The organism is Rhizobium sp. S152 (assembly GCF_030380735.1).
GTDB lineage: Bacteria > Pseudomonadota > Alphaproteobacteria > Rhizobiales > Rhizobiaceae > Rhizobium.
Map to the genome: position 1 here is coordinate 115,343 of NZ_JAUDRZ010000003.1, position 113,743 is coordinate 229,085.

General features: G+C 61.4%; 104 protein-coding genes (2 of these 104 cut by a window edge). 35 read left to right on the top strand and 69 right to left on the bottom strand.

The features are described 5' to 3' along the window. The 11 genes from ehuA to QTL95_RS05235 all read right to left on the bottom strand — a co-directional run. Positions 1–126: the start of an ectoine/hydroxyectoine ABC transporter ATP-binding protein EhuA gene (gene ehuA / locus QTL95_RS05185; protein WP_289718905.1), read on the bottom strand. The gene continues 654 nt to the left of window position 1, outside the view; 126 of the gene's 780 nt are visible here — the first part of the coding sequence; its start codon is at positions 124–126; its stop codon lies beyond the left edge, outside the window. Then, the gene (gene ehuD / locus QTL95_RS05190; protein ID WP_289718906.1) at positions 123–815 is read right to left on the bottom strand and encodes an ectoine/hydroxyectoine ABC transporter permease subunit EhuD; all 693 of its coding nucleotides are present in this window, start codon (positions 813–815) and stop codon (positions 123–125) included. The genes ehuA and ehuD overlap by 4 nt, the downstream gene beginning before the upstream one ends. Positions 816–827: 12 nt before the next feature. Further along, positions 828–1,493, bottom strand: a complete 666-nt coding sequence (gene ehuC / locus QTL95_RS05195; protein ID WP_289718907.1) for an ectoine/hydroxyectoine ABC transporter permease subunit EhuC — start codon at positions 1,491–1,493, stop codon at positions 828–830. Positions 1,494–1,552: 59 nt separating this feature from the next. Beyond that, entirely contained in the window at positions 1,553–2,404 is an 852-nt protein-coding gene (ehuB, locus tag QTL95_RS05200; protein ID WP_289718908.1) for an ectoine/hydroxyectoine ABC transporter substrate-binding protein EhuB, read from the bottom strand. A 61-nt stretch (positions 2,405–2,465) separates the two neighbouring features. Beyond that, positions 2,466–3,479, bottom strand: coding sequence for a N(2)-acetyl-L-2,4-diaminobutanoate deacetylase DoeB (gene doeB / locus QTL95_RS05205; RefSeq protein WP_289718909.1), 1,014 nt, complete (start codon positions 3,477–3,479; stop codon positions 2,466–2,468). Positions 3,480–3,482: 3 nt separating this feature from the next. Beyond that, complete coding sequence (gene doeA, locus QTL95_RS05210; protein WP_289718910.1) at positions 3,483–4,661, bottom strand: ectoine hydrolase DoeA; 1,179 nt, start codon at positions 4,659–4,661, stop codon at positions 3,483–3,485. After that, entirely contained in the window at positions 4,658–5,671 is a 1,014-nt protein-coding gene (gene eutC / locus QTL95_RS05215; protein WP_289718911.1) for an ectoine utilization protein EutC, read from the bottom strand. The genes doeA and eutC overlap by 4 nt, the downstream gene beginning before the upstream one ends. Beyond that, complete coding sequence (gene eutB, locus QTL95_RS05220) at positions 5,668–6,687, bottom strand: hydroxyectoine utilization dehydratase EutB (protein ID WP_289718912.1); 1,020 nt, start codon at positions 6,685–6,687, stop codon at positions 5,668–5,670. Before eutB ends, eutC begins: the two co-directional genes overlap by 4 nt. A 68-nt stretch (positions 6,688–6,755) precedes the next feature. After that, positions 6,756–8,204: a MocR-like ectoine utilization transcription factor EhuR gene (gene ehuR, locus QTL95_RS05225; protein ID WP_289718913.1), complete on the bottom strand. Its 1,449-nt coding sequence runs from the start codon at positions 8,202–8,204 to the stop codon at positions 6,756–6,758. 171 nt (positions 8,205–8,375) lie between these two features. Beyond that, complete coding sequence (locus tag QTL95_RS05230; protein ID WP_289718914.1) at positions 8,376–9,779, bottom strand: aspartate aminotransferase family protein; 1,404 nt, start codon at positions 9,777–9,779, stop codon at positions 8,376–8,378. 13 nt (positions 9,780–9,792) lie between these two features. After that, positions 9,793–11,271: an NAD-dependent succinate-semialdehyde dehydrogenase gene (locus QTL95_RS05235; protein WP_289718915.1), complete on the bottom strand. Its 1,479-nt coding sequence runs from the start codon at positions 11,269–11,271 to the stop codon at positions 9,793–9,795. Between the two features lie 120 nt (positions 11,272–11,391). Between QTL95_RS05235 and QTL95_RS05240 the strand changes: the two genes are divergently transcribed. Then, a complete protein-coding gene (locus tag QTL95_RS05240) occupies positions 11,392–11,859 on the top strand; it encodes an Lrp/AsnC family transcriptional regulator (RefSeq protein ID WP_289718916.1) in 468 nt (155 codons plus the stop codon). Positions 11,860–12,184: 325 nt separating this feature from the next. Here the strand turns inward: QTL95_RS05240 and QTL95_RS05245 are convergent, their stop codons facing one another. Continuing rightward, a complete protein-coding gene (locus QTL95_RS05245; RefSeq protein ID WP_289718917.1) occupies positions 12,185–13,363 on the bottom strand; it encodes a DUF3095 domain-containing protein in 1,179 nt (392 codons plus the stop codon). A gap of 196 nt (positions 13,364–13,559) precedes the next feature. Here QTL95_RS05245 and QTL95_RS05250 point away from each other — a divergent pair, with 196 nt between their 5' ends. Then, on the top strand, positions 13,560–14,039 hold the full coding sequence (locus tag QTL95_RS05250; RefSeq protein ID WP_289718918.1) for a class I SAM-dependent methyltransferase: 480 nt from the start codon (positions 13,560–13,562) through the stop codon (positions 14,037–14,039). On the opposite strand, the gene QTL95_RS05255 is transcribed toward QTL95_RS05250, so the two are convergent. Then, positions 14,040–14,918 (bottom strand): FkbM family methyltransferase, encoded by an 879-nt coding sequence (locus QTL95_RS05255; RefSeq protein WP_289718919.1) that lies wholly within the window; start codon positions 14,916–14,918, stop codon positions 14,040–14,042. It abuts the gene before it with no gap. Further along, positions 14,918–16,636, bottom strand: coding sequence for an adenylate/guanylate cyclase domain-containing protein (locus tag QTL95_RS05260; RefSeq protein ID WP_289718920.1), 1,719 nt, complete (start codon positions 16,634–16,636; stop codon positions 14,918–14,920). Before QTL95_RS05260 ends, QTL95_RS05255 begins: the two co-directional genes overlap by 1 nt. Positions 16,637–16,829: 193 nt before the next feature. On the opposite strand from QTL95_RS05260, the gene QTL95_RS05265 reads away from it, so the two are divergent. Together QTL95_RS05265 and QTL95_RS05270 are read left to right on the top strand one after the other, a co-directional pair. Next, positions 16,830–17,918, top strand: a complete 1,089-nt coding sequence (locus QTL95_RS05265) for a glycosyltransferase family 4 protein (protein WP_289718921.1) — start codon at positions 16,830–16,832, stop codon at positions 17,916–17,918. Then, positions 17,915–18,661, top strand: coding sequence for a polysaccharide deacetylase family protein (locus QTL95_RS05270; protein ID WP_289718922.1), 747 nt, complete (start codon positions 17,915–17,917; stop codon positions 18,659–18,661). The genes QTL95_RS05265 and QTL95_RS05270 overlap by 4 nt, the downstream gene beginning before the upstream one ends. Here the strand turns inward: QTL95_RS05270 and QTL95_RS05275 are convergent. Then, positions 18,658–19,488 carry an MBL fold metallo-hydrolase gene (locus QTL95_RS05275; protein WP_289718923.1) on the bottom strand — a complete coding sequence of 277 codons (831 nt, stop codon included), beginning with the start codon at positions 19,486–19,488 and terminating at the stop codon, positions 18,658–18,660. The two genes, QTL95_RS05270 and QTL95_RS05275, sit on opposite strands and share 4 nt — an antisense overlap. Before the next feature lie 382 nt (positions 19,489–19,870). On the opposite strand from QTL95_RS05275, the gene QTL95_RS05280 reads away from it, so the two are divergent. Continuing rightward, on the top strand, positions 19,871–20,299 hold the full coding sequence (locus QTL95_RS05280) for a lipocalin-like domain-containing protein (RefSeq protein WP_289718924.1): 429 nt from the start codon (positions 19,871–19,873) through the stop codon (positions 20,297–20,299). Positions 20,300–20,312: 13 nt separating this feature from the next. Here QTL95_RS05280 and glgX read toward each other — a convergent pair whose 3' ends face one another. The 6 genes from glgX to QTL95_RS05310 all read right to left on the bottom strand — a co-directional run bounded on the left by glgX (position 20,313) and on the right by QTL95_RS05310 (position 27,745). Further along, a complete protein-coding gene (gene glgX / locus QTL95_RS05285) occupies positions 20,313–22,409 on the bottom strand; it encodes a glycogen debranching protein GlgX (protein WP_289718925.1) in 2,097 nt (698 codons plus the stop codon). Between the two features lie 101 nt (positions 22,410–22,510). After that, positions 22,511–23,305 carry an SDR family NAD(P)-dependent oxidoreductase gene (locus tag QTL95_RS05290; RefSeq protein ID WP_289718926.1) on the bottom strand — a complete coding sequence of 265 codons (795 nt, stop codon included), beginning with the start codon at positions 23,303–23,305 and terminating at the stop codon, positions 22,511–22,513. 69 nt (positions 23,306–23,374) lie between these two features. Next, the gene (locus QTL95_RS05295) at positions 23,375–24,100 is read right to left on the bottom strand and encodes a glutathione S-transferase (protein ID WP_289718927.1); all 726 of its coding nucleotides are present in this window, start codon (positions 24,098–24,100) and stop codon (positions 23,375–23,377) included. Between the two features lie 25 nt (positions 24,101–24,125). Then, positions 24,126–26,858, bottom strand: a complete 2,733-nt coding sequence (locus tag QTL95_RS05300) for a hybrid sensor histidine kinase/response regulator (protein WP_289718928.1) — start codon at positions 26,856–26,858, stop codon at positions 24,126–24,128. Between the two features lie 173 nt (positions 26,859–27,031). Further along, positions 27,032–27,205, bottom strand: a complete 174-nt coding sequence (locus QTL95_RS05305; protein ID WP_289718929.1) for a hypothetical protein — start codon at positions 27,203–27,205, stop codon at positions 27,032–27,034. Between the two features lie 288 nt (positions 27,206–27,493). Next, positions 27,494–27,745, bottom strand: coding sequence for a DUF2934 domain-containing protein (locus QTL95_RS05310; protein ID WP_289718930.1), 252 nt, complete (start codon positions 27,743–27,745; stop codon positions 27,494–27,496). Between the two features lie 336 nt (positions 27,746–28,081). On the opposite strand from QTL95_RS05310, the gene QTL95_RS05315 reads away from it, so the two are divergent. The 3 genes from QTL95_RS05315 (at position 28,082) to QTL95_RS05325 (ending at position 31,629) form a co-directional block, all read left to right on the top strand. Beyond that, positions 28,082–29,545 carry a phospholipase D-like domain-containing protein gene (locus tag QTL95_RS05315; RefSeq protein WP_289718931.1) on the top strand — a complete coding sequence of 488 codons (1,464 nt, stop codon included), beginning with the start codon at positions 28,082–28,084 and terminating at the stop codon, positions 29,543–29,545. Positions 29,546–29,645: 100 nt separating this feature from the next. Further along, positions 29,646–30,476 (top strand): endonuclease/exonuclease/phosphatase family protein, encoded by an 831-nt coding sequence (locus tag QTL95_RS05320; protein WP_289718932.1) that lies wholly within the window; start codon positions 29,646–29,648, stop codon positions 30,474–30,476. Positions 30,477–30,639: 163 nt separating this feature from the next. Beyond that, the gene (locus QTL95_RS05325; protein WP_289718933.1) at positions 30,640–31,629 is read left to right on the top strand and encodes an alpha/beta hydrolase; all 990 of its coding nucleotides are present in this window, start codon (positions 30,640–30,642) and stop codon (positions 31,627–31,629) included. 25 nt (positions 31,630–31,654) lie between these two features. Here the strand turns inward: QTL95_RS05325 and QTL95_RS05330 are convergent, their stop codons facing one another. Then, positions 31,655–32,575, bottom strand: a complete 921-nt coding sequence (locus tag QTL95_RS05330) for a lytic transglycosylase domain-containing protein (RefSeq protein ID WP_289718934.1) — start codon at positions 32,573–32,575, stop codon at positions 31,655–31,657. Positions 32,576–32,803: 228 nt separating this feature from the next. Here QTL95_RS05330 and QTL95_RS05335 point away from each other — a divergent pair, with 228 nt between their 5' ends. After that, entirely contained in the window at positions 32,804–34,021 is a 1,218-nt protein-coding gene (locus QTL95_RS05335; RefSeq protein WP_289719191.1) for an MFS transporter, read from the top strand. Positions 34,022–34,066: 45 nt separating this feature from the next. Here the strand turns inward: QTL95_RS05335 and QTL95_RS05340 are convergent, their stop codons facing one another. Continuing rightward, positions 34,067–35,833, bottom strand: coding sequence for a cytochrome c biogenesis protein DipZ (locus QTL95_RS05340; protein WP_289718935.1), 1,767 nt, complete (start codon positions 35,831–35,833; stop codon positions 34,067–34,069). Positions 35,834–36,159: 326 nt separating this feature from the next. Between QTL95_RS05340 and QTL95_RS05345 the strand changes: the two genes are divergently transcribed. The 4 genes from QTL95_RS05345 to QTL95_RS05360 all read left to right on the top strand — a co-directional run bounded on the left by QTL95_RS05345 (position 36,160) and on the right by QTL95_RS05360 (position 39,929). After that, entirely contained in the window at positions 36,160–37,197 is a 1,038-nt protein-coding gene (locus tag QTL95_RS05345) for an alpha/beta fold hydrolase (protein WP_289718936.1), read from the top strand. A gap of 114 nt (positions 37,198–37,311) precedes the next feature. Then, positions 37,312–38,052: a response regulator gene (locus QTL95_RS05350; RefSeq protein ID WP_289718937.1), complete on the top strand. Its 741-nt coding sequence runs from the start codon at positions 37,312–37,314 to the stop codon at positions 38,050–38,052. Then, positions 38,049–39,362 carry an ATP-binding protein gene (locus QTL95_RS05355; protein WP_289718938.1) on the top strand — a complete coding sequence of 438 codons (1,314 nt, stop codon included), beginning with the start codon at positions 38,049–38,051 and terminating at the stop codon, positions 39,360–39,362. Before QTL95_RS05350 ends, QTL95_RS05355 begins: the two co-directional genes overlap by 4 nt. Before the next feature lie 150 nt (positions 39,363–39,512). Further along, positions 39,513–39,929 carry an organic hydroperoxide resistance protein gene (locus QTL95_RS05360; protein WP_112532693.1) on the top strand — a complete coding sequence of 139 codons (417 nt, stop codon included), beginning with the start codon at positions 39,513–39,515 and terminating at the stop codon, positions 39,927–39,929. Positions 39,930–40,115: 186 nt separating this feature from the next. Here QTL95_RS05360 and QTL95_RS05365 read toward each other — a convergent pair whose 3' ends face one another. Further along, complete coding sequence (locus tag QTL95_RS05365) at positions 40,116–40,751, bottom strand: TetR/AcrR family transcriptional regulator (RefSeq protein ID WP_289718939.1); 636 nt, start codon at positions 40,749–40,751, stop codon at positions 40,116–40,118. Positions 40,752–40,868: 117 nt separating this feature from the next. On the opposite strand from QTL95_RS05365, the gene QTL95_RS05370 reads away from it, so the two are divergent. Further along, a complete protein-coding gene (locus QTL95_RS05370) occupies positions 40,869–42,458 on the top strand; it encodes an ABC-F family ATP-binding cassette domain-containing protein (RefSeq protein WP_289718940.1) in 1,590 nt (529 codons plus the stop codon). 63 nt (positions 42,459–42,521) lie between these two features. Here QTL95_RS05370 and QTL95_RS05375 read toward each other — a convergent pair whose 3' ends face one another. Together QTL95_RS05375 and QTL95_RS05380 are read right to left on the bottom strand one after the other, a co-directional pair. Next, on the bottom strand, positions 42,522–42,740 hold the full coding sequence (locus tag QTL95_RS05375) for a hypothetical protein (protein WP_289718941.1): 219 nt from the start codon (positions 42,738–42,740) through the stop codon (positions 42,522–42,524). Between the two features lie 26 nt (positions 42,741–42,766). Beyond that, a complete protein-coding gene (locus tag QTL95_RS05380) occupies positions 42,767–44,698 on the bottom strand; it encodes a hypothetical protein (RefSeq protein ID WP_289718942.1) in 1,932 nt (643 codons plus the stop codon). Here QTL95_RS05380 and QTL95_RS05385 point away from each other — a divergent pair. Continuing rightward, positions 44,677–45,315, top strand: coding sequence for a hypothetical protein (locus QTL95_RS05385; RefSeq protein WP_289718943.1), 639 nt, complete (start codon positions 44,677–44,679; stop codon positions 45,313–45,315). The two genes, QTL95_RS05380 and QTL95_RS05385, sit on opposite strands and share 22 nt — an antisense overlap. 46 nt (positions 45,316–45,361) lie before the next feature. After that, on the top strand, positions 45,362–46,132 hold the full coding sequence (locus tag QTL95_RS05390; protein WP_442981257.1) for a phosphodiester glycosidase family protein: 771 nt from the start codon (positions 45,362–45,364) through the stop codon (positions 46,130–46,132). A 24-nt stretch (positions 46,133–46,156) separates the two neighbouring features. On the opposite strand, the gene QTL95_RS05395 is transcribed toward QTL95_RS05390, so the two are convergent. The 7 genes from QTL95_RS05395 to QTL95_RS05425 form a co-directional block, all read right to left on the bottom strand. Further along, positions 46,157–47,680 carry a UxaA family hydrolase gene (locus QTL95_RS05395; protein ID WP_289718944.1) on the bottom strand — a complete coding sequence of 508 codons (1,524 nt, stop codon included), beginning with the start codon at positions 47,678–47,680 and terminating at the stop codon, positions 46,157–46,159. A gap of 5 nt (positions 47,681–47,685) precedes the next feature. Further along, a complete protein-coding gene (locus tag QTL95_RS05400; protein WP_289718945.1) occupies positions 47,686–48,696 on the bottom strand; it encodes a zinc-binding alcohol dehydrogenase family protein in 1,011 nt (336 codons plus the stop codon). A 106-nt stretch (positions 48,697–48,802) separates the two neighbouring features. Beyond that, positions 48,803–49,606, bottom strand: coding sequence for a transporter substrate-binding domain-containing protein (locus tag QTL95_RS05405; protein WP_289718946.1), 804 nt, complete (start codon positions 49,604–49,606; stop codon positions 48,803–48,805). 51 nt (positions 49,607–49,657) lie between these two features. Then, positions 49,658–50,386, bottom strand: coding sequence for an amino acid ABC transporter ATP-binding protein (locus QTL95_RS05410; protein WP_289718947.1), 729 nt, complete (start codon positions 50,384–50,386; stop codon positions 49,658–49,660). Then, entirely contained in the window at positions 50,370–51,023 is a 654-nt protein-coding gene (locus tag QTL95_RS05415; RefSeq protein WP_289718948.1) for an amino acid ABC transporter permease, read from the bottom strand. Before QTL95_RS05415 ends, QTL95_RS05410 begins: the two co-directional genes overlap by 17 nt. A 10-nt stretch (positions 51,024–51,033) precedes the next feature. Further along, positions 51,034–51,717, bottom strand: coding sequence for an amino acid ABC transporter permease (locus QTL95_RS05420; protein ID WP_289718949.1), 684 nt, complete (start codon positions 51,715–51,717; stop codon positions 51,034–51,036). Then, the gene (locus tag QTL95_RS05425) at positions 51,714–52,847 is read right to left on the bottom strand and encodes a mannitol dehydrogenase family protein (protein WP_289718950.1); all 1,134 of its coding nucleotides are present in this window, start codon (positions 52,845–52,847) and stop codon (positions 51,714–51,716) included. The genes QTL95_RS05420 and QTL95_RS05425 overlap by 4 nt, the downstream gene beginning before the upstream one ends. Positions 52,848–53,035: 188 nt before the next feature. On the opposite strand from QTL95_RS05425, the gene QTL95_RS05430 reads away from it, so the two are divergent. Beyond that, positions 53,036–53,944: a GntR family transcriptional regulator gene (locus QTL95_RS05430; RefSeq protein ID WP_289718951.1), complete on the top strand. Its 909-nt coding sequence runs from the start codon at positions 53,036–53,038 to the stop codon at positions 53,942–53,944. Positions 53,945–53,951: 7 nt separating this feature from the next. Here QTL95_RS05430 and QTL95_RS05435 read toward each other — a convergent pair whose 3' ends face one another. From QTL95_RS05435 to ugpB, 4 genes are all read right to left on the bottom strand, one after another. Then, entirely contained in the window at positions 53,952–54,995 is a 1,044-nt protein-coding gene (locus QTL95_RS05435) for a sn-glycerol-3-phosphate import ATP-binding protein UgpC (RefSeq protein WP_289718952.1), read from the bottom strand. Then, positions 54,995–55,843, bottom strand: coding sequence for a sn-glycerol-3-phosphate ABC transporter permease UgpE (gene ugpE / locus QTL95_RS05440; protein WP_289718953.1), 849 nt, complete (start codon positions 55,841–55,843; stop codon positions 54,995–54,997). The genes QTL95_RS05435 and ugpE overlap by 1 nt, the downstream gene beginning before the upstream one ends. 6 nt (positions 55,844–55,849) lie before the next feature. Beyond that, the gene (gene ugpA, locus QTL95_RS05445) at positions 55,850–56,731 is read right to left on the bottom strand and encodes a sn-glycerol-3-phosphate ABC transporter permease UgpA (RefSeq protein WP_289718954.1); all 882 of its coding nucleotides are present in this window, start codon (positions 56,729–56,731) and stop codon (positions 55,850–55,852) included. A 68-nt stretch (positions 56,732–56,799) separates the two neighbouring features. Beyond that, entirely contained in the window at positions 56,800–58,107 is a 1,308-nt protein-coding gene (ugpB, locus tag QTL95_RS05450; protein ID WP_289718955.1) for a sn-glycerol-3-phosphate ABC transporter substrate-binding protein UgpB, read from the bottom strand. A 350-nt stretch (positions 58,108–58,457) separates the two neighbouring features. On the opposite strand from ugpB, the gene QTL95_RS05455 reads away from it, so the two are divergent. Then, entirely contained in the window at positions 58,458–60,260 is a 1,803-nt protein-coding gene (locus QTL95_RS05455) for a diguanylate cyclase domain-containing protein (RefSeq protein ID WP_289718956.1), read from the top strand. 18 nt (positions 60,261–60,278) lie between these two features. On the opposite strand, the gene QTL95_RS05460 is transcribed toward QTL95_RS05455, so the two are convergent. The 3 genes from QTL95_RS05460 to QTL95_RS05470 form a co-directional block, all read right to left on the bottom strand. Next, complete coding sequence (locus QTL95_RS05460) at positions 60,279–62,780, bottom strand: TonB-dependent receptor (protein WP_289718957.1); 2,502 nt, start codon at positions 62,778–62,780, stop codon at positions 60,279–60,281. A gap of 82 nt (positions 62,781–62,862) precedes the next feature. Further along, positions 62,863–63,840, bottom strand: coding sequence for a FecR family protein (locus QTL95_RS05465; RefSeq protein WP_289718958.1), 978 nt, complete (start codon positions 63,838–63,840; stop codon positions 62,863–62,865). Beyond that, positions 63,837–64,397, bottom strand: a complete 561-nt coding sequence (locus tag QTL95_RS05470) for an RNA polymerase sigma factor (protein ID WP_289718959.1) — start codon at positions 64,395–64,397, stop codon at positions 63,837–63,839. The genes QTL95_RS05465 and QTL95_RS05470 overlap by 4 nt, the downstream gene beginning before the upstream one ends. A 323-nt stretch (positions 64,398–64,720) precedes the next feature. On the opposite strand from QTL95_RS05470, the gene QTL95_RS05475 reads away from it, so the two are divergent. The 4 genes from QTL95_RS05475 to QTL95_RS05490 all read left to right on the top strand — a co-directional run bounded on the left by QTL95_RS05475 (position 64,721) and on the right by QTL95_RS05490 (position 68,681). Beyond that, entirely contained in the window at positions 64,721–66,106 is a 1,386-nt protein-coding gene (locus QTL95_RS05475) for a sensor histidine kinase (protein WP_289718960.1), read from the top strand. Further along, positions 66,093–66,740 (top strand): response regulator, encoded by a 648-nt coding sequence (locus QTL95_RS05480; protein WP_289718961.1) that lies wholly within the window; start codon positions 66,093–66,095, stop codon positions 66,738–66,740. The genes QTL95_RS05475 and QTL95_RS05480 overlap by 14 nt, the downstream gene beginning before the upstream one ends. A 169-nt stretch (positions 66,741–66,909) precedes the next feature. Beyond that, positions 66,910–67,917: an iron ABC transporter substrate-binding protein gene (locus tag QTL95_RS05485; RefSeq protein ID WP_289718962.1), complete on the top strand. Its 1,008-nt coding sequence runs from the start codon at positions 66,910–66,912 to the stop codon at positions 67,915–67,917. Positions 67,918–68,072: 155 nt separating this feature from the next. Continuing rightward, complete coding sequence (locus QTL95_RS05490) at positions 68,073–68,681, top strand: cytochrome b (RefSeq protein ID WP_289718963.1); 609 nt, start codon at positions 68,073–68,075, stop codon at positions 68,679–68,681. 50 nt (positions 68,682–68,731) lie between these two features. Here the strand turns inward: QTL95_RS05490 and QTL95_RS05495 are convergent, their stop codons facing one another. Next, entirely contained in the window at positions 68,732–69,337 is a 606-nt protein-coding gene (locus QTL95_RS05495) for an inorganic diphosphatase (RefSeq protein ID WP_289718964.1), read from the bottom strand. A 411-nt stretch (positions 69,338–69,748) separates the two neighbouring features. Between QTL95_RS05495 and QTL95_RS05500 the strand changes: the two genes are divergently transcribed. Then, positions 69,749–70,315, top strand: coding sequence for a manganese efflux pump MntP (locus QTL95_RS05500; RefSeq protein WP_289718965.1), 567 nt, complete (start codon positions 69,749–69,751; stop codon positions 70,313–70,315). Here QTL95_RS05500 and QTL95_RS05505 read toward each other — a convergent pair. From QTL95_RS05505 to QTL95_RS05545, 9 genes are all read right to left on the bottom strand, one after another. Beyond that, complete coding sequence (locus QTL95_RS05505; protein ID WP_289718966.1) at positions 70,312–70,644, bottom strand: DUF2934 domain-containing protein; 333 nt, start codon at positions 70,642–70,644, stop codon at positions 70,312–70,314. The two genes, QTL95_RS05500 and QTL95_RS05505, sit on opposite strands and share 4 nt — an antisense overlap. A 259-nt stretch (positions 70,645–70,903) precedes the next feature. Further along, positions 70,904–72,508 (bottom strand): DHA2 family efflux MFS transporter permease subunit, encoded by a 1,605-nt coding sequence (locus QTL95_RS05510; protein WP_289718967.1) that lies wholly within the window; start codon positions 72,506–72,508, stop codon positions 70,904–70,906. Position 72,509: 1 nt separating this feature from the next. Continuing rightward, positions 72,510–73,658 (bottom strand): HlyD family secretion protein, encoded by a 1,149-nt coding sequence (locus QTL95_RS05515; protein WP_289718968.1) that lies wholly within the window; start codon positions 73,656–73,658, stop codon positions 72,510–72,512. Positions 73,659–73,767: 109 nt separating this feature from the next. Further along, a complete protein-coding gene (locus QTL95_RS05520) occupies positions 73,768–74,778 on the bottom strand; it encodes a LacI family DNA-binding transcriptional regulator (protein WP_037179240.1) in 1,011 nt (336 codons plus the stop codon). A 108-nt stretch (positions 74,779–74,886) separates the two neighbouring features. After that, on the bottom strand, positions 74,887–76,167 hold the full coding sequence (locus QTL95_RS05525) for a D-tagatose-bisphosphate aldolase, class II, non-catalytic subunit (protein ID WP_289718969.1): 1,281 nt from the start codon (positions 76,165–76,167) through the stop codon (positions 74,887–74,889). A gap of 1 nt (position 76,168) precedes the next feature. Next, on the bottom strand, positions 76,169–77,113 hold the full coding sequence (locus tag QTL95_RS05530) for a tagatose kinase (RefSeq protein WP_289718970.1): 945 nt from the start codon (positions 77,111–77,113) through the stop codon (positions 76,169–76,171). A gap of 19 nt (positions 77,114–77,132) precedes the next feature. Then, entirely contained in the window at positions 77,133–78,095 is a 963-nt protein-coding gene (locus QTL95_RS05535) for an ABC transporter permease (protein ID WP_289718971.1), read from the bottom strand. Beyond that, positions 78,092–79,609, bottom strand: a complete 1,518-nt coding sequence (locus QTL95_RS05540) for a sugar ABC transporter ATP-binding protein (RefSeq protein ID WP_289718972.1) — start codon at positions 79,607–79,609, stop codon at positions 78,092–78,094. Before QTL95_RS05540 ends, QTL95_RS05535 begins: the two co-directional genes overlap by 4 nt. 173 nt (positions 79,610–79,782) lie before the next feature. Beyond that, a complete protein-coding gene (locus tag QTL95_RS05545; RefSeq protein ID WP_289718973.1) occupies positions 79,783–80,676 on the bottom strand; it encodes a substrate-binding domain-containing protein in 894 nt (297 codons plus the stop codon). A gap of 267 nt (positions 80,677–80,943) precedes the next feature. On the opposite strand from QTL95_RS05545, the gene QTL95_RS05550 reads away from it, so the two are divergent. Beyond that, positions 80,944–82,035: a siderophore-interacting protein gene (locus QTL95_RS05550; protein ID WP_289718974.1), complete on the top strand. Its 1,092-nt coding sequence runs from the start codon at positions 80,944–80,946 to the stop codon at positions 82,033–82,035. A gap of 31 nt (positions 82,036–82,066) precedes the next feature. On the opposite strand, the gene QTL95_RS05555 is transcribed toward QTL95_RS05550, so the two are convergent. Beyond that, positions 82,067–82,735 carry a DnaJ domain-containing protein gene (locus tag QTL95_RS05555; protein WP_289718975.1) on the bottom strand — a complete coding sequence of 223 codons (669 nt, stop codon included), beginning with the start codon at positions 82,733–82,735 and terminating at the stop codon, positions 82,067–82,069. A gap of 276 nt (positions 82,736–83,011) precedes the next feature. Here QTL95_RS05555 and panC point away from each other — a divergent pair, with 276 nt between their 5' ends. Continuing rightward, entirely contained in the window at positions 83,012–83,890 is an 879-nt protein-coding gene (gene panC / locus QTL95_RS05560) for a pantoate--beta-alanine ligase (RefSeq protein WP_289718976.1), read from the top strand. Continuing rightward, positions 83,887–84,708, top strand: coding sequence for a 3-methyl-2-oxobutanoate hydroxymethyltransferase (panB, locus tag QTL95_RS05565; RefSeq protein ID WP_289718977.1), 822 nt, complete (start codon positions 83,887–83,889; stop codon positions 84,706–84,708). The genes panC and panB overlap by 4 nt, the downstream gene beginning before the upstream one ends. Positions 84,709–84,713: 5 nt before the next feature. On the opposite strand, the gene QTL95_RS05570 is transcribed toward panB, so the two are convergent. Both QTL95_RS05570 and QTL95_RS05575 read right to left on the bottom strand, forming a co-directional pair. After that, positions 84,714–85,922 carry a TIGR03862 family flavoprotein gene (locus QTL95_RS05570; protein ID WP_289718978.1) on the bottom strand — a complete coding sequence of 403 codons (1,209 nt, stop codon included), beginning with the start codon at positions 85,920–85,922 and terminating at the stop codon, positions 84,714–84,716. Positions 85,923–86,049: 127 nt separating this feature from the next. Beyond that, positions 86,050–86,253 (bottom strand): DUF2735 domain-containing protein, encoded by a 204-nt coding sequence (locus tag QTL95_RS05575; protein WP_289718979.1) that lies wholly within the window; start codon positions 86,251–86,253, stop codon positions 86,050–86,052. A gap of 478 nt (positions 86,254–86,731) precedes the next feature. Between QTL95_RS05575 and QTL95_RS05580 the strand changes: the two genes are divergently transcribed. From QTL95_RS05580 to QTL95_RS05605, 6 genes are all read left to right on the top strand, one after another. Further along, positions 86,732–87,772, top strand: coding sequence for a glutamine synthetase beta-grasp domain-containing protein (locus tag QTL95_RS05580; protein ID WP_289718980.1), 1,041 nt, complete (start codon positions 86,732–86,734; stop codon positions 87,770–87,772). Positions 87,773–88,101: 329 nt separating this feature from the next. Next, the gene (locus QTL95_RS05585) at positions 88,102–89,967 is read left to right on the top strand and encodes a BTAD domain-containing putative transcriptional regulator (RefSeq protein WP_289718981.1); all 1,866 of its coding nucleotides are present in this window, start codon (positions 88,102–88,104) and stop codon (positions 89,965–89,967) included. Positions 89,968–90,093: 126 nt separating this feature from the next. Then, on the top strand, positions 90,094–90,222 hold the full coding sequence (locus tag QTL95_RS05590) for a hypothetical protein (protein ID WP_289718982.1): 129 nt from the start codon (positions 90,094–90,096) through the stop codon (positions 90,220–90,222). Positions 90,223–90,233: 11 nt separating this feature from the next. Next, positions 90,234–91,490, top strand: coding sequence for a YcaO-like family protein (locus QTL95_RS05595; protein WP_289718983.1), 1,257 nt, complete (start codon positions 90,234–90,236; stop codon positions 91,488–91,490). After that, positions 91,490–92,236, top strand: a complete 747-nt coding sequence (locus QTL95_RS05600) for a TfuA-like protein (RefSeq protein ID WP_289718984.1) — start codon at positions 91,490–91,492, stop codon at positions 92,234–92,236. Before QTL95_RS05595 ends, QTL95_RS05600 begins: the two co-directional genes overlap by 1 nt. 64 nt (positions 92,237–92,300) lie before the next feature. Further along, complete coding sequence (locus QTL95_RS05605) at positions 92,301–92,570, top strand: hypothetical protein (protein ID WP_289718985.1); 270 nt, start codon at positions 92,301–92,303, stop codon at positions 92,568–92,570. A 31-nt stretch (positions 92,571–92,601) separates the two neighbouring features. Here QTL95_RS05605 and QTL95_RS05610 read toward each other — a convergent pair whose 3' ends face one another. The 12 genes from QTL95_RS05610 to oiaX form a co-directional block, all read right to left on the bottom strand. After that, the gene (locus tag QTL95_RS05610) at positions 92,602–93,003 is read right to left on the bottom strand and encodes a helix-turn-helix domain-containing protein (protein WP_289718986.1); all 402 of its coding nucleotides are present in this window, start codon (positions 93,001–93,003) and stop codon (positions 92,602–92,604) included. Positions 93,004–93,369: 366 nt separating this feature from the next. Next, a complete protein-coding gene (dhaL, locus tag QTL95_RS05615; protein WP_289718987.1) occupies positions 93,370–94,011 on the bottom strand; it encodes a dihydroxyacetone kinase subunit DhaL in 642 nt (213 codons plus the stop codon). Further along, positions 94,008–95,027 (bottom strand): dihydroxyacetone kinase subunit DhaK, encoded by a 1,020-nt coding sequence (locus QTL95_RS05620; protein ID WP_289718988.1) that lies wholly within the window; start codon positions 95,025–95,027, stop codon positions 94,008–94,010. Before QTL95_RS05620 ends, dhaL begins: the two co-directional genes overlap by 4 nt. 57 nt (positions 95,028–95,084) lie before the next feature. Then, on the bottom strand, positions 95,085–96,956 hold the full coding sequence (gene apnL / locus QTL95_RS05625) for a D-apionate lactonase (RefSeq protein ID WP_289718989.1): 1,872 nt from the start codon (positions 96,954–96,956) through the stop codon (positions 95,085–95,087). After that, positions 96,953–97,987: a Gfo/Idh/MocA family protein gene (locus QTL95_RS05630; RefSeq protein WP_289718990.1), complete on the bottom strand. Its 1,035-nt coding sequence runs from the start codon at positions 97,985–97,987 to the stop codon at positions 96,953–96,955. Before QTL95_RS05630 ends, apnL begins: the two co-directional genes overlap by 4 nt. A 2-nt stretch (positions 97,988–97,989) precedes the next feature. Continuing rightward, positions 97,990–99,054 carry an ABC transporter permease gene (locus QTL95_RS05635; protein ID WP_037179272.1) on the bottom strand — a complete coding sequence of 355 codons (1,065 nt, stop codon included), beginning with the start codon at positions 99,052–99,054 and terminating at the stop codon, positions 97,990–97,992. Continuing rightward, positions 99,051–100,595 (bottom strand): sugar ABC transporter ATP-binding protein, encoded by a 1,545-nt coding sequence (locus tag QTL95_RS05640; RefSeq protein WP_289718991.1) that lies wholly within the window; start codon positions 100,593–100,595, stop codon positions 99,051–99,053. Before QTL95_RS05640 ends, QTL95_RS05635 begins: the two co-directional genes overlap by 4 nt. Beyond that, positions 100,592–101,236: a DUF2291 family protein gene (locus tag QTL95_RS05645; protein ID WP_289718992.1), complete on the bottom strand. Its 645-nt coding sequence runs from the start codon at positions 101,234–101,236 to the stop codon at positions 100,592–100,594. The genes QTL95_RS05640 and QTL95_RS05645 overlap by 4 nt, the downstream gene beginning before the upstream one ends. A gap of 84 nt (positions 101,237–101,320) precedes the next feature. Continuing rightward, a complete protein-coding gene (locus tag QTL95_RS05650) occupies positions 101,321–102,262 on the bottom strand; it encodes a D-ribose ABC transporter substrate-binding protein (protein WP_289718993.1) in 942 nt (313 codons plus the stop codon). Positions 102,263–102,337: 75 nt separating this feature from the next. Continuing rightward, positions 102,338–103,165 (bottom strand): phosphogluconate dehydrogenase C-terminal domain-containing protein, encoded by an 828-nt coding sequence (locus tag QTL95_RS05655; protein ID WP_289718994.1) that lies wholly within the window; start codon positions 103,163–103,165, stop codon positions 102,338–102,340. A 127-nt stretch (positions 103,166–103,292) separates the two neighbouring features. Next, positions 103,293–104,627, bottom strand: coding sequence for a four-carbon acid sugar kinase family protein (locus QTL95_RS05660; protein WP_289718995.1), 1,335 nt, complete (start codon positions 104,625–104,627; stop codon positions 103,293–103,295). A gap of 3 nt (positions 104,628–104,630) precedes the next feature. Beyond that, positions 104,631–105,887, bottom strand: a complete 1,257-nt coding sequence (gene oiaX / locus QTL95_RS05665) for a 3-oxo-isoapionate-4-phosphate decarboxylase OiaX (protein WP_289718996.1) — start codon at positions 105,885–105,887, stop codon at positions 104,631–104,633. A 179-nt stretch (positions 105,888–106,066) separates the two neighbouring features. Between oiaX and QTL95_RS05670 the strand changes: the two genes are divergently transcribed. Then, complete coding sequence (locus QTL95_RS05670) at positions 106,067–106,777, top strand: transcriptional regulator NanR (RefSeq protein WP_289719193.1); 711 nt, start codon at positions 106,067–106,069, stop codon at positions 106,775–106,777. Between the two features lie 9 nt (positions 106,778–106,786). Here the strand turns inward: QTL95_RS05670 and QTL95_RS05675 are convergent, their stop codons facing one another. Together QTL95_RS05675 and QTL95_RS05680 are read right to left on the bottom strand one after the other, a co-directional pair. Then, positions 106,787–108,193, bottom strand: a complete 1,407-nt coding sequence (locus QTL95_RS05675; RefSeq protein ID WP_289718997.1) for an adenylate/guanylate cyclase domain-containing protein — start codon at positions 108,191–108,193, stop codon at positions 106,787–106,789. A gap of 153 nt (positions 108,194–108,346) precedes the next feature. Continuing rightward, positions 108,347–109,267, bottom strand: coding sequence for a hydrogen peroxide-inducible genes activator (locus QTL95_RS05680; RefSeq protein WP_289718998.1), 921 nt, complete (start codon positions 109,265–109,267; stop codon positions 108,347–108,349). Positions 109,268–109,427: 160 nt separating this feature from the next. On the opposite strand from QTL95_RS05680, the gene katG reads away from it, so the two are divergent. Next, positions 109,428–111,602: a catalase/peroxidase HPI gene (gene katG, locus QTL95_RS05685; protein ID WP_289718999.1), complete on the top strand. Its 2,175-nt coding sequence runs from the start codon at positions 109,428–109,430 to the stop codon at positions 111,600–111,602. A 283-nt stretch (positions 111,603–111,885) separates the two neighbouring features. Here the strand turns inward: katG and QTL95_RS05690 are convergent, their stop codons facing one another. Both QTL95_RS05690 and QTL95_RS05695 read right to left on the bottom strand, forming a co-directional pair. Continuing rightward, on the bottom strand, positions 111,886–112,053 hold the full coding sequence (locus QTL95_RS05690) for a hypothetical protein (protein WP_289719000.1): 168 nt from the start codon (positions 112,051–112,053) through the stop codon (positions 111,886–111,888). Between the two features lie 130 nt (positions 112,054–112,183). Then, positions 112,184–112,885, bottom strand: a complete 702-nt coding sequence (locus QTL95_RS05695) for a GntR family transcriptional regulator (protein WP_289719001.1) — start codon at positions 112,883–112,885, stop codon at positions 112,184–112,186. A gap of 121 nt (positions 112,886–113,006) precedes the next feature. Here QTL95_RS05695 and QTL95_RS05700 point away from each other — a divergent pair, with 121 nt between their 5' ends. Next, positions 113,007–113,743 carry the 5' end (the start) of an aldehyde dehydrogenase family protein gene (locus QTL95_RS05700; protein ID WP_289719194.1) on the top strand. Its footprint extends 778 nt past the window's final position, so only the first 737 of its 1,515 coding nucleotides appear in the window; its start codon is at positions 113,007–113,009; its stop codon lies off the right edge, out of view.

Here is a 113,743-nt window from a genome sequence, read left to right on the forward strand (position 1 = left end):
GCCGATCAGCGTAACCTTCTCGCCTTTTGCAACGCTGAAATTAAACTGGTCGAGCACCGTCAGGATGCCGAAGCGCTTGGTGACGTCGGAAAATTCGATGAGGGGTTGGTTGTTCTTATCGTTCATCGCAAGGGGATTCCTGCTTTCGGGAGAGCTTTCTGCAAACGGTGGAGGCCCGCCGAGCAGATCAGTGTCAGGAGTAGGAAGATCAGGCCGACCAGCGTCAGCGGCACGAGATATTCGAAGGTACGTTCGCCGATCATGTTTGCCAGCCCCATCATCTCAAGGACGGTCACGACGGAAAGGACAGGCGTTTCCTTGATCATGGCAATGAGATAATTGCCCATGGCCGGCACGATACGGGGGATGGCCTGGGGAATGATGATATTGCGATAAGTCTGCATACGCGTCAGGTTGAGGGCAGTGGCTGCTTCCCATTGCCCGTGGTGGACGGCCTCGATGCCGCCGCGATAGACTTCCGACGTATAGGCCGCATACTGCAGGCCAAGCGCCAGTGCCCCGGTCAGGAACGCGGGAAGCACGATGCCGAAATCGGGTAGCACATAGTAGAGAAAGAAGAGTTGCACCAAAAGCGGCGTGTCGCGCAGGAACTCGACGATCAAGGCTGTCGGCCAGGAAATGGCCTTGATACGGCTGCGGCGCAGCAGCGCAAACCCGAGACCAAGAACGAGCGCGATGGCAAAGCCAGCCGCCGCCGCCTTCAAAGTCACCGTCAATCCGATCAGAATGATCGGCAGGATTGAACTCGTGTAGGTGACCCAGGTGGTCGTGTCCCATTCGTAACCATACATCATATCGATAAGCCCTTACGAATGCCGGGCGCGTGGGAACACGTCCCCGCGCCGCACAAAGCGCTCAATTATCCGGATCGCGACCATCAGCACGAGCGACATGGCGAAGTAGCAGAGAAGCGTGATCGAGTAGATGCTTGCGCTATCAAGCGTAATGTTGCGGATCGACTGAGCCGCGAAGGTGAGATCCGCGATGGAGATCAGCGACACAAGCGAAGAAAGCTTCAGCGTCTCGATTGCGAGATTGCCGAAGGCCGGCATCATCTCGACGACCGCCTGTGGCAATGAGATACGAAACAGCGTCTGGAAACGGTTGAAGTTCAGCGCACGGGCCGCTTCCAATTGCTGCGTCGAGACTGACGAGAGCGCGCCCCGCACGATCTCCGCCCCATAGCCGCCAGCATGCGCGGCGAGCACCAGAATGCCCGTCGTGATCGGATCGAAGCTCAATCCGACCAGCGGCAATGCATAGTAGAACCAGAAGAGCTGGACGAACAGCGAGGTGCCGCGAAACACTTCCGTGTAGCAAAGCGCGATAGCCGACAGGATGGGCCCACCTTCAACGCGCAGAATGCCGAAGAAGAAGGCAAGCACCGCTCCGGCGGCGATCGACGCCAGCGTGATCGTCATGGTGACGACGGCACCTTGCCAGAGCATCGGCAGGTAGGCTGTCCAGCTCATCTGGAAGTCTCCTGTGTTTGGACGAATGGCGCCCGGTTGTAGCCGAGCGCCTTCTATCGTTACTTGCCGGCGCAGAGATCTGCGACGTTCTTTTCGGCAGCCGCAGCAATGCTCTGTTCGGACAGGCCGTATTTGGTCAGGATCTTCTTGTAGTCGCCCGTTTTGCGGAATTCGACGAGAGCGGCATTGAAAGCGTCTCGCAGTTCCTTGTCCTCCGGACGGAAGGCGAAGCCGCCATAGTTGCGCACGGGCGCGCCCTTGACGATCGGATCCTCGAACGGCGCGACCTGTTCGACCTGTGCCTGCCCCTTGGCGAGTTCGGAGACGGTCAGCTCGGTTGCGGCATAGGCGTCGGTGCGGCTCTGCACGGTCGGGATCGCATCGGCATTGGCCGGGATGAAGACGATCTGCTCATCCTTGACACCGACGGCGCGCAGAAAGTCGACATTGTTTGCACCCGAAACCACGGCCACTGTGAGCGACGGGTCCTTGGCGATGTCGGCATAGGTTTTCAGACCCTTGGGGTTGCCCTTCTTGACCAGAAGTCCTTCGCCATAAGACGAGTTCGGTTCGGTAAAGGCAACCTGCTTGCAACGTTCTGGCGAAATGTTCTGTTCGGCAGCCGCGAAGTCGAAGCGGCGGGCTTTGAGGCCCGGAATAAGCGTGCCGAATGGCGTTACCGTCCAGTTGACTTCCTCGATGCCCATGGACTTCAGAACGGCATTGGCCACGTCCGGGCCGATGCCGGCGGAGGTGCCGTCGGGTTGCATGTAGGAATAGGGCACTTCGTTGGCTGTCGCGGCGCGAATATATCCCTGCTCCTTGACCTCATCGACGGTAAGCGCGTTGGCAGACGTGATGCCGACGGCAAGGGCGAGGGCGGAAAGCCCGGCGATTTTGCTGATGCGCATGTGAATACTCCTCTGGTTGGGTTTTCGTGGTCCGTTTTCGAATCTCACGGCGTTGATATGGTCAGGTCTTCTCCGTAATCGTCGCGATGACGGAAAGGCAGTCGCCGGCCTTGATGAGGCCGGGCACGTGGCGCGCCGCAAGCACGCCATTCATGGTTGCTCGGTATTCGATGGCGGCAAGGCCGGTCTTGCCGACGGGGTACACCCGGGCGATTGTCTCGCCCGTCTTAACCGGCTCGCCCAGATCGCGGGCGAAGGCAATAAGCCCGTCGTCCTCGGCAAAAGTGAAGCAGTCGCTCGATGGCATGTCCAGCCAGCGGGTCGGCTGAACGTCAGGCGAACCCTTCAGGATTCCGGCATGGCGTAGAAGGTTGAGGCTGCCCTTGCGCGCGATCTCAATCGTTTTGGCGCTGGCAGTGCCGGCCCCGCCGAGTTCGGTCGTGACGAAGACCTTGCCCATTTCTTCGACGGTCGTGTCGAGCATGCCGACAGCGTCGATTTCCAGCATCTTCATCGAGTAGGGCGCCGCGAAGGCCGCCACGGCTTCGAAGCAACGCGCCTCTTGATGTTTATCAGGCAGTTCGTGCGCCGCTGCATAGGGCAGGAAGTCGAGCGTCTTGCCGCCCGAATGGAAGTCGAGCACGATGTCGGCCAACGGTATCAGGTGGCGCGTGACATAGTCGGCGATCTTTTCCGTAACCGTACCATCCGGTCGCCCCGGAAAGCTGCGGTTCAGGTTGCCGCGATCGATCGGCGAGGTACGCGTGCCGGCGCGAAACGCGGGGTAGTTGAGCGCAGGAATGACGATGATACGTCCACTTACCTCTGCAGGGTCGAGCGTCTCAGCCAGTTCAAAGAGCGCGGCCGGTCCCTCATACTCGTCACCATGATTGGCACCGGTGAGAAGGGCGGTTGGTCCTTCTCCGTTGGCGATGACGCAGATGGGGATCATCACCGAGCCCCAGGCACTGTCATCGCGGCTATAGGGAAGGCGCAGATGGCCGTGCTGCACACCCTTGCCGTCGAAGTCGACGGAAGCGGCTATGGGGGAGGGGCGAAGGGCGTTGGCCAGCATGTCTCAGCCCTTCACGAATAGCTGACGGGGGACGTTCGACAGGCATTCGACGCCGGTATCCGTGATTGCGATACTCTCGGTGATCTCGAGCCCCATGTCTTCAAGCCAGAGCCCTGTCATGAAATGGAAAGTCATGCCGGGCTTGAGCTCGGTCCGGTCGCCCGGGCGCAGGCTCATGGTGCGCTCGCCCCAATCCGGCGGATAGGAAAGGCCGATTGGATAACCGGTCCGATTGTCCTTGATGATCCCATACTTCTTCAGGACCGCAAAGAATGCATTGGCGATGTCTTCGCAGGTATTGCCCGGCCTTGCGGCGGAAAGGCCTGCTTCCATGCCTTCGAGCGTCGCCTTTTCCGCATCGAGAAAAGCCTGTGTCGGTTTGCCGAGAAAAACGGTGCGCGATAGCGGGCAGTGATAGCGTTTGTAGGCACCGGCAATCTCGAAGAACGTGCCTTCGCCCAGACGCATTGGCTTATCGTCCCAGGTCAGGTGAGGTGCGGAGGCGTCTGCGCCTGACGGGAGCAGCGGCACGATAGCAGGGTAGTCGCCGCCGAATTCCGACGTGCCGCGAATGCCGGCATCGTAAATCTCCGCAACCAGATCGCATTTGCGCATGCCGGGCTCGATAACGTCGACGATACGCTTGTGCATCAATTCAACGATTTTGCCGGCCCTGCGCATATAGTCGAGTTCGGTCGGACTCTTGACGGCACGCTGCCAATTGACGATGCCGGCCGCATCCTTGAAGCGGGCATTCGGCAGATGCTTTTGAAGCGAAGCGAAAGCAGCGGCCGAGAAATAGTAATTGTCCATCTCCACGCCGACCGTAAGGCTAGACCATTTGCGCTCGTCGATGATCTCAGACAGCAGGTCCATCGGGTGGCGCTCGGTCGACTGGACGTAGTGGTCCGGGTAACCGATGATGTTGTCGTGGTCTAGATAGGCGGTACGCTTGGCGCCATTGGCGTCCTGCTTGCGGCCGTACCAGATCGGCTCGCCGCTCGGCGGTACCAGCACGCATTGATGCACATAGAAGGACCAGCCGTCATAGCCGGTGAGCCAGTGCATGTTGGACGGATCGGTGACGATAAGAAGGTCGATACCGGCCTTTTCCATCGCCTGCCGGGTCTTGGAAAGGCGCTCGGCATATTCCTCGCGCGTAAAGTTCAGCGTTACGCTCACGCGGCATCTCCCATTTTCCTGTCGTTTTCGATTGTCTGCCCGCTTCCCGCATCTCTTGCGCGGGTGACGGCCAGATTGGCGATGGCAGTGTCCTGCACACCGGTGCCGGTGAGGTCGGCAAAGGTTATTTCCTCTGCGCTTGAGCGCCCTTTCGCCTGACCGGCGATGATGGCCCCGAGCTCCGCGAATTGCTGGTCAGGCTTTGCTACCCCCGCCGTGATGGCATGGTGCAGTTCACCGAGGATGCGGGTCTGCGTGATACGGTCGGCGACGTAGATCGCACGGGAGAATACGGCCGGGTCGATCTCGTTCTTGTGTTCGGCATCAGAGCCCATCGCGGTCAGGTGTTGGCCAGGTTCCAGCCATTCCGCCATCAGGATCGGCTTCTCGGCCGGTGTCGTGGTGACCACGATGTCGGCACCGCGCACGGCTTGGCGCGGATAGGCCACAGCGGTGACTTCGATCCCGTGTTCACGGGTAAGGTCGCGAGCAAGCTTCTGCGCCTTAACGTAATCGCGCGACCATATGCGGCCCGACTGGATCGGGCGTACCAGCATCAGCGCCGCAAATTGCAACTGCGCCTGCATGCCGGCGCCGAAGATCGTGGCAGCGGCGGCCTCTTCACGTGACAAATGCCGCGCAGCAACCGCGCCGGCTGCAGCCGTGCGCACATCGGTAAGATAGCCGTTGTCGAGAAGAAGCGCTTCGACCAATCCGGTTTTCGCGCTGAAGAGGATCATCAACCCGTTTAGGCTCGGCAGGCCGAGCTTTGGGTTGTCGAAGAAGCCGGGGCTGACCTTGATAGCGAAACCGTCGAAACCCGGAACATAGGCGGTCTTGACGTCCACTTCGCCACGGAATTCGGGAATGTCTAGCCGCAGGATCGGCGGCATGGCAACGGCCTTGGTGGCAAGCGCCGCAAAGGCCTTCTCGATGCAGTCGACGGCTGATGCGTCGAGCTTTACGATGGCGCGCAGGTCCGTTTCGGTCAGGATGCTGATGCGGCTCATGCGGCGGCTCCCCCGACGATATCGCTGTGGATCTCGGGATCGATGTTCCCACCGGATACGATGATGGCGGTCGGTCCGGAAACGCGGACTTTCCCGGCCAGAATAGCGGCGATGCCAACCGCACCCGCGCCCTCGACGATTTCACCCTCTTCACGCGCAGCATGGCGAATGCCGGCTGCGATCTCGCCTTCTGTAAGCAGAACGATTCCATCCAGTAGATCGCTGCAGAGCGCGAACGTGACGCGGTTCTTGAGGCCGATGCCGCCGCCGAGCGAATCCGCCAGTGTTTCCTCCTCTTGCACAGGGACAGGTCTGCCGGCGGCAATTGCAGCATGCATGGCGGCCCCGCGCTCCATCGAGATGCCGATAATACGTGCCCCCGGCTTCAATGCTTTGATGGCAAGGGCAATCCCGCCCGCCAGGCCGCCGCCGGACAGAGGGATGAGCACGGCGGCAAGATCGTGCAGTTCCTCAGCGATTTCGAGGCCGATCGTGCCCTGGCCGGCAACGATATCGACATGGTCGAAAGGCGGGATCCGGGTGAGACCCCTGCTGTGAACCAGACGTTCGACTTCCTCTTGGGCATTGTCCTGCGAGGCTCCGACGATTATGATTTCCGCACCGAGGGCGCGGATCGCTTCGATTTTGTTGGCAGGTACAAGCGAAGACATGCAGATCGTCGCCGACAAGCCAAGTTCGCGGGCGGCATAGGCAACGGCACGGCCGTGATTGCCAGTGGAGGCAGTGACGAGACCGCGTTTGCGTGTGGCGTCGTCCAGCGACAGGATGGCGTTCATTGCACCACGCAACTTGAAGGCGCCGATAGGCTGACGTGTTTCCAGCTTGAGATAAACGGGCTGACCAGTGAGCTCGGACAGGGCGTGGGAGCGAACGAGCGGCGTGCGTGCCACGTGGCCGACAATGCGGGCCGCAGCCTGCTCGACGTCGTCGAGGACAACTGGCAGCGTCGTTTTTTCAGTCGATCTGGACAGGATTTCGCTCTTCATGATTGTCATGTTGAGAGCGAAGTAAAATCATGTCAATTATTATATTGTAATGATTCAATGATTGTCGCGAAACGCCTCTAACCAATCGAGCCGATGTCATACACGGGCGGCAGTTGTTCGAAGGCCTGGCGGACCGTGGTCAGAGCCTTGGTCAGGCTTTCGTGGCTCATTCGCCCGCCAAGACAGATGCGAATGCCCCCGCCATGGCCCGCGCCGGCGATAAAGGGTTCGGATGGCGTAACGGCGACATTCTGGTTCGTAAGAGACCGAACCAGGCCGTCTTCTGCCCAGTGCGATGGAACCTTAAGCCAGGCGCAGAGCGAGAGCGGATGACTGGAAGCAATATGACCGCCGAGGATCTCCGTCGCGATGCCCTGGCGCGCGCGGGCTTCGTCACGCTGGATCGCGAGCAACCGGAGCGCGGTGCCGTTCTCGACCCAGCGTGTCGCGATTTCCGCAGTGAGGTAGGTGCCACTCCAGCTTGAGACGCGCAGGATTGAGGCGGCGCGAATGGAATAGGCTGGAGGAACGACCAGATAGCCAACGCGCAAGCCGGTCAACACGGTCTTGGTGAAGCTCGTGATGAAGAAGCCGAGATCCGGAATCATCTCTGTGATCGATGGCAGGGCTTCTTCTATCATCGGGCGATAGACTTCGTCTTCGATGACAAAAAGCGCGTAGCGCGCCGCTATCGCGGCGATTTCCTCCCGCCGCTCTGTGCCCATGACATGACCGGTCGGATTGTTGAGCGTCGGAATGAGCGCCAGCGCACGGACACCACCGGCGGCACAGGCGGCTTCCAGCGCATCAGGCAGAATGCCCTGCTCATCCGTGGGCAATCCTTTCAAGCTGAAGCCGAGTATGTTGGAAAGCCCGATAATGCCGTGATCCGTAAGGTTTTCGGTCAAAACCACGTCGCCGGAGCGGATGATGCAGGTCAGTGCCAGAAAAATACCATGGGCCGCGCCGTTGGTAACGAGAATGCGCTCCGCGCCGGCCGTCACGCCGAGCGGGCGTAGCCAACTGCGCGCCGTCTCGCGATGGCGGTCGAGGCCCGCGACCGGACGGCACGGACGCATGAAGTCGGCCACACTTCCTTCGGCCATCTCACGGAGGATTTCACGCGAGGCATCTTCATGCGCGTCGAGATAGACGCCGCGAATGATGGAAAGATCGAGCACTTCGTTGGAGCTGTGGTCGAGCATCATCCGGCCAGCGCGATCTGTGACCCTCGCCTTGACAAATGTGCCGCGGCCGATCTCGCCGCTCAGAAAACCGAGCCGCTCTGCCTCCTTGTAGGAGAGGCTCACGGTCTGAACGGAAAGGCCGAGTTCGCGCGCCAGGTCGCGATGTGTCGGCATGCGGTCCATCGGCTTGAGCACGCCTAAATCGATATCGGCGATAATGCGCTCGGTGAGCGCCGCATGCCTGGTCTCACCCTTTTGCTTGGCGAGGATCGGCCGCCACGCCACCGGCTTTGTCGCCATGATTGGATCTAGGTTTGCAGGATTGGCTTGGCGTCGCATGAAATTGTCTCGTTTTAAGGAGTATTATTTCATGACATTATGCACGCTTCTTATCAAAGATGAAGCGCCATGCATCTTGCCCCACAAATGCTTCAAAAATAATCGCCTCACCGCGATTTGGGGCTCGACGTTGTCCGGGCGAACCGAGTTCGCCCGGAAGCCGTGCCTGTGCTAGATTTTTTGGCCTTCCTTGACCAGTTCGTCCATAACGGAGCGAACGGCGGATTCGGCGATCGCGATGATCTCGTCAACCTCCTCCTTGGTCGTGACCAGCGGCGGCGCGAAGCCGAGAATGTCGCCATGCGGCATCGCGCGGGCAATGAGACCACGATTTCGTGCCGCTTTCGATACACGTCCGCCGATCGCAAGGTCCGGCGCAAAACGCGTCTTTTTCTCGCGATCCGCGACAAACTCGATGGCGCCCATCAGACCGACGCCGCGAACTTCGCCAACGATAGGAAGCTGCGCAAACGTTGCCTTCAGTCTTTCCTGGAAGTAGGCACCCACCTCGCGCGCATTGCCCGGCAGATTTTCGCTCTCGACGATATCGAGAACCGCGTTCGCCGCAGCTGCGCCGATCGGATGACCAGAATAGGTATAGCCATGCGAGAACGCGCCGACGCGGTCGGCTCCCTCCTCCATAACCTTGTAGACTTTCTCACCGACAATCGCGCCGGAGAGTGGGAAATAGGCAGAAGTCAGGCCCTTGGCGACGGTGATCAGGTCGGGCTCGATACCATAATGCTGCGATCCGAACATCGAACCGGTGCGCCCGAAGCCGGTAATGACCTCGTCGGCGATAAGCAGGATGTCGTATTTTCGGAGGACTTTCTGCACTTCTTCCCAATAGCCCTGCGGCGGGGGCGTGATGCCACCGGTGCCAAGTACCGGCTCGGCGATGAACGCCCCGATCGTGTCCGGGTCTTCGCGCAGGATCAGCGCTTCCAGTTCGTCGGCGCGGCGTTTCGAGAATTCCTGCTCCGTCTCGCCGGCTTCCGCGCCCCAGTAATGGTGCGGCGCCCCGGTATGCAGGATGCCGGCGCGGGGCAGATCCATATGATCATGGTAAAAGCTCATGCCGGTCATCGAGCCGGAAACGACACTGCAGCCGTGATAACCGCGTTCTCGCGAAATGATTTTCTTCTTGTTCGGCTTGCCGCGAAGGTTGTTGTAGTACCAGACCATCTTGGCCTGTGTTTCATTGGCGTCCGACCCGGACATCCCGTAAAACACCTTGCTCATCTTGCCGGGCGCCATCTTCACAAGGCGATCGGAAAGGATGGCCAGTTCGTCCGTCGTGTGCGCCGCGTAGGAGTGATAGTAGGCGAGGCGATAGGCCTGACGCGAAATGGCCTCGGCCACCTCGGTGCGGCCATAGCCGACATTGACGCAGTAAAGCCCAGCAAAACCGTCGATCAACTGTTTGCCATGGGCGTCCTGAATGCGGATGCCCTTGCCGGTTTCGACAATCGTCGGATCGCCCATCTTTCCGCTGGCGAAGTCCTTGAGCTGGGTGAAGGGATGCAGGACCGCATTGCGGTCCATTTCCGCGATCCGGTTGATATCTATGGTCATGGCAGAAGTCCTTTCATGCAGCGAGATTGCCGAAGCAGACATATTTTGCTTCGAGATATTCAAGGAGGCCGTGGCGCGAACCCTCGCGGCCGAGACCGGATTGCTTCCAGCCTCCGAAGGGGATCGGTGCGCCTGTGAATTTTGGCGTGTTGACTGCGATCATGCCGTATTCAAGCCGGTCTGTAAGACGCATCGCACGGCCGAGATCGTTGGTGTAGACATAGGCGGCCAATCCCATTTCTGTGGCATTGGCACGCGCAATCACCTCCTGCTCGTCATCGAATGGCAGGATCGCCGCGACCGGTCCGAAGGTTTCCTCACGCGCGATCAGCATGTCATCGGTGACGTCGGCCAGCACGGTCGGGGTAACGAAGTTGCCGCCGAGCGGGCTATCTTGTCCGCCGCAAACAAGACGCGCACCGGCGGAAACAGCCTGGGCAATCTGCTGCCGACATTTTTCGGCGACGGACGAGCGTGTCATCGGTCCGATATCGACGCCAGGCGCGAGGCCGTGGCCGACGTTGAGTTTGGCACTTGCCTTGGCGAACTGATCGACAAAGCGTTCGTAAAGGCCGCGCTGGACATAGATTCGGTTGGCGGCAAGGCAATCCTGCCCCGAAGTCGCGAACTTTGCGCCGATGCAGCCTTTCACGGCTTTCCCAAGCTCGGCATCATCGAACAGGATGAAAGGTGCATGCCCGCCGAGTTCCAGCGAGGCCTTCTTGATGGTCGCCGCCGATTGCGTCAGCAGAATGCGGCCGACCTCCGTCGAGCCGGTAAAGGAGAATGCGCGTACATCCGTATGCTCCAGCAGGCGGCGCGCAAGTGGCGCAGCTTTACCGGTGAGAACCTGAAATACGCCGGCAGGCATGCCCGCCTCCTGCGCAAGCTTCGCCAGAGCGAGCGCCGAGAGCGGCGTTTCAGGGGCGGGTTTTACGATCATGGTACAGCCGGCGGCAAGCGCAGCCGCCGCCTTGCGGGTGATCATGGCAGAAGGAAAGTTCCATGGCGTTATAGCGACGGTGACGCCCAAAGGCTGCATCTGCACCGAGAGGCGGGCGCCGGGCAGATGGCTTGGGATCGTCTCGCCATAGGCGCGCTCGCCTTCGCCGGCAAACCAATCGAGAAAATTGGCGGCGTAGGCAATCTCCCCGAGCGATTCCGGGAGCGGCTTGCCCTGTTCCGCCGTCATAATGACGGCCAGATCCCGCGCGTTATCGCGCATCAACCTGCCCCATTCGCGCAGGATCTGACTGCGCTCGGCAGGCAGCTTGTCACGCCAAGAGGAAAAGGCGGTCTTCGCCGCATCGACGGCGGCATCGGCATCTTCAAGGGAGCAGTTTGCCACCTCGACGAGGCCTTCTCCAGTCGCCGGGTCGATCACGCTCAAAGTCTCACTACGAGCAACCCATGTGTCATCCAAAAAGGCGCGACGTTCGATCAAATCGGGTCGCTGCAGTTTTTTCAGTGCAGCGGTAGCGGTACCTTGCATGCGAAGCTCCTAACGGATTTACAGACACGCTAGCTTGATGCAATGATTGATTTTCTGCGTTATTTTAGAGTTCAATGCAGAAATTCAGCTTTAATGTCTTGTTAGAAGCAGGATGAATGCATGAGCACTCTCGATAGAGCGGACAGGGCGCTGCTCGATGCCGTTCAGAAAAACAATCGGCTGACTTCGGAAGAACTGGCGCAGCTCGTCAACCTGTCGCCGACCGCATGCCAACGACGATTAAAACGGCTGCGCGAGGAGGGGGTGATCGAAGCCGACGTGTCCATCGTATCGCCAAAGGCCGCCGGACGCGGCATCACCATGATCGTGCTGGTCTCGCTGGAACGCGAACGAGCCGATATCGTCGATCGGTTCAAGGCAGCGATCCGCGCCACGAAGGAAGTGATGATCGGCTACTACGTCACGGGTGATGCTGATTTCATCCTGGTGATTACCGCAAAGGACATGGAAGATTACGAGGCCTTTACGCGTCGGTTCTTCTACGAAAATCACGATATCAAGGGCTTCAAGACGATGGTCGTAATGGACCGTGTCAAAGCCGGCTTCACGTTTCCAATAGACGATTAATTATGTTCGGGAGATCTCTCGCCTAAGAACTAGACGAGAGTGGCTCTCTCGCGGCAAGGCATCCTCTTCAGAAAAGCGTCCGCGGAATGTCTGCATTCTCATCGCGGCGACCCTATGTTCTTCGGCGCCCACGGCTTCATCCGCCTCGACGGCAAAGAACTTTCACCACGGCCCATGGGGCAGCGGTGCGGCGACGTTTTGAGATTGATCAATCGAAATGTCTACTTTTGAAACGCGCGGCTGTCTTATCCAGCTCACGCGGTGCCAGGCATCCGACGCAAGCCGGAGGCCGCGGACGATAGAGATGCCGGAGGTCGGTCCGTTCTTACACGCCGCCTGCCTCGGCGGCGCTTTCGAGCTTGCCGGTGATCTTGGCCGCCGCCATGGCATAGCCTCCGTCTGCACCATCGATGAAGTGCATATGGTCGCGGGAGAGCGGGGTCGGAACGAAACAGGTCATCAGTGCCGAAGACTGGCTGTGAAGACCGAACCGCGCGTGGCCTTTGGCCTGCGCATCCTCGAGCAAGGCCTGGATCCGGGCCAATCGCGCCGCATCGATGTCGATCGTCATGCGCAGGCCGTCGTCGAATTTCCTGAAATCGCTGTTTGCGGCGACATCCGCCTTGTACCGGCGCGCATCGAATCGGCCGAGACGGAAACCGAGCTTGTGCAGGGCGATCGTCAGGCCGAGCTGAAGGAAGATCGACAGTCTGGCATAAAGCCGGCCGCGATGGTCCGATGTGGCACGGACCTCGCGTTCGATGCCGGCGAGCGAAAATGCCAGATCGGGTCCGTCTTCCGGCACCGGATGACCGCCGCGCCCGGTTTCGGAGGCGATCGCCACGACTTGGGAGACAAGCTTTCGGAACTCCGGCGTGGCGCGATCGGCGATCGGCAGCGCAATGATCGAAACGATCTCGCCATGCACGCTGTGGATCGGGCTCCACCGGCAGGAAAGCCCGGTCAGGTCGGGCCGGGTCCCTGATGGAGCCGCAAGAACGGCATATTCGCCGGCCTTCATGCGCTGCTCGGCCCAAGCCACGCCGCCGCCCGAGAACATGGCGTAGGAGACATTCGGGCTCGCCGAATAGCGGGCGATCCTGACGTCCTGGCCGGCCGCCCTGACATCGCCGACCGGCACGAGCGCCACCCGCATGGTGAGGTCCAGATCTTCCCGTGTCCAGGTCGCCAGCGCCGCCAGCGCGCGCTGTGCCTGTGCTTCAAAGCTCGCGGGCAGCGCGATCATGGCGCCATCGCCGCCAAAGGCGAAAGGATAGTCTCCGGCGCCGACAGCGTTGAGCACGGCCGATATGACGGCCGCCCCCGCCATGTTGACGTCCTTGTAGCGACCGGCCTGGATCGCCTTGGTCGAGCCGACGATATCGGCGATCGCCAGGAACCAGCCATCAGGAAGAGCGTGGTAATTGGTGACGTCGGTCACGCCGTCGAAATCGTCGAAGGCAGGGAGCGTGGAGAAGAAGTCGTCGTTTGCATCTGTTGTCATGGCACGAGACTAAGCAGGCTTCGTCGGCTCCGCAACGGTCAACCCGGCCCGCGATTTCATATTCACGCCGCCGGTGTCAGGTAGCCTTCGGCCCATGTCCTGGTCGCAAGGCCATTCTGCACGGCGGGCAATCGACTTCGCAAGCATTCCCGTGCTAGCAACGGGTGCAAAAATCATTGAGTGAGCAAGGACATAGATGAGCCGCCTGGACAGCTTCATTCGTCGTTTGACGGCGCAACGAGACACCCTCAACGCGATCGCCGACATGGTCAGGCAGACGGAAGGCCCGGTCATGGAGTTCGGCCTCGGTAACGGCCGCACCTATGACCATCTGCGCGAACTCTTCGCCGATCGCCGCATCGTCGCCTTCGATCGCGAGGTGCGCTCCTATTCCGCCTCGACTCCGCCGGCCGAGAACATGGTGACCGGCGATATCAGGGAATCCGGCCAGGCCTTTGTCGGCATCGGTGCGGCGCTTGCGCACGCCGATATCGGCACCGGCCACGATGAGATTGACGCGATCACGTTGACTTGGCTGCCGCAGTTGATGGTCGGTGTGTTGGCCAAGGGTGGCATCGCCGTCAGCGGCCTGCCGCTGGATCGGCCGGAACTGGAGCCGCTGCCGCTGCCGCCGGGCATCAAGGAAGGCCGCTACTTCCTCTACCGCAGGCGTTGATCAGGGCAGGAACAGCACGTCGTACTGGTCGATGCCGCCGGGCAGGTCGGTCACCTTCATCTCCTGTTCCTCCTCCTCGACGAAAACCCGGCAATTCTCGTAGTAGCGGGCCAGCGTGGCGATGAAGTCGCGCGTCTGCTCGGGGCCGTAGAACAGCGGCGTGAACTCCATGTAGAGCGGCACCCGCCGCTCCAGCAGCGATATCATCGAGCGGCAGGCAACCGGTTCGTATCCCTCGATATCCATCCACACCAGGCCGATCTTGTCGGGGTCGATCGCAAGGTCCGACAGGATATGCGTCACCGGCCTTGCCGGCACGCTGATCTTCACATCGTTTGTACTTTGACGGATTGCGCTGCTCTTGCCGTGGTTGTTGGCATTCATGAAGAAATCTATCTGGCTTTCGCTGTCGCCGGCAGCGCAGTTGACGGCGGTTACGATGTGCTCGAGCCTGTTCTGGTGGATATTCGTCTGCAGCAGCGGGAAATTGCGCGGGTCCGGCTCGATGGTGACAATCCGCTGATAGGCGCCGCTGAGTGCGAAATAGATCGTCTGCGTGCCGATATTGCCGCCGATCTCAAGCAGATAGCTGCCGGGATCGGTAAGACCAAGCTGTCGAAGTACCCTCAGAAGGCGGTCGACATGATCGCGCTCGAAGTGTCCTTTGCGGAACACCTTCCTGCCGATGTAGTCCGACGGCGAGAACGTCATCCGGTGGTCGCCGGCATCGACGGTCATGGAGAGCACGCGCGGGCCGATATTCTCGATCAACAGGCGGCGGCCGGTCCGCGTGTCGAAGGCCCGGGCAGCCACCGCGTTGCGGACCTTGCGGAAGCGTTTCTTCCAGAATTTCGCGGTCAGCCAGCTGCGCGCGGCCATCAATCTTTTCCTTTGAGCAGTTCGTCCGCCCTTTCTGACGGAATCATGAATACTTTCAAGGGCAGAACACGCCCCCGCACGTTGATTTCACGGCTTTCGGCAATAGTGGTATCGGCGCCCGAGAGCATCGCCACCGGCTCGGAGATGACGATCGCAGCCTCGAATTCCTTGGCTGTGCTTTCCAGCCGGCTTGCGACGTTCACCGTATCGCCGATCGCCGTCAGGCTTCGGACCCGTCCGTAGCCGAGGGTGCCGACGACGGCTGGCCCCGTGTGGATGCCGATCGCAATGCGAAGGGGAGCGGAGAGTTCGTCGGACAGCTCCCGGCTTAGCTTTTCTAGGTCTCGGACGATCGCGGCGGCTGCCGACAGTGCCTGCCTGCAACCGTCCTCCTGCGAGGTGCCGATGCCGAAAAGCGCCATCGCCCCATCCCCGATGAACTTATCGACACGACCGCCCGCCTTTTCGACTGCGTTGCCGACCAGTGCGAAATAACGATTGAGGAGGAAGACGATGTCGAAGGGCAGGCGCGTTTCGGTCAGCGCGGTGAAGCTGCGGATATCGCAGAACAGCACGGTAATGTCCCGCTCCCGGCCAGGGCTGGTCTCCTGCACGTTCGCGGGCAGGGCGGTCTCCGTTGCCGGAACAAGCAGCGGCACGACAGTGATGTCGTGGGTGGGACGAAGCTGGCAGGCAAGACGCACGTCGGCCGCCGCGTTGATGCGTCTCAACGTTGTCTGCTCCATTTTGTCGGGGGGCGGCAGGTCATGATAGGCGCTTAAAATCTGCACCCGGCAGGTGGAACACTGGCCCTTGCCGCCACAGACCGAATAGTGGGGTATGCCGCCCACGCGGCTCGCCTCCAGCACGGTGAAACCGCGCGGCACGCGGATCGCGTCCCCGCCTTGGTAGCTGACGGTGATCTGGTCGACCCTTTCCTTCCAGCGGCGTCGCCCGCGCGCGGCGATAACGAGCAGCAGCGCGGCCGAGAAGGAGCCGTAGAGACAGGCACGGATCAGCCGGATCGTCTGCTGTGCCCCGGGATCCGAGGCATATCGCGCGTTGATATTGGCGCTGTAGCGCCCCGTGTCGACAAAGCCCTCATAGGCGGGTTCTGCAATGGTGCGGCCCATCTCGATGAAGCCGAGCAGACCGAGCACAGGCAAAAGAATGGCGACCGCCAGAAAAGGAGCGGCAATTCTCTCGTACCAGGGGCGATAGCGCAGCCAGAAATGCAGGCCGATGCAGCCGTGGACCCAAACCACGACCAGCGCCATGGCTTGCCGCAAGCCGTTGCCCGGGGCGGTAATCCAGAGCGTCCTGACGATGGTCTCGTAGTCGTCCCTGTAATCGAACAGCGCATGCGCTACGCGCGTACCGATCACATGGTCGATCAACAGCAGCGGAATGGCGAGGCCGAGAATGGTTTGCGCCAATTCGGCCTTCGGCATGACAAGGCTGCGCCGGAGGTAGATCGACCGCAGTACGAGCGCGATATGGACGAACACGGACGTGTAGAGAAGCAGCGTCCCCAGCGGGTTGCGCCAGATAGCGAGAAACAGTCGTCGGCCTTCGTCGGCCGCGGAAACGGAAATCAGCCCCAGTGCATGGTTCGACAGGTGAAGCGTGATGAACACGAACATGACAAGGCCCGCACCCAGCCTTGCCCGTCTGATCGAGCGCTCCGAGAAAAATGCCGTGGCAGCGATCGACGCCATTCATACCCATTCTTGAACATCAGCAGACAAATACACTAGACATGACCGGATGAAGGCGGAATTGCCGACCAGTCCCGTCGTAATCACATTTTATGTGTCTTATCTGCAAATCATTGGGATCGGATATAGTGGAGTTTTCGGTGGCGCGCAGAGCCCTTGTTCGTAGACAGTGTGTTTCGATGGCGGCCCGGCCATGCGCATAGCCTTCTACGCGCCTCTGAAGTCGCCGAACCACACGGTCCCATCAGGCGACCGGCTGATGGGCCGGTTGTTGATGCGCGCGCTGGAGCGCGCCGGGCACGACGTCACGGTCGTCTCGGATTTCAGGAGTTTCGCGGCGACGCCGGATGAAGCGCAGAAACGTCAGCTGGAGTCGCAAGCGGAGCACGTGCGGCTCCGCGCGGCCTGGAACACAGGGCCAACGCCGCAGCTCTTTTTCTGCTATCATCCTTATTACAAGTCGCCCGATCTGTTCGGTCCCGCGCTATGCCGGGAGTTCAGGCTTCCCTACGTCACCGCCGAAGCATCCTATTCCGCGAAGCGGGACGCGGGCGCGTGGGCGCCACATCAGGCGCTGATCGCGGATGCAGTCAGGCAGGCGACTGTCAATATCGCCCTAACCGAACGCGACAGGGTGGGGTTGCAGCAGGCCATTCCGGATGGCCGTTTCGCGTCGCTTAAGCCCTTTATCGAAACCGCTGAGTTCCAACACGTGCCGCAGGAAAGTGATCCGGGACGGTTGATCACCGTTGCGATGATGCGGCGCGGCGACAAGATGGACAGTTACGCGATGCTTGCGGGTGCGCTACGGCTGATCCGGGAGCGACCCTGGACGCTCACCATAGTCGGTGACGGGCCGATGCGGCAGGATGTCGAGCGCCTGTTCGACGATTTCGAACCGGGGAAGATCACATGGCTGGGCGAGTGCGGTTCGGCCGAGATCGCACAGGCCCTGGCGAATGCCGGCATGTATGTCTGGCCAGGTTGCGGCGAGGCTTATGGGCTTGCCTATCTCGAAGCGCAGGCGACGGGCCTGCCTGTCGTGGCTCAGCACACGGCCGGTGTGCCGGAGGTGGTGGAAGATGGCGTGACAGGCTATCTGACGCCGGATGGCGATATCGAGGCATATGCCGCGGCGATTGGCACCTTGTTGGCGAACCAGCCGTTGCGATCCGATATGGGAAAGAACGCGCGTCGGTTCGTGCTGGAAGAGCGCTCACTCGACATTGCCGCGGCGAGGCTGGACGAAATTCTATCGACCTATTTGGACATGAACGTATGAACGATGATCAGATCTGGGCGCCGCTTCGCCAGGAAATCGACCGGTGGCAGGTGGCTGGACGCACGGCGCGTCTCTGGCTGCGCGACGACGATGCGATCGAGCCGACGGATGCACTCGAACGACTCCTCGGTGTGACGCGAGCGCCAGCCATCCCGCTGACGATTGCGGTCGTCCCGGCCTTTGCTGGCGAAGCTCTCGCCTACCGCCTTGGAACCGAGCAACACGCGCTGGTGGCGGTCCATGGCTGGTCGCATCAGAATCATGCGCCGCCGAACGAAAAGAAGCAGGAACTGGGCGGCCACCGTTCCGCAGAAATCGTGCTGGGCGAATTACGCGATGGCATTGCCGCGCTACGCCAGCTCTTTCCGCAAACGCTGCTGCCAATGCTGGTGCCCCCGTGGAACCGGATTGGCGCCGATCTCATTTCACAGCTTCAGGGCTTGGGGTTCACAACGCTGTCGACATTTGGAGTGGCGAAAGCGGACAGCGGCATCCGGCTTTTGAACACCCATGTCGATGTCGTCAACACGCGTGTCCAGCGCGGAAACCGGCCGCATCAGGATCTGGTTGCGGAACTGGTCAGGGAGTTGCAGGCACGGTTCACACGCGATGACGAGCCGGTCGGCATTCTCACCCACCATCTCGTTCATGGAGCGTCCGAATGGGATTTCATGGCGCGGCTGTTTGAAGAGACCAGAACGCCCGGTATCGCTTGGCTGTCGGCGCGAGATCTTACGAACTAGAGTTCGATGACCTGATTGTCCCGGGCGGCGAAGGAGCGCGGGAATGCGGCTTGCGCTTGCTTTTCCATCTGCTCAAGCTGGTTGTCCGTGCGGGACGGCGCGTGATGGAAAAGGGCGAACTGCTTGCTGCCCGCCATCTTCGCCAGTTCAACGCCGTGCTCCCAGGTCGAGTGCCCGAAACCCTTGAACCGCTGCATCTCGTCTTCGTTGTAGGTGCAGTCGTAGACGGCGAGATCCACGTCCTTCATCATCTCCAGGGCGACGGGATCGTGCTGTCCCGGAATATGCTCGATGTCGTAGACAAGCGCTATCGAGCGCCCCTTCCATTCGATGCGGTAGCCAATGGCGCCGCCCGGATGGTTGAGCATGAAGGTCTTGATCTTGATGCCCGGGCGCGGCTCCAGTTCCTGGCCGGGATGGAAGTCCCGGAAGCTCATCGTCGCCTGACAGATGTCGGTCTTTACGGGGAACCAGGGCGGGCTGATGAACTGCTCAATCATCTCGCGGGTCGTCATCTTGCCGTCGAGATGGCCGGACCAGATCCTGAGGTCGATCGTCGGGTAGTAGATAGCCTTGAAGAAGGGCAGGCCGATGATGTGATCATAGTGGCAGTGGCTGAAGAACAGGTCGACATCCGTGATCTGGTCGTTGAGCATGGACAAGCCGGCCTCGCGTACGCCCGAGCCGGCGTCGAAGATCATTCGGTGTTCGCCGCAGCGGATTTCGATGCACGAGGTATTGCCGCCGTAGCGATCGAACTCGGGGCCGGAAACCGGAATGCTGCCGCGAACGCCCCAAAACTTTACCTGAAACAGATCTTTACTCATTGCGTCTTCAAAATGCGCCGACCTAGCTTTGGCAACGTAATCATACTTTGATCCGGAAGCGAAGCTTGGATTTTCCGGACGTCCCGTTTCCTTGGTACCGTCTCCACCACTATCAGGAGAATTGGTATATTTTCCTAAGCAATCTGTTTCTGCTTCAGAAAGCAACAGATTATGCTCAAAATCCGGCAAACGGGTGCGAACGCGGCGCGAAAACCTCCATCTCGGACTAGAATATGGTGTTTCGGTTGTATGGATGCAATGATGATGCCAGTTCGCCAAAAGTATAAGACGGAGGCGACCGGCGAGCCGCGTCGGCGATATGCCTGTCGGAATCCATGGTGCCGTGTTATCTTACTCGCGCAACTGCGCGCGGGAGCCTTTCATGGGAAGTGCGGCGGCATTACACGGTACTTGGCGGATGATATCGTGGAAGCGCAAGGCGGTGGCGTCGGGCGCGATCAGCGATGCGATGGGACCTGATCCGGTCGGCTTCCTTTCCTACCAACCCGATGGTCGTGTCATGGCCGTCGTCGTCAGTCGAAACAGGCCTGCTTTGAAAGGCGATATTCCGACAGACAGCGAAAAAATAGCGCTTTTCGACTCAATGTTGGCCTATGCCGGCACCTACTCGTTCGAGAACGGACGTGTCGTTCATCACGTTGATGCCAGCTGGAATCCGGCCTGGGGCGTCAGCGACCTGATCCGGCCGTTTTCTATAGACGGCGATAGGCTGATGATCACGGGTGCTCCCGGAACCGACCCCGCAAGCGGGGAGGAGGTCGTCTACGAGCTCGAGTTCCGGAAGGTATGAGAGCCGGTCACGACTAGCTTTTTTCTACGGGCGCGAAAACCATGACGCTCTCGCGATAGAGCGTCAGCGCGCCATCATCGGGCGAGAACGGCTTGAAGGGCGTATCGTAGCCCGTATCCAAAATACGCTTCCATCCGTTGATGCCATTCGCTTCAGGAAGCGTAACGTCGCAATCGCCGCCGGCATTCAGAAGCATGTAGACGCCCGGCGTCGCGTCCGTGCCTGCTGTGTTTGTCGCTTGCTCGATATAGACGCCGACGACCCGCAGTTCCTGATCGTTCCAAGCAGCCTCGTCCATTGGCTGACCGTCCGGCTTTAACCAGGCGCTGTCGACCCTGCCATCCTCGCCGGCTTCGCCGGTGAGGAACCTTTCTTGCCGCAGTTCGGGATGCGCCTTTCTCAGGGCGACCATCTTCTGACAGAATGTCAGGAAAGGGTCATCCAGTCCGGACCAGTCGACCCAACCGATCTCGTTGTCCTGGCAATAGGCATTGTTGTTTCCGTCCTGGCTGTTGCCAACCTCGTCGCCGGCGACAATCATCGGCACGCCCTGGCTCAGCAGCAGCGTGGCCATCATGTTACGGCGGCGGCGGGCTCGTGCTTGGATTATGCCCTCGTCTTCCGTTGCGCCCTCCGCGCCCATGTTGTCGGAGTGGTTGTCCGAGTGGCCGTCCCTGTTCTCTTCGCCGTTCGCCTCATTGTGCTTGTCGTTGAAGGAGACCGTATCCATCAGCGTAAAGCCGTCATGCGCGGAAAGAAGGTTCACCGACGACGTCGCGGCCCGGTCCGAATGGTTGAACTGCAGCGAGGAGCCGGTCAGGCGGGCAGCGATATCTGAGACCACCCCGCCATCGCCCTTCCAGAAACGCCTGACGTCGTCGCGGAACTTGTCGTTCCATTCGCGGAAAGGATGCGGGAAGCCGCCAACCTGATAACCGCCCTGTCCGACGTCCCATGGCTCCGCGATCAGCTTGACGCCGGCAAGGATCGGATCCTGACGGATGGCGCTGAAGAAAATGCCCTGGCGGTCGAATTCCAGATCCTGGCGGCCGAGCGTGCTGGCGAGATCGAAACGGAAGCCGTCGATATGCATCGTGCTCACCCAATAGCGCAGGCTGTCCAGCACCATGCGCATCACCATGGGATGCGCGACGTTCAGCGTGTTGCCGGTGCCGGTAGTATCGAAGGTATGGCGCGGATCGTCTGGCGACAGGATATAGTAGCTCGCGTTGTCGAGACCGCGGAAGGAAAGCGTTGGTCCGCGCTCGCCGCCTTCGGCTGTGTGGTTGTAGACCACGTCCATGATCACCTCGATGCCGGCAGCATGGAATTTCCTGACCATGGTCTTGATCTCGGTGATCCTGGAGCTCGAGAGATAGCGCGGCTGCGGCGCGAAAAAGCCGAGCGTCTGATATCCCCAGTAGTTCGTCAGCGATTTTTCCTCGAGATAGCGATCGTTCGGAAAATACTGGATGGGTAAGAGCTCGACCGCCGAGACGCCGAGTTTTGTAAGATGATCGATGATCGGATCGCTGCACATGCCGAGGAAAGTGCCGCGCAATTCGTCGGGGATGCCGGGAAAGGTCATCGTCATCCCGCGCAGGTGTGCTTCGTAGATGATCGTGTCCGTCCAAGGGCGCCTGATTGCCTGATCGCCGTCCCAATCGAAATCCGGATCCTGCACGATCCCCTTGATCATAAATGGCGCGCTGTCCCGCTCGTCGAAGGAAAGATCCTCCGCCTCGTGGCCGATCGTGTAGCCATAGAGTGCGTCGTTCCACTTGATGTCGCCGAGAACCTGCTTGGCATAGGGATCCAGCAGAAGCTTGTTGGGATTGAAACGGTGGCCGGCCTTTGGGTCATAAGGGCCGTGCGCCCGGTAACCGTACACTGTGCCGGGCTTCACACCGGCAATATAGCCGGACCAGATGTCACCCTCACGCTTCGGCAGCGGCATGCGCGCCACTTCGTCCTTACCATCAGGCGAGAAAAGGCAAAGCTCGATCTGTTCCGCATGCGCGGAAAAAACGGCGAAGTGAGTGCCTTGGCCGGTATACTCGGCCCCGAGCTCCGGTTTCATGAAATCGAGTTCAGAGAAAGAAAAGCTCATCGTCGCCCTCGTTTGATGGGATTGGCCGTGCGGGGAACGCTGCTGCAGTGCGAAAGTTCCGCCGCCGTCATGCGATGATGGCTTTTCGCCGAACCGGCCGGTTAAGGCATCAACTGTCCGCCGTTGACCTCGATGATCTGCCCCGTGACATAGCCGGACAATGTGGGCGAGGCGAGGAAGAGATAGGCGCCGACGCAGTCCTCGGCCGTGCCGACGAAGCCCATCGGGATCGACTTACGCTGCAGCTCCATCTGCTCGTCGTTCGTATATCGCTCGTGGAACGGCGTGCCGATCACCCCCGGCGCGACAGCGTTCACGCGGATTCGGTCGGGCACGAACTCCTTGGCGTGGCCGCGCGTGATCGTGGAGACGAATCCCTTGGATGCCGCGTAGAGTACTGCGCCGTTGCCGCCGCCATTGCGCGCCGCGATCGAGGTCGTATTGATGATGAAGCCGCCCTGCTTCTTCAGCCAGGGAAGGGCGGCGCGGGTCGCTGCCAGCACCGAGCGCGCATTGAGGTCCATCACCTTCATGTAGTGTGCGTCGGTATATTCGGACGTGGGCTTCCGCCCCAGCATGCCACCGGCATTGTTTATGAGGCCATCGAGATGGCCAAAGGTTCGTGCCGTTTCCTCGACGACGCGTTCCGTTTCACCTTCGCGCGAGACATCGCCGTGCACCAGATGAACCGTTCCGCCTGCCGTCCTGATGTCGTCCGCCAGCTTCTCGGCCGGCTCGCGGCTCGCATTGTAGTGAATGCCGACCTTGACATCTTGTGCCGCGAAGGCGCGCGCAAGTCCGGCGCCTATCCCGGTCGAAGCGCCGGTGATCAGCACTGCCTTGCCGGCGAGATCGGGGATTTTGATGGATGAAAGCGATTGTTCAAGATTTGCCATTGCGGTTGTTGCCTCCCAGCAAGCGACGTGAGGTCACGGATAAAACAATGACGACCCGCGAGCCATAGCTCAGGCCGGCTCATCAAGCTCGGGATAGTGCCGGAAAATGCCATCTTCGCTGAAAGGAAGGCGGCGATCGGATCGTAGGTATGCAGCAATGTTCGGACGGTTGCCGACTTGGGTGTGCAGCGCCTCGATACCGGCATGACGGCCCCTGATACTCTTCATTGCCTTGGGGAAGGCATAAGTCAGCCCTTCGATTACCTGGAACAGAGAAAGATCCACATAGGAGAGCGTGTTGCCAACCAAGTGCTTCGTGCCGTTCTCGTTCTGCTGCAGTACACGCTCGAAATAGCCGAGGAACTTTGGAATGCGATCCTTGATGAACGCGGCTGATCGAGCCTTGGCCTCGTCCCTCTGGTCTTCGTAGTAGGCACCGGTGGAGATGGGATGGTGTGTATCGTGCACCTCGGCGACGAAGTCGGTTATCGTGAGTTGAAGTCCATTGGCGACGTAGCGCAGGCCGTCGTTCTCCGGAGCCAGTCCGAGCCTCGGGCCGAGATAGAAAAGGATGTTGGCGACATGGGGAATGATGAGATCGCCGTCTTTCAGAAAAGGCGGCGCGAAGGGAATGTGCGCTTCGGTCTTGCTGCCCATGATCGCCAGCATCTCATCGGTGCCACGTCCCGCGATCCGGGTTACGTCGGTATACTGTGCGGCTGCTTCTTCCAGTGCAAGGCGGACAAATTCGCCGCGCCCCTGAATCCCGTCCCAGTAGTAAAGCTCATATGCCATTACGCCTGCTTTCCTGATTGTCGTGCTATATCGAAGGTCGCTGGTCCGCTGCCGATTTGACGGCCTTGTGCAATGCGTTGCTGCTGAATGGTTTGGTCAGCAGCACGGAGCCGACAAAGCTGTCTGCGTCGGGTAGGCTGGTATTGCCGGTGGCGAACACCAGTCCCACGCACGGGAGAGTCTGCCGGGCATACCTCGCGAATGCCGGTCCCGACATGCCGGGCAAGCCGACGTCTGCAACGATAATATCTATGGCGTTGTCGCGGAGGATTTCGACACCCTGTTCGCCACTTTCGGCCTCCAGAACGTCATAACCCAGGTCATTCAGGATTTCGGCCGTGTCCATTCGGATGAAGGCGTCGTCCTCGACCAGCAAGAGCCGCAGCCGAACGCTGGACGATGCCAAGGTCTGGGAAGCCGGGACGGAATCCCCGGATTTTTGCGCTGCCGCCTGGCTGGAAATGACGTGGCGAATTTTACGAGCGAGCGCTTCGCGCGTATAGGGTTTCGACAGCAATTCGACGCCGGCATCGAGATGCCCGCCGTGAACGATGGCGTTCTCCGCATAGCCTGATGTAAAGAGTACAGCTACATCGGGCAAACGCTCGCGCGACAGTCGCGCCAACTCGGGCGCGGTCAGAGAGCCGGGCATGATGACATCGGTGAACAACAGATCGATGTGGGCACCGCTTTCGACCACAGTCAGCGCGCTCTGCGCATCCCTTGCCTTGAGGACGTAGTAGCCGAGATCCGTAAGCATCTCGACGACGGTCGCTCGTACGCCGTCATCATCCTCGACGACGAGAATGGTTTCGGTGCCGCCGCTCGCCGGCGCGTTGAGGGCTTCCGAGACGGGGCTCTCAGCGAGCAACGAACGTGGCAGGTAGAGCCTGATCGTCGTGCCTTTGCCGACCTCGCTGTCGATCTTCACATGCCCGCCTGATTGCTTGGCGAAGCCATAGACCATGGAGAGGCCAAGTCCGGTGCCCTTGCCTGCCGGCTTCGTCGAAAAGAATGGCTCGAAGGCCTGGCTGATGATCTCCGGCGTCATGCCCGAGCCCGTGTCGGTCACCGCCAGGACGACATAATGCCCCGGCGCGACATCGCTATGGACGCGGCTGTATGCTTCGTCGAGAAACACATTGCCGACCTCTATCGTCAGCTTGCCCGCGCCATCCATGGCGTCACGAGAGTTGATGGCAAGATTGAGCAGGGCATTTTCGATCTGGCCGGGATCGGCAAACGTGTTCCACAGGCCATCGGCGACACGCGTTTCGACCTCGATTTTTTCGCCGAGCGCCCGCCGCAACATGTCGTCCATGCTGGAAACGAAGCAGCCGATGCTGATGACCTTGGGCTCCAGCGGCTGGCGGCGGCCGAAAGCGAGCAACTGGCTTGCCAGGCGCGAACCGCGATCGACCGCATTCAGAGCATTGGTAATCCGCTCGCGGGCGCGCCCATTTCCGTCGACATCCTTGCCGAGAAGCTGGAGATTGCCCGAGATCACCTGCAGGAGATTGTTGAAATCGTGGGCGACACCGCCCGTCAGGTTGCCGAGCGATTCCATCTTCTGCGCCTGCTGCAGTGCGGCCTCTGCCTGCTGTCTTTCCAGAATCTCCGCGGCGACGCGGGCCTCAAGCGTTTCGTTGAGGCTGCGCAACTGATCTTCAACGACGCGTCGCTGGGCGATCTCGCTTTCCTGGGCGCGTAGCAGACGGGCGTTGTCGATGGCAACGGCAGCCTGACCGGCGAGGCTGACGAGGCTCGCCTGCATGGCCTCGGTGAAGCGTCCCGGCTGTGCATGGCCAAACAGAAGGCCACCGATCACGTCTCCATTGCGCGACTTGACCGGAACGGCAAGATAACTCCGCACTGGCAGATGCCCCGATGGCATTCCGTTGAACGGCGCATTTTTTCCATAGCGCGGGTCGAGCAGGATATCGTCCGATCGAACGACGGAGTCGCCTCGGAAGGTTGGCGCGAAGAGCTCGGTGTTGCGCGGCATCGGAAACCTGTCGAAGCTTTTCCGGTCGGCACCCGAGAGCGCGTAGAGCATGTAGCTGCCCCCACCGCCGTCATCGACATTATAGAAGAACGCACCGAATTCCGCGCCGCTCAAGGCCACGCCGGCATCGACCGCGATCTGTGTTAGGCGGTCGACGTTGAGTTCGGCCGTAATCGCCGCGCCAGCCGTGTTGACGATCGATAGCGCCTCCGACTTGAGACGAAGTTCGTCAAGGGCGACGCGCTCGCCATTCTTGGTCGCGACTTGCGCACTGACCTCCATGGTGGCGCAGAGAATGCCGGCCACCGTACCGCTCTCGTCGCGCAGGGGGGTGAGCGAAAAGGTGAACCAGGTATCTTCGGTTTTCCCATCGCGATGCATCGGGATCAGCAATTCCTCGAACAACTGCGCGTTGCCGGCAAGGGTCGAGTTCACCAACGGTTCGAATTGCGGCCAGGTATCGGCCCAAACTTCACGGAATGGTCTGCCGAGGGCGTGAGGATGTCGGTCCGGAAAGATCGGCACATAGGCGTCATTATAGATAAAGGCGAGTTCCGGCCCCCACGCGATGAACTTGGGTTGTTTCGAGTTCAGCGCGGTTTCTACGAGATATCTCAGCCCCGGCGGCCAAGTTGCCACGGGTTCAAGTCCGGCCAAACGGAATTCGGGGTTCCTTAGCGCCTCGCCTACTCCCCCGCCGCCTCTCGGCCAGCCATCGCTCTCGATAGGCGCCAATCTGGACACCACTTCCATATCCAACCTGCTCAATCCCCACCAGCGGTGACAAGTGAAATAGAGGCTGCATATAAGCAGGAAAGTGCAACCAGTAAAATATTCTGGTCACACGCTGGTTGTGAATGAAGAGCTGGCGGTGTTCGGCTCAGTAAAGCCACACCGGGGGTAAACCTGGACCGGGCGCGTCGATTTCAGCGGCGAAGGTAATAGCGGCGCGAAACGGCGATCATTCTGCCAAGCGGCACCCGCAGGTCCATCGGCGTTCGCTTATCGCGGAAATAAAGTGCCACAAGGTTGTCGATCGCCACCACGAGGGAAAGCGCAAGCACAATGTAAGCGGCTGCGGCAATGATTAAGCTGGACATGCGATCCTCACACGGGCGCGACTAATAGGTAGCAGCTTGCCACGATCAACGAAGCCAGAACCACATCCAAATAGCTTCTGTTCATCGCAAGATTCCTGCTTACAAGGGAAGGCTGCGAGATAAACTTCCGAGCGTGTTTTTGGTTCCGTACAGGCTGTCGCAGCATTACGAATTTCTCCCGGGCGCACATTGGCCGCCGATACATTAGGATGTGCGCAATTCAGCAATGTGACGAAACGAAAAAAGGGCGCCGTCCGACGCCCCAATACTAACAGCTGTGCCAAGTTTCTAAGCAGATTTCCCGTTGGCCGCCTTCTTGGTCGATGCCACTTTTACTGCGCCATTTTTTCTCGGAGTGGAAACGGATTTCGGCCGCGTTTTTACTTCCTTGCCATCGGCAGATGCAGCAGAGCCTTCGAGCGCTTCACGCTCCTTCTTGGCTTGCTCCCAATGCTTGAAGTCATGTCCACTCGGACGGCCTTCCTCTTCCCAAAGCGCATAGGCACGCTTCTTGATCCACTCTTCCTGAGTTTCTGTCATCGCCGATCTCCAGTCACTGATGCGTGGTCTAACGCGATACTATGGTGAGAGTTCCAGACGAATCGCCTGGTTTCAAGCGGTTTTTGATGTGCTGCAAAAATGTTTCCCGCGGCGCAGCATTGTGAGGTTTTATGCGCCGCGCTTGAGGAGGGAGATAGCCTGGCATTCCCCACAATCAAGCGCGGTTCGGACGCCCGATGTGCATTTTGGGAGATCTCTCGCATTCGTGAAATGGGTTGGCGCCCCGCAAGTTCGCAATCGGCGTTTTGAAAGATCGTCTTCCGGTCTCTCTGCGCGCAATTGAACGGCTTTGTTTTGCGGCTATATTTCCCGCATATGTTTTATCTCATATCGAGCTACTGGCCGCATATTCTGTTTGCTATCTCCGTCGCCATGGGAGCCGTGGCCGCGATCCACGCGGCGATGACTAAGGAGGAAGTACGCGCCGCTATCGGCTGGGTAGGCGTCATCATCCTCTCGCCGATTATCGGCGCTGTTCTTTACGCGATCGCCGGCATAAACCGCATCCGCCGAGCATCTTTGAGCCTGCGGCGCGATGCGCTTCTGTCTGACGCCGCGTTGGATGAACTGGAAGCCTTCGACGCAGACGCCGACCTTGTCATCAGCGGCTTCGGGCGCCGTTTCGCGGCGATGCAGACCTTGGGCGATCGCGTCGCGCGTAATCCGCTTTCGACCGGCAACACCATCGACATGCTGGAAACGGGGGACGATTGCTATGCCGCGATGAAATCGGCGATCGATACCGCCGAGCGAAGCATTCTGCTCGAAACATACATCTTCGATCGCGACCAGATCGGCTTACGCATCGCCGATTCGTTGATCGCGGCGGTCAAGCGTGGGATCGAGGTGCGGGTCCTGATCGATGCGGTCGGCGCGCGCTATTCGGTGCCCAGCATCCTCGGTTATCTCGCCAGTGGCGGTGTCACCGTGTCGGTCTTCAACGGCAATGTCATCATGGGTCTCCGGCTGCCCTATGCCAATCTCCGTACCCACCGAAAGATCCTCATTGTCGATGGACGCATCGCGCTGACCGGCGGCATGAACATTCGGGAGGGGTTCAGCCGCGAGTTCGCCGGCGAAGATTTTGCCCATGACACCCATTTCAGCGTCACCGGACCCGTTGTCGCCGATCTTTTCGATATCGCCGCCGAAGACTGGCGTTTCACGACCGGCGAAGTTCTGAACGATGAGGTCTGGCAGACGGCGACGCCCGAGCGCCAACCGGGTGATCCCGTCTTCATGCGCATTGTCGCATCGGGACCTGATCGGAGCGTCGAGACGAACCACAAGATGCTGATGGGCGCTTTCTCCGTTGCCCGCAGCTCGATCAAGATCATGTCGCCCTACTTCCTGCCGGACCGGGAACTCATCAGCGCGCTCGCTACGGCGGCAAGGCGCGGAGTGGATGTCGATATCGTCATTCCCGCCGCCAACAATCTGGTGTTGGTCGATCGCGCGATGACGGCCCAGTTCGACCAGATCTTGAGCAACTACTGCCGGATCTGGCGCTCGAACGGTGCCTTCAGCCATTCCAAGCTGCTGTCGATAGACGGCGTCTGGTCCTATGTCGGCTCCTCCAACCTCGATCCACGATCGCTGCGGCTCAACTTCGAGATCGACATGGAAGTGCTGAACGAGGGCTTCGCGGCGGAGATAGACGAGCGCATCGACGAGGCGCTCCGCAATGCGTCACCAGTCACGCTGGCGGGCTTGCGTAGCCGCCCTTTTCCGGTGCGCCTGCTTGAAAAAGTGCTCTGGCTGGGATCGCCTTATCTCTAGGCTTCCGGCGGATTTTTTGTCGTCGGACATGGCAAGTTCATTGGCTCGGCCTATAATTCGACATCGAACCGGTAAGATCAACTGAGCTTCAGCAACGCCGATGCATGCCAGAAAAGACAGCCTTCCAGCCAGCATCCTAGCCTCTATTCGAAATCGCAAGCGGCATCTGGACGCGGCGATTCGCGAGATGGTGCCAAGGAGCGAGGGAACGCTGATCGCTTCCTACAATGTTCACAAATGCGTGGGCAATGACCGACGTTTCGATCCGGAGCGGACGTGCCGGGTGATCCATGAGATCGACGCCGACGTGATTGCTCTGCAGGAAGCCGACACGCGTTTTGGCGAGCGAACCGGCATCCTCGACCTCGGTCGGCTCGAGCGCGAGACGGGCCTGCTCCCGGTGCCGGTCAGCGGCATGGCCAAGGCGCATGGGTGGCATGGCAACGTCGTGCTTTTCAAGAAGGGACTGGTGCGCGACGTGCATCAGGTCAATCTCCCAGGCTTGGAACCGCGCGGCGCGCTGGTTGCCGAACTCGAGCTGGAGAGGGGAGGAGCCCTGCGGATCATCGCGGCGCATTTCGGCCTTCTACGTCATTCACGCGCGCGTCAGGCCAAGGTGCTGATCGAACTGATGGCCGACAAGGCCGAGGTTCCGACAATCCTGCTCGGCGATCTCAATGAGTGGCGGCTTGGCGACCGCTCGTCGCTGCACGCCTTCCAGTCGGTCTTCGGTCCGCAACCCGATGCCGTGCCGAGTTTTCCCGCAAGGTTGCCGGTGCTGGCGCTCGACCGGATGATGGCCAACCGCAAAGGTGTTCTCACGACGGTTGAGGCGCACGACACGCCGCTCTCCCGGGTCGCGTCCGATCATTTGCCGATCAAGGCCATGGTCAATCTTGACCGGGTCGAGGAGCTCTCGGCGCAACTCTGATTGGCGGAGCGTCTCAGGCTTGACTCCTTCGCCGGCCATGGCACGTTCTCTCGGCGCTAGGCTGGAGAGAGATTGGATGTTTCGCGTTGGAGATTTGAGGTGGCAAGTCGGTCGGTCCGCCCGATGTCTGCCGGCCCGCCGTGCGGACGCTGTCCCGCTGCTGATGGCGGTATTGATTTCATGCATTTGGCTATTGCTGCTGCCGCTGTCCGCGCAGGCCTTCGATCCCGGTCCGCAGACCGGAGCTTCCGTCGATCAGGTCGCCAAGCTGGTGGAAGTCTGGAACAGATATTACGGCTCCGCCGATAGCGTGCGCGAGCGAAGGGCTGCATTCGAAGCAATGATGCAGGAGACACCCGAGCCGACCCGCGTGCAGATCAAGCCAGTGGACGCAGGGGGCGTCGACGCTCAACTGATTTGGCCTGCTCGACTGCATCATCCGATCGGTCGGCGCGTGATCCTTTATGTCCATGGCGGTGACTTCTATGGCGGTTCACTGCGAACGCATCGCGCGCTTGCCGGTGCGCTCGCGAAGGCCGCATCCAGCGACGTGCTGCTGATCGACTACCGGCGCGCACCGGAATATCCCTATCCGGCGCCTATCGATGATACGCTCACAGCCTACCGGTGGCTGCTCGATACCGGTTATGAAAACGACAACATCGTCGTTGTCGGCGATTCCGCCGGCGGCAATCTCGCGCTCGAAGCCGTGCTGCGGCAAATGCAGGTCAATGGTCCGCTTCCGGCCGCGGTGGTCGCGACGAGCCCGATGACCGATCTGGCGGCCGGTCCGTCCATGATGTCGCCGAAAGCGAGTGATCCAATGGTCGATGCCACTCGCCTGGACGCACTTCGCAAGGCTTACATCGGAAATCGCGCACCGACGGATCCTGACATTTCGCCCATCTACGCGCCGCTCGCAGGATTTCCACCGCTTCTGATGCAGGTCGGCTCGGGAGAGGCGCTCCTGGACGATACGGTCCGATTTTCTGAAAAGGCGCGTCAAGCGGGAGTCGATGTCAGCACCGAAGTCTGGCCGGGAATGGTGCACCAATGGCAGTTGTTTCCGTTTTGGCTCGACGACGCCAGACGCTCCAATCAGCGCATCGCGGAGTTCGCGATCGCTCATTTCGCCGACAAGCCGTTGCAGTAGGCGAGCGCCTGGAACACCGGAACGGCTAGTTTCTGAACACGGTGCAGGGTGTGCCCGCGGCCTTGATCTCCTGGCATAGTCTGGTCGCCTCCGCCCTGGTCTCCCGGCCGATCCGGGCGGCATAGCGAGGACGATATCCGAAATTGCCGCCTCTCTGTCGAACGATGACGGCCCGCTCCGCGCTCATTGGGCCTGAAAGTCTGCTGATCGCGGTATCGAAAAGTCGGCCGGCGATCGACGGGTCGTAGTGCGCGGCAAGCTGGATGCCCCAAGGTGCCCAGTCCGCGGATCTGGCGAGCACGGGTTCCCGCATGCGCCGGGTATCGGCGAGCGCAATGCATCCATCCAGGAACGACATGCCGTCCTGAAGTTCGGGGGCGACGAGAGCGGGCGGATCGCTTTTCGAGGTTTCGACGGTGCTGCCTGTGATCGCGAACACATAGTCGCGGGTTTCGATGGGCAGTCGGCCCGAGTCGAGAAAACGCTGCAAGCCGTTTTCGCCGGCATTGTATGCCGCGGCGGCGAGGCCGAGATTGCCGAAACGGGATTTCAGCTCCCGCAGATAAAGTGCTGAGGCTTCCAGCGCCTGGACGACGTCGAAGGTATTGGAGAGTTTGCGAAGCCGCGCCGTCGAAGGCATGAATTGCGCGATGCCTTCGGCGCCCTTGGGGCTGACCGCTTCCGGCTTGAAAAGGCTCTCGCGCCAGATAAGCCGCGCGAAGAAAGGTGCCGGCAGGTCGTTGCGCAGGGCGAAATGTTCCATCGTCCGGCAGAGATCACGGTTGAAGCTTTCCTGTCGGATGCAATTCGCAAAGCCGGTCTCCGGGTCGGGGACTGCCGTTCCATAGAGGCAGCTGGCCGTTGTCTCTTCCTGGGCCGTAGCCGGGACTGGCAAGCCCGTCAGCAGCGCCGCCGGCACAGCGCGGACCAATGCCCTCAAGATCATGTTGGAAGACCCGGTATCGTCATTGCTACGTTCGATCCCGCCGGATCGATCCTCTCAAGATCGCAACGACATTTTTCGGGCATTTCATTTCGACCGCCATTTGTAATTTCCCGCTCTCCAAAGCGTGAAAATATCGAGCCAAGATGCGGGTTGACAATAATCATCCCGAAGCAGAAACAGCCGAGGGCAAACGGGCCGCTGCTGTCGTAGCGCATTGTCGCCCAACGGATATTCACAGTGCAGCAAGATAGCGTTCTTCGCCACCCCGGCTACCTCAATTTCGCCGCCTCCCGCGTCTTCTCCTCCCTCTCGTTCCAATGCGTCGCCATTGCCATGGGATGGATGATCTACGACCGGACGCACAGTGCCTTTGCCCTGGCGCTTGTCGGCCTCTGCCAGTTTCTACCTATGGTGGTGCTGACCTTCGTCGTGGGTCAGGTCGCCGACCGGTTTGACCGGCGGCGCATCGGTCTGGTGTGCCAACTCATCGAGGCGGCCGTTGCCGGAATTCTGGCGATCGCCACTTGGCAGGATTGGTTGACGCCGGCGGGCATTCTTGTCGCGGTGACGATCATGGGTGCCACGGTGGCATTCGAAAGGCCGACGATGGCGGCTCTGCTTCCAAGCATCATGCCGGCGGCGCTGCTGCAGCCTGCGATTGCCACATCCACCTCGATGATGCAGACGGCGCTGATCGTCGGACCCTCGCTCGGCGGCCTCCTCTACGGTCTCGATCCTGTCGCACCCTTTGCCGTTGCCGCGGTCCTGTTCCTGGTCGCCAGCATCAACGTCATCTCCATCAGGATGGAATGGGCTCCAACCAAGCGCGAGCCCGTGACCATGGCCTCGGTCTTCGCCGGCGTCTCCTTCATAAAGAGCCGCCCCGTCATGCTCGGCACGATTTCGCTCGATCTTTTCGCGGTTTTGCTCGGCGGCGCCACTGCCCTGCTGCCGATGTTCGCCCGCGACATCCTCCACGCCGGCCCATGGAGTCTCGGTTTCCTGCGAGCCGCACCGGCGATTGGGGCACTGGTCATGTCGATCGTGCTGGCGAGAAAACCGCTGACCACTCGGGTCGGCGCCAAGATGCTCTGGGCTGTCGCCATCTTCGGCATGGCGACGATCATATTCGCGCTGTCAACCAACATAGCGCTTTCCATACTGGCGCTGCTCTTCGTGGGAGCATCGGATACGGTCAGTGTCGTTGTCCGGAGCTCACTCGTGCAGCTGCTGACTCCCGAAGACATGCGAGGGCGTGTCAATGCGGTGAATTCTCTGTTCATCGGAACGTCCAACCAACTTGGCGAATTCGAATCCGGGATGCTGGCGGGCGTCATGGGACCGGTGGCCGCCGGGGTGCTCGGCGGCGTCGGTACGATTATCGTCGTCCTGCTCTGGACGCGGGCGTTCCCCGATCTCGCCAAGGTCAAGACGTTGCAGGGATGAGATGTGGCAGGCAGTGCGCCGGGCCACATCCGTTTTCCCATAAACTCAGCCGAATGTGAATGCGTAAGCATCGACACCTGGATCCAGAAATTCGATCCTGAAATCCCTGGCTGCGACATCCCCGGTCTGACGCACGAGCTGGTAGAGCCGCGTCGAGCCGATCGTTCCGTTTCCCTCGGCATCTGTGTCCGACCCATGGCTGGCGCCGGGGGGCTTGCCGTCGATGGTGACGCGGAAACGGATAGGTTTGCCGTTGCCGCCCGGCCCAAGCACAAGATGGAGGTCGCGGGCACTGAAACGGTAGGCGATGGCGCCGTCGGGCGTGTCGAGGGTGGCCTTTTCAGCTGCAACGGTCCAGGTGCCGGCGAGCGCCCATTCGTTGAGTCCAAGATTGCTGATCGTGTAGTCTCGCGACGCGTCGCGTCCCAACCTCTGCGGTGAAGCGAAACCCGTTGCCTGGCTGTAGCCGAGATAGGTCTCGCCCGATCCGATGTGCGCGAGATCGGGGCCTGCTTCCGCGCCCTTGGCATCAGGCTTCACCATGTCCTTCGAGGCGGTATCACTGCCGGCTTCACGGAGAAGGTCCTGGATCGCCTTTTCCGTCTCGCCGTAGCTGCCTTCGCCGAAGTGGTGATAGCGAATCTGGCCCTTGGCATCGATCAGGTAGTGCGCAGGCCAATAGCTGTTGTCGAAGGCGCGCCAGATGCGATAGTCGTTGTCGATCGCCACGGGATAGCCGATCTTGAAGTCGCCGACCGCCTGCTTCACGTTGTCGATCTTCTTCTCGAAGGCGAACTCCGGGGCGTGGACGCCGATGACCACGAGGCCCTGATCCTTGTACTTGTCCCACCAGGCACGAACATAGGGCGTGGTACGGATGCAGTTGATGCAGGAGTAGGTCCAGAAATCGACCAGCACGACCTTGCCACGCAGCTGCTCGGCCGTCAGCGGCGGCGAGTTCAGCCATTCGACGGCGCCGTCGAGCGCGGGTGCCGTACCTTCTACCGGCAGGCCGCTACGGAAAGCCTTTCTCGTGTCGATCATCGCTCCATTGCTGGCGACAAGGGAGGCCGGAGCTTCTGCTCGTTCTCCATGCAGACGATCGAGCAGGGCCTGTTCCAGCGAGGAGGTGCGGGCGTATGAAATCCGCGACAAGAGGCTGGTGTCGAGCCCGAACGCGGCCACGGCGACGCCGACCAGAACCAATGTGCCAAGTCCCTGCCGGATACGTTCGCCTATGGCGAGTGAGCGCTTCATCGCATCGAACACGCGTCCGCCAATGAGGAGTGCTGCTGCAAGCGAGCTGGCGGCCCCGAGCGCATAGGCAAACAGCAGCAGGGTCGTTTCGATATTGGCGCCCTGAAGTGCCGCACCTGTAAGCACGAGCCCGAGGATCGGGCCTGCGCAGGGCGCCCACAACAGGCCGGTAGCGATGCCGAGAACGAGAGAGCCGGCAACGCTCGGCGCGGCGCGCGTTCCGCCGGTGATGTTGACGAGCCGGTTACCGAGATCGACGACCGGCTGCATCAGGAATGTGGAAACGCGCGAAGACAGAAGGCTGAGACCGAAGCCCGCCAAAAGCAGAAGGGCCGCGAGGCGGCCGAATTCGTTGAGCTGGATGGCCCAGCTGCCGCCCACGGCCGCAAGCGTCGCCACCAGCGCGAAGGTGGCGGCCATACCCGCCAGCAGCGGCAGCGTGCTGCGCATGAAGGGCTGGCCGGCGCGGGCGAACACGAATGGCAGGATCGGCAGGATGCAGGGGCTGAGGATGGTCAGCGCGCCGCCGAGATAGGCAATGATGAGAAGCGTCATCGTCTTTGTCCTTTAAGAGGATGGATCGACGCCAGTCAGGCGGAGGGCTCGACCAGCATCGCGCTCATATGTCCGTGGTGACGTATCTCGCATGTGTCCGGCAGGCGGCCGAACTGTACCAAAGTGTAGCGAGGCGCGGCTGCGAGGCGACGAGGTCACCAGGACGCCTCCGAAATGCCGATCTGCCGGCCGCCGGCTGGCAATTGTATCGCAATGTATCCACGCTTCGCCCTGCTACATCAGGATGCAAAATGATCGGTCGGCGACACATCGCGCATACATCGGCATGGTGTTGTTCCCTCATCGCAACGACACAGGAGCCCACGATGTCTGATCAGATCAATTTGCAGCGCCGCCGTTTCTTTGGAATGGCTGCCATGACCTTCGCTGCCGTCGAACTCGGCATGGCCGCCGCCGCAAGCGCACAGCCGGCAGCCACGCCGGCGACGAAGGCCGCCGGCCATACCTCCTTTGCCGCGCTGAAGCAGGTCAAGGCTGGTGTGCTCGATGTCGGCTATGCCGAGGCGGGTCCGGCCGACGGTCCGGCGGTTCTGCTTCTGCATGGCTGGCCCTACGATATCTACAGCTTCGTTGATGTCGCTCCGCTGCTGGCCGATGCCGGCTACCGCGTCATCATTCCGTATCTCCGCGGCTACGGCACCACCCGCTTCCTGTCAGACGCGACACCGCGCAACGGCCAGCAGGCGGCGCTCGCCGCCGACATGATCGCGCTGATGGACGCGCTCGGCATCGAAAAGGCGATCGTCGCCGGCTATGACTGGGGTGCACGCACCGTCAACATCATGGCCGCACTCTGGCCGGAGCGCTGCAAGGCCATGGTCTCCGTCAGCGGCTACCTGATCGGGAGCCAGGAGATCAATAGGAAGCCATTGCCGCCGAAGGCGGAACAGGCGTGGTGGTACCAGTTCTACTTCGCCACCGAACGCGGCCGCCTCGGCTACGAGGCCAACCGCCACGACTTCGCGAAGCTCATCTGGGAGACCGCTTCGCCAAGCTGGCATTTCGATGACGCGACTTTCGATCGATCCGCCGCTGCCTTCGAGAACCCCGACCATGTCGAGATCGTTGTGCATAATTATCGTTGGCGGCTGGGACTGGTCGAGGGCGAGTCACAATATGACGGCTTCGAAGAGCGGCTGGCGAAGGGCCCTGTCATCACCATCCCGACGATCACGATGGAAGGCGATGCCAACGGTGCGCCGCATCCGGAGCCCTCGGCCTATGCGAAGAAGTTCTCCGGTCCCTACCAGCATCGCACTGTCGGCGGCGGCATCGGCCATAATCTGCCGCAGGAGGCGCCGCAGGCCTTCGCCCAGGCGATCATTGATGTCGACAAGCTCTAGCTTGGAAAACCTCCCAAGCCATCACGTGGCCCCTTCGCGGCAGGCGGAACTGGGTTTATTGGAGAAGGGCGGCGGATGCGCCGCCTTCGCGAGACGGTAATTGGAAATCCTGTGATGGAGCACATCGATCATATCCTGATCGTCGATGACGATCGCGAAATCCGCGAGCTGGTGTCGAGCTATCTGACGAAGAACGGCTTGCGCACGACGGTCGCGGCCGATGGCCGCCAGATGCGCAGCTTTCTCGAAGGAAATACGGTCGATCTGATCGTGCTTGACGTCATGATGCCGGGCGACGATGGCCTCGTTCTTTGCCGGGAACTGCGCGCCGGCAAGCACAAGGCGACGCCGATCCTGATGCTGACCGCGCGCAGTGACGAGCTCGATCGGGTGCTGGGTCTTGAGATGGGCGCCGACGATTACCTGGCAAAGCCGTTTGCCGCGCGCGAACTTCTGGCACGCATCAAGGCGATCCTGCGCCGCACCCGCATGCTGCCGCCCAATCTGCAGATCAGCGAGGCCGGCCAGCTTCTGACGTTCGGCGACTGGAAGCTCGATACCGTGGCACGTCACCTGCTCGACAAGGACGGAACGGCAATTGCGCTGAGCGGCGCCGAATACCGCCTGTTGCGCGTGTTCATTGATCATCCGCAGCGGGTGCTCAACCGAGACCAGCTGCTCAACCTCACCCAGGGCCGCGACGCCGACCTGTTCGATCGCTCGATCGATCTGCTGGTCAGCCGCGTGCGCCAGCGTCTGGGCGACGACGCACGCGAACCGACCTACATCAAGACAGTGCGCAGCGAGGGCTATGTCTTCTCCGTGCCGGTAGAAATCCTGGAGCTTCGGGCGTGACGGCGGCTGTGCTCCGTCATCTATGGCCGAAGACGCTGCGGGCGCGAATCTTTCTCATCCTGCTGGTCGGTCTGGCGGTTGCCTATGGGCTTTCCTTTAGTGTGCTCTATACCGAGCGCTACATGTCGGCCAAGGCCGTCATGCTGGGCACGCTGGAAAACGACGTCGCGACCTCGATCGCCGTACTCGACCGGCTGCCCGCGGATCAGCGCGCCGATCTGCTCGATCGGCTGAGCCGTGGCAATTATCGTTTCATCCTGGGGCCGGGAAGCAAGGGCGTTCCCGATACCTCTAGCCGCGCGGCCGAAATCGCCGGCCGGCTCGAGGATGCGGTGGATCATCGCTTCCCGCTCAGCATCGAAGCGATCCCCGGCGATGTTGCGCGGCTGCAGGCGCATCTCAGCTTGAGCGATGGCAGCCCGCTGACGATCGACATCACGCCGCGCGGGGTCATGCCGATCGCGCAATGGCTGCCTTATGTTTTCGTCGTCCAGATGCTGCTGCTGATCGTCGTTGCCTGGCTTGCCGTGCGTCAGGCGATCCGCCCGCTGGGCGATCTTGCTGCCGCCGCCGATGCGCTGGACATGAGCAGTAAGGGGCCGGTGATGAGCGATGCGGGGCCGACCGAGGTGGCGCATGCCGCCAAGGCCTTCAACGCCATGCGAGACAGGATCGCCCACTATCTTGAAGAGCGCGTTCAGATTCTGGCGGCCATCTCGCATGACCTGCAGACGCCGATCACTCGCATGCGCTTGCGCGCCGACATGGCGGATGAGGGGCCGGGCAAGGACAAGCTGCTGCACGATCTCGGGGAGATCGAGCGGCTGGTGCAGGATGGCATTGCCTATGCGCGGAGCTCGCACGGCAGCGGCGAGAAGTTCTCCCGCATCGATCTGGCGTCGTTCATCGAGAGCCTGAGCTACGATTATCAGGATACCGGCAAGTCGGTCTCCGTAATCGGCATGGTGCAGGGTACAGCCGCGACAAAGCCGCATGCGCTGCGGCGCATCCTGTCGAACTTCATCGATAATGCCCTGAAATTCGCGGGTGCTGCCGAGGTCAGCGTGGAGCGCCGAGGCGAGAGCGACATCGTGATCAGCGTGCTCGACCGTGGGCCCGGCATTCCTGAAGAGCAGCTGGACGCGGCGATGCAGCCGTTCTACCGGCTCGAGCAGTCGCGCAACCGCGAGACGGGCGGTTCCGGGCTGGGGCTTGCGATCGCGCAGCAGCTGGCGGCGGCGATCGGCGGATCGGTCCGCCTCTATAATCGCGACGGCGGCGGTCTTGTCGCCGAACTCGTCATTCACTGAAGGAATTTGTAGCCGGGCATGTCCAGGCGCCGGAATGCTACGTTTCGTTACAGTTCGCCGCCTTGCCAAAATATGCCGGATACATCGGCAGCGCAAAAACCACTCCGTCAACGGACGCCGCACTGGGCGGCGCAACAAGGAGTGTTCGCGATGACCAAGATCGACAAGGTTCTCTATACCGGCAAGACCCACACCACCGGCGGCCGCGAGGGCTTCTCGCGCAGCAGCGACGGCGAACTGGATGTGACGCTGTCGCCTCCCGGCAGCAAGCGCGCCGGTACCAACCCCGAACAACTGTTCGCGGCCGGCTGGTCCGCCTGCTTCATCGGCGCAATGGGCATCGCTGCCGCCGCGCAGAAGGTGCAACTGCCTTCCGATGTGTCGGTCGATGCGGAAGTGGATCTGGGCACCGCCGAAGGCGCCTATTTCCTGCAGGCGCGGCTGACGATCAATCTGCCCGGCGTCGACAAGGCGGTCGCCCGGTCGATCGTCGAAGCCGCTCACCAGACCTGCCCCTATTCCAAGGCGACACGCGGCAATATCGACGTCGAATTGATCCTGGCCTGAAAAACGAGGGAGCATCACGATGAGAATGATGGTTCTTTGCATGCTGGGCGCGGCGATATTCGCGGCTCCCTGCCTTTACGATATCGGGTCACGAGAGCCGTCGCCCTTGGTTGGGGCGATCGCGGCGACCACAGGCTGGTAGCCTCCTGAAAGTGCCCTGTCCGCGCCACGCGGGCGGGGCATTCGCTAACGCAACGACAGGGCCGCGACGAAGAGGTCCCAGCGTTCATCGAAGAGGATGCGGCAGGCGGCTTCATCGAATGTGTCCGTGGGGGCGAGCCGCACGCGGTTGCTCGCGCCTTCCAGAAGATCGACCAGAATGGCGCAGATGGCGGTCGGGTCGCCGGCACGCATGACGTTTGCGGCTTGCGCCGTGACGATCACCGCTTCCAGCGGCTCCAATGCTGTGGCGGACCAGGCAGCAAGCTTCTCGCCGATGGATGTGGATATGGCGGCTTCGGCCATGACGGCCAGATAGAAGGCGGCGTAGTCGCGTGCGATGCCGAAGGTGAAATAGCGCAGGGCCACCGCATGCAGGGCCTCGAGAGGTTCACACCTTGCTTCGGCGGCCTGCACAAGCGCCTCGCGGAAACGCCCGAGGTCGCGGGCGACGACAGCCTCCAGAAGGGCGCCCTTGTTCGGGTAACGGCGATAAAGCGTGTGCTTCGACATGCCGAGGTCGGCCGCGATCGCATCGAGCGAGGCGCTGCCTATCCCCCTCTTCGCGAACACGGCGCGCGCGCCATCAAGAAGTCGTTCGCCGATCGCGGCCGCCTGATCCTTGCGCGGCCGGCCGCCGGGGCGGGTGTGGTTTGTCTTCAATGTCCGTCACATCCGGTGGTGCGCCGCTGCGAGGGCGGCGTTGTTGCACATTCGGTCGAATTTTGATAATCGGCACGATACCGTGCTGTTTTTAGTTTTTCAAGAAGGCGTCAGGCGATGTCCTCCATCACCATCAATGATCTTTCCTGGACAAAGCCGGACGGCCAGGCGGTGTTTTCCGATCTCAGCCTGAGCTTCGTCGGCGAACGCGCCGGCCTCGTCGGCCGCAACGGTGTCGGCAAGACGACGCTTTTGAAACTGCTCGCCGGCGAGTTTCAGCCGCGGGCGGGCAACGTGACGCTCAACGGCACCGTCGCTATGGTTCGGCAGACCGTCCATGTGGGAACGGGAGAGACTGTCGCCTCGCTGTTCGGGGTGGCGGAGGCGATGTCGATCCTTGAGCGCGCCGAAGCCGGCACGGCAAGCATGGAGGAGCTTGCGGAGGCGGACTGGGCGCTTGAGGACCGCATGGTCGCGGCGCTCGCCCGCGTCGGGTTCGCTGCAGACGCGAATACATTGCTGACGACGCTGTCGGGTGGGCAGCGGACTCGTGTCGGCCTCGCAGCAGCTATATTTCGCGAACCCGATTTTCTCCTATTGGACGAGCCGACGAACAACCTTGATCGCGACGGCCGGCAGGCGGTCATCGATCTCCTCGCCGGCTGGCGCAGCGGCGCCATCGTCGTCAGTCATGATCGCGAATTGCTTGACGAAATGGATGCAATCGTCGAGATGACATCGCTCGGTGCCCGCCGCTATGGCGGCAACTGGACCGCCTATCGCGCGATGAAACTCCTTGAACTGGACGCGGCGGAGCACGATCTCGCGCATGCCGAAAAGTCGATCGCCGAAGTCAAGCGCAAGACGCAGCTCGCCGCCGAGCGAAAGGACCGGCGCGATGCAGCGGGTGCTCGTAAGGGGGCCAAAGGCGACATGCCGCGGATCGTCGCCGGCATGCGAAAGAGCAGCGCCGAGGCCAGCAAGGGGCAAGCGTCGAAGCTGGCGGAACGGCAACTTAGCGGGGCGCAGGAGAGCCTTAGCGCGGCGAAATCGCGTATCGAAGTCCTACAGCCGTTTTCCATCAAGCTGCCATCGACGGGCCTTGCAGCGGGTCGATCCGTTCTGACCCTCGATCATGTTGATGCCGGCCATGATCCCGAAAGTCCAATTATCCGTGATCTTTCACTGTCGATCGTCGGCCCCGAACGCGTCGCGGTGACCGGCCCCAACGGTGCCGGCAAGACGACGCTGTTGAAGCTTGTCTCGGGCGCGCTCGAGCCGTTTCGCGGCAAGGTGAGCGTGCAGGTGGCGTATGCGATGCTCGATCAGACGGTTGGCATCCTTGAAGCGGAGGATACGATCCTCGGAAACTTCACTCGGCTCAATCCGCAATCGACGGAAAATGAGTGCCGGGCCACGCTCGCGAGCTTTCTTTTCCGAGCGGACGCGGCGCTGCAACGGGTCGCCACCCTCAGCGGCGGACAGATGTTGCGCGCCGGGCTTGCCTGCGTGCTCGGCGGCCCGCGGCCGCCGGCGCTGCTTGTTCTCGACGAGCCGACCAATCATCTTGATATCGATTCGATCGAGGCGGTTGAAGCCGCGCTCGTTGCCTATGACGGTGCCCTTCTGGTCGTGAGCCACGACGAAACGTTCCTCGGCAATATCGGCGTCACCAGGCGGCTGGAATTGGTCAAGGGACCCGGCTGACGATCACACGGCAAAGCCGCTTGCTCCGCTCATGTAGCCCAAGTTTTCGCTGCGGTGGCTGGCTCAGCCAGCGTAGTGACCAGCAAAGGCATCGGCGGCGGATTTGACGACGACGGCGACGCTGAGCCCCTTCGTGACCGGGGCTCCTGCCGCTCCCTTGTCCGCAGCGGCCTTCAAGCCGCCGTTCGCCGGCGGGTCAAGCGGCTTCACTGTTCCGGCGGTCAGATCCGCAACCCACAGACCTTTTTCTCCTGCAATGCCGATGACGACTACTTTTGTCATGCTTTGACTCCCCTGGAGATCGGTTTCTAAAATCCTGCTTTCTTGAGGCCTTCGCGATAAAGATCCTTGTGCCACTGCTCTTTGCTCGGCACCGCCGACAGCCAGCGGTCGACGTCGAAATTGGGGTTCGCCTCCAGCACGCGCCGAACGAACATCTGTGCCATGTCCTGGCGCCCCAGCATCGCGAAACTCGCCGCCGAGAGTCTGTCGGCCAATCCCGGATTTGCCATCTGGCTGATATAGTCGAGCGCCGCCTCGAACTCGCCCAACGCATAGTTCGCACCGGCGCCGGTCCAGAAATAGGTGTCGGGGCTTAGCGGGTTGAGCTCGATTGCCCGCTCGATCTTCTTCAGCGCCATGGATGGAAGAGAGCAGTGGACCAACGTATCCGCATGGTCGGCGACGATATCGGCATAGTGCGGCGCCAGGGTCTCGGCGATTTCCATCGCCGAAGCGCTTTCGTCGAACGCGCCCTGCAAGAGCTTGGCGACGCCGAATTCCCGATACCCGTCGGCGAGGTCGGAGCGTTCCCGGATGGCCTTCGCGGCGTAGGCCTCCGCGGTCTTCAGAAGCTCGATATCGCCGCGGGCACTGAGCAGCCATTCCTTCGAATAGGTGCGTCCGATCGCGCTGAGAGCCGGCGCGAAGCTTGGGCTCGCATCGACCGCGGCACTCATCTCCTCGCGCGCCCGCTGCAGGCTGGGAAGCGTCAACTGGCCGAGATGCTGCCTTCCAACCAGGAACCGGCGATAGGCGGCCGGGCTCAGTTCGTAATCGGACTGCTCCTGACGGTGGCGATCGATCTCGCCCGAGACCGAGATGGCGATCTGTCGCGATAGCGCGCGCCTGTCTCGCACGAGGCTCAGATGGTTGAGGCTGAAACGTTCGGCCCAGATGATCTTGCTGTCGTCGAAGAAGATAAGTTGCGCGAACAGGGTGACATCGCCACCCGTGCTGCTGATGCGCGTTGCCAGCACATAGTTGACATGATGCCGTTTGAAGAACGCGGCTTGCGTTTCCATGTGATGGCCGATCTGCACGGCCGAATGCGGAGCGATGACCTGCAGGCTGTTATAGGCACAGAAACCGATCGTGATGTCTTCGATCAGCGAGGTGGCCAGGATGCCGGCCTCTGGGCGAATGGATTGGTTGCTGGGCGGCAGCAGCACGAGGCGTGGCAACACGGCCTGCCGGCCGCCGGTATCGACAAGGCTCGATCGAATGTCGTCGGTGAATGCCTGGGCGGGCTGTCGTCCGAGCGTGGGTTCCCTGCGCAGCGCGGTATTGAGGACATCGACGCTCCGCGAGATCGAGCCGCTACGTTCGGCGAAGTGGCGTTGAAGCGAGGCCACGTCCTCTTCGGCGTTGAAGATATCTATCAACAACTTCAACGTGTCGGGATCCGATGCCTCCGATCGGAACAGGACAATGGCCGCTTTTCTGATCAGCTTCGACTCGTCGCCCGTATGTGGCAGGCGCACGGCTGCACGCAGTGCGCTCGAGAGAAGGTCGACATGAAAGGCTTCCTGCATGGCGAGCCAATTGCCGAAAATAGGGCTGTTGCAGTTCACCATTCCCATGAATGGTTTGCTGAAGAGTTCGTGGAGGTGCCCGAGCCATGAGAAGGGCTCGTATCCCTCCTGGTCCCCGCTCGGAAGATCCGAAGACAGCACCTCCCGGTCCACCGAGACCTTGGCCTCGTCGAACGAAAGCAGGGAGACGCCGATCTCTTTCTGCCGTTTTGCGATTGCCGACATCAATTCGTGAAAGTTGGAAAGCAGAACGCTGCCTTCACCGTTGCCCCACAGAAAAGCGGCCAATGAGGTGCGGCAGGCAGAACCGTCGGCTCTAGTCAGCAAATGGGCGAGCAGCAGCAAGCCGTAGTCGGGAAAAACAACGTCGTTGCCTCTGCTATCCGAGAGCCGCAACGATCCGAATGTCTTCAGAACGTAAGCCATTTTCCCCTCTACGCGACGCCGTCATTCAGTTGAAACTAAAATACAACAAGAAATTGAAAACCACAATGCAGCCCCTGTTCGAAAATGACAATCAAAAATGTGATCTCAGGGTTGTGTTTAAAGGCATGCCGCGACCAGTCTCGTTTCATGCCATATTCGCGGCATCCGCTTGTCTTATCAATGAGCACCCGATTCGAAAGCTGGAGCCCGATATGAAGCATCTGACCACCTCGATCGCGTCGATCGCATCTGTATTTGTAACCGCGGTTGTTCCGCTCTCGGCTGCGCAGGAAAGCTCCCCCAAAACGGATGCGCTGGTCGGTCGCGCTTGGGTAGAGACAAAGCCGCAATCCGGCTTGCCTGGCGTGATGATGGTGTTTCTTGGCGATGGGACGTTGCTGATGGACTCCTGCTGGGAAACCTATGCGCTTCGCAAGTGGACGCGCACCGGGCCGGATGCCGTTAGCTGGGATGAGGATGGCGCGAAGGTCTCCGCGAAAATCAAATCGCTGACCCAGAGCCAGCTCACGCTTCAGGTGAAAGCAGGCAAGGATGTGGTTGAACACCGCTATGCGAGGGGCAGGGCCCCATACGTATGTCCCGATATGAAGCGATAGCCGCTCCGGCGAAGTTCATGCAATCCAAACGGGCGAAGAGCGGGTCATGAGAGTGCTACCGGGTGCAATGGGATTGGTGTTTGCGACGCTCATGGGCACCGCCTATGCCGCGCAGGCTGACGACCGCCTCTGCGAAGCCGCGAGCTTTGGCGGTGCCAGCTACGCCGTCTGCACCGTGAAGCGCGATGCCGATGCTGTTCACCTTTTCTGGCGCGGAGCCGACGGTCAGCCCTATCGCACATTTTCCGCCCTGGCGGACGCCGTCCAAGCTCGAGGACAGACGCTCGCCTTCGCGATGAATGGCGGGATGTTCGATGACGACTTCTCTCCGGTTGGCCTCTACGTCGAGGACGGTCGGGAGTTGCGGCCGGTTAATACCGCCAGCCGCCTGGGCTCTCCGGCCTCGGTGCCGAACTTCTACAAGAAACCCAATGGCGTGTTCTTCATTGACGAAAAAGACGCCGGCATCCTTTCGACGGAAGAGTACTTGAAACGCCGACCGAACGTGAAAATCGCCACGCAATCCGGTCCGATGCTCGTCATCAACGGGGTGCTGCATCCGGCCTTTATCCAGGGATCGACCGATCGCAGGCGCCGTGATGGTGTCGGCATCTGCGGCGATGACATAAAATTCGTGATCAGCGAGGACGACGTGAACTTCCATGACTTCGCGCGCGTGTTTCGCGATGACCTCAAATGCTCGAATGCCCTGTTTCTCGACGGCGGCCGGGGAACGGGTCTCTACAGTCCGGAACTCGATCGCAACGATCGCTCGGGACATGGAGGCTACGGGCCGATGATCGCGATCGTGCGATAACGAAGCTGCATCGCACGATTGCTGTCACATGGTTGCACCGATCTGCCAGGGCACGAACTCGTTTCGCCCATAGCCGAGCAGTTCCGACTTCGACCGCTTGCCCGAGGCCGTGTCGAGGATGATCTGAAAGATCTCGCGACCTTTCTCTTCAAGCGAAACGCCTTCGATGATGTCGCCGCAGTTGATGTCCATGTCCTCTTCCATCCTCGCATAGAGGTCGGAATTGGTGGCGAGCTTCAGGGATGGTGTCGGCTTGCACCCATAGGCCGAGCCGCGGCCAGTGGTGAAGCAGATGACATTGGCGCCACCCGCCACCTGGCCGGTCGCGGCGACGGGGTCGTACCCCGGTGTGTCCATGTAGACGAAGCCCTTGCGCGTCACGCGCTCGGCGTAGCGGTACACTTCACGAAGCGTCGAACTCCCACCCTTGGCGACCGCACCGAGCGATTTTTCAAGGATCGTGGTCAGGCCGCCCGCCTTGTTGCCGGGCGAGGGGTTGTTGTTCAGTTCGCCACCGGTTCGAGCCGCATAGTCGCGCCACCATTCGATGAGGTCGACGATCTTCTGCCCGACTTCGGCGCTCTCCGCGCGCCGCGTCAGCAGGTGTTCGGCGCCGAAGATCTCGGGCGTTTCCGACAGGATCGCGGTGCCGCCGTGGCGCACCAGGATATCGACGGCGACGCCCAGCGCCGGATTGGCGGTCAGTCCGGAATAGCCGTCGGAACCACCGCACTGCAGAGCAACCGCTAGCTCCGAAGCTGGAACGGTCTCGCGCACGGACGCGTTTGCCAGCGGCAGCATTTCGCGGATCTTCGCCACGCCGGCCTCAATCGCCTTGCGCGTGCCGCCAATCTCCTGGATCGTCAAGCTCTGGAAATGAGCGCCGTCGACAATGCCGAACATCTTCTTGAGACGCGGGATCTGGAATACCTCGCACCCAAGGCCGATGAGGAGGACGGCGGAGAAATTCGGATGGCTGGCATAACCCCACTGGGTTCTTGCCAGGACATCGAATTCCTCACCCTTGCTGCCCATGCCGCAACCGGTCCCATGCGTGAAGGGAACGACCCCATCGACATTCGGATAGTCGGCCAGGATTCCGGAACGGTTGAACTCGTCGGCGATAAAATCGATGACCGTCGCCGAACAGTTCACTGAGCTTAGGATTCCGATGTAGTTGCGAGTGCCGACCCGCCCGTCGGCACGCCGGAAACCCTCGAACGTGGCCGGCTGCTCACCCGGCAGCAATCCGCTTTCCTCCCTGGCCTCGGATGCGAAGGCATAGTCGCGCTCGAAATCGTGCATGGCGACATTGTGCTCGTGCACCCATTCGCCGGCGCCGATATCGCCGCTGGCGAAACCGATGATCTGGCCGAATTTGCGGATAGCCTCACCTGACGCGATCGGCTGAACGGCGATCTTGTGACCGCGCGCCACGGGTTGGCCGACAACTATGCCGCCATCGATGGTCTTGCCGGTTGCGAGGCTGTCGATCGCGATCACGACATTGTCGGCCTCGTGAAGTCGCAGTGTGCGGGGTGAGGTCATGGCGATCAGACTTCCAGGATGGCCTTGATGACGCCGGCCTCCGGCCGCAGCCAGTCGTTGAAGAGTTGCGGGGCGTCGGCAAGCGCACCACGATGCGTGTTGAGCGCGAGAGTCGGCACGCGTCCGGCCTCCATCTGCTTTACGACCTCGGCGAAATCGTCCGGCTGGGCGTTGCGGCTGGCGTAGAGCGTCGTTTCGCGCTTGTGGAATTCGGGATCGGAGAAGGTGATGTCCTGGCGCACGACGCTGACCAGAACGTATCGGCCGGCATGGGCGACGAAGCCGAAACCGCGCTGCATCGCTGCCGCGTTGCCGGTGGCGTCGATCACGACGTCGAAGAAGTCGCCGCCGGTGATCTTTCTGGCTTCCGCCTCGGCGTCGGGATTGGCGACCAGCGTGCGGTCGGCGCCGAGCGAGGCGACGGTGAAGGCAAGCCTGTCTTCGCGCATGTCCATGACGGTCACATCGGCGCCGCGTGCCTTGGCGAAGATGATCGCCGACATGCCGATCGGCCCTGAGCCAACGACTAGCACGCGGTCGGCGGCAGTGATGCCGCCGCGCTTCACGCCGTGCGCGCCGATCGCCAGGAACTCGATCATGGCGGCTTCGTCCAGCGATGCATTGCTGGCCGAGATCACGTTCTGCTCGGGAACGCAGAGATATTCGCTCATGCCGCCGTCGCGATGCACGCCGAGAACCGCGATGTTCTGGCAGGCGTTGGTGACACCGCGGCTGCAGGCCACGCACTTGCCGCAGGAGAGGTAGGGGACGATGTAGACGTTGTCGCCCTTCGAAAGCCGCGACGAGCTCGGCGCCTCCTCGACCGTGCCGGAGAGTTCGTGACCCATGACGCGCGGATATTCGAGGAAAGGATGCTTGCCCTGGTAGATGTGGAAATCGGTCCCGCAGATGCCGACGCGACGGATGCGAACCAGCACTTCTCCTTCCCGGGGAACGGGAACGTCACGCTGGATCAGGGACAGCTTGCCGGGTTCGTCGCAGATCAATGCTCTCATCATTCACTCTTCGCGCGCCGGGTGGACCCTGGCGCATCACCTTGAGGACTTCGTTGGGAGGAAGCGCCGGGTGGCCGGCGCTTCATCTTTGCTGGGGTGGCCAGGTTCAGGTCTTCGGCATTTCCGCCGGCAGAGCGACGCCGTTGTACTTCTGGTAGATCTCGTTGAGTTTGCCATTCGCGAGGTTCTTGGCAATCCACTCGTTCAAGGTCGTGCGCAGCGCATCGTCGCCCTTGCGAACGCCGACGGCATAGGGGTTCGTCTTCAGCACGAGCTTGACCTCGAGCGGGTCGTCGGAGCGGCGCTGGTTGACGGCCGCCATGACCTGCGGCGAGGACGCCATGATTGGCACCTGGCCGGAAACGAGCGCGGTGATCAGCGTGGCGTCGTCGTCGTAGCGAACCATCTCGGCGCCCTGCGCCTCCGTCGTCGCGACCTTGTCGTTGGTCGAGCCGCGCGTCGTGCCAAGACGCTTGCCGACGACATCGGCGATGCTCTTGATCTCGGTGCTCTTCGGAGCGGCGATGACGATCTGGATGACGCCATAAGCGTCGCTGAAGTCGATGACCTTCTTGCGCTCCTCGTTGACGCTGAACGAGGCCATGACGATGTCGGCCTTGTTGGTCAGCAGGAAGGGGACGCGGTTCGGGCTGGTGACCGGCACGATCTCCAGCGGGTAGCCCAGATCGGCGGCGAGCAGCTTGGCGGTCTCGACGTCGGAGCCGGTTGGCTGCATCGAGGCGTCGCTCATGCCGAAGGGCGGCGAGCCGAGATCGATGGCGACAAGCAGCTTCTTGCGCTCCTTGATGGTCTCCAGTGTATCGGCAAGCGCCCGGCTCGGCATGGTGCCGAGAACAGTGGTTGCAGCCAGTGCGCCGGCGACGCCGGCCATGAATGTTCTACGCTTCATTGTATTCTCCACCCTTTTTCATCCTACCAAGAAAATATCCGGCAGTGGTCCTCAAAGACCGCTGCCAACGAAGTCGCGCAGTTCCTGTGTCTGCGGGTTCTCGAGCATCGCGCCCGGTCCGGTTTCCCAGACCTGGCCGTGGTGCATGTAAATGACCTTCGACGCCACCTTGCGGGCGAAGGCCATTTCGTGTGTGACGAGGATCATCGTCATGCCGCCGCGCGCAAGATCCTCCATGACCTTCAGCACTTCGCCGGTCAGCTGCGGATCGAGCGCCGAGGTCACTTCATCGAACAGCATCAGCTTCGGCTTCATCGCCAGCGAGCGGGCGATGGCCACGCGCTGCTGCTGCCCCCCGGACAGCTGTTCCGGGAAATGCTCCGCCTTGGCCTCGAGTCCCACACGGGCCAACACTTCGCGGGCGAGATCGCGCGCCGCGGATTTGTTGAGCTTCTTCACGCAGGTCGGCGCCAGCATGATGTTCTGCTCGGCCGTCAGGTGCGGAAAGAGGTTGTAGCTCTGGAAGACGATGCCGACATCGCGACGCAACGCGTTCTTGTTCATGTTCGGATCGTGCACGGCGTGATCGCAGACTTCGATCGTGCCATCCTCAATCGTCTCCAGCGCATTGATACAGCGCAGCGCCGTCGACTTGCCGGAACCCGATTGACCGATGACGGCTGCCACTTCGCCGCGTCCGACCTCGAAGGATACGCCGTTCAGGACCTTAACGGCACCGAAAGCCTTGTGGACGTTGGTGAGTTTAACGATGGGCGACATTGAGCTTCCTCTCGAGGGTGCGGCTCCAAACCGAAAGCGGAAAGCAGATGGCAAAGTAAAACAGCGCCACCACGATGAAGACGGTGAAGGGTTCGAAGATCGAATTGTTGATGAGCTTGCCGGCCTGCGACAGTTCGACGAAGCCGACAACGGAAGCAAGCGAGGTGTTCTTGACGATCTGGACAAGGAAACCGACCGTCGGCGGCGTGGCGATGCGCAGCGCCTGCGGCATGATCACCTTCACCATGCGCTGCCAGCGCGACAGCGCTAGGCACTCCGCCGCTTCCCACTGCGTCTTCGGCACGGATTCGATGCAGCCGCGCCAGATTTCGCCCAGGAAGCCCGAGCTGTAGATGATGAGACCGGCGGCGGCGGCGAGGATCGCCGGCACTTGGTCGAAGCCCAGAATGGCGATGCCGAAATAGATGAGGAACAGAAGCACCAGCAGCGGCGTGCCTTGGACGAGCTGGATATAGCCGGCCGCGGCCATTCTTACGGCCCGGAGAGGACTGATGCGCGCCAACGCGACCGCAAAGCCGAGCAGGCCGCCGCCGATGAAGGCGATTGCCGACAGGCCGATGGTCCACATCGCCGCCCAGCCGAGAAACTCGAGATGAATGATGCTGAAACTTGGCATCGCGGTCCCCTTACAGTGCCGTGCCGAGCTTGCGCCGGCGTACGAAGAGCCCAAGACCGAGCAGCCACAGGGCAATGCGGACGACGAAGGACAGGATGATGTAAAGGATGCCGACCACGATATAGGTCTCGAAGCTGCGGAAGGTATCCGACTGTATACGGTTCGCCACGGCCGTCAGTTCCTCGGCGGAAATCTGCGAGGTGATCGAGGAGGCGAGCATCAGGAGCACGTACTGGCTGGTCAGCGCCGGATAGACGCGCTCGATCGCCGGGCGGATGACGACGTGCCAGTAAATCTGGCTGCGTGAAAGCCCAAGACATTCCGCCGCTTCGATCTGCGCCTTGTGCACCGATTGCAGGCCGGCGCGGACGATCTCGCAGGTATAGGCGCCGACGTTGACCACGAGGGCGATCACGGCCGCCATGTTGGCGGAGACATGGACGCCGAGCGTCGCGATGCCGAAATAGACCAGAAACACCTGCACCAGCAGCGGCGTATTGCGGATCACCTCGACATAGGTGGCGACGAGGCCGCGCACCCACGGGCCGCCATCGGCGCGGCCGATCGCGCAGAGCGTGCCGAGCACGAAGCCGATGACCGTCGAAAGGACCGAGAGCTGCAGCGTCAGCCAGACGCCAAGCGCGAATTCCCGCCAATATGGCAGGAGAGACGCGAAATCGAACTGGTAAGTCATGCCTGATATCCACTTTCCGAATAGCGCGCCGCAAGCGCCTTCAGGACGGGGGCGTCGTGGGGTTTCCCTGATGATCCGACCCAATCGAGGAAGGCGGCGATGCGGCGTTCGACCTTCTGCGCGTGATGCTGCGCGATGTCGGCGATGCGGTGGTTGAGGAAGGGATTGAGGAAGCGATCGAGCGTCGTCGCGACGTAGGCGCGCGCCTCGTTTTCCATTCCCTTCACGGCGAAGCCAGGGATCACCTCGTCGCGATAGATCGCATCCAGCCGACCGCGTATGGCTGCGTCGGCGAGGATCTCGCGGACGGTCTCGTTGCGGTCGCGACCTTCCGATGCCCAGGTCTCGGCGAGCCAGGTATGCCCGAGGTTGAGGATATGCAGCTTCAGCCGTTCGTAGGGCTCCAGATCGTCGGCAAGAACGATGCTCGCATGCGTGCAGGGCGCGCGAACGCCTGGAGCGTTCTTGATCACCCAGATCGCATAGGGCTCGGCAACCGCGCCAACCGGCTCAATCGCTTCGGAGACGATGCGGTCGACCAGAGTATCGGCGAACGCCACGTCGCGATCGAGCCACGCGAAAAAGTCTTCGGGCAGATCGTACCGGCGGGCGCTCTCAACCACCGCCTTCTTCAGTGCCTGCCCGTTGCCGGTAACCAGTTCGCAGGGCAGTACCACTAGCGCCTTGCCCGAGGATTTCCAGCGAAGACAGAGCAATGCGGCAAGCTTGGCCGGAAAGGATTTTGGCGCGATGCCTTCGGAGATAGCCGTATCGTCGGCCGAGAGCTGGTAGCCCGTGTCGCCCGTGTTGGAGACGATGAACTCGGTTTCTTCGGCGAACAGTCTCGAAATTTCCGGCCAATCGGCCGAGGCCGACAGTCCGCCGGTGACGCTGCGAACCATCACGGTCCTGTCGATGACATCGGAGCCCTCAACGCCGCGGATGACGATCGGGTATCCATCAGGATTGCCGAAGGCCGCGACCCTGCCGCTTCGATCGGCCGAGCCTGAGGCCTGAATGACGGTAATCGGCCCGGCGTTCTCGCCCGCCTCACGCGCCTCGTGAACGAAGAGCGCGGCGTGCGCCTGCAGGAAGCGGCTGGTACCGAACTGGAGGATTTTGCCGGTCATGCGCGAACCGGCGCAGATGGGGCGGTCCCGGCCATATGGCCGAACCTATGCTCGCAAAAAAACATTCGTAAGCCTCCCATCTCCTGTTTCTTATGCATATAAAACAGCTATAATGACGTCAACTGTTTTTTATATATAATTATCCGCTCGTATGCGGGCCAGGAATTTCGGGTGCGAGGAGGGGTCGTTTGAAGGGGAATGCGGTTTACAAGGCGGCCTATAATCGTTGCCTGGATTGGCTTTCGGCGCACGGCATAGGCGAGCGGATGCCGTCCAATTCGGAGCTTGCGACACTGTTGGCCGTTAGCCGGACGACCGTCCGGTCGGTGCTCGCCTCGATGGCGGAGGCGGGTATCCTTTCGTTCGACGGAGCGAACCATGCCCTGGTCCGGTCGCCCAACGAGGCCGACTACTTTCCCGAGACGCAGACCATGTCCGCCGGCGCCGCGGTCGAGCGCCGTTTCATGGAGTGGATCCTGCAGGGCGACTTCAAGGCCGGACAATCGCTGAACAGCGCCGAGCTCGCGCGCAAGTTCGGCACTTCGACGACCACCATTCGCGAATACCTCACCCACTTCCAGCACTTCGGCCTGATCGAGCGCCGCCCCAACAGCGCCTGGGTGTTTCGCGGGATCACGCCCGATTTCACCGAGGAGATCTACGAGGTCCGCGAGATGTTCGAGCTGCGCGCCGCCCGTCACCTCATCCGCATGCCTGACGATGCCCTTTGCTGGAAGAATCTCGATGCGATCGAGGCGGAGCACCATGCGCTGCTTGCTGACGTCGACCGACGATACAAGGAATTTCCGGCTCTCGACGAACGCTTACATCGGTTGGTGCACGACGCCTCGCGCAATCGCTATATCATCGAGTTCTACAGCGTCGTCTCGGCCATCTTCCACTACACCTACCAGTGGAACCGCGAGGACGAAAAGCAGCGCAACACCAAGGCGATGACCGAACATCTGGATTATATCGCAGCCCTTCGCCGCCGCGATCCCGAGGCCATAGAATCGACATTCCGCGCGCACCTCGGAACGGCCCGCCAGACGATGATGCGCTCCATCCAGCTTGGTCCGTTCAAGGTGAAAGCCTAGCAGCCGACTATGCGAGCCGCCGGCCATCGCCGTCGAAGAAATGTAATGCGGCCTTGTCCACGCCGACGGTGACGCTTTCGTCGATGGCGATCTGCGATCGTCCCGGGACACGAAAGACCAGCGGCTGGCCGTCGCCGAACGTTGCGTGCACATAGCTTTCCGCGCCGACCAGCTCTACGGCGCCGACGCGAACCTCGATCCGCAGGTCTTCACCGTTTTCGGCTGACGCAAGATGCAAATCTTCCGGGCGAACGCCCAGCGTCCTGGCTCCCGCAGGCGGCGAGATGCTGCCGCTTGAAAGTAACGATCCATCATCGAGCGGTAGCAGATTCATCGATGGCGAACCGATGAAGGTGGCGACGAAGCTCGTCGCCGGCCGCTCGTAGAGTTCGATCGGCGTCCCCACCTGCTCGATCCTGCCGCCGTTCAGCACCACCAGCCGATCGGCCAGCGTCATGGCCTCCATCTGGTCGTGGGTAACGTAGACGCTCGTCGTTTTCAGCGCCCGCTGAAGCCGCTTGATTTCGACCCGCATCTGCACGCGTAACTTTGCGTCGAGGTTCGACAGCGGTTCGTCGAAAAGGAAGGCGGCCGGTTCGCGCACGATGGCTCGCCCCATGGCGACGCGCTGGCGCTGGCCGCCGGAAAGTTGCCGCGGCTTGCGGTCGAGAAACGCTTCGATCTCCAGCGCCCTGGCGGCCTTCTCGATCCGCCGAGCGATCTCGTCGGGCGGCGTATTGCGGTTCTTCAAGCCGTAGGAGAGGTTTTGCCGCACGGTCATGTGCGGATAGAGCGCGTAGTTCTGGAACACCATGGCGATATCGCGCTCGGACGGCTCGAGATCGTTGACGACGCGCTCGCCGATAGCGATCTGGCCGCCCGAAATGCTCTCGAGGCCGGCGATCATCCTGAGCAGCGTGGATTTTCCGCAACCCGATGGCCCGACAAGCACGACGAGTTCGCCATCGGCGATATCGAGCGATACGCCCTTGATCGCTTCGATGTTGCCGCCATAGACCTTGCGGATATCCCTGAGATTGATTTGGGCCATTACTTCTCCGTCTCCACGAGACCTTTTACAAACCAGCGCTGCATCAGCACCACAACGATGATCGGCGGGATGATGGCGAGGATCGCCGTCACCATGACGAAATTCCACGGCGTTGCCGCGTCGGCGAAATCCACCATTTTCCTGAGGCCGATGATGATCGTGTTCATCTTGGCGTCGTTGGTCACGAGCAGCGGCCAGAGATACTGCGTCCAGCCGTAGATGAAGAGGATCACGAACAGCGCCGCGATGTTGGTGCGCGACAGTGGAAGCAGGATATCGCGCATGAAGCGGAATGGTCCGGCATTGTCGATACGCGCGGCTTCCAGCAATTCACCGGGAACGGTCAGGAAGAACTGCCGGAACAGGAAGGTCGCCGTGGCCGATGCCATTAGCGGCAGCGTGAGGCCGGCATAGGTGTCGATCATGCCGAGATCGACGATTACCTTGTAGGTTGGCAGGATGCGCACCTCCACCGGCAGCATCAGCGTCACGAAGATCATCCAGAAGAACACCATGCGCAACGGAAAGCGGAAGAAGACGATCGCAAATGCCGAGAGGAACGAGATCACGATCTTGCCGACGGCAATCACCGTCGCCACCACGAATGTGTTGAACAGCAGCCGTTCGAGGCTGACGCCAACCACACGTTCGACGCCGCCCGTGAGCGCGTCGCGATAGTTCTCCACCAGATGGTCGCCGGGCAACAGCGAGATCGGCGGCCGAATGATCTCCGCGGAGGTCATCGTTGAGGCGACGAAGGTATAGTAGATCGGAAATGCGACGATGATGATGCCGATGATTAGCATCAGATGGCCCATGAGGCTGGCGACGGGTCTTTTTTCAATCATGCGCGCTCACCCGTAATGGACCCGCTTCTCGACGAAGCGGAATTGAAAGGCCGTGAGCGCGATGACGATGATCATCAGGATCACCGATTGCGCGGCGGAAGAGCCGAGATCCAGATTGACGAAGCCGTCGTTGTAGACCTTGTACACCAGCGTCTCCGTCGCCTTGGCCGGGCCACCGCCGGTGACGGAATGGATGATGCCGAAGGTGTCGAAGAAGGCGTAGACGGTGTTGACCACGAGCAGGAAGAACGTCGTCGGCGCCAGAAGCGGGAAGACGATTGTCCAGAAACGCCGGCTGCCGCGCGCGCCGTCTATCGCTGCCGCCTCGATCAGTGATTTCGGGATGGCCTGCAGGCCGGCGACGAAGAACAGGAAATTATAGCTGATCTGTTTCCAGGCGGCGGCCACGATCACCAGCGCCATTGCCTGGTTCCCGTTGAGAAGCGGATCCCAAAGGAAGCCGTTGCGGCGGAGGATATAGGCGAACGTGCCCATGGCGGGATTGAACATGAATAGCCACAGCATGCCGGCGACGGCAGGCGCCACCGCATAGGGCCAGATGAGCAGGGTTCGGTAAAAGCCTTGGCCTCGCACCATCTTGTCGGCTGCGGTCGCAAGCGCGAGCGCCACGACCATCGACAGCAGCGCCGTTGCGACACTGAAGATCACCGTAACCTGCAGCGAATTGAGATAATTCGGATCGGCCAGCACCGCCTTGAAATTGGCGAGGCCGACGAAACCGCTTTTCAGGCCGAACGGATCCTGGCGCTGTGTTGATTGATAGAGCGCCTGGCTCGCCGGCCAGAAGAAGAACACGACGGTCAGGACCAATTGCGGGGCGACCAGAAAATAGGGGAGAATCTTGTTCGGAAAGGCTGCTTGCTGCACGGGCGCGTCCTTGCGAGGAGAGGTGCCGCCTGCGGCCACAGGACCGCAGGCGGTATCGCATCGGTCCGTTACTGGCCGACAGCCTGCTTGATGGCCGCGTTGCCGCGTTCGACCGCCTTGTCGAGAGCCGCCTTGGCATCCTGTTTGCCGGCCAGCATCGCCTCGAACTCCTCGTTCATGATGTCGCGCACCTGCGGCAGGTTGACAAGGCGAACGCCCTTGGAGTTCTCGGTCGGCGCCTTGCCCATCATCTGCAGGATCGGCGTCTCGCGGCCCGGATTCTTGTCGTAGAAGCCGGACTTCTTGGTGTCCTCATAGGCGGCCATCGTCACCGGCATGTAGCCCGAAACCTGGTGCAGCCGCGACTGGATCTTGGTCTGCGACAGGAAGTGGAAGAACTGCGCGATGCCTTTGTATTCCTCGTCGGTCTTGCCGGCGAAAACCCAGAGGCTGGCGCCGCCGGGGATGGTGTTCTGCGGGCCGTGACCGTCATAATAAGGAAGCTGGCCGATGCCGTAATTGATACCCGACTTGATGATGTCGCCAAGGCCACCCGAGGATTCCGTCATGATCGCGCACTCGCCGGAGGTGAAGAGCTGCTTGGCTTCCGACGTGCGCCCGCCGTAACGAAAGGTGCCGTCCTTGGCGAGATCGGCGATCGACTGGAAATGCTGCACGAAGAGCGGCGAGTTGAAGGCGAGCGTAACGTCGGTGCCCGCCAGGCCGTTCTCGTTGGAGCCGTAGGAGACGTTGTTCCAGGCGGCGAGGTTTTCGGTCTGGATCCAGGTTAGCCAGGTCGAGGTCAGGCCGCAGGCGGCGGCGCCGCTCGCCTTGATCTTCTTGGCGGCGTCGAAAACTTCCGGCCAGGTCTTCGGCGGCTTCTCGGCATCGAGGCCGGCCTTCTGGAAGAGGTCCTTGTTGTAGTAGAGGATCGGCGAAGAGGAGTTGTAGGGGAACGACAGCATCGTTCCATCCGGCTTGGAGTAGTAGGCCGCGATGCCGGGCAGATATTCTGACTTGTCGAAGGTGAAGCCGCCCTTCTTGAGCACTTCGGCCGCCGGCATGATCGCGCCTTCGGCACCCATCATCACGCCGCTACCGGCATCGAAGACCTGCAGGATGGCGGGCGACTGCTTGGCGCGGAAGGCTGCGATGCCGGCGTTCAGCGCCTCTGGATAGGTGCCCTTGAAGACAGGCACGATCTTGTAGTCGCTCTGGCTGTCGTTGAATTCCTTCGAGAGCTGATTGACCACTTCATTGTTGGCCCCGGCCATGGCGTGCCACCACTGAAGCTCGGTTGCTGCAAGCGCGTGCGACGCGGCGGCGAGCGACGCGACCGCGCCAAGCGCGAATACGGACAGACTGCGAACGGACATGAATTTTCTCTCCCTGGTCGTTGTTGCAGCAGGTGGACCTGCTCGCGCCAATCCGATTGCGACCCTCCTCGATCCCAACCGGACGCCTTCAAAACGCTCGCTACAGAACAGTAAAATCCGATCTTTTGCAAACGCGTTCAAGCCAAGATAGCGCCTTCGCTCGATCTGTCGAGACGGTATTGTTAGTTTGATCGCTGGGATCGCTGCGTTGTCCCGCGCTTATGCAAGGCATGGAAGGATTGTCTCGCGGCGCACCATCGTTAAATCAGTGTTTAGCGATATGTCCTATATTTGGCGGTTGTATATGGTTGGCTGCGGTAAACCTTGGCTGCCGGGTGGAGAGCAAGCGGATGCGGATAAGCACGATCACCAACTGGGCTTATGTCGTCACGGTCATCCTGACGATCACCTCGGGTGGCGCCTTCCTGCTGTCGGCGCGTAGCGCCGCGATCGAACAGGCAGCCACCGAAGCCGCCTGGCGGATGGACGATATCGCCGATCGCCTTCAATCCGCGGCCGAACAGACCGGCGAAGATGCGCGACTTTACGTGATGAAGGGCGAGGACCGTTATCTCCGGGCCTTTCGCGGCGCCGACAATGAGGAGCGGACACGCGAAAAGACCGTAAAGGAATTGATGGACGGTCGTCTGACGCCGCAGGAACTCGCCGCGTTGAAGGAAATCGAGGCCGACGCGGAAGCTCTGGATACGGTGGAGGAGCAGGCCGTGGCGGATTATGCTGCCGGCAAGCAGGAGGCCGCGCGCACAGCACTTTTCGGCCCCGAACATGAGCGCCTCCAAACCGACCTTCTCGCCAGCGTCGGGCATTTCACCGATCTGGTCGCGACAAGGGCGCAGGACGAACTCTCGCAAGCGACGGCGCGAAATGAGCTCTGGAGCGCTATAGCCAAGACGCTGCTCGGCGTCACGGCGCTGGTTTTCCTCAGTGTTCTCTACTTCGTGCTGAAACGCCGCGTCGCCATGCCGCTTTTGCAGATGTCCGGCGTGGTGAAACGGCTCGCTCGGCAGGATTACGATGTCGAGCTCCTGACGGACGATCGCCGCGACGAGATCGGCGAGATGAACAACGCCATCCAGATCTTTCGTGATAACGGATTGGAGCGAGACAGGCTGGATGCAGAGCGCCGCAGGGACCAGCACACCAAGGACCAGATTCTGCAGATGATGCATCGTATGCAGGCCTGCCAGGACGAGAAGGAGCTCGCAGCCGTCGTCTCGCTCTTCGCGCCGGAGATATTTCCTGATCTGAGCGGCCGCCTCTATGTGATGAACGACGGCCGCACCGCGCTGCGCGCCGATGGCGCCTGGGGCGAGCCGCATCGCTCCGGCCAGAATTTCCCAGCCTCCGAATGCTGGGGTCTCCGGCGCGGTCGGGCGCATCTCAGTGATAGCAGCCAGGCCGATGTCGTCTGCGAGCACATCACCAGCGAAACCCTCGGATGCCTCTGCGTGCCGCTCGCCGCTCATGGCGACACGGTAGGGATGCTCTATTTCGAGGGCGTGGATGGCGGCGCGGAGCTGGGGGCGGCGCGGGTCTATATCGAGCTGATCGCCGAGAACATCGGCCTTGCCATCGCCAATCTCCAACTGCGCGACCGTCTCACCAACCTTGCCACGCGGGATCCCCTGACCGGCCTGCTCAACCGCCGCTCTCTCGACAGCGAACTGAACCGGCTGCGGCGCGAGGAGAACGATCGACCCGCAGCCTTCGTGATGATCGACATCGATCATTTCAAGCGTTTCAACGATGACTTCGGCCACGATGCCGGCGACCATGTGATGGGCCAGGTCGCCGCGCTGATGAGCGATATGGTTTCAAGCCAAGGGACCGTGCACCGGTACGGTGGCGAGGAATTCGCGGTCGTGCTCGATGGTATCGATAAGGATGCGGCGGCACAGCTCGCCGATTTGATCAGGCGCGCTGTCGAGACGGCCCCGATTGTCTATCTCGGCCAGCCGCTGGGAACGGTCACCGTCTCGGTCGGCGTCGCCTCCACCGAGGATGGCCGACCGGTCGCCACACTGATGAAACGCGCGGACGCTGCGTTGCTACGCGCCAAGGCGGGCGGGCGCAACGCCACCGTCACGGATTGGGCAAACGGCGGCGCGGCGGGCAGGTTGCGGGCGGGGTGATAGCGCGTGGTTGCTCCCTCAGAACCGCCGGCTGAGGGAAATCTTGAAATTGCGTCCCGGCATCGCGGAGATACCGTCGCTCAGGTAAGGCAGGTATCGCTTGTCGAACATGTTTTCGAGCGCGACGTGCAATTCCGTATCCTTCATCATGCCTTCCTTCGGCGTCCAATCCAGGAAGAGGCCGTGTACCGAGTAGCCGGGGCTGGCCTTGGTTGCATAAGTGCTGCCACCCGCTTGACGGTATGGCGTGCGATCCTGGGCATTTACGAAGGTTGCGGTCCAGCCGAAGGACAGATCGCGATCAGGAACCTTCATGCCAAGCGTGGCGAGCAGGGTGGTCGGCGCCAGATCCACCAGATAGGTGTCGCCATTGTAGAAGATGTTGTTGATGGCGGCATGCCGTTCGCCTTCCATCCACGAGAAGCCCAGATCGCCAAACATGCGCTCGGTCTCGTAATGGGCCTGCACCTCGACGCCGCGCGAATAATAGGATGGCGTGTTCCAATACCAGGGAACTTGGCCGGTAAGGTTCATGCCCGAAAGATTGGCAGTTCCGATGCGGCGGGTCACAGGGCTTGTCACATGGTTGTTGAACAGCGCTACACGAGTGGAAAGAGAGTCGCCGTCGAGGAACACGTCGTCGAAGTTCACATCGATACCGAGATTGATGGTGTTGTTCCGCTCGATATCGAGGCCCCTGCTCGTGCCGGAAGCGTTCGTTAGAACGCTTTGTGTCGAGTACAGCTCATCAATATTGGGTGCGCGCATGGCGTATGCCCAGTCGGCAAAAAAGCGCACGTTCGGGGTTGCCTGCCATTCAGCGCTTAAAGCGGGCGTGAAGCCCTGATGCGAGACCGCGCTGTAGTCGTGATCAGCCGCCGGGTTATTGTAGCGCGGCGCGGCATTCGGAACGCCTTCAGATCGTACATAATCGAAGCGCAGTCCAGGCGTCACCTTGAATGTGTCGGTAACGTCGATCGTGTCGCGCACGAAGGCCGATGTCGTGTTCTGCGTTCCCTCCGGCATGTACCACGGCGCATAGTAGCCGTAGTTGTAGTCTGGCTTGGCTACGTTGGCGAGATCGAACATCATCACGTCACGCTTGTGAGCGTTATACTGAACGCCGTAGTTCAGTTTGTGGTCAAGACCGCCCAAGGTAAAGTTGGATGTATTCTCCGCTTCCAGGTGAAAGTCGGAATAGGTGGCATCGTTCTCGACGCCGCCCACGGACGCGGCGGGGGCGGATCTATAATGAGTGCGGGTCGCATGCTGCCCTGTTGATGAGTAGCTTGCCATGAAGCGCGCGTTTACGAGATCGCTGTCGCCGGTGTACTTATACTCGAAGGTCGACGTCAGGTCCTTCAATTCGCGCCATGCTAGTCGTCGAGCAATCGCTTCATCGTAGCCAAGGGGAAGGTCGGCCGAGTTTATGTCCAACTGGCCGCGCACGGCGGCAATGGGCCCCCAGTTATTGCTTCTGCCATAGCTGACCGAAGTATTGATTTCGTTGCCATCGAAATCTGCACCGGTCTTTAGGAGAGCAGAGGCGAGCTTGGAATCTGAAGATTCGTATATCTCCCCGCCGCCGATGCGCATGTCGTCGCTCTTGCGCCATGTCAGCGAAAGCAGGCCGTTATAGGTGATCGGCGTACCGAAGTCCGACTTGCCGTAGACGGCACCGGTCTCAAGAAATTCCTTGTTGGCGGTTTGGTATGCTGTCTTTCCCCAGGCGCCCCACGTCTGCCCGGGCTTGAGCATGTCGCCGGCGTCCTTGCTTTCCATCAGAATCGTTCCGCCGAAACCGCCATTCCCGTAGCGCACCGATGTCGCGCCCTTCTGGATCTCGACTTTCTTCAACAATTCGGGTTCGACGAAGATCGTACCCTGGTCATACTTCTCGAAGTTCTTCGGCGCACCGTCCAGCAGAATGCGGGTGTCCGATTGCCTGCCAAACCCGCGGATCGTGATCGTCTGCCCCTGAATGCGCACGCCCCCTGCCAGCGAAACCCCCGGGGTCTTGTTCACGAGTTCTGGAAGGCTCGAGGCCTGCGCTTGCTCGATCTCCTCCTGCCCGATCACAGCGACGTTAGGCGCGTTGTCGCCGTAGTGACGACCGCCCTTCACGACGATGGTCGAAAGATAGGTGGCATCCCCGTCGCTCCGGTCCGCCTGCGCCCCGGCTTTGCTCAGCGTGATCATCGATGATCCGCTGTAGCGGTAGATGATCCCGGTGCCGGCAAGCAGCCGCGAGAGCGCGGCATCCGCTGTCAGATGTCCGGAAACGGGTGCTGTACTAACGCCTGCGGTGACGCCGGCGTCGAAAACAATCTGCAGCCTGGTCTGGGCTGCAAGCGCGTTCAGCGCGCTGGTCAGACTGCCGCCTGGGAGGTTGAGTTCGATCGCGCCGGTCTGTTGTGCTTGCGCCGTTTCTATGGTGGCTGTGGTGACTGTGCTGGCCAACACGGCCGCAAGGAGGTGAAGCAGCGGGCGGGCGCTGCCGGTATACGTCGAATGTGTCATGGAACCCCAGACCTGTGCTATTCAATCGGTGTCTGCGGGGTTGACGGACGAGGTGCCGCGTTAGGGACAGGCATTAGAAAATTTATTCGCTGAGAACAGTAAGATAAGGTCCGACGCGGGTGATTCGGATGCGGAAGGCATTCGCGAAACCATCCAGAGTCTCATTCGGCGCCGTGAGGTCGAGGCTGCCGGAAACCCGCTTTTCGGCCAGCGTCGCCTGTGCGATCACGATCTTGCCGGGGATATATCGGGCGATCTCTTCCACGACGGCCGATAGCGGCCGGTTGTCGAAAGCAAGGCGCCCTTGCCGCCACGCGATAGCCATGTCGGGATCGATATCTTCCACTGCTCCCAGCCGGCCGTACCCGTCATAGCTCAGTTGCTGGCGTTCGCTCACCTGAAGCTTCGCTTCGTCATCGAGCGGGCTCACGACCACGGCATGCTCGGTGACGACGACGCGCGTTTCGTCGGCCATGAGGTTGACATCAAAGGCGGTGCCGAGCGCCGTCGTCGTGCCGTTGCCGGCTTCGACGACGAAGGGACGGGATCGATCGGCGGCGACATGGAAATAGGCCTCCCCGCGCAAAAGCCGGATGCGACGCTCATTGCTTGTGAGGTCGACGGCGATCGCGGAGTTCGCGTTGAGTTCCACGGTGGAGCCATCGGCAAACGTGACGGTTTGCGGTTCCCCGACCTTGGACATCACATCCGCTCGCAGTCGCATCGGTCCGTCCGCGAGATAGAAAGCGCTGGAACAGAGGCCGAGAACGAGGATGGCGCCAATGACGGTCCGGGCGCGTGGCAGCGCGTGTTTGGCGGCGTTTCGCGTGAAGTCTATATCGCTGGATAGAAGGTGACTGGCATCTCCCATTAGCCGCTTCGCGCGCTCGTAGACGAGCGAGCGCGATGAATCCGCGGAAATCCATGCCTGAAACGCGGCCTCGACAGCTTCGTCGCCCGGATTGTCCTGTAGGCGGATCAACCAGTCCACGGCCTGCTCGCGCAATTTTTTCTCGCTCGTTGGTTTGGCCTGCATCGGCTGCGAAAGACCTTCGGTCACAGTGTGGATTCAATACGATCGAGGCAGTGGAGATAAGCCTTGCGCAAATGCCGATCCACCATGTTTCGGCTGATCTTCAGCCGGCGGGCAATTTCCTCGGAGGACAGCTTGCCGACCCGGCTGGCGATGAAGACCCGTCTGCGCTGGACGGACATCTCCATGATCGCCACTTTCAGCATCATCATGCGGTGATGAAGGTCGAGGCCGACATCGGGCGAAGCCAATGGCGCGCTCACCTGAAGCGCCTCGGTTTCGCTGCCGGAAAACAATTTTGCCTCAAATCGTTGTCGCCGGAAGCGGTCTATGCCGAGGTTGACGCAGGATCGGATAAGGAAAGCTTTCAAGGACAGCTTGCCGTCCAGAGCGGCATGCTTGTCGCGCAGCCTCACATAGAGGTCATGGACGATCTCGCGGGCGATCGCGGGCGGGTGGCCCTTGCGCCGCATGCTGCCGCACAGTTCTTCGTAGTGGGCGATGATCGCCATATCCAACAAGGTGGTCTGCGCGGTCTGGGGCATGGATTGATCGGCTGCGGGGGCGATCCAATGCGCGGTCATGATTGTCTCGAAGGCTCTGGACAGATGCGGTTGGTCGCGTCTTAGCCAGCGCGCACGCGCGATGCAAGAAAATATGACTATAATAATCATATTTTCGGGAAGTTTGATGTAGCGGCGGCTTGCAGTCCTGTCACGCTAGGGACCAAAGTCGTCGTGACGGCGACTGCGTCTATCACTATAACCGGATGCATTGCATCCAGTTTGAAATATTGCCGGCACACCGTTGTCGTCACATGAGGGGCCGGTATCGGTGTGTATTGATAGTCATCGCGATCGTGCGGATAAGTTTGATCTCGTGAAAGCCACCAGCCGAGAGTTTCGCCTTGCGCATTGACAGGACTTTTCCGGGCACGCTGCGATTGCGATTTAGCCTGGCGCAGCAATTCATTGTCGCTGGCGCCATCGTTCTTGTTATCGGCATGGTTCTTATAGGTCTGTGGGTGACGACCAGGATTGAGGATGCGGCGGTTCGCAATTCGGCGGCGGCGACGGCGCTATATGTCGATGGCATTATCGCGCCGCTGACGCAGGAAATGGCGAGCGGAGCAGCGCTCAGCGAGAGTGCACAGCAACTATTAAAAGAGACGCTGCAACGCGGCGCTCTGCGCAGCCGGCTGTTTTCGTTCAAGCTCTGGCGCCCTGATGGAACAGTGATCTTCAGCACCGAGCAAACGCTTGTCGGCAGAAAATTTCGGGTTGGCACCGGCCTCACCACAGCGCTCGCCGGCGGGATCCACGCGCGGTTCGATGATCTGCATGCCGATGAGAACAAACTGGAGCGAGACAGCCGCCAGACGCTTCTGGAGATCTACAGCCCCATCCGCGAAGCCTGGTCCGGAGATGTCATCGGCGTCGCGGAGTTCTACGAAAGAGCCGATGATCTGAGCGCGGAACTGAGGAGCGCGCGTCTGCAGAGCTGGCTGGTAGTGGCTTCGGTCACGGCCGGCATGCTGGTGCTTCTCTTCGTCATCGTCGCGCGCGGTAGCCAGATCATCGCTACCCAGCGCCATTCGCTCGACCGCCAGGTGGCCGAACTGTCGCGGATGCTGTCGCTCAACGATGCGCTCCGCGCGCGCGCTGATAAGGCAAACCAGCGAACAGCAACGCTGAACGAGCGATATCTGAGGCGTATTTCCGCAGAGCTTCACGACGGGCCGACCCAGTTGCTCGGGTTCGCCGCGCTGCGGCTGGAAGCAATCAGCAAGGGGCGTGCCCGCGACGACGATGCCCTGCAGGTCAAACAGTCCATCGCCGAGGCGATCAAGGACATCCGCGACATCTGCCGCGGCCTGACCCTACCGGAACTGAAGCCGCTCGCCGGCCACGAGGTCGCGCGCCGCGCCATCCAGACGCACCAGACCCATTCGAAATCGAGTGTCGAGGCCGAGATCGGCGAAATCGCGGTTTCGTCGCAGGCGGCGAAGATCTGTATCTACCGCTTCATCCAGGAAACATTGAGCAATGCCGCGCGGCATGCCAAAGCATCCGATATCTCGGTGAAGGTCAGAGAGCTCGGCGGCATGATCGAGGTGTCGGTGCATGATAATGGCATGGGGTTCCAGGTGAAGCCGGGTGATTTCGGTCTCGGTCTTGCCGGCATCGAGGAGCGGGTGGCCGGCCTTGGCGGGCAATTCCAGCTGATCTCGGATACCGCCGGCACGACGGTGCGCATGACGATCCCAAGCGGAGCAGAGAGTGAAGACCTATAGAATTGTCGTCGCGGACGATCACCCGATTTATCGCAATGGCCTGGTTCGCAGCCTCGAGGACGAGCCGGAGTTCGAGGTCGTCGGCGAGGCATCGACGGCGGATGATGCGGTGGCCGCCTATCGTGAGCACTCGCCCGACGCACTCCTTCTAGACTTGTCGATGCCCGGCGGCGGGCACGCGGCATTGGCGACGATCCTTGGCGATTATCCCGATGCCGTCGTTATTGTGCTTACGGCATCGGAAGATGATGATGACCTCTTCTACGCGGTGAAAGGAGGGGCAAGGGGCTATGTGCTGAAGGGCGTCGACGCCTCGGAACTGGTCGATATCGTCGAGCGGGTGATCGCGGGCGAAAGCTACGTCTCGCCCGACCTCGCATCACGAATCCTCACAGAACTCAAGCCCGCCGCGCCGCGGTTGCCCGCGGACAATATGCTTGCCAGTCTGACGCCACGTGAGGAGCAGATCCTCGCGCTCGTGGCCGAGGGCAACAGCAACAAGGAAGTGGCCCGCCGGCTCGGCCTGCAGGAAAAGACGATCAAGCACAACATGACGCGTATCCTGCAAAAGCTGAAGGCACGAAACCGGACCGAGGCAGCGATGCTGCTGCGCGATACTCGCGCTCGCGAGTGATGGTCCTGATGGTGCGCCTTAGGGACTTTAGTCCGCATGGCGTCCCGTATCGTTCCCGTTATAAGTGGAGTGTATTCTTCCAGTTTGAGCGCCTCTGGTGTTCCGCGGAAGCAACATCCGATCCCGGTATGGCGGTTTGCGACCGCATGGGACGCACAAGGAGAACCAGATGAAAAAGTCGATCCGGATGACATTGACAGTGTTGTCGCTGCTGGCCGCAACCTCGCTTGCCTCGGGCGCCGGCGCGCAGGATGCCGAGGGCATCGTTGTCTATAACGCGCAGCACGAAAGCCTCGGCAACGCCTGGGTTGAGGGCTTCACGAAGGAAACAGGCATCAAGGTCACGGTCCGCAAAGGCAGCGACACGCAGTTCGCCAACCAGCTGATCCAGGAAGGGGACGCTTCGCCGGCGGACGTCTTCCTCACCGAGAACTCGCCCGCCATGGCGCTGGTCGATGGTGCAGGCCTGTTCGCCCCGGTCGACAAGGAAACGCTGGATCAGGTTCCCGCCGAGTATCGCCCGGCAGACGGCCGTTGGACCGGTATCGCTGCGCGCACGACCGTCTTCGCCTACGACAAGACCAAGCTGACCGAAGACAAGCTGCCGAAGTCGATGCTCGATCTGGCCGATCCGGCCTGGAAGGGCCGTTGGGGCGCATCTCCCGCCGGTGCCGATTTCCAGGCGATCGTCGGCGCATTGCTGCAGCTGAAGGGCGAGGAAGCCACCAGCGCATGGCTGAAGGCGATGAAGGAAAACTCCGCGCCGTACAAGGGCAACAGCGTCGCCATGAAGGCCGTGAACGCCGGCGAAGTCGAAGGCGCGATCATCTATCACTACTACTGGTTCGGCGACCAGGCAAAGACCGGCGAAAACAGCAAGAACGTCGCGCTGCACTACTTCAAGAACCAGGATCCGGGCGCCTTCGTCAGCGTTTCCGGTGGCGGCGTCCTGAAGTCCAGCAAGCACCAGAAGGAAGCGCAGGCGCTTCTCAAGTGGATCACCGGCAAATCCGGCCAGTCCGTTCTCAAGGACGGTGATTCATTCGAGTACGCCATCGCCGGCGACGCGAACCCGAAGCTGGTCCCGCTCAAGGATCTGGATGCGCCGAAGGTCGAGGCATCGACGCTTGACAGCAAGAAGGTCGTGGAACTGATGACGGCCGCCGGCCTGCTGTAAGGCAATACGCGGCCGCCGGCGGACGATCTGCCCGCGGCCCGATTTCTCTGTCAAATCAACGCAAAAGTGAAACCGGACAGGATTCACTTTTGCCTTTCGGCTGTTAAAAGCCAGCCTGACCCGATGACAGAGAATGATAGCATGAAAGAGCGGACATGATGGATGTGACGGCACAGGGCAGCGAACAGAACTTCTGGATGGATTCGCCGCTGCGCTACGGGCTCATCAGCCGCGTTCTGCATTGGGTTATGGCCTATCTGCTCGTCTGGCAATTCACCACCATCCTGCTATGGCGCCTCGGCGGTCCGACCGACTGGGTGAAGACCATTACATCCTTTGGTCCCTATCACGGAACCGTTGGCTGGGTGACCGTTATCCTGGTCGTCATCCGCGCCATCTGGGCCATGATCAATCGCCGCAGACGTCCGGCGCATGGCGGGGGAAGGTTGGCCGCGGCTGCGCGCGCCGGCCACGTGGTTCTCTACGGTCTGATGTTTGCAATCCCGGCGCTGGCGCTGCTGCGCAGTTACGGAAACGGCAAGGGCTGGAAGCTGTGGGGCGTCCAGATCATCCCGGAAACAGGCGTTGAGATTGGCTGGATGATCGCGCCGGCGAATGCGATGCACAGCGTCCTTGCCTGGTGCCTGTCGGCTGCAATTCTTGGCCATGTCGCCATGGCTTTCATACATCGGCTGGTGTTCAGGGACCGGACGCTGGCCACCATGGCCGGCCCGTTGCGGCCGGTCGCGCGGCAGGCGGGCTAGCCACGCGTCTCGTCAGGAGCGACCGTTGCCGGCCGCCCCTGTATCGTCTGTTACTTCTTTTTTTCGGTATAGGCCTTGAACGAGGCCGCAACTTCGGCCTGGGCCTTTTCGGCGTTCTCGAAGCCGTTCAGTTCAACGACCTTGCGCTTGTCGGGGAGCTGCTTGTAGACGCGGAAGAATGCCTGCAGGCGCTGCTGCTCGATCTCGGCTAGATCCGTGACTTCCTTGATCTTGTCATAGGTCGGGTCGATATCGCTCGCCGGAACCGCAACGATCTTGTCGTCCACTTCGCCGCCGTCGATCATCTTCAGGACGCCGATCGGGCGAACCTTGATGATGGCGCCGGGAACGACCGGCTCGCGGGTGTAAACAAGGGCGTCGAGCGGGTCGCCGTCACCGCCGAGCGAGCTGGTGATCGAGCCGTAGTTCGCCGGGTAGACGACCGGCATCGACTGGTAGCGGTCGACAACCAGGTGACCCGTGTCGGCGTCGATCTCGTACTTGGTGAAGCTGCCCTGCGGGATTTCGATCGCGGTGTAGAATTCCTTGCCGTCTGGCTCGGACTGCGGAAAATCGAGATAGGATACGTAATCGGCCGCGAAAGACGCGGTGGCGGTTGCAGACAGCATCGTTGCTGCAAGAATGAACGACTTCATCAGGGCCCCCTTGGTTGGATGAAACGAGCTCCGCCTATTGGTGGGAGGTTACAGGACTGTGACAGCGCGCCCTGATGCCGCTGACATTCTTGTGACCAAAGCCACTCGCTCCTGCGAGTGCTTCTCAGAAGCATTCCGCACCTCCGACGCGCAATTGCAAATCATTGTTATTACAAGATATTTATCAGTTCATGTCGCAGGTTTCCGGTTGACACCCAGGCGCCTTTCCCGTACCTCGCATGGCCATCGGGGAGTAGCTACCGCGCGTGCAGCGGGGGCGCGTCAACAGGCTCGTGCGGCATGCACGTGGCGCGTTCGACCGGGTGACCGGTTCGGCAAGACCGTGGCACGACCGTTCGGCTCGGACAGAGCGGGAAGGCCAGGTTTTACATGTCCGCAAGGAACGCTCCCATGTCTATCATGGCAATCATCGTGCTCGCTTTCAGCATGTCCATGGATGCCTTCGCGGTCTCCGTCGGCCGAGGTGCCGCAATCGGTCGACCGCGCTTTGTCGAAACCATTCGGACGGGGCTCGTCTTCGGCGTCGTCGAGGCGATAACGCCGCTCATCGGTTGGGCGGCCGGTGTCGCAGCAGCGCGATTTGTGACCGCCGTAGATCACTGGATCGCTTTCGGTCTGCTTTCGGCAGTCGGATTCAACATGCTTTACGCCGCACTGCGAAACGTCCCCGAAAAAGAAGAGAACAAGCCAGCGGCATCGTTCATGATGCTCGTCGCGGTCGCGATCGGCACGAGCCTGGATGCGATGGCCGTTGGCGTCTCGCTTGCATTTCTTGAGGTAAACATCGTCATCATCGCCGCAGCGATCGGCCTGGCGACGTTCCTGATGTCTTCAGGCGGAATGCTGGTTGGCCGCATCATCGGCGAGCGTTTCGGCCGCATGGCCGAGGGCGTCGCTGGGGTCGCGCTTTTCGTCCTCGGCCTGTCGATCCTTTACGAGCATCTGCGCGCCGGCTAGGGCTGTTCGCGCGTGCCGGGCGACGCTTCGCGCTGGTCGGCGTCCTCAAGATCGCTGGCGACGACGAAGGCGTCGTTATGCTCGCGCGCGGCCTCGCGCAACGCACCGAGATTAGGCACGTCATCGCCTTCGATCGCGTCGCCGCTGTGACTGATCTCGTGCTCCGCCTGTGCCCAGTGCTCGCCATCGCGCCCCTGCGGCTTGCCTTCCTGTTCCCAGATTTCATAGGCGCGAGCCCGCACTTCCTGCCATATCTGCTCAGGTGTCTTGGGGTCGGTTATCGGCTGTGCCGGATTGGTGCGAGATGGTGTTGACGAATGATTGGACATTGTTCGCTCCTTGGTAAGCGAGATCTAACCTACAGGCTGGCCCAAAGTTCCGGTCGACGACCACGAGATGTGAGTATCAAGCAACGGAAAGCCCGGTGCGGAGAGACCGGCACCGGACTTTTATTTCCCATCAGCGAGTAGGGTGGTTCGCCGATCGAGCGAGGCTACAGGAATGCCTTGCTACACTTCTAATGAAGAAATGGGCGATAGGTTCCAACAACTGCTCCTACGCAGTCCGACCATGACGTAGCCGAAAAAATCATGCGGCGCCGGGACCATCGCCGGCGTTGAGATCGATCTTTCTCAAAATCAGCGCCAGTGGCACCATCAGCAGCGAGATCACCATCAGCACCTGAAAGACGTCGATATAGGCGAGATAGCTCGCTTGGGTCTGCACCTGATTGCCGATCCATGCCATTGCGCGTGTTTGAGCATCGGCCGCATTGGAGCCACGTTCCATGAAGACTTGCGTCGCTTGTTGCAGCGCGCTTGTATAGCTTGGATCGGATGGAACGATGTGCTCAACGAGCCGGGACTGGTGCCACTGCTCGCGGTGCGCCAGGACGTTGGAAGCGATCGATACGCCGATCGAGCCGCCGGTGTTGCGCGCAGCGTTGATCAGTGCCGACGCCTGATCGGTCTGGTCCGGCCGCAGGCCGTCGTAGGACGCGGCCGTGATCGGGATGAAGATGAGCGGCAGGCCGAGACCGAGATAGAAGCGCGACCAGACGAAGAACCCGAAGTTCAGATCGGCATTGAGGCGCGTCATGTCCCACATGGCGACAGCGATGATCGCCATGCCGATGGCGATCAGGTACTTGGGCTGGAACCGTGACGACAGCCGGCCCGTTATGAACATCATCATCATCGTGACCAGCCCGCCGGGAGAGAGCGCAAGCCCCGCCCAGGTGGCGGTGTAGCCGTAGTTCTCCTGCAGCACCTGTGGAATGAACTGGGTCGTGGCAATCAGGATGGCGCCGGTCGCCAGCATCACGACGAAGCATGAGCCGAACTGCCGGCTGGCGATCAGCCTTACGTCGATCACGGGATTGGACTTGGTCATCAGCCAGGGGATCGAGATCGCCAGGGCAAGCGCCGAGATCGTCGACGTCACGACGATGAAGTTCGAGCCGAACCAATCTTCGGTCTGGCCGCGATCGAGCACGAGTTCCAGAGCGCCGAGGAAGGTCGCGACCAGCAGGAAGCCGACGATGTCGAACCGCACGTTCTTGCGGCGCATTTCGGCGCGCTCCTTGCGGAGCGAATCCGGTTCCTGCACCAGCATGTAGACGAGCACGAAGGCCAAAACGCCGACAGGGCCGTTGATCAGGAAGCACCAATGCCAGGAGAAATTGTCGGAGAGGTAGCCGCCGAGCGTCGGCCCGACGACGGGCGCGACTACCACGGCGACGCCGAACAGCGCGAATGCCTGGCTGCGCTTGTTGGGCGGGAAGCTGTCGGCCAGGATCGACTGCGAGATCGGCACCATGCCGCCGCCGGCAAAGCCCTGGATCATGCGGAAGATCAGCAGCGATTCCAGGTTCCAGGCGAGGCCGCAGCAGATGGAGGCGACGGTAAAGGTCGCAAGGCACAGCAGATAGAAGCGCCGGCGCCCGTACCGCTTGGCGATGAAGCTGCTGGCGACCAGGATGATGGCGTTGGAAACCAGATAGGTGGTCACCACCCAGGACGCCTGGTCGGCGCTGACGGCAAGTCCGCCGGAAATGTAACGCAGCGCGACGTTGGCGATCGTCGTGTCCAGCACCTCCATGAAGGTGGCGAGCGACACGACCAGCGCTATCAGCCATGGATTGGACGCGGCGGATGCGCGCGCGCCGCCGTTTGCGGTCGAGGCGACGCTCATCTCAATTCCTCGGACGCACCGTTACGGTCGGCAGGACCGACATACCCGGGCCTATGGCGATATCCTCAGGCCAACTGTCGACAACAATCTTCACCGGCACGCGCTGCGTGACCTTGACGTAATTGCCCGTAGCGTTTTCGGCCGGCAGCAGCGAGAAGGCGGTGCCCGATCCCGGCTGTACGGATTGAACCTTGCCCTTCAGGACATGGTCGGGATAGGCGTCGATCGTCAGGTCGACGGGCTGGCCGGGGCGCATGTCGGCGAGCTGCGTTTCCTTGAAGTTGGCGGTGACCCAAAGCTCATCGGGTACGAACATCGAAATCGCCTGCCCCGTCTGTACATATTGTCCCTTGGACGCGCCGAGCTTGACGATGCGGCCAGGCTGCGCGGCGGTGATGGTGGTGTAGTCTAGGTTCTGCTGGGCGGTCTCGACCTGGGCCTCGGCCTGGTGGAGGCTGGCGATCGCGCTCGCCTTCTGCGCTTTGGCGGAGGCCTGGTTCTTCACGGCGGAGGTGACGCTCGCCTGTGATTGGGCGTAGTTGGCCTGGTTCTGGCGCAATGTCGACGCAGCCTGTTGTGCGGCCTGTTCGGAGCCCGCACCGCTTTTCACCAGTTGCTGCTGGCGGGTGTCTTCATCCTTCGCATATTGCAACGCGGCCTCGGACGAGGTCTGCTGTGCCTTGGCTTCTTCGATCGCGGCTCCGGCGGCGGCGATCTGTGCCTCGGCGCTGGCGATGGCTGCATTCGCCACGCCGACCTGGCCGTTCGCCTGGTCGAGTGCGATCTGGTAGTCGCGTGGATCGATCTTGGCGATGACATCGCCGGCGTTCAGGTGCTGGTTGTCAGAGACAGGCACATCGCCGACATAGCCGGAAATCTTGGTGGCGACGGAAAAACTGCGCGCGTCAATGAAGGCGTCGTCCGTCGTCTCATAGGGATGGAAATAGACCAGCCAGACGAAGTAGCCGACCACGACAAGCGCGATGAGTGCGACAACGGCAATGACGGTCGCGAGCGGATGGCGGCGGATGATCGAGGGCTTCTTCTCTTCCGCCTCGTCCGGCGTGTCGGCACCGGCCGCCTTCGCGCCTTCCTTTTCTTCGCGTTCGTCTTCTTCCAGTTGCGGGGCGGTGCGCTGATTCTGGTCCACGGCGGTTCTCTGTCTTTGGGGGAGGGACGCGTGGCAAACGCACCAATCGCGTATTGTGTTCCTTCAGACAGTTAGGCGGCCAGCTAGGCGGTTTGTCGCAGGCGTGGCCTCAGGCGGAATCGCGCAGCATGATCTCGGCGTTGAGCAGGATCTGTTCGTCGCCTGAAGACGAACCTTCCGCCTCTTCGCCCAGCTTGCGGAGCAAGAGTTCCATGGCGATGCGGCCGATGTCGTTGTAGCTCTGCGCCACGGTGGTGATCGGCGGACAGGCGTAGCGGGATAGCGGATGGTCGTCGTGGCCGGCGATGCGCAGGTTGCTGTCCGAGCCCCTCCCGACCTTCATGCCGGCATGATAGGCGGCGGCAATGGCGCCGAAGGCGACGCGGTCGTTGGCGCAAAGAACCGTGCCGGTCGGAAAGCCGCCGCTGCCGAGAATGCGGAGCGTTTCGTCATATCCGAACTTCTCGAAATCCCAGCTTGCGCCGCTGGTGATCGGCAGGACGACAGGCTCCATCCGCAGCTGCGACATCGCCTCGATATAGGCGGTCTCGCGGGTGCGGGCGTTGGTATTGACGGCGGGCATGCCGAGATAGCAGGGCGGTTCGCCCGAGCGGCACAGGTAATCGACGATCAGCTGAAAGCTCTGGCGGTTGTTCGTCCCAACGAAGGGTGAGGTTTCATCCAGCGGGGAATCGACGAAGATCAGCGGGATGGACGACGACAGCGACAGCAGCGTCTCGTGGTGCGATTGCACGCCGAGCGGAGCGATGATGGCGCCGGCCACGTTCATCGACTTCAGCGTCTCGATGGCGCGCGCCTCCATCTCGGCATTGCCGTCGGTGGATAGCACGAAGGCCAGAAACCCGGCATCGTTGGCGATCAGCTCGACCCGGCGCGTCAGCGCCATGTAGAACGGATCGGTCGAGTTCGGGATGATGATGCCGATGATGTTGCTGCGGCGCCGGTTGAGGTTGACCGCGAACATGTTCGGGCGAAAACCGCTCTGCTTGAGCGCGGCCTCGATCAGGTCGCGCGTCTTGCGCCGCACCGAGCTCGGATCGTTGAAGTATTTCGAGACGGTCGGGCGCGACAATCCGACGAACTCGGAAAAGTCCTCCATCGTTCTGATCGGTCTGTTTGCCAAACGTGCGTCCCGCCTGCTTGTCTAATCGATTGAAATTATTGACGCAGTTCAATCAAAACTTTTGCGCCGGTGCAAGCCGCGCCTTTAGGCGCGGCAGGCTTCGAAGTAATCTTCCAGCACGCGATCGACGGCGGCAAGAGCCAACGAGCGCGCGTCGGGCTTCACCTTGCTGTCGCGCACGCCGACATAGGCTCCCGTCAGATATTGGTTGATCAACGTTTCCGGGATCTCCACGCCATCGAGCAGGGCGAACAGCGCCTTCACGGCGGCATCGATCTCCGGCTGCGGCCAGTAGTAACGAATACGGTCGCTATAGCTGAAGTGGCGCTGAATGTGCTTCTCGGCGTCCGTGCCGTGATAATACTTGTCCCAGTTCTTCGGATCGGCCGTCAGCACGCGCTCGATGGTGGCGACCAGCGTCTCCTTGCGCATGCCGGGAAACAGGAAGGCGGCGATCTGGTCGAGCCCGTAATAGGCCTCGCGCAGCGCGAATGTCAGTCCGGGGCCAACCTTCAGGATCGCGAAGCCGTCCATGACCAGCTGCCGCAGCATGTCCCGGGTCTGGTAGTCGGTGGAGTGGGCCTCGAAGACCATGCCCGGCATGTCGGAAAGCGTGGCGCTTAGCGCGGCCGCCTTTTCCGGGGCGTAGGCGATGACGTTCTCGTTGCCGAACTCCACGCCCGGCTGGACAACAGCGCCGATGACGCGCGCAAACGCGTCGGATACGCCGGCGGCCTCGAAAGCCTTGCGGTGGATAGCGATGGTTTCGCGCGCTGCTTCCGGCTTGGTCACCTCGAGCTCGTCGAGTTCCTCCATGGCGCCGCCGGGGATCGGCACTTCGGTGCCGACGATGTAAACAGGCTTGATTCCGTTTGAGCCCTTCAGCGCGGCTTCGGCCACGGCGGCAAGCTTTGCCGCGCGTTCTGCGGTAGTCGCGTCGGGCAGGGCGACCGGCTCGCCGGCGCAGCCCATGCTGGTGTCGAGATGCAGCTTGGTGAAGCCGGCCTTGGCAAAGGCTTCAATCATCACGCAGGCCTTGGCCATCGCCTCGTCGGCGGGCAGACTCTTCCATGGATTGGGACCGAGATGGTCGCCGCCGAGGATCAGCCTTTCAAGCGGGAAGCCGGTATCGGCCGCGATGTTCTCCACGAAGGCGCGGAAGTCGGCCGGCGTCATGCCGGTATAGCCGCCATCCTGGTTCACCTGGTTGCACGTCGCCTCGACGAGCAGGTGGGCGCCCTGCTTGAGCGCGTGCAGCATCGATGCCTCGATGACGAGGGGATGAGCCGAGCAGATCGAGGGAATGCCCTTCACGCCGGTGCCATTACGCCATTGTGCGATATCCGTGAGGTAGCTCTTCTGCATGTCAGGCTTGTCCTTGCGCTTTGATGAGGGCGTCGAGTTCTGCTTGCGTGGAGGCACCTTCCATCGGGCCGGCCTTGGTGACGGCGCGGGCGCCCGAGGCGTTGGCGTAACGCAGCACTTCGGCCGGGTGCATTCCCTTCAGCCAGAAGGTGACGAAGGTCGCGCCGAAGCAGTCGCCGGCGCCGGTGGGGTCGACTTCCTCGACCTTATAGCCCTCGAGATCCACCTGGGTGGTCTTGTCGAAGTAGCTGGAACCCTTTTCGCCGCGCTTGATGACGATCGCCTTGATGCCTTTGGCGAGCAACTCGGCTACGGCTTCCTTTTCTGTCTTCGCCTCGGCGAACAGGAACAGCTCCTCGCCGCTCGGCATGAAGAGATCGGTGACGGACAGAACGGTCTGCAACGCTTCGCGCATGCCTGGGCTGTCGAGGATCTCGGGGCGCAGGTTGGGGTCGAAGGACACGGTGCCGCCGGCGGCCTTGATGCGTTCGACGGCAGTCAGGATGCTCTTTACTACGCTCGGGGCGTAGAGAGCGGTGCCCATGACGTGCATGTGCGTGCAGCCGTCGATCAGCGCCAGCGTCTTGTCTGACAGCTCGATCTCACCGCAGGCACTGTGGCGGATGTTGAAGACGAAGGCGCGGCTGCCGTCTTCGCGATAGCGCACGAAGGCGCTGCCGGTCGTGCCCTGTGGGACAACCTCGATGCCGGAGACGTCGACGCCGTCCTCAGTCAGGCGGTTGATGTTGACCCAGCCGAAGTCGTCATCGCCGACGCGGGAGATGATCGCGCAATCCTGGCCGAGCTTGCCGACCTGATCGATGAAGATCGCCGGTGCGCCCGAAGGGAAGGGGCCGATCAGCGGCACGGCTTCGCGAAAGCCGTTGCCGCGATTGGTGGCGACGATTTCGACCAGGATTTCGCCGATGGTGAGGATTTTCGACATGGCTGCTTGCTCTTCAGGATTACTGCTTGGCGCGCTTCGAGCGCACGTCGAGATAGACGGCGACGAGGATGACGAGGCCCTTGACGATGAGCTGATAGAAGTAAGGCACCGACAGCATGTTCATGCCGTTGTTGAGCACGCCGATGATGAGCGCGCCGATCAGCGTGCCGATCATGGTGCCGACGCCGCCGGCAAGGCTGGTGCCGCCGAGAACGGCTGCGGCGATGGCGTCGAGTTCGTAGCTCATACCGGCGTTGGTCTGGGCCGAGAACAGGCGCGACGACAGAAGAATGCCGCTGATGGCAGCCATGATGCCGGAGATCATGAAGATGATGATCTTCAGGCGATCGACCTTGATGCCGGAATAGAGTGCTGCTTCGCGGTTGCCGCCGGTCAGATAGGCGCGACGACCGAACTTCGTCTTGCTGAGCAGGATATGGTTGAACAGGAAGAGCACCGCCACGACCCAGATGACGATCGGGATGCCGACAAAGCTCTGGGTGCCGATGGCCGTCCAGGTCGGCTCCATGATCATGGCGGGCGCGCCGTTGGTCGGCAGGCTGACCATGCCGCGATAGATGCCCATGGTGGCCACGGTGACGATGAAGGAGGGCAGCAGGAACTTCGCGGTCAGCACGCCGTTGGCGAGACCCAGCAACGCGCCGGCTGCGAGCGTCAGCACGAGCGCCGGAACGAAGCCCATGCCGAACGCGAAACATTGCGCGCCGACCATGCCGGCGACCGCGATGATCGAACCGATCGACAGGTCGATTTCACCGAGCAGGATGACCCAGGTCATGCCGAAGGCCGCGATCGCGATGACCGAAACCTGCTGCAGCACGTTCAGGAAGTTCGCAACGGACATGAACCGCTGATTGGTGATCGAAAAGATCACGCAAAGGACGATCAGCGATAGGAAAATACCGCCATACTGCTTCATTACCTGCCGGAATGCGGCATTGGCTGCGCTCTTGTCGCTCATGATACAAATCCCGTAGCAAAGCTCATGATCTTTTCCGGTGTCATCTCATCGCCGGTAACGATGGCGGTGGCCCGCCCTTCGCTCATGACGACAGCGCGGTCGCTCATGCCGATGACCTCGGGGAGTTCGGAGGACACCAGCAGGATTGCCGTGCCTTCCGCCGCCAGCTGGCGGATGATCTTGTAGATTTCAAATTTGGCGCCGACATCGACGCCGCGTGTCGGCTCGTCGAGGATCAGGATCCTCGGCTTGGTCAGCAGCCACTTGGCCAGCACGATCTTCTGCTGGTTGCCGCCGGACAGCGATCCCGCCGAGGTATCGAGCGACGCCGTCTTGATGGCGAGCCGGCTGACTTCCATCTTCGCGTCGTCGCGTTCGCGGCGGCGCTTGAGGAAGCCGAAGGGGCTTGAGTAATTGTCCAGCGCCACCATCGAGATGTTGCTCTCGACGCTGTGGCTGAGCACCAGGCCCTCTTCCTTGCGGTTCTCGGTGACGAAGCCGATACGCCGGTTGATGGCATCGACGGGGGAGGTGATGGTCACCGCGCTGCCGTCGATCGAGATGGTGCCCGAGGTCGGCTGCGTCATGCCGAAGAGCGTCTTCATCACTTCCGAGCGGCCGGACCCGATCAGGCCGAAGAAACCGAGGATTTCGCCGGGGCGCACGTCGAAGGAAATGTCCTCGAACTCGTCATGGCTGGAAAGCCCATTCACCGCCAGCACCGGCTTTTCGCTAAGCTCAGGCGCCGGCACGTCGCGCGGTGGATAAATCTCGTTCATGTCGCGGCCGACCATCAGGGCGATCAGCTCGTCGATTGTGGCTTCGGACTTGTCGCGCGTGGTGATGTAGCTGCCATCGCGCACGACGGTGATGTCGTCGCTGAGCCGCATGATCTCTTCCATGCGGTGCGAGATGTAGATGACGGCCACGCCGCGCGCCTTCAGTTGGCCGATGATCTCGAACAGGATCTCGGCTTCGCTGTCGCTCAGCGAAGATGTCGGCTCGTCGAGAATGACGACCTTGGCGTCGATGCTGAGGCCCTTGGCGATCTCGACCAGCTGGCGTTGCGCGATCGACAGGTCGCCGACCTTTTCAGTGACGGAAATCGGCAGCTTCAGGTCGGCGACGATCGCCGCCGCCTGGCGCACAAGCGCCTTGTCGTTGATGAAGCCGGCCCTGGTCGGCTCGCGGGTCGCGAGAATGTTCTCGGCGACGCTCAAATTGTTGCAGAGGCTGAGTTCCTGGAAGACGATCGTCAGACCCGCCGCCGCCGCATCCTGCGGATTGGCCGGCGCGTAGGGCTGTCCGCCCAGAAGGATCGAGCCCGATGTCGGCTGGTAGACGCCGGCAAGAATCTTCATCAGCGTCGATTTGCCGGCGCCGTTTTCGCCGAGGATCGTATGAACCCGGCCGGGGCGGACCTTCAGCTGCATGCTCTTCAACGCGGTCACCGCGCCGAAGACTTTCGTAATGTCCTTGATCTCGAGGATCGCGTTGTCGCCGGAGGTTTCCATGGCGTCACCTTTCACCAAGAGCCGCAAGCATCGAGAAGGTGCATGGGGCGCTCTGATTTGTCGCGGAGATGTCGCTGCTTTCCGGCGGCCGGCTCATGGAAGAACCCGACCGCCGGAAGGAGCGGTCACTGTGCGAGACTTGGGACCTTCGCACAGTGCGCCTTGGGAGGACTTTACTGCTTCTTGACGTAGACGCCAGGAACGATCGGCTGCTCGGCGGGCACGTCCTTGCCGGCCTTGAGGTCCAGCGCGGTGTCGACCGCGAGCTTGCCCATCTGGTCCGGGAACTGCTGGATCACGCCGACCATGTCGGGATCGCTGTCGACAGCTTTGATCGCCTCGGGCATGCCGTCGAAGCCGATAACCTTGACCTTGCCGGTGAGACCCGACGACTTGACCGCGACGGCTGCGGCAAGCGCTGCGTCGTCACCGAAGCCGAAGATGCCGTTGATGTCGGGGTTTGCCTGCAGCATGTTCTGCGCGACGGCCAGCGCCTCGGCGCGGGTGATGCCGGTCTGGATCGAAACGATCTTGATGTCGGGGTGCTTGGCAATGGCTTCCTTGAAGCCGTTGACGCGGTTCACGACCGACTGGACGAGCGGATAGTCGATGATCGCGACATTGCCCTTGCCACCGAGCTGCTCGGCCATCAGTTCGCCAGCCTTGACGCCGCCGGCATAGTTGTCGGTGCCGATGTAGGACGAAACCTTGGCGCCTTCGACAGGAACGTCGACGGTGATGACCTTGATGCCCGCCGCCTGTGCGCGGGCGACGGCTGCGAGCGCGCCCTTGCTGTCGACCGGCGACATGATGATGACATCGACGCCCTTGACGATGAAGTCTTCGATGTCGGCGAGCTGCTTGTTCAGGTCCTGGTTGGCGATCGCGATTTCGACCGAGACGTTCTTGGCCTTGGCTTCAGCGGTGATCGCCTTGGCGAGCTCATTGTAGAACGGATGCTGCTGCGTCAGCAGCGATGCGCCGATGCCTTCGGCATGCGCGGCGAACGCGGCCAAGCTGAAGGCTGCGGATACGAGAAGCGATTTTGCGATGCGAGAAACGGACATGGTTTCCTCCCTAAATAATGCACGAGGCCGGTGCGAATGGCCGTCACGATGGCGGCCTCCATTGCCAGCTGACGCGCCTATCAATCAGCAATGTTTGCGCGCGTCAACTTTAAAATATTTATGCGAAAACTTTTTGATAAAATCTAACGTCAAGTTTCCTGCTGATGGACAAAATGGCGCGTTAGTGCCGCCCACGCTTGCAAGACTGGGCGAACATGGCATAAGTCGAAAAATTGACTGTAAAACTCAACAAAACGAATAATCCATATGAACCAGCTGAATTGCCGTACCGAGCTCCGCCTCTCGAACCTCGCCGACTACCTTCATCTCATCGTCGATCGCCTCGAAAGCTTCGAGGCCGATGTTGTGCAGACCGACGAGACGGTGAGCTTTCAGTTCGCCTTCGGTGCCGGTCGTTTCGAAATGGCGCCGGGAAAGCTGGTGATGGAGGCGTCCGCCGCCGAGGCCGAGGGATTGCGCCGGGTAAAGGAGCTCTTCAGCGTTGCGATCGAGCTCTATGCCAAGAGCGAAAAGCCGGAGATGGCGTGGCAAGGTGATCTGGCGGATGACACTGTTCTGTCGTCCTTCCGGCTGATGCGGGTAAGGAACGCATGGCAGCTGACGCCGGGCATGCGTCGTGTCCGCCTCGAGGGTGAGAATCTCGACCGCTTCGAAAGCTTCACCGGCATGCATATCCGCATGCTGTTCCCGACGGAGACGGTGCCTGATCCGGTCTGGCCGATCGCTGGCGCCAATGGTCTGGCGCTTTGGCCGTCGGAGGATCGCAAGCCGACCACCCGCGTCTACACGATCCGCAAGCTGGACGTGAAGGCCGGTTACATGGATGTGGATTTCGTCGTGCACGGCGATCCCCACGGTGGCGAAGAAGGGATCGGCTCGGCCTGGGCGCTGCATGCGGCGGAGGGCGATGTCGTCGGCATCATAGGGCCGCTCGGACGACCGGTTCGCTCGGCCGATTGGTATCTCATGGGATGCGACGAGACCGGCTTGCCGGCGATGAGCCGCATCCTGGAAAATCTGCCGGCAGATACGCGTGGCGCTGCCTTCGTCGAGGTCGATGGCGCGGCCGACGAGCAGCAGATCTCCTGCCCGCCGGGCGTCGTGCTTAAGTGGATACACCGAAACGGCGTTCCCGGCGGCGAACATGCCGAGCTGGCGCGCGCCGTCTGTGCGGTCGACTGGCCGCAGAACGTTTCGAGCTTCGGCTGGTTTGCCTCGGAGGCAGATGCCGCAAAGCAGGTGCGCGAGTACTGGCGCAAGACGCTTGGCTATGGGCGCGACCAGACGCTCGCCGCTGGCTACTGGAAACGCGGCGCGGCCGGCCTGATGGCCGGCTAGCCACTAGCCTTCAGGCCGATTTTCGGGTCGATCAGCCCTCCTGGGCTGCGGAGGGCACGACCCACAAGGGGCGCTCCTCGCGTTTCGCGCGCAGAGCAGGAGCAGCGTCGCTTTCGACTAGCGCCTCGCTCTCTTCGGGGATTTCGTCGACTTCGTACATATAGTCGTAGAGCATTTCGCAGGCGCGTTCGTTCGCCTTGATCTTGGCTTCAGTCTCGCTGATTGCCGCAGCGATGGCCTTAATGCGGGAGCGCAGCATTGAGCCAAGGATATCCGTCGCGGGCCTCTTCTCAAGCCGTTCCAGATGGTGCTCGATCCGCGCGGAATGGCGCTCCAGTTCACGCTTGCTGAAGCGCGCCTTGCGCATTTCCTCGGAGAGGTCGTTGCGCATATGGGCAAGCGGATCGAAGGTGCCGGGCTCGCGCTCGTCGAGCGTCAGCTGGTTGACCAGCTTCTCGATGACGATCAGCGCCTGCAGATCGACAGGATCGGCAAGCTCGACATCATAGCCGGTGTCGTCGAAGACCTTGCGGCGAACGGGATCGAGCAGCAGCTCGTAAGCTTTCTGCACACGGGCGAAAGCCTCGGGATCGCCGCCCGAATCAGGATGTGTCGTCTTGGCGCGGCGCCGATAGGCGGCCTTGATCTGATCGTCGGTTCCATCGCGTCGGACCCCGAGAATCTCATAAGGATTGGTCACCATCACTCCGTTGTCGTTCTGATATCGCCATGACACCCATGCGAGGGCATTCGTCCATTCGAGGACCCTCTTCTACCATCAGTGGGGCAGAGTTTGGACAAAAAGAATGAACAAAATCGAGAGCGACGCTTTCTGCATGCCGTCGATGGCGTGCTCGTGCATTGCTAATCGATATAATGTCTCTGCCCGCGTTGACGCATTTAAGCAAATCGAGTTCTATCCGCCACCATTTGCCCGGCCAGCGGTTCGCGGCCGGAAACGCAGGGGAGGCAGGACATGCGCGTGATCCGGACGGTCGCGGAATTGCGGGAGCATCTCGACAGCATCAGGCGGTCGGGAAAACGCATCGGTTTCGTGCCGACCATGGGCTTTCTGCATGTCGGTCACATGGCGCTCGTGTCGCGCGCGCGGGCGGAAAACGAGGTCACGGTGGCCTCGATCTTCGTCAATCCGCTGCAGTTCGGCGCCAACGAGGATCTGGCGCGCTACCCGCGTGCGCCGGAGCGCGACAGCGCGATGCTGGAACAGGCCGGTGTCGATGTGCTCTTCGCCCCCGAGGTCTCGGAGATGTATCCGCGCCAGATGCAGACCGTCGTCGATGTGCCGTCGATCGGCAGCCGGCTGGAAGGTGAGGTTCGCCCCGGGCATTTCGCCGGTGTCGCCACCGTCGTGACAAAACTCTTCAATCTCGTCCAGCCGCATGCGGCCTATTTCGGCGAAAAGGACTACCAGCAGGTGGTGTTGATCAAGCGCATGGTCGAGGATCTCGCCCAGCCCGTTCGCGTCGTCGCGGTGGCCACGGTGCGGGAAGCCGATGGCCTCGCTTGTTCCTCACGTAATGTCTATCTCAGCGCCGAGGAACGGATCGCAGCCCGCATCGTGCCCGCCGCTCTCACCGAGGCGGAGCGGCTTTACGCCGGTGGGTGCGATGATCCCGTGGAGCTGGCGGCCGCGTTGAGAGAGTTCATCGAGCGTGAGCCGCTGGCAAACTGGGAAGTCGTGGCGGTCCGTGATCCCCAAACACTGGAGCCGATGCAGAGCCTGCGCGGCGGGCCGGCGCTGGTCGCTCTCTTCGTTCGCGTGGGCGCGACGCGGCTTCTCGACAACAGGGTTATCGGCGCGCCGGCGACCGAGGAAGGCGAGGGCATCCGATGAGCACGCAGACCAGGCAGAAGCGCCGGACGACAACAGCCATCCGGGCGATGAAGGGCGGTGACCGGATCGTCTGCCTCACCGCCTACACGACGCCGATCGCGCGTCTGCTCGATCCGCATTGCGACCTGCTGCTTGTCGGCGATTCACTCGGAATGGTGCTTTATGGAATGGACACCACTGTCGGCGTCACGCTGGAGATGATGATCGCGCATGGCCAGGCGGTGATGCGCGGCGTGTCGCACGCCTGCGTGATCGTCGATCTGCCTTTCGGCAGCTATCAGGAATCCAGGGAGCAAGCCTTCCGCAGCGCCGCGCGCATATTGCAGGAGACGGGATGCGACGGCGTGAAGCTCGAGGGCGGCGAGGAGATGGCGGAGACCGTTGCCTTTCTCACCGCGCGCGGCGTACCGGTTTTCGGCCACGTCGGGCTGATGCCGCAGCTAGTGAACACGGCGGGCGGTTTTCGCTCGCTCGGCCATTCGCCAGAGGAGGCTGACAAGATTCGCCGGGATGCCCGGGCAATTGCCGACGCGAGCGCCTTCGCGCTTGTTATCGAGGGGACCGTGGAACCGCTGGCGCGGGAGATTACGGCGGAGCTTGCAGTGCCCACGATCGGCATCGGCGCATCGGCGGCCTGCGATGGCCAGGTGCTGGTTTCCGATGACATGCTTGGCCTGTTCAACGAGTTCAAGCCGCGTTTCGTCAAGCGATATGCCGAGTTGAGCCCGCTGATCACGGAGGCGGTGGCGGATTATGCGGATGAGGTGCGGTCCGGCGCGTTTCCGTCCGCCGAGCACACGTTTCAGATCAAGCGGTAGGTGCCCTACCGGTTGAGCCAGGCATCGATGCCGCGCGCGGCCGCGCGGCCGGTGGCAAAGCAGGCGGTGAGCAGATAGCCGCCGGTCGGTGCTTCCCAATCGATCATCTCGCCCGCCACGAACAGGCCGGGCAGGGCCTTCAGCATGTAGTCGTCGTCGATGTCGTTCCATTCGACGCCGCCCGCCGACGAGATCGCTTCGGCGATCGGTCGCGGCCGGACGACCTTGATAGGCAGCGCCTTGATCAGGCCGGCAAGGGCTTTGGGATCGCGAAGATCGCGGTCGCCGGCAAGTTCGCGCAGCAATCCCGCCTTGACGCCATCAATCCCGGCGCCCTTGCGCAGTCGGTTCGAGAGGCTTGCCTTGTGGTCCTGTCGGGCGAGGTCTCTTTCCAGCCGGTCCCGTGTCCGTCCGGGCATGAGATCGACTGTCAGGAGCGCCGGACGCCCTTCATTCAAGACGTCGCGGAGCGCCGCGGCATGGGCATAAACAAGGCTGCCTTCGATACCCTCGCGCGATATCACGAACTCGCCCGGGATCGTGCCCGCCGCCGACGTTGCCTCGACGGATTTGAGCGGTGCGCCGGCAAAACGCTCGCGGAAAGTTTCGCTCCACGCGATGTCGAAGCCGCAGTTTGCGGGTTGGAAGGGGTGGACGGCAACACCTCGCTCCATCATCCAGTCGGTCCAGCGGCCATCGGAACCGAGCTTCGGCCAGCTTGCACCGCCAAGCGCCAGGAGAGCCGCGTCGCAGTGCACGACCTCAACGCCATTTGCGGATTCGACGCGATGGTTGCCCTCCGCAAAGCCGACCCATCGGTGCCGGGTGCGGATCGTCACGCCTTGCGCTTCCAATCGCCTGATCCAGGCACGAAGCAGCGGCGAGGCTTTCATGGCGGTCGGGAAGACGCGGCCGGACGATCCGACGAAGGTCTCGGATTCAAGGCCGGACGCCCAGGTCCTGACATCTGCGGGAGTGAAAGCATCGAGCGCCGTCCTCAGCCGCGCATTCGAAAGGCCGAACCGGTCAGCGAAGTTTGCGTAATCTTCGGAATGGGTGATGTTGAGCCCGGACTTGCCAGCGAGAAGGAACTTGCGGGCGACGGTAGGCATCGCTTCGAAGACCGTGACAGTGTGACCGGACAGAGAGAGAACTTCCGCCGCCATGAGGCCGGATGGCCCGCCGCCGAAGATTGCAATCCGTTTACGCGTCATGAGTTCGCCCAGCGCCGATCTATCTAGGCCTTCTCATGGCTCGCGGCGCAACGAAGTGCAAGCAATCACTCGCCTGATCAATAGCGTGTAAGCCAAATGGCTCGCGGCATCGTCCTGTTGGATTACATCAATCGACGATGCGAAGGCTGACCGTGGGCTTCGCGGGAGCCTGCTCTTCCTTCATGGCATCGTCGTGGTACCAGCAGCTTTCATAGACCGAGGGTACAAGATCCGCCGTAAGGTCGACCTTCGACCGCGTGCCCGCCGGCTTGAATCGCTTGGCGGGAAAAGCGAAAATCTTTGCTGACTCCTGATGTATGACTGTGGCCATGAATGCCTCCTGATCGGGTGCCGTCCTTCGACGTCGAAGCAATATAACACGCCTGCACATAGTTTGCTCTAATTGATTTAAAAAAGTGCAATCTTTGTTGGAATAATGGGCAGCCTTGGTTGCATTCATTTATGTCAGAGTTTTCTAATGATTATTTTTAGAGCAAATGCCTATTAAATGGATTGTTCATGCGGTGTGCGAATGGGTGCCGTTTTTATCTTTGCGTTCTTCTGAGGCATCGGCCCTGGTGGCGGTCGCGTCCTGCTAGGGCCTTAACTGTTTGAGTCCGCTATAGGTTCCAGGCTGTTCAAAGGCCGACTGCGGGCAGGCTGCGAGGTTATTTTGCCCTGCCAACATTTGCAGTCCGACAAACTGGCACGGCACATGCATATAAACGGGCATCCCCGGCGGACGAGGAGATTTAGGCCTCCATGTTCGCCAGGATTTGCTGACACCTTTTGTTTTGAGAGACGCGCAAATGACCAAGTATAAGCTCGAGTACATCTGGCTCGATGGATACACCCCGGTGCCGAACCTTCGCGGCAAGACGCAGGTCAAGGAATTCGCGGAATTCCCGACGCTCGAGCAGCTGCCGCTGTGGGGCTTCGATGGCTCGTCCACGATGCAGGCCGAAGGCCGCAGCTCGGATTGCGTGCTGAAGCCTGTCGCCGTTTATCCGGACCCGGCTCGTACCAACGGCGTGCTCGTCATGTGCGAAGTCATGATGCCTGATGGTGTCACCCCGCATCCGTCCAACGCCCGCGCCACCATCCTTGACGATGAAGGCACCTGGTTCGGCTTCGAGCAGGAATACTTCTTCTACCAGAACGGCCGTCCGCTCGGCTTCCCCGAGCAGGGCTACCCGGCTCCGCAGGGCCCGTACTACACCGGCGTTGGATACTCCAACGTTGGCGACGTCGCTCGCGAGATCGTCGAAGAACACCTCGACCTGTGCCTGGCTGCCGGTATCAACCACGAAGGCATCAATGCCGAAGTGGCCAAGGGCCAGTGGGAATTCCAGATCTTCGGCAAGGGCTCCAAGCGCGCCGCTGACGAAATCTGGATGGCTCGCTACCTGCTTCAGCGCCTGACCGAAAAGTACGGCATCGACATCGAGTATCATTGCAAGCCGCTCGGCGACACCGACTGGAACGGTTCGGGCATGCACTGCAACTTCTCGACCAAGTACATGCGCGAAGTCGGCGGCAAGGAATATTTCGAAGCCCTGATGGCGCAGTTCGACAAGAACCTGCTCGACCACATCGCTGTTTACGGTCCTGACAACGACAAGCGCCTGACCGGCAAGCACGAGACGGCTCCGTGGAACAAGTTCTCCTACGGCGTTGCCGACCGTGGTGCGTCGATCCGCGTCCCGCACTCGTTCATCAAGAACGACTACAAGGGCTACCTGGAAGATCGCCGCCCGAACTCGCAGGGTTGCCCCTACCAGATCGCTTCGCGCGTTCTGAAGACGATCTCCGAGGTTCCTCTCTCGGGTTCCGCTTCGGCTGCTGCATAAGCGCCTGACGATATCGTTCAGCCTTATGATGGCGCCGGTCGAAAGCCGGCGCCATTTTGCTTTTGCCTCGTTGTCCCGGTTCGGAGCAGGAGAGAAACGGAATTCCATCCTTCGCTTTCGAATTCGTGAGATAACGCTGTGCAAGCATCACCCGGCGGTTGAAATATTCAACCAATCGGGCACATTCCTTTTGCGTCGGATGTCAATATCCCTATACTTCCCGCGAACTCTCTCATCGCGAGCTGCCATTGATTTCGGCACGGAAACAGGATCGTCTTCTTCGCCTTCTCGGAAAGCCCGCGCTTTTCGTTGCGGGAGAGGAAATCGTATTGCCGGAGAAGGCATATCCACTTCTGGCGCTGCTGATCACCTCGCCCCAGATGTCGATGGAGCGCGAGAGCCTGCGCGGCATCCTTTGGCAGTCCGACATGTCCAAGCAGCGCGCCGGAAGTCTGCGCCAGCTGCTTGCGCGGATCGATCGCAGCATCCCAGAGAGGCTACCGCGACTCATCCTTGCTACCAACACCGATCTCACCTTCAACGGCGAGTATTGGGATGCCGATATAACGCTTCTCTGCGATCCCGCCGTCACGCTGGAGCGTCCGGACTGGGAATTGCTTACGGGCGAGCTGCTGGAAGGCTTCAAGGCGCCGACGATCGAGGCCGACGAGCGACTTTCGGTAGAGCGCCGGCGGATTTCCGAACGACGTGATGCGCGGATCATGGCGCTTCTCGACGCGCCGGACAAACGGACGTCTGCTGAGCTGCTGTCTCTGGCAAACATCGTGATCGACGCGGATCCCGCCAATGAGGTCGCCTGTCGAACGCTGATGCAGGTTCACGCCGATGCCGGCGATGCGGCCGCCGCGCGCCAGGCCTATTTCCGCTGCCTCAGCGAACTCAAGACCGAATATGGCGCTGAGCCGGATGGCGTGACGCAGGCGCTGGCCCGCGATCTCGGTATCATCGCGCCGGCCGTGCCCGAAGCGGCGCCGCGCCCGCAACCATCGGCTGCCGACCCCGTCGGTCAGCCTCGCGTACTGATCCTGCCGCCGGAGACGATGCTCTCCGATCCGTTGCTGCAGCGCGTCGGCCGCGCGCTTTTGGAAGACGTGACCATCGGGCTCAGCCAGCAGCGCGGTTTCAAGGTGATCGCCGCGCATACCAGCATCGAGATACTGAGCCGGGGCCAGAACGCCGATGCCGCGCCCTTCCCGCAGCAGGACCTGCAGTTCGACTACACGGTCTATGTGACGATCCACGGTCGGGATGACGATATCTACGCGACCTGCCGGCTGACCAAAACGGCGAGCGCGGAAGTTCTCTGGGCGATCGACCTGCCGCTTGCGATGCAGAAGATCAACCAGTCCTTCGGCCATCTGGCGCGGCGCATCGTCATGACGCTTGCCGATACGATCGAGCGGCGCGAGCTTTCGGATATGATGCACGACATCAATCCCTCGGCCTACCGTCTCTATCTCGAAGGCAAGCGGCTGGTGTCGAAGACGGATCTGCAGCACCTCCGGCAGGCGCGCAAGTGGTTCAAGTCGGCGCTCGTCCGACACGATCGCTTCTCGTCCGCCCATGCGGGCATGGCGCGCGTACTCGGCATGGAGTGGCTGGTGCGCGGTATGAAGGATACGCAACTGCTCGAGGAGGCGGATCGCTCGGCATGGTTCGCGCGCGACAGCGACCCGAACAGTGGCCGCGCCATGCGCGAGCTCGGCTTCGTGGCGCTTTACCGGCGCCGGTTCGACGACAGCCTGGATTTCTTCGCCGAAGCGCAGATGCTCAATCCCAACGACGCCGACATCCTCGCCGATCACGCGGATGCGCTGCTTCACGATGGCCAGAGCGACCGGGCGCTTGAGCTCAGCCTCGCCGCGCTGAAGCTCAATCCTCTGCCGCCGGATTATTACTACTGGAATCTCGGTGGCATCCATTTCGTCCAGGAGAACTATTCCAAGGCAATCGAGGTTCTGGATCGCGTGAAGGATCGTCCGGCGACGTCACGTCTGCTCGCGGCCGCGCATGCCAAGAACGGCAATGCGAAGGCCGCGGCGCATTACGCCTCGGTTGTCCTTGAGAATTTTCCTGATTTTCGCACAGAAGATGTCTGGCGTTTTGTGCCTGATCGCAACCCTGAGGACACGCGTCAGTTGATTGACGGCCTGCGTATGGCCGGATTGTCCTGAAGCGTTACACTTCATCGACTTAGCCGCGTTTTTAAGCTGAAACTCAGTCACGCCGGAATAACGCCTGCCGGTCATTCTCCAGCTCGTCCGCAGCACAACGCTGCTTTCAGCTGGAGATAGCAAAACATGTCCACCACCCAGATCAAGCCGACCGTCCGCCTTTCCGCAGCCGCTCAGGCCGTTCTCAAGCAGAACGCCGTTCAGTTCGACACGAACGCCACGGCCAATATCGTTCACGCCCTGAAGTTCCGTTGAGGGTGATGCGAATGTCTGCACAGACTGCACTTGAGCGTCTTGCCACGGATCTTAGCCTTTCGTCGGCCGGGATCAATGGCTATCACGACCGCTCGCTGACACCTGTGCAGACATTCGCGGCCATCAAGCCGCACTTTCAGGAACTCGGCATTACGCGCGTAGGCCTTCTCACCGCGCTTGACCTTCTCGAAATTCCGGTCGCCTTCGCGACCCGGCCGAACAGCTACACGCTGTCGGTGTTCCAGGGCAAAGGTATCGATGAAGCGGCGGCCATGACTTCGGCCGCCATGGAAGCCGTGGAAACGCGCGTCGCTGAAATGCAGCCCGACGATCTCATCACCGCAAGCCTCGACACCATGAAGGCCGAGCGCGCGCCGATGATTGATCTCGATTCGGTCGCCCGTTGCGTGCCGTCGGAGATTGGCGCCGAGCCGATCGGCTGGTGCGAGGGCCTGGATATCGTTTCCAACAAGCCGGTGTTCGTTCCCTGGTCGCTCGTCGGCCTCGACCATCGCGGCGTTCGCCCTTCTGGCTTCGAGCAGTCCAGCGATGGGCTTGCCTCCGGCAACCGGCCGGCCGAAGCGGTGCTTCACGGCATGTGCGAGCTCGTGGAGCGCGACGCCTGGGCACTGACCCAGCTCCGCCCCTTCGAGCAGCTGCGCGGTGCACGCGTCGATCCCCTGGCTTTCCGCGACCCGGTTGTCGACATCATCGTCGATCGAATCCAGCGCGCCGGCATGCAGCTCCTGCTGCTCGACATGACGACCGATATCGGCGTCCCCAGTTTCCTTGCCGTCATCATTCCCGGCAATCTTGGCGAGCGCGTGGATGCCCGCTGGACGAATGTCTGCGGGGGTTGCGGCTGTCATCCCGATCCGGTCCGCGCAGCGCTTCGCGCGATCACGGAAGCCGCGCAGAGCAGGCTGACCGCGATCGCCGGCAGCCGGGACGATTTCACGCCACGCGTCTATCAGCGCCTCGACAACAACGGCCCGATGCAGCAGCTCATCGACCTGTGCAGCGAAACGCCTGTCGCGCCGGCATTCGGCTTCGAGCCGGAGAAGCGCAGCATCCAGGAAAACATTCGCCACATCCTCGATCGGCTGGCCGAACGGGGAATCAATCAGGTGGTGGCCGTTCCGCTCCCGCATCCGCGTCTGCCGGTCTCGGTCGTGCGGGTCATCATTCCGGGGCTCGAGGTCGATGTGGATGGCGAGTTCATCCAGCTCGGTCTGCGCGCCGTCGGCGCCATGCAGGGAGTGCAGTAATGAAGGTGATTTTCGCAGGCCCCAGCTTCGGCAACGATCTGCCTCGTCTCCGCGCGGAAAATCCGTCCATCGAGTTCCGCCCGCCCGCTGCTCGCGGTGATATTCTGCAGGCGGTTCAGGATGGAGCGAAGGCGATCGCCATCGTCGATGGCTATTTCGGCGAGACGCCTTCGGTCTGGCACAAGGAAATTCTCTACGCGCTCGAAAAGAACGTCACGGTTTTCGGCGCCGCCAGCATGGGCGCGTTGCGCGCAGCCGAATGCTCCGCCTTCGGCATGATCGGTGTCGGTTCGATCTACGAGGATTACGCCGAGGGCCGGTTGATCGATGACGAGGCCGTGGCGCTGGTGCATGCACCGGAAGAACTCGGCTGGCTGCCTTTGTCGATTCCTTGGGTCGATTTCCAGCCGACGATCGAGCGGCTGTTCGCCGATGGGTCGATCTCGGTTTGCGAGCACAAGATGCTGCTTCTCGCCGGTCGCCAACTGCATTTTTCCGAGCGCACCTATCCGAAGGCGCTGGAAGGCTGCAGCTTTACGGATGAAGGCCGGGGCAAGGAAATCCTTCGGCTGATTCGTGCCAACAAGGTCGAGCGCAAGCGCACCGATGCGGAGTCCGTACTGCAGCACCTGTTGGGCGCCGAATCCACGGCCTCCAAGCGTGACTGGGGCTTCGCCGCAACGTCACACTGGGAGAGCCTGCGTGCCGAAGTCGCTACCAGTTTCACGCCTGTAACGCTGAAATAACGCTTGGGATCGATGATGCCCTTACTGAAGCTCTCCCCCAGGGCTTGTCAGAGAGGCGGATGAAATGAACGTTCAGACACGGGACGAAGGCACAGGCAGCGAATATGCGCGGATTTTCCGGCTGCTGTCGGCTGCGAAGGACGAGGCCGGCAAACTGAAGCTGCACAACCTTCAGCACCTGACGAACATGGCTCTCCTACAGGTCGTCATCGACTGGGATGGCATCGACCCGGAACGGGAGCTTGACGTCAATCTTGAAAAACTGATCGGAAGAAAAACGCAGATAGCAATGAAAGATGCCAGCGAGAACCTGGTGCTTCTCGACTGCCATTGATTAATGATGTCAGCGTCTCGGACCGGGCAGCTTATTCCGCGGCTTCGTCCACCTGATCCATGCCGGCGACAGCCTGGACGAGCTTGACGATTTTCTTGCGGACCTGTTCGTTCTTGATCGACAGGAAAGCGGCGTTCAGGAGCACGCCATCGCGCGATACGACGAATTCCTCGCTTGGCGTCGGGTTATCGTTTGCGGAGCCCTGTGCCGACATATCTTCGAAGAAGGAGCGCACGTCGACATCGAGAGCGCCGGCAATTTCTACCAGCATGCTCGCGGAAACGCGGTTCGAACCCTTCTCATATTTCTGGATCTGCTGAAATGTAACACCAACCCGATCGCCAAGCTCAGTCTGTGATACTTTGCGCATCAGTCTCTTTATGCGGATCGTCTTTCCGACATGAACATCGACTGCATGGGGTGCCTCTTTCATTGCTTTATCCTTTCCGCGCGAGTTGCTGCACGATTATATTACTGTCCGTCAACCTATCGGAGATAATTGATCGGATCAATTGTGTGATTCGTTTTTTCTAGCGAGCAGGTATTTTCAAGCAACACATTGAATTTCATGCATATATTCGTGCACTAACGATGTGGGCCGCACCATATTCGGGTTGTGCCGCTCATCAACTGGAGGACGTTATTAGTCCGTCGTTGAGTTTCGTCTAACATCGGCAGTATTTTAGGCGATAGAGAAGCACTTACGCACGCGTTTCCACTATCGTCCGTTAAACGGCCGAGCGGGTCCCAGGACCACCGAGCAACGTTGGTCGCTCTGGCCAAAAAACGTCACGGTTACCTAGCGCCGGACGAAGTCGCGAAGGCTTGAGATTACAATGGTGGCAGAAGCTGCGCCGGGATCGACATGACCAAGCGAGCGGTCGCCGAGCCGCGCCGACCGACCCTTGCTTGCCACCATATCCCGCGTGGCATCGCGCCCCGCTTCCGCCGCCGCCAGAGCCGCCGCATAGCACTCGGAAAGTGACAATCCCTCGGCGCCGGCCCGTGCGCAGGCCGCGGCTGCAGGCGCCCAGGCATCGACCATCGTCTTCTCGCCAACCTCGGCCTTGCCGCGATCTTGGATACCCTTTGCCATGGCAGCGAAAATTTCGCACATGTCCCCGTAGTCCAGCGAGACTTTGCCCTTCACCGCGGCGGCCGCGCGCATGAAGGCCGTTGCGTAGAGTGGGCCGGAAGAAGCGCCGACGGCGTTCAGGAACGCCTTCGCCGCCGTATTGAGGACGCCGGTAGGCTCTGTTGCGGCCGGATCCAGTTCGCCTGCGGCCTTCGCGGCGGCGGTAAAGCCGAGTTCCATGGCGATGCCATGGTCGGCATCGCCGATCACGCCGTCGAGTTGGCAAAGATGATCGCGCTCGGCCGACATGCGCTCGGCGATTGTTCTCAGAAGTCCCTGCAGGTCGGAAACAGTGAACTCGCTCATGCCGTCACCGTGCCGCTGCGGAACATCGCGCAGTCACAAGGGTGGTCGATCAGCATCCGCAACTCGTCGTCGAGACGCATCAGGCTGATCGACGCGCCGGCCATCTCCAGCGAGGTGCAGTAGTTGCCCACAAGCGCGGTATGAACCACGATACCCGCTTCGTCGAGACGCGCCTTTAGCCGGCGCATCATGATGTAGAGCTCCATCAGGGGTGTGGAGCCGAGGGAGTTGACGAGAACCGCGACGCGCGAGCCGGATGCCATCCCGCTATCGGCTAGGATCGTGTCGACGAGTTCATCGGTGACGGCGTCCGCTGGTTTCAGTTTTTCGCGCGAAATGCCTGGCTCGCCGTGGATGCCCATGCCGACTTCCATCTCGTCCTCGGCGATCTCGAAATTCGGCCGAAGCGTCTGCGGCAGCGAGCAGGGCGCCAGCGCCACGCCCATGGTGAAGGTTTCGTCGTTCGCCTTTCGCGCGATGCGTTCGACCTCGTCGAACGAATACATAAGGTCGCAAGCAGCACCGGCCGCCTTGAAGATGAAGACGTTGCCGGCCACGCCGCGCCGCTTCTCCCTCTGGTCGCGAGGCGCGGAGGCGACATCATCGGTGGTGACGACTGTGCGCACCTCGATATCGTCCATGGCAAGCATTTCCGCCGCCATGTCGAAGTTCATCACGTCGCCGGCGTAGTTGCCATAAATGAAGAGAACGCCCGCGCCGCCGTCCACCGCCTTGGCGCATTCGATGATCGGATCCGGCGGCGGTGATGCGAAGACGTTGCCGACGGCAGCCGCATCCGCCAGACCCTTGCCGACGAAGCCGAGGAAGCTCGGTTCGTGGCCGGAGCCGCCGCCTATTACCAGCCCCACCTTGCCCGTGCGCGGGCCCCGCTTGGCGACGATCGAGCGCGGCGAACCGCTCACCGTCTGCAGATGGTCGGGATGCGCGGCCAGGATGCCTTCGAGCATCTCGTCGACGGCGGCGCCGCCGTCATTGATGAGCTTCTTCGTCTTCACGCCATTCCTCCCTCATGTTGGTATCGGAGGCTATAGCTAAGCGTCAGCGATGCAAGGTCAATCCGCGAGCGGAACGGACTTGACTTCGTATGGCGAAAGCTCAAGCAAGCCGGCGGCAAGCGGCTGGCGGCTGTTCAGCGAACCGAGATCGATCTGCTGCACGCTCTTCGTCACGTTGATCAGCCACAGCAGCGGCCCGTCGGTGGCATCGACGATGAAAGCCCGCACACGCGAAGCGCTCGACGAACGGCATTCCGTCCATTCCCGGCCTGCAAGAGCGGCGAGCGTTTTCACGGCCTTGAACAGTGGTCGCTTTTCACCTTCCGGAACCGGCTCGTCGTGGCCGGCAATGAGGCCGAAGGAACCGGTCAGGGCGGAGAGCGTCAGGCACTCCAAGCCGGCATCCAGCACGCTGGCGACATAGGCCATGGTAAATGCCTCGGCGAATAGGCCGTTATGGCGCGGATCGGTGTTGGCCATCGGGATGCGGCCGCCGTTCGGGTTCTCCATCGTCCGGCTGCCATAGGGGTTCTGGCGCATCGGAATGGTGGAGGGTCCGATGCGATAGGGCTTGTCGCCATAGATCGCGCGCACCGAGCGGGTGATGAAGGGCAGCGCCTCCAACGTCTGCATGACGCTCAGATCATCGGCGGCATGGACGATAGGATTGGTGCAATGGCTGACGAAGGCGAGCGGCGCGGAAGGCACCCGCTTGCGGTTCAGCTCGGTGAAGTAGCTGAGCATGCCGCCGCCGATCCTGATGCCTGCGAATGCCTTGTGTGCTGCGGCATAGACATCCTCCAGCGGCGGGCATTCCGGCCAGACGCTGCCCGGAGGTGTCGATTGCCGGTCGACGGAAGGTGAAATGATGATGGCATCGGGCACGAAGCCGGCATCGCGCATCGCGGTTGCGATGTCCTGTGCCTCGGTGTCGAGCGGTCGCTTGCACGGCAGCGCGATTTCCACTGTCGTCGTACCCTTGTGTAGCTTCGCCACGGCGGCGAAGCGCGTGAAGGCGCTGCCATCGTGCCCTGCCGTCGGGTCGAAATGAAAGAGCAGTTCCTGCGGGCCGATTTCGGCAAGCGGTTGGCGCGCCTCGATCACGGCATCCGCCTCTTCGGGCGTCACGATGATGCCGATGGAAGGGAGCATTCCGCGCTTCTCGCCGCGCTCCAGCGATACCGGGGGCAGGGACGCGTCCGTGGATGCCGGAGATGTCGTTGCGGATCGCGTGTCGCTGATATCGAGAACGACGCGCTGGCGCACCGGTTCGCCGGCCGCGATCCGGTAGGGCCATGGCAGTGCCAGCGGGCGAACATAGGTCTTGTAGGAGGCGTCCGACCAGTTTCGCTGGTCCTCCATCTCGAACACGTCGCCTTCCATCCGGCAGCGCGCGGTCACCCCTGGCATCACCGTATGGGTGATCTCGCGCATGTCCTTGAACGGCTGCCATGGCTCGATCAGATCGGGAAAACGCGTTTCGACGCGGCTGCCATCGACATGCTCGACAGTAACAGGCGTGCCGGCGACGCCGACGATGGGATGGAGAATGCAGAAGCCGCAGCGGTTCGTTTCGAAGCCGGTCGCCGAGATCGCATCGGCTTCGAACACCAGAGGCGCATCGGCCGCCGCCGATATCGTCACCCGAATTGCAAGATCGGTGCCTTCCGGACCTGCGCAGCGCGCGACGTAGACGACGGAGAAGCTATCGTCTTTCCGGTCGACCGCCAGTTCGGTGATCTCGGGGGCATAGGTGCCCCAGTCGCGGTCGCGCACCAGATAGGAGACTGCGCGAAGCACCTCGACGCCGTCATAGGTGATGCTGCGAAGATTGCCGTCGGAGAGATCGACCGAAAGCTTGCCCGATGTCAGCCGTTCCGGCTGGCGTTCGCTTTCCCGCGTTCCGTAGATCAGGAAGCTGTCGGTCATCGCAGCATTGCCTCGACATCCACGGTCTGGCCGCTGGCCGCGCTGTCATAGGCCGCTTCCACCAGGGCGAATGTCTTGAGGTTGTCGGCGCCGGAAGTCGAGGTTTCGCTGCCGGCGGCAAGGCTGTCGGCCCAATGCTGCTGGATCGCGAAGACGCTTTCCTGGATGTTGTGCCAGGGGCGCGAAGCCCAGGAAAGAAGCTTGGGCGAGACGTCGGTAACCGTGGTGCCCTCCTGCCCGGTTACCTCGAGACGATAACCCTGCGACAGACGAATGCTGCCCTTGGTGCCGTCGAGCTCGATCAGCGTTTCCGGGAACGGCTCGGTCGAGAGCTTCGATGCGTAGCTGACATCGACGATCGACGTCGCGCCGCTCTCGTGATCGAGCAGCATGGTCGCCACGTCCTCGCCCTTGATTATGGGATTGACCCGCTTGGTGCGGGCGCTGAGCTGGCGCACGTCGCCCATGATGTAGCGGGCGATATCCAGCGTGTGGATGCCGAGATCCTCGATGATGAAGCGCTCGCCCTCGGCCAGATAAGGCTGGCCGGAGAAGACGTCATAGCCGGAGCGGAAGGAGAAGCGTGCCCAGAACGGCTCGCCGATCACGCCCGCTTCCAGCACCTTCTTCACTTCCTGGATCGGCGTCTGCCAGCGGAAGTTCTCATGCACCATCAGCGGCACGCCGGCCTTCGCGCAGATCTTCACCATTGCCTTGGCGTCATCGAGCGTCTTGGCGAACGGCTTCTGACAGATCGCCGGGATATTATGAACCGCGGCCATTTCCACCAGCGCGCGGTGGCTCTGGACGGTCGTGGCGATATCCACGAAGTCGAAGCCGCCATCCGCGAACATTGCGGCGGCATCGCTGTAGCGGCGCTCGATACCGAACTGGTCGCCGACGATCCGAAGCCGGTCCGGATCGCGGTCGCAGATCGCCACGATCCGGGCGCCCGGCACATCCTGCCAGGCGTGCATCTGGTTGATTGCGAAGAAGCCGCAGCCGATGAGAGCGCCGTTCAGTTCCGCCATTCTTAGCCTGCCTTTGCCATTTGCATGAGAGTCACGCGCTGCTGAAGCCGGCGCTGGGCCTGGTCGACGACAACCGCGATGATGATGACCAGTCCCTTGATGACCATCTGCCAGAAGGATGAAACACCCATCATGACGAGTCCATCGGAAAGAATGCCGATGACGAAGGCGCCGATGATGGTGCCGCCGATCGTGCCGCGACCGCCCGACATCGAGGTTCCGCCGAGAACGGCCGCCGCGATGGCGTTGAGCTCGAAGCTTTCGCCGGTTGCCGGGTGAGACGCCATCAGTTCCGAGGAGATGACGATGCCGACGATGGCGGCGCATAGCCCTGAGAACATGTAGACGAAGATCTTCACGACATCGACGCGGATACCCGACATCCGTGCCGCGCGCTCATTGCCGCCGACGGCGAAGATATGGCGGCCGATCGGCGTGGAGCGCGCCACATAGGCGGCGATCAGCGCAAGCGCGATGAGGATCCAGATCGACACCGGCAGGCCCAGCATGCGACCGGCGCCGAAGACGTCGAAGCCCGTCGTCGCATATTCCGGCCGTCCGACGAGATTAGGGAAGGTCTGGCCATCGGAGGAGAGTAGCGCGAGGCCGCGGGCGATGTAGAGTGTTCCAAGCGTCGCGATGAATGGCGCGACGTTGAGCTTGGTGATCAACAGGCCGTTGATCAGGCCGATCGCAAGCCCCACGGCCAGCGTGATCAGGATGATCTCGTAGATGTTGAAAAACACGGTGTAGCCGATCGGCAGTTCAACCCCGTTCAGGATCAGCGCGCCGGCCACCATGCCGCACAGGCCGACGATCGAGCCGACCGAAAGGTCGATGCCGCCGGTGATGATGACGAACGTCATACCCATGGCGAGGAACGCATTGAGCGCGACGTGCTTCGACATCAGGATCATGTTCGCCGTCGATGTGAAGTTCGGCGCGAAGATCGCGAAGAAGATAATCACGGCGAAGAGCGCGATGAACGTCCTGAGCTTCATCAGAGTCAGGAGAATGGAACCGTTCGACCGCTTGGCGCCGAAAGTGGAAGATGTGTCCGCCGTCATGACGCGAGCTTTCCTTGATGTCCGTGACCCTTGGCAGATGCCGCGATGATGGCCTCTTCCGTCGCTTCGTTCTTGTCGAAGATCGCGACCAGCTTGCCGTTGCTGAGCACGGCGATGCGGTCGGAAAGAGCCATGACCTCTTCAAGGTCGGAGGTTGAAAATAGAATTGCCAGTCCCTTGCCCGCGAGCCGGCGCATGGTGCGGAACACATCCGCCTTGGCGCCGACGTCGATGCCGCGGCTTGGTTCGTCCATCAGGAGAACCTTGGGATTGGTCATCAGTGCCTTACCGATGACCACCTTCTGCTGGTTGCCGCCCGACATCGAGGTGACCTCGAAATCGGGGTTCGGCGCCTTGATGGAGAGGTCCCTGATCATATCTGTGATTGCCTGCTTTTCGGCGCTCGCCCTGATGTGAAACAGGCGGGTGAAGCGCTGCAGGCTTGCCAGCGTCAGGTTGCTCGCGATCGAAAGCACCTGAACCAGGCCTTCGCGCTGCCGGTCTTCCGGGATCAGCGCCAGGCCACGGCGGATCCTGCGTGTGGTGTCGCGGGCGCGCACTTCCTGGCCGTCGATGAAGACCTTGCCGGTCGAGTGCTTGTGCCTGCCGATCACGCATTCGAAGAACTCGCTGCGGCCGGCGCCCATCAATCCGTAGATGCCGAGAATCTCGCCAGCGCGCACGGAAAGCGACACGTGGTCGACGGCAAGGCCGCCGGTGCGGCGTGGCAGGCTGATCTCCTCTGCACGAAATGCTTCGCCGCCCAGCGTATGATCCACGGCGCGCGCGAAATCCTTGGCATCGGAGCCGATCATCGAGCGCACGATCCACTTGGTGTCGATGTCGCGCACCATCGCCTGACCAGTGATCTGGCCGTCGCGCAGGACGGTGATGTAGTCGCCGATCCGCATCAGTTCCTCAAGGCGGTGCGAGATGTAGACAATCGCGACGCCCTGAGCCTTCAGTTCCGCAATGACCTTGAACAGGATCTCGACTTCGGCCGCCGATAGCGCCGAGGTGGGCTCGTCCATGATCAGGATGCGGGCGTTGAGCGACATCGCCTTGGCGATCTCGACCAGCTGCTGCTGGCCGATCGGCAGGTCCTCGACCATGGTTTCGGCATTGATGCCCGCATCCAGGCGCTTCAGAGACGCGTTGGCCTTTTCGATCTGCGCCTTGTGGTCGATGCCACGGACGCCGCGCGTGATTTCGCGCGTCGCGAAGATGTTTTCGGCCACCGTCATATTGGCGAAGAGGTTGAGCTCCTGGAAGATCATCCCTATGCCGTTCGCTTGCGCGTCGGCCGGGCTGTCGAAGGAGACCGGTTCGCCGTCGAGAATGATGCGGCCGAGCGTCGGGCGCTCGACGCCGGCGATGATTTTCATCAGCGTCGACTTGCCGGCGCCGTTCTCGCCGACAAGCACGTTGACGGCGCCGCGGCGCAGCTCGAGATTGGCGCGCTTGACGGCGACGATGCCGGAATAGACCTTCGACACGTCGTCGAGGCGAAGAACGATATCGTGTACAGCCCGTTCGCTCATGGCTCGACCGTCAGTTCGGCTGGCGTGATGAGCGGCGGCTGTCCTGAAGACGGCAGCGGGAACGCGCCGAGGACCTTGACCGTCTTGCCGTTCAGTCCGTCGCGCGGCAGGGCCGCCAGCAGCGAGGTGTTGATCTTCTCGTTGAACGCCTTGCCGAACTGCGCCCACTCGATCTGATTCTTGAACTCGTTGAAGTTGACGAACTCCAGCGTGTCGCGCAGCGCCGTGCCGCGGATGGCCGGGCCGATCTGCACCTTGGCATCGGCCTTGCCGTCGCCATCGGTATCGACATCGATGGTGGCCGCGCGCGAGGCCGTGTCGGCCGCGATGACCTTGCCGCTGAGCTTGACGGCATAGGTCCAGGGCGCGTTCGCCTGCCTGCGCGCATTGCCGTACTTGGCACCGGCTTCATCGGCGCTGGAGGCGGTAAGTGCCGTGACGTCCTTGAGTTCGCCGGCGCGCTGCTGCAGGTACGGAATCGCTTGCGACTGCCAGATGGCCTCGACCTTCGCCAGCGGATCGAAAGCGCTCTTGGCGGTCGCCGCCGCCTTTTCTTCCGCCGTCGGCGTCTTGATGATCTTGCAACCCGGCAACGCCACGACAAGCATTGCGATCACGACCGCGCTTTTGACCTTCGCCATCAACGAAGCTCCAATCTGTATGAAATAGGATATGGAACGTAGAGCACGGATAACCGCGCCCTACGACATTGGCCTGAACTGCGCTTACTTCGCGATGGCGAAGGTTTCGAGCTTGTCGGCGTTGTCAGCGTTGATGAGAATGCAATCCATCAGCTGCTTCTCTTCCTTCGGAAGAGTCTTGTTCTTGATGTAGGCGTCGGCCTGCTCGACGGCCATCTGCGCCTGCGCGTAGGCGGGCTGCAGAACGGTGGCCTTGATGCCGCCGGACTTGATCGAGTCGCGGACGTCGTTGGAACCGTCGAAGCCGACGACGATGACGTCCTTACGGCCGGCGGCCTGGAGAGCGGCGATCGCGCCCATGGCCATCGTGTCGTTGCCGGAGATGACGCCCTGAATGTCCGGGTTTGCCTGCAGGATGGTTTCCATCTTGGCGTAGGCTTCCGTCTGGCTCCAGTTCGCCGACTGCTTGGCGACCGACTTCAGATCCGGATAGTCGTCGATGACGTCGTGATAGCCCTGCGAGCGGATGCCGGCATTGGTGTCGGATTCCTTGCCGACGAGCTCGACATAATTGCCCTTCTCGCCCATCAGCTTGACGAACTCCTGCGCGCCCAGCTGGGCACCCTGGTAGTTGTTGGAAACGATCTGCGCGGCGGCGACGCCGGTGGCATTGATTTCGCGGTCGATGAGGAAGGACGGAATGCCCGCGTCCTTGGCTTTCTTGACGGCGGCAACGGTGGCGTCCGCGCCGGCGTTGTCGAGGATGATGGCCTTCGCGCCACGGCCGATCGCGGTATCGATCATCTGCGACTGCTTGTTGGCGTCGTCGTCATGGGTCATGACGAGCGCTTCGTAGCCGAGTTCCTTGGCCTTGGCTTCGGCGCCGACGGCCTCGGCCTTGAAGAATGGATTGTCGTGCGCGGGGGTGATGATGGCGATCAGGTCCGCCGCAAAGGCGGGCATCGCTACGCCCATGGCAAGTGCGCTGGCGAATGCAGCGACGGTCAGTCTGCGTGTCAGTTTCATGGTTTCCTCCCAAAAGAAGCCCTGTTCCCAGCAGGGCGGTGAAAGGGGAGGGGTTGCCCCCTCCCGGGATCGGTATCAGGTGATACGCTTGATGCTGTCAGCGATCTCCTGCGGTTCGAATACGCGCTTCCAATCGTCCTTCATCAGGGCCGGGATGCCGAATTCGATAGCCTTGTTGCAAGCGTCCGAGAACACGCCCTGGACTTCGCCGAAGATGACGGCGCCGAGAACGTTGAGGTGGCCGAGCAGGAAGTCGCGGGCAGCTTCTTCCGGAACGCCGCGTGCGACGCATTCATCCATGGCCTGCTTCACGACGACGAGCAGCGAAGCGGCAACGGTCTCGGAAAGACCCGGCTCCAGCATCGCCATCTGCTCGACGGTGACGCGGTGCGAGCGCATGACCGGTGCCCAGATCGTCTTGGCGATTTCTTCGCCGACGGCATAGGCTTCTTCAGGACCCTGCATCAGGGCCGAAACGATGTGTTGCTTGGCGAACAGACCGCCGAAGTGGTCCTTCTTGGCCTGCATGTCGGTTTCGTCGTTGAAGATCGGCGGATGGCACGGATGCGTGACGAAGTACGTCAGGTCAGGACGTTCCGGGAAGTGACCGGCGAACGGCGCGGCTGCGTCGAGCGCGATGACCATGGTGCCGGCCTTCAGCTTGTCGTTGATGCCGGCGGCAACCTTGCCGATATGCGTGTCCGGAACAGCCAGGATGACGACGTCGGCGCCATCAAGGGCAGCGTCCACATCAACGGTCGAAAGACCGAGATCGTCCTTCAGGCGCGCCTTGCCCACATCGCTGATTTCGACGTGGCGGACGTCATAGCGCGAACCCTTCAGGTTCTTCGCCAGGCGGTAGCCCATCTTGCCACCGGCGCCAAAGAGAGCAATTGCAGTCATGTTTCCTCACCTCTTGGTTTGAACATCTGTTAACTTGACTGGTATGATGAGTCAATCACCATCCCAATGAGTGGCGCTTTACTGTTGAGATCGACAGGGCCGACCTCTGCTGAACGAAAGCGCACGGTCAGCTTTTTCTTCCATCGCGAATTTGCGCGAAGTATCCGTCGGTGCCGACCTGTCCGCCCTTGAGGGCAATCTGCAGGCCGTTGGTCGGTTCGTAGCTTCCATGCGCGGTGCAGAGCGGAGAGCCCGGCGTCTGCGGCAGCGGGAGCAATGTGGTCAGCGCATCGACGCGCAGTTCCTTCAGCGCATGGCTCGATGTGTCGCCGCCGGCGATGACCGCGCGGCGGAGGTTTTCTTCTTCGATCAGGCGCCGCAGGATGGTGCCGAGCGCGGAGCCCAGCTTGTGGCGGGCGCCGGGAATGCGATCGATATCGGTGCCGCGGTCGGCCGAGGGGCCGAGTGCGGTATGGAGGATGACGCTTCTGCCGTTCTTCAGCCGCTTCACGCCTTCGGCGATCGCGGTTTCGATGGCGTTGCCGGCGTTTTCGCCAGCCACCTCAAGCGGATCGAGGGCAATGCCGTCGAAGCCGTTTTCGGTGGCGTTGCGGATCTGGCGCTCCGTCGTCGGCGAGACGCTGCCGGAGACGACCGCGAGACGATCGACCTTGCCCGGCGAGGCGAATTCCGGCTTGGCTTCGAGCAGGCCTTCGTTATTCCATGCCTGCAGCAGCGCATATTCGACGCCGGACGAGCCTGCCGTGAAGAGCCCGCCGTCGCGGCGCAGGCGCCAGAGCTGGCGCCCGGCCTCCGCTTGAGACTCGGCACTATCGACGTCGAGAAGGACAACGCCCGGCGTGCTTTCGACGATGTGGTCGATACGCGCGTCGGCATCCGGGGCGGCCAGAGCGACGAGATCGGCAAGACCGACCGGCAGGGATGTCTGCTTGGCGAGGTGCAGGGTAAGATCCGCCTCGCTCATCGGCGTCACCGGATGACGGCTCATGACCGGATGGCGGTCGATGCGGTAGACGCGATCCTGGTAGGCGGCGAAGAGGTTGCCGAAGGACGTGTAGCGCTTCAACTGCGGTGCGCCGACGATCACAGGCACGACAGGCTGCCCGAACAGCGCCTTGCCGATGTCGATCGCCTTGCCGATGCTGCCGATCTCGGGACTGGAATCGAATGTCGAGCAGACCTTGTAGTGGCAGATCGCCGCGTCGCGTTCCTTCAGCCAGGCGTAAATTTCAGGCAGGTGTTCGTCCATCCACGCCGGCGTCTCGCTGCGGCTGGTGCCGGCGATGCCGAAGGCGCGGTAGTCGGCGAAGCGCGCGGTGGTCTCAGCGCTCGGAACGCCGAGGAACAGCACCGTCGGGACGCCATTGGAGGACAGGGCTTCCATGACGTCGGCCGAGCCGGTGAAATCGTCACCGTAATAGGTCAGGAGTGGCTTGGTCATGTCTCAGCCTGCCTTCCCGTCGCCAAATTTCGCGATCGAGGCAGCTAGCTCCGGGTGATCCTTGGCGTATTCCTCGAGCGGAATATCCGCGACCGCCGCCTGCCAGGCCTGCTGCACGGCGCGAACGCCTGCCGCCGGTCCGCCGGGATGGCTGACGATGCCGCCGCCGCATAGATAGAGGAGATCCTGCGTGCGGCCGGTACGATTGTAGGTGTCCGGGGCCTGTCCGCCCCACTGGCCGGAGCCGGCCACGGGAAGCGGGCAATCCGCCTTGCTGAACAGCGGCGTGCTGACCGCCTTGAAGGATTCGACGAAGCTGTCGTCCGGCTCCCAATACTTGATGCGGATGCCGTTGATCTGAAACTGGTCGACGCCGAGCAGGCGCCAGAACTGCTGGTAGACCTTGAAGTCGAGGCCGGCGCCCGGATCGCGGGTCAGGATATCCCAGCCGTTGCGGTGCGCATGCAGCACGAGGCCCGAGCGCTTGCGCAGGAAGCTCATGCCGCCGAAGCCGATCGAATTGATGTTGACGACGGCGCAGTTGCCACCGGCTTTCAGCACCAGATCGTGGTTGCGCATCATCTCGTCGGGATCGGCATGCGAGATGCCGAAGGCGTACATCACCTTCTTGCCCGTCTTCTGCTCGTGGTCGAGGATCAACGGCATGATCGCCTCGACGCGCTCCTTGAGCGGCGAGTAGGCCGGGCTCATCAGCTTCTCGTCGTCCTTGATGAAGTCGACGCCGGACTCGATCAGTTCGCCGACCAGCGCGGCCGTCTCGAGCGGGCGCAGGCCGAGCGCCGGCTTGACGATGGTGCCGATGATCGGGCGTTCCTCGACGCCGGTCAGGCGACGCGTGCCGGGCAGGCCGAACTGCGGGCCGGGGTGCGTGGAAGCAAAGGCTTCCGGCAGCTTCATGTCGACGATGCGGATGCCCGTCATGCCCTTGATCGAGTAGACGCCACCGATGGCGATCGTCATCAGGGCGGAGAGATCGGTGCCGATGGCGTCGAGCGGGAAGGCGATGTCCACGTCGGCGCGCTTGATGCGGCCGGGACCGGGCGCCGTTTCCGGCCAGGTCGGGTAGTCGGCGGCCGGAAGGTGACGAATATCGAGCACGCGGGCGGCGACACGCGCCTTCAGCTCTTCCGTCTCACCGGGAACCGGCACGAAGGTGCCCGTCGACTGGTCGCTGGCGATCTTGGCAGCCATGGCTTCTATGCTGCCGGACGTCTCGATGCGGTAGGTCAACGTGATCATATTGCATTCCTCCTCCGCCAGGCCGATCATTTGCCATGGCGTCATGTTGTGAACTGGTATAATGAGTATTCCAATTTCTGCAACGAAAAATTTCTGATATGCGCAATTGTGAACGGTGGACTTTCGTGCGGAGGTCTGAAGATGCATAAGGGGGGATCATCTTGAGTCAGCGAGAAAACATGAACCAGCCTGTGGAGCAGATTGTCCGTCGCAAGTTGTCCGATGAGGTCTTCGACCGATTGGAACGGATGATCACATCGGGAGAGTTGCAGCCGGGTGACGAGATGCCGTCCGAGCGCGTCCTCATGGAGCGCTTCGGCGTAGGCCGTCCCGCCATTCGCGAGGCAATGCAATCGCTTGCGGGCATGGGGCTGGTGACGATCTCGCACGGCGAGCGCGCCAAGGTGCAGCGCCTGACGGCCAAGTCGATCTTCCGCCAGGTCGACCTGACGGCGAAGATCATGCTCTCGCAATCGGCCGACTCGCTTGATCATCTCAAGAGCTCCCGCATCTTCTTCGAACGCGGCATGGCGCGCGAGGCGGCGTTGAAAACGACGAGCGCCGATATTGCAGATCTACGGGAAATCATCGAGGACCAGAGGCGGGCGCTCGGCAATGCCGAAGAGTTCATCGCCGCCGATATGCAGTTCCATACGCGCATCGCACAAGTGTCGGGCAACCCGATCTTCGTGGCTGTCAGCGAGGCCATGCTTGCGTGGCTGAAGGCCTATCACACGGACATGCTGATCTGGACCGGTAAGGAAAAGTTCACGCTGGTCGAGCACGAGCAGATCCTCGACTGTCTCGCTGCCAACGACGCCGATGGCGCGGAAGCCGCGATCCTCAAGCATCTCGAGCGGTCGAGCGCGCTCTACACCAACCGCGACTAGCCCGCGATACTAGGACAGCGCGAAGACCCTGACGCGTTGGTCGATGCCGTGGAGTTCGGCTATACGCGAGACCGAACTGATGTTCCGTTCCCGCAATATTTCAGAAACGCGCGCATCGCCGACCACGGCTTCCGTCGTCATGATGATGTCGGGATCGGCCAGCCCCTGCACGCGCGAGGCGATGTTCACCGTCTGGCCGAAATAGTCCTGGCGATCGTTAAGACTGACGGCGAGGCACGAGCCCTCGTGGATGCCGATCTTCAAAAGCAGGTCATCGGCGCCGTGTTCGGCGTTCAGGCGCATCATCGCCTGCCGCATGCGTAACGCCGCCGCCACTGCGCGATCGGGGCTCGGGAAGCTTGCCATCACGGCGTCGCCGATGGTCTTCACCACAGCCCCGGTCTCCGAGGCAACGATGTCGTGCAGCACCCTGAAGTGGGCTCTGACAAGATCGAACGCTGCCATGTCGCCGACACGCTCGTAGAGCGCCGTGGAGCCGCGCAGGTCGGTGAACAGGAAGGTCAGGCTGGTGATCTTGAGCCGCTGGTCGACGTCGAGCGTATCGGTACGATAGATGTCGCGGAAGCTTTGGTTCGTCAGCAAACGCTTGGCCGTCAGGAACGGACGCCTGTGTCCCAGAAGATCGTGCAAGGCGTCATTGGCTACGCAGATGTTCGGCATCACCCTGCGATCGGTATTGTTTTCCAATGAAAGCCTGAGCGCCCCGGGCCGCAGGACGACCGTTTCGTTCAGCGCATGTCCTCGGCTGACAATAAACGACAGGCTCTGGCGCTCGCTGGTGGGCTCGCCCTTGACATCGATGAACTGAGCCGAATGCGTGACGGCATCGAAGATGATGACGAATTCGGGTGGAAGCTGCAGGGAGACGAAGGCTTTTTCGCCCGGCGACAGATCGATCATCTCAAGCATGATAGGCGCGAATTTCTGCTCGAGATCATCCGGCAGGTCGACGCCGGAGCTGAAGAACATCTGTCGGTAATATTCAAGAGGCGGCAGCAGGTCGGGGTCGTGAGCGGCGATGCGGCGCACACGCGGGCTGACGGTAAAGGTGACCTCCACCATCTCGTCGAGAGTCGGCTCGTATCCGGCGGCGCAGAGCCCGCAATGATAGCTGTCATGGGTGACGCTCTTGAGGCTTGCACCGGTGTCGAGCACCCCTCCGCAGCCCGGACAGAGCACATTCCACGTCATTTCGAAAATGCCGAGGCGCGCCGCGTGAAGAAAGGCCGCGATGGTCTGTTCTTCATCCAGCCCGTGTTGACTGGCAAAGGCCAATACATTGATCCGGTTAAGCTCGCGATCGGCCCCGCTCTTGATCACGGCTTCGATGCATTTTACCGCTTTCGCGTCAGCCGTCTGCTGCAAGGCGGAAAATAGGCTCTCAACGTCGCTCATGGGAATGTTCCGATGCGGACAGCGAATATCGCCACTGTCTCAATCATACCACGCCGCTCCCCGGAAGTCCTGATCTTTGCCCTCGCGGGAAAGCGACAAAGGTCGTGCAAGTCGATTTCGTTGAGCCACGAAAAACGGGGAAACGCCTCCTCGTTACGCCAGGGAGGTCTCCAGCCGCGCCGTCTTGCGGGTTCCAGCCTCCCGGACGATTTCGGCGATCGGGCCGAATTGCGAAGCCAGGGGATTGGTCTTGCGCCAGATCATGCCGATCCTGCGAGAGGGGCGGGGCTCCAAAAGGCGGAAAACGCTCACATCCGCCGAGCGCGTCTCCGTAGGCACGGCCATCTGCGGCAGCAGCGTTACGCCGATGCCGGCGCCCACCATCTGCACCAGCGTGGTCAGCGAGCTACCCTCCATCAGTTCGCGAGGCGGGGCAGCGGCGATGTTGCAGAAAGAGAGCGCCTGCTCGCGGAAACAATGCCCTTCCTCCAACAGCAGCAGGCGCATTTCCTGCAGCATTTCGGAACTTGGGACCGGCTTTTCTGCGTCCTCGATCGGCCGCACCAGTACAAACTCCTCGTTGAACAGCGGGATTTCCTCGAGCGTGGGTTCGGACACCGGAAGGGCGACGATCGCGGCATCCAGTCTCGCCTCGTGCAGGTCCTCGATCAGCCGCTGGGTCACTGCTTCGCGCGGCCGCAGGTCGAGCCCGGGATAGCGTAGCGTCAGCGTCTTGATGACATCTGGCAGCAGATAGGGAGCAATCGTCGGAATAACGCCGATGCGAAGCCGGCCCGCCAGTGTCGCCTGCGTCGCGCGCGCCAGTTCCGCAAGATCATCGACCGACCGCAGGATGGCACGGACGCGTTCGGCAAATTCCTCTCCGAGGCTGGTCAAGCGGATCTGCCTGCCGCCTCGTTCGACGAGCGGCGCGCCGATCAGTTCCTCCATCTCTCGGATCTGCACGGACAGAGCGGGCTGGGAAATCGCACAGGATTCCGCGGCACGGCCGAAATGCCCCAGCCGCGCCAGAGCCTCAAAATAGCGTAGGTGCTTCATCGACAAGCCTATCATAATTAAAACCTATCAGCCCATTCAGAATATACAATTGGAATTTATCGACCGAGTTGCTTATTGCCTATCTATGGGATTGGACCTGAGAGCTGGTTCAGCGACCCGCGCGAAACATTTCGCACGCGACGTCACCCAAGTCCGAATTTTAGGGAGAAATAACGTGGATACGAAGACACCATCGGCCGGCCAGTGTCCGGTCATGCACGGCGGCAACACCGCACTCGGCAAATCCGTTACCCAATGGTGGCCGAACGCGCTGAATCTGGACATCCTCAGCCAGCACGACACCAAGACCAATCCGCTCGGCAAGGACTTCAACTATCGCGAGGAGCTGAAGAAGCTCGATGTGGAGGCGCTGAAGGCTGATCTCAGGGCACTCATGACCGAAAGCCAGGAATGGTGGCCGGCCGACTGGGGCAGCTATGTCGGCATGATGGCCCGCGTCACCTGGCACGCAGCCGGTTCCTATCGCGCCGCCGACGGCCGTGGTGGCGCCAATACCGGCAACCAGCGTTTCGCACCGCTGAATTCCTGGCCGGACAACGTCAACACCGACAAGGGCCGCCGCCTTCTGTGGCCGATCAAGAAGAAGTACGGCAACCGGATTTCCTGGGCCGATCTTATCGCGCTCGCAGGCACGATCGCTTATGATGTCGCCGGCTTGAAAACCTTCGGTTTCGGCTTCGGCCGTGAAGACATCTGGCAGCCGGAAAAGGACGTCTATTGGGGTGACGAGCAGGAATGGCTTGCTCCCAGCGACGGACGCTACGGCAATGTCGCTCAGCCCGCCACGCTCGCCAATCCACTTGCGGCGGTCCAGATGGGCCTGATCTACGTCAATCCCGAAGGCGTCAACGGCAAGTCCGATCCGCTCGCCACCGCAGCGCAGATGCGCGAAACCTTTGCCCGCATGGGCATGGACGACGAGGAGACCGTTGCGCTGACCGCAGGTGGTCACACCATCGGCAAGAGCCATGGCAATGGTAACCCCGCTGACCTCAGCGCCGATCCTGAAGCGGCAGGTCCCGAAGCCCAGGGTCTCGGATGGTTGAACACCAAAGGCCGCGGCATCGGCCGGAATACCGTGGTGTCAGGCATCGAGGGCGCCTGGACCACCGAGCCGACCAAGTGGGACAACGGCTTCTTCGAGATGCTGTTCAAGCATGAATGGCATCTGGTGAAGAGCCCGGCAGGCGCCACCCAGTGGGAGCCGATCTCGATCGCCGACGCCGACAAGCCTGTCGACGTTGAAGACCCGAGCATCCGCCTGAATCCGATGATGACGGACGCCGACATGGCGCTTCGGGTAGACCCGATCTACCGCGAGATCTCGCTTCGCTTCCGCGATGACTTCGCAGCGTTTTCGGATGCCTTCGCTCGCGCCTGGTTCAAGCTGACCCACCGCGACATGGGCCCGAAGGCGCGCTACATCGGCCCGGATGTTCCGGCGGAGGATCTGCTCTGGCAGGATCCGATCCCGGCAGGCAGCACGAGCTATGACGTTTCCGCCGTCAAGGCGAAGATCGCCGCTTCCGGCCTCTCTGTTGCCGACCTCGTCAGCACCGCATGGGACAGCGCCCGCACCTTCCGCGGTTCGGACAATCGCGGCGGCGCCAATGGCGCGCGCATCCGTCTGGCGCCGCAGAAGGACTGGGCCGGCAACGAGCCCGAGCGCCTCGCCCGTGTTCTCGCCGTGCTGGAGCCGATCGCCGCTTCGACCGGTGCTTCGGTTGCCGATGTCATCGTTCTTGCCGGCAACTACGGTGTCGAACAGGCGGCCAAGGCCGCCGGCTTCGATATCCAGGTGCCGTTCGCGGCTGGTCGTGGCGACGCCACGGCCGAGCAGACCGATGCCGACAGCTTCGCGCCGCTTGAACCGCTCGCGGACGGTTTCCGCAACTGGCAGAAGGAGCACTATGTGGTCAGCGCCGAGGAACTGCTCCTCGACCGTGCCCAGCTTATGGGCCTGACCGCGCCGGAAATGACGGCTCTGGTCGGCGGCCTGCGCGTCATCGGCGCCAACCACGGCAGCAGCACCCATGGCGTCTTCACGTCCACGGTTGGCGCGCTCACCACGGACTTCTTCGTCACGCTGACCGACATGGCTTACTCCTGGATCCCGACCGGCCGGAACTCGTACGAGATCCGCGATCGCAAGACCGGTGCTGTCCGCTTTACCGCCACGCGCGCCGATCTCGTCTTCGGGTCCAACTCGGTGCTGCGTGCATATGCGGAAGTTTATGCGCAGGACGACAGCAAGGAAAAGTTCGTGAAGGACTTCGTCGCCGCCTGGACGAAGGTGATGAACGCCGATCGCTTCGACCTGATCGCCTGACGGCGACTGGGGTCGACCGCACTAAAAGACCCTCCCGTGTGAGCACGGGAGGGTCTTTGTGCTTGCGCAATACGATGCAGGTCTTTTCAGCGAGGTTCGTATCGGCAAAAAGCGTTTTCAGGCTTTGCTGTTATGCGTGCGACGGCAGGCCACTGCCTACTCCGTCAGTGCCACGCTCGGGCCAGAGCAATTCCGCTTCTCCTAGAATCGCGGAACAGCTCTATCCTTTTGTTTTGACGCAATTCCGGACGGAAAACCGCTTCGCACTTTTCCTGGAATTGCTCTAAGTATTCGGCTTAGCTGTCTTCTTATCTTTTTCCGGAAGTTTCCTGTGATCGGGATCCTTGCCAGCGCGCTCCCGTGCGTGTGCTTCGGGGCCGGCAACGATCACGCCATTCTGATCCTCGTCGACATGTTCCTTTTCTCGGCGACCTGTCACGTCCTTGGCCATTGTTTCAGTTCTCCATTGTGGTGCATGGCACATTAATGGCCAAATGGAGGGCTGGTTCCATGGATCGGCAAGAAAGCACCGGGACATTGAAAATCAATCTCGACTGATTAGGCCAGAGCTGCCCCTGACATCACTCGAACAGATCGGGATTATCCGCCTCGATCTGCGGCAGATCCGACAGGATGCCGTTCAGATGCGCTCGCATGGCGGCCACCGCCGCGTCCGCATCGCGTCCGTCGATGGCGTCGATGATCGCTTCATGCTCGGCGATCAGCCGCATCATGGAATCGGGGTGGCGAAGCTGCAGATTGCAAACGCGGTCCATATGGGCCTTGATGTCGGCGATTGCGTTCCAGGCGAGACTGCATCCCGCGCCTTCCGCGATTGCGATATGGAACTGCTCGTCCTCTCGCCGGAATGCGTTGTGGTCGTGCGCCTCCATCGCTACCCGCTGCCTGCCGATTATGGTGTCGATCCGGCGGCGTGTCCACGTGTCGAAGCTCTCACTGGCGCGACGGGCGACAGCTGTTTCCAGCGCCTCGCGCACGAAGCGTGCCTCCATCATCTGCCGCGCCGAGATCCGGACAACAACAGTGCCCCTGTTGGGACGCACGTCGACCAGCCTTGATTTTCCGAGCGCGATCAGCGCCTCGCGCACCGGTTGACGCGATACGCCCATGCGGGTGGCGATTTCCTGCTCGGAAAGCCGGGTGCCGGGCGCCAGTTCCAGCCTGATGATCTGCTCGCGCAGGTCTCGTTCCACCTGCGCAGCAGCCGTTTCGCCGGTCTCAATCTTCAAGGATTCGAGGTTCATGTCTTTCGTCGCCGTCATCCGTTGACATCCAATTTAAACCACCATACAGTACCATACAATTCAAACGCAACATAAATCCGGTGGTCCAAAACCGGGTAAAAAGGGAGGGCCGGCAGCGAGTGTCGGCTTGTTGGGTAACGTGCTGTCCAATTTCATTGCGCCTGATTCCAGTAATCCCAGGCTGAACATTAAATCCCGCTACCAGATGCTTGTCGATGGCAAGTCGGTGGATGCCGCATCCGGTCGCACGATCGACCGTGTCAGTCCCGGTCACGCGGGCGTGGTGGTCGGCACCTGGCCGGAAGCATCGGCCGATGACGTGCGTCTCGCCGTTGCCGCAGCCCGCCGCGCCTTCGACACCGGCCCGTGGCCGCGCATGTCGGGCGCCGAGCGCTCACGCCTGTTGTTCAAGGTGGCGGACCTGATCCTGAAAAATCAGGAAGAGCTTGCCTTGGCTGAAAGCCTCGAGGTGGGCAAGCCGATCGCACAGGCGCGCGGCGAGATCGGCTTCTGCGCCGACCTCTGGTCCTACGCGGCCGGCCAGGCGCGCGCGCTGGAAGGCCAGGCGCACAACAATATCGGTGACGATCGCCTGGGTCTGGTGCTACGCGAGGCTGTCGGCGTCGTCGGCATCATCACGCCCTGGAATTTCCCCTTCATCATCGCTTCCGAACGCGTGCCGTGGGCAATCGGCGCCGGCTGCACCGTGGTCCTCAAGCCGTCCGAATTCACCTCGGGAACCTCGGTCCGCATGGCGGAACTGGCGCGTGAAGCCGGCATTCCCGATGGCGTCTTCAACGTCGTGACGGGCTACGGCGATCCGGCCGGCCAGGTGCTCGCCGAAGATCCCGGCGTCGACATGGTGGCCTTCACCGG

What these genes read in the sequence shown, in the direction of transcription:
- ehuD (WP_289718906.1), bottom strand. Translation starts at nt 815, where the DNA reads ATGATGTATGGTTACGAATGGGACACGACCACCTGGGTCACCTACACG.
- ehuC (WP_289718907.1), bottom strand. Translation starts at nt 1,493, where the DNA reads ATGAGCTGGACAGCCTACCTGCCGATGCTCTGGCAAGGTGCCGTCGTC.
- ehuB (WP_289718908.1), bottom strand. Translation starts at nt 2,404, where the DNA reads ATGCGCATCAGCAAAATCGCCGGGCTTTCCGCCCTCGCCCTTGCCGTC.
- doeB (WP_289718909.1), bottom strand. Translation starts at nt 3,479, where the DNA reads ATGCTGGCCAACGCCCTTCGCCCCTCCCCCATAGCCGCTTCCGTCGAC.
- eutC (WP_289718911.1), bottom strand. Translation starts at nt 5,671, where the DNA reads ATGAGCCGCATCAGCATCCTGACCGAAACGGACCTGCGCGCCATCGTA.
- eutB (WP_289718912.1), bottom strand. Translation starts at nt 6,687, where the DNA reads ATGACAATCATGAAGAGCGAAATCCTGTCCAGATCGACTGAAAAAACG.
- ehuR (WP_289718913.1), bottom strand. Translation starts at nt 8,204, where the DNA reads ATGCGACGCCAAGCCAATCCTGCAAACCTAGATCCAATCATGGCGACA.
- QTL95_RS05230 (WP_289718914.1), bottom strand. Translation starts at nt 9,779, where the DNA reads ATGACCATAGATATCAACCGGATCGCGGAAATGGACCGCAATGCGGTC.
- QTL95_RS05235 (WP_289718915.1), bottom strand. Translation starts at nt 11,271, where the DNA reads ATGCAAGGTACCGCTACCGCTGCACTGAAAAAACTGCAGCGACCCGAT.
- QTL95_RS05240 (WP_289718916.1), top strand. Translation starts at nt 11,392, where the DNA reads ATGAGCACTCTCGATAGAGCGGACAGGGCGCTGCTCGATGCCGTTCAG.
- QTL95_RS05245 (WP_289718917.1), bottom strand. Translation starts at nt 13,363, where the DNA reads ATGACAACAGATGCAAACGACGACTTCTTCTCCACGCTCCCTGCCTTC.
- QTL95_RS05250 (WP_289718918.1), top strand. Translation starts at nt 13,560, where the DNA reads ATGAGCCGCCTGGACAGCTTCATTCGTCGTTTGACGGCGCAACGAGAC.
- QTL95_RS05255 (WP_289718919.1), bottom strand. Translation starts at nt 14,918, where the DNA reads ATGGCCGCGCGCAGCTGGCTGACCGCGAAATTCTGGAAGAAACGCTTC.
- QTL95_RS05260 (WP_289718920.1), bottom strand. Translation starts at nt 16,636, where the DNA reads ATGGCGTCGATCGCTGCCACGGCATTTTTCTCGGAGCGCTCGATCAGA.
- QTL95_RS05265 (WP_289718921.1), top strand. Translation starts at nt 16,830, where the DNA reads ATGCGCATAGCCTTCTACGCGCCTCTGAAGTCGCCGAACCACACGGTC.
- QTL95_RS05270 (WP_289718922.1), top strand. Translation starts at nt 17,915, where the DNA reads ATGAACGATGATCAGATCTGGGCGCCGCTTCGCCAGGAAATCGACCGG.
- QTL95_RS05275 (WP_289718923.1), bottom strand. Translation starts at nt 19,488, where the DNA reads ATGAGTAAAGATCTGTTTCAGGTAAAGTTTTGGGGCGTTCGCGGCAGC.
- QTL95_RS05280 (WP_289718924.1), top strand. Translation starts at nt 19,871, where the DNA reads ATGGGAAGTGCGGCGGCATTACACGGTACTTGGCGGATGATATCGTGG.
- glgX (WP_289718925.1), bottom strand. Translation starts at nt 22,409, where the DNA reads ATGAGCTTTTCTTTCTCTGAACTCGATTTCATGAAACCGGAGCTCGGG.
- QTL95_RS05290 (WP_289718926.1), bottom strand. Translation starts at nt 23,305, where the DNA reads ATGGCAAATCTTGAACAATCGCTTTCATCCATCAAAATCCCCGATCTC.
- QTL95_RS05295 (WP_289718927.1), bottom strand. Translation starts at nt 24,100, where the DNA reads ATGGCATATGAGCTTTACTACTGGGACGGGATTCAGGGGCGCGGCGAA.
- QTL95_RS05300 (WP_289718928.1), bottom strand. Translation starts at nt 26,858, where the DNA reads ATGGAAGTGGTGTCCAGATTGGCGCCTATCGAGAGCGATGGCTGGCCG.
- QTL95_RS05305 (WP_289718929.1), bottom strand. Translation starts at nt 27,205, where the DNA reads ATGTCCAGCTTAATCATTGCCGCAGCCGCTTACATTGTGCTTGCGCTT.
- QTL95_RS05310 (WP_289718930.1), bottom strand. Translation starts at nt 27,745, where the DNA reads ATGACAGAAACTCAGGAAGAGTGGATCAAGAAGCGTGCCTATGCGCTT.
- QTL95_RS05315 (WP_289718931.1), top strand. Translation starts at nt 28,082, where the DNA reads ATGTTTTATCTCATATCGAGCTACTGGCCGCATATTCTGTTTGCTATC.
- QTL95_RS05320 (WP_289718932.1), top strand. Translation starts at nt 29,646, where the DNA reads ATGCATGCCAGAAAAGACAGCCTTCCAGCCAGCATCCTAGCCTCTATT.
- QTL95_RS05325 (WP_289718933.1), top strand. Translation starts at nt 30,640, where the DNA reads ATGGCGGTATTGATTTCATGCATTTGGCTATTGCTGCTGCCGCTGTCC.
- QTL95_RS05330 (WP_289718934.1), bottom strand. Translation starts at nt 32,575, where the DNA reads ATGATCTTGAGGGCATTGGTCCGCGCTGTGCCGGCGGCGCTGCTGACG.
- QTL95_RS05340 (WP_289718935.1), bottom strand. Translation starts at nt 35,833, where the DNA reads ATGACGCTTCTCATCATTGCCTATCTCGGCGGCGCGCTGACCATCCTC.
- QTL95_RS05345 (WP_289718936.1), top strand. Translation starts at nt 36,160, where the DNA reads ATGTCTGATCAGATCAATTTGCAGCGCCGCCGTTTCTTTGGAATGGCT.
- QTL95_RS05350 (WP_289718937.1), top strand. Translation starts at nt 37,312, where the DNA reads ATGGAGCACATCGATCATATCCTGATCGTCGATGACGATCGCGAAATC.
- QTL95_RS05360 (WP_112532693.1), top strand. Translation starts at nt 39,513, where the DNA reads ATGACCAAGATCGACAAGGTTCTCTATACCGGCAAGACCCACACCACC.
- QTL95_RS05370 (WP_289718940.1), top strand. Translation starts at nt 40,869, where the DNA reads ATGTCCTCCATCACCATCAATGATCTTTCCTGGACAAAGCCGGACGGC.
- QTL95_RS05375 (WP_289718941.1), bottom strand. Translation starts at nt 42,740, where the DNA reads ATGACAAAAGTAGTCGTCATCGGCATTGCAGGAGAAAAAGGTCTGTGG.
- QTL95_RS05385 (WP_289718943.1), top strand. Translation starts at nt 44,677, where the DNA reads ATGTCTTCAGAACGTAAGCCATTTTCCCCTCTACGCGACGCCGTCATT.
- QTL95_RS05380 (WP_289718942.1), bottom strand. Translation starts at nt 44,698, where the DNA reads ATGGCTTACGTTCTGAAGACATTCGGATCGTTGCGGCTCTCGGATAGC.
- QTL95_RS05390 (WP_442981257.1), top strand. Translation starts at nt 45,362, where the DNA reads ATGAGAGTGCTACCGGGTGCAATGGGATTGGTGTTTGCGACGCTCATG.
- QTL95_RS05395 (WP_289718944.1), bottom strand. Translation starts at nt 47,680, where the DNA reads ATGACCTCACCCCGCACACTGCGACTTCACGAGGCCGACAATGTCGTG.
- QTL95_RS05400 (WP_289718945.1), bottom strand. Translation starts at nt 48,696, where the DNA reads ATGAGAGCATTGATCTGCGACGAACCCGGCAAGCTGTCCCTGATCCAG.
- QTL95_RS05405 (WP_289718946.1), bottom strand. Translation starts at nt 49,606, where the DNA reads ATGAAGCGTAGAACATTCATGGCCGGCGTCGCCGGCGCACTGGCTGCA.
- QTL95_RS05410 (WP_289718947.1), bottom strand. Translation starts at nt 50,386, where the DNA reads ATGTCGCCCATCGTTAAACTCACCAACGTCCACAAGGCTTTCGGTGCC.
- QTL95_RS05415 (WP_289718948.1), bottom strand. Translation starts at nt 51,023, where the DNA reads ATGCCAAGTTTCAGCATCATTCATCTCGAGTTTCTCGGCTGGGCGGCG.
- QTL95_RS05420 (WP_289718949.1), bottom strand. Translation starts at nt 51,717, where the DNA reads ATGACTTACCAGTTCGATTTCGCGTCTCTCCTGCCATATTGGCGGGAA.
- QTL95_RS05425 (WP_289718950.1), bottom strand. Translation starts at nt 52,847, where the DNA reads ATGACCGGCAAAATCCTCCAGTTCGGTACCAGCCGCTTCCTGCAGGCG.
- QTL95_RS05435 (WP_289718952.1), bottom strand. Translation starts at nt 54,995, where the DNA reads ATGGCCCAAATCAATCTCAGGGATATCCGCAAGGTCTATGGCGGCAAC.
- ugpE (WP_289718953.1), bottom strand. Translation starts at nt 55,843, where the DNA reads ATGATTGAAAAAAGACCCGTCGCCAGCCTCATGGGCCATCTGATGCTA.
- ugpB (WP_289718955.1), bottom strand. Translation starts at nt 58,107, where the DNA reads ATGTCCGTTCGCAGTCTGTCCGTATTCGCGCTTGGCGCGGTCGCGTCG.
- QTL95_RS05455 (WP_289718956.1), top strand. Translation starts at nt 58,458, where the DNA reads ATGCGGATAAGCACGATCACCAACTGGGCTTATGTCGTCACGGTCATC.
- QTL95_RS05460 (WP_289718957.1), bottom strand. Translation starts at nt 62,780, where the DNA reads ATGACACATTCGACGTATACCGGCAGCGCCCGCCCGCTGCTTCACCTC.
- QTL95_RS05470 (WP_289718959.1), bottom strand. Translation starts at nt 64,397, where the DNA reads ATGACCGCGCATTGGATCGCCCCCGCAGCCGATCAATCCATGCCCCAG.
- QTL95_RS05485 (WP_289718962.1), top strand. Translation starts at nt 66,910, where the DNA reads ATGAAAAAGTCGATCCGGATGACATTGACAGTGTTGTCGCTGCTGGCC.
- QTL95_RS05490 (WP_289718963.1), top strand. Translation starts at nt 68,073, where the DNA reads ATGATGGATGTGACGGCACAGGGCAGCGAACAGAACTTCTGGATGGAT.
- QTL95_RS05495 (WP_289718964.1), bottom strand. Translation starts at nt 69,337, where the DNA reads ATGAAGTCGTTCATTCTTGCAGCAACGATGCTGTCTGCAACCGCCACC.
- QTL95_RS05500 (WP_289718965.1), top strand. Translation starts at nt 69,749, where the DNA reads ATGTCTATCATGGCAATCATCGTGCTCGCTTTCAGCATGTCCATGGAT.
- QTL95_RS05505 (WP_289718966.1), bottom strand. Translation starts at nt 70,644, where the DNA reads ATGTCCAATCATTCGTCAACACCATCTCGCACCAATCCGGCACAGCCG.
- QTL95_RS05510 (WP_289718967.1), bottom strand. Translation starts at nt 72,508, where the DNA reads ATGAGCGTCGCCTCGACCGCAAACGGCGGCGCGCGCGCATCCGCCGCG.
- QTL95_RS05520 (WP_037179240.1), bottom strand. Translation starts at nt 74,778, where the DNA reads ATGGAGGACTTTTCCGAGTTCGTCGGATTGTCGCGCCCGACCGTCTCG.
- QTL95_RS05525 (WP_289718969.1), bottom strand. Translation starts at nt 76,167, where the DNA reads ATGCAGAAGAGCTACCTCACGGATATCGCACAATGGCGTAATGGCACC.
- QTL95_RS05530 (WP_289718970.1), bottom strand. Translation starts at nt 77,113, where the DNA reads ATGTCGAAAATCCTCACCATCGGCGAAATCCTGGTCGAAATCGTCGCC.
- QTL95_RS05535 (WP_289718971.1), bottom strand. Translation starts at nt 78,095, where the DNA reads ATGAGCGACAAGAGCGCAGCCAATGCCGCATTCCGGCAGGTAATGAAG.
- QTL95_RS05540 (WP_289718972.1), bottom strand. Translation starts at nt 79,609, where the DNA reads ATGGAAACCTCCGGCGACAACGCGATCCTCGAGATCAAGGACATTACG.
- QTL95_RS05545 (WP_289718973.1), bottom strand. Translation starts at nt 80,676, where the DNA reads ATGTCCGTTTCTCGCATCGCAAAATCGCTTCTCGTATCCGCAGCCTTC.
- QTL95_RS05550 (WP_289718974.1), top strand. Translation starts at nt 80,944, where the DNA reads ATGAACCAGCTGAATTGCCGTACCGAGCTCCGCCTCTCGAACCTCGCC.
- panC (WP_289718976.1), top strand. Translation starts at nt 83,012, where the DNA reads ATGCGCGTGATCCGGACGGTCGCGGAATTGCGGGAGCATCTCGACAGC.
- panB (WP_289718977.1), top strand. Translation starts at nt 83,887, where the DNA reads ATGAGCACGCAGACCAGGCAGAAGCGCCGGACGACAACAGCCATCCGG.
- QTL95_RS05570 (WP_289718978.1), bottom strand. Translation starts at nt 85,922, where the DNA reads ATGACGCGTAAACGGATTGCAATCTTCGGCGGCGGGCCATCCGGCCTC.
- QTL95_RS05575 (WP_289718979.1), bottom strand. Translation starts at nt 86,253, where the DNA reads ATGGCCACAGTCATACATCAGGAGTCAGCAAAGATTTTCGCTTTTCCC.
- QTL95_RS05580 (WP_289718980.1), top strand. Translation starts at nt 86,732, where the DNA reads ATGACCAAGTATAAGCTCGAGTACATCTGGCTCGATGGATACACCCCG.
- QTL95_RS05590 (WP_289718982.1), top strand. Translation starts at nt 90,094, where the DNA reads ATGTCCACCACCCAGATCAAGCCGACCGTCCGCCTTTCCGCAGCCGCT.
- QTL95_RS05595 (WP_289718983.1), top strand. Translation starts at nt 90,234, where the DNA reads ATGTCTGCACAGACTGCACTTGAGCGTCTTGCCACGGATCTTAGCCTT.
- QTL95_RS05600 (WP_289718984.1), top strand. Translation starts at nt 91,490, where the DNA reads ATGAAGGTGATTTTCGCAGGCCCCAGCTTCGGCAACGATCTGCCTCGT.
- QTL95_RS05605 (WP_289718985.1), top strand. Translation starts at nt 92,301, where the DNA reads ATGAACGTTCAGACACGGGACGAAGGCACAGGCAGCGAATATGCGCGG.
- QTL95_RS05610 (WP_289718986.1), bottom strand. Translation starts at nt 93,003, where the DNA reads ATGAAAGAGGCACCCCATGCAGTCGATGTTCATGTCGGAAAGACGATC.
- dhaL (WP_289718987.1), bottom strand. Translation starts at nt 94,011, where the DNA reads ATGAGCGAGTTCACTGTTTCCGACCTGCAGGGACTTCTGAGAACAATC.
- apnL (WP_289718989.1), bottom strand. Translation starts at nt 96,956, where the DNA reads ATGACCGACAGCTTCCTGATCTACGGAACGCGGGAAAGCGAACGCCAG.
- QTL95_RS05630 (WP_289718990.1), bottom strand. Translation starts at nt 97,987, where the DNA reads ATGGCGGAACTGAACGGCGCTCTCATCGGCTGCGGCTTCTTCGCAATC.
- QTL95_RS05635 (WP_037179272.1), bottom strand. Translation starts at nt 99,054, where the DNA reads ATGACGGCGGACACATCTTCCACTTTCGGCGCCAAGCGGTCGAACGGT.
- QTL95_RS05640 (WP_289718991.1), bottom strand. Translation starts at nt 100,595, where the DNA reads ATGAGCGAACGGGCTGTACACGATATCGTTCTTCGCCTCGACGACGTG.
- QTL95_RS05645 (WP_289718992.1), bottom strand. Translation starts at nt 101,236, where the DNA reads ATGGCGAAGGTCAAAAGCGCGGTCGTGATCGCAATGCTTGTCGTGGCG.
- QTL95_RS05650 (WP_289718993.1), bottom strand. Translation starts at nt 102,262, where the DNA reads ATGAAACTGACACGCAGACTGACCGTCGCTGCATTCGCCAGCGCACTT.
- QTL95_RS05655 (WP_289718994.1), bottom strand. Translation starts at nt 103,165, where the DNA reads ATGACTGCAATTGCTCTCTTTGGCGCCGGTGGCAAGATGGGCTACCGC.
- QTL95_RS05660 (WP_289718995.1), bottom strand. Translation starts at nt 104,627, where the DNA reads ATGACCAAGCCACTCCTGACCTATTACGGTGACGATTTCACCGGCTCG.
- oiaX (WP_289718996.1), bottom strand. Translation starts at nt 105,887, where the DNA reads ATGATCACGTTGACCTACCGCATCGAGACGTCCGGCAGCATAGAAGCC.
- QTL95_RS05670 (WP_289719193.1), top strand. Translation starts at nt 106,067, where the DNA reads ATGAACCAGCCTGTGGAGCAGATTGTCCGTCGCAAGTTGTCCGATGAG.
- QTL95_RS05675 (WP_289718997.1), bottom strand. Translation starts at nt 108,193, where the DNA reads ATGAGCGACGTTGAGAGCCTATTTTCCGCCTTGCAGCAGACGGCTGAC.
- QTL95_RS05680 (WP_289718998.1), bottom strand. Translation starts at nt 109,267, where the DNA reads ATGATAGGCTTGTCGATGAAGCACCTACGCTATTTTGAGGCTCTGGCG.
- QTL95_RS05690 (WP_289719000.1), bottom strand. Translation starts at nt 112,053, where the DNA reads ATGGCCAAGGACGTGACAGGTCGCCGAGAAAAGGAACATGTCGACGAG.
- QTL95_RS05695 (WP_289719001.1), bottom strand. Translation starts at nt 112,885, where the DNA reads ATGACGGCGACGAAAGACATGAACCTCGAATCCTTGAAGATTGAGACC.